120 protein-coding genes and 1 tRNA gene (1 of these 121 only partly in view) are annotated in these 111,600 nt (G+C 66.2%); 94 read left to right on the top strand and 27 right to left on the bottom strand.

What is annotated here, in order from left to right:
* From EXQ71_05405 to tsaD, 45 genes are all read left to right on the top strand, one after another.
* The coding region (locus EXQ71_05405) for an elongation factor Tu (protein MSO86938.1) at positions 1–148 on the top strand (148 nt) is incomplete at its 5' end.
* A 52-nt stretch (positions 149–200) separates the two neighbouring features.
* Positions 201–521 (top strand): 30S ribosomal protein S10, encoded by a 321-nt coding sequence (locus tag EXQ71_05410; GenBank protein MSO86939.1) that lies wholly within the window; start codon positions 201–203, stop codon positions 519–521.
* Between the two features lie 71 nt (positions 522–592).
* Positions 593–1,747 (top strand): CapA family protein, encoded by a 1,155-nt coding sequence (locus tag EXQ71_05415; protein ID MSO86940.1) that lies wholly within the window; start codon positions 593–595, stop codon positions 1,745–1,747.
* Positions 1,748–1,994: 247 nt separating this feature from the next.
* Positions 1,995–2,636, top strand: coding sequence for a 50S ribosomal protein L3 (locus EXQ71_05420; protein ID MSO86941.1), 642 nt, complete (start codon positions 1,995–1,997; stop codon positions 2,634–2,636).
* A 1-nt stretch (position 2,637) separates the two neighbouring features.
* On the top strand, positions 2,638–3,285 hold the full coding sequence (locus EXQ71_05425; protein MSO86942.1) for a 50S ribosomal protein L4: 648 nt from the start codon (positions 2,638–2,640) through the stop codon (positions 3,283–3,285).
* Complete coding sequence (locus tag EXQ71_05430) at positions 3,285–3,575, top strand: 50S ribosomal protein L23 (GenBank protein ID MSO86943.1); 291 nt, start codon at positions 3,285–3,287, stop codon at positions 3,573–3,575. The genes EXQ71_05425 and EXQ71_05430 overlap by 1 nt, the downstream gene beginning before the upstream one ends.
* Positions 3,576–3,582: 7 nt before the next feature.
* On the top strand, positions 3,583–4,419 hold the full coding sequence (locus tag EXQ71_05435) for a 50S ribosomal protein L2 (GenBank protein ID MSO86944.1): 837 nt from the start codon (positions 3,583–3,585) through the stop codon (positions 4,417–4,419).
* 6 nt (positions 4,420–4,425) lie between these two features.
* Positions 4,426–4,710 (top strand): 30S ribosomal protein S19, encoded by a 285-nt coding sequence (locus EXQ71_05440; GenBank protein MSO86945.1) that lies wholly within the window; start codon positions 4,426–4,428, stop codon positions 4,708–4,710.
* Positions 4,711–4,712: 2 nt separating this feature from the next.
* Positions 4,713–5,411: a 50S ribosomal protein L22 gene (locus EXQ71_05445; GenBank protein ID MSO86946.1), complete on the top strand. Its 699-nt coding sequence runs from the start codon at positions 4,713–4,715 to the stop codon at positions 5,409–5,411.
* Positions 5,411–6,316: a 30S ribosomal protein S3 gene (locus tag EXQ71_05450; protein MSO86947.1), complete on the top strand. Its 906-nt coding sequence runs from the start codon at positions 5,411–5,413 to the stop codon at positions 6,314–6,316. The genes EXQ71_05445 and EXQ71_05450 overlap by 1 nt, the downstream gene beginning before the upstream one ends.
* Positions 6,316–6,732, top strand: coding sequence for a 50S ribosomal protein L16 (locus tag EXQ71_05455; GenBank protein ID MSO86948.1), 417 nt, complete (start codon positions 6,316–6,318; stop codon positions 6,730–6,732). The genes EXQ71_05450 and EXQ71_05455 overlap by 1 nt, the downstream gene beginning before the upstream one ends.
* Positions 6,732–6,962, top strand: coding sequence for a 50S ribosomal protein L29 (locus EXQ71_05460; protein MSO86949.1), 231 nt, complete (start codon positions 6,732–6,734; stop codon positions 6,960–6,962). Before EXQ71_05455 ends, EXQ71_05460 begins: the two co-directional genes overlap by 1 nt.
* Entirely contained in the window at positions 6,962–7,234 is a 273-nt protein-coding gene (locus EXQ71_05465; GenBank protein MSO86950.1) for a 30S ribosomal protein S17, read from the top strand. The genes EXQ71_05460 and EXQ71_05465 overlap by 1 nt, the downstream gene beginning before the upstream one ends.
* A 64-nt stretch (positions 7,235–7,298) precedes the next feature.
* Entirely contained in the window at positions 7,299–7,667 is a 369-nt protein-coding gene (locus EXQ71_05470) for a 50S ribosomal protein L14 (GenBank protein MSO86951.1), read from the top strand.
* A gap of 2 nt (positions 7,668–7,669) precedes the next feature.
* Entirely contained in the window at positions 7,670–7,990 is a 321-nt protein-coding gene (locus EXQ71_05475) for a 50S ribosomal protein L24 (GenBank protein ID MSO86952.1), read from the top strand.
* Complete coding sequence (locus EXQ71_05480; protein ID MSO86953.1) at positions 7,987–8,565, top strand: 50S ribosomal protein L5; 579 nt, start codon at positions 7,987–7,989, stop codon at positions 8,563–8,565. Before EXQ71_05475 ends, EXQ71_05480 begins: the two co-directional genes overlap by 4 nt.
* Positions 8,565–8,750: a type Z 30S ribosomal protein S14 gene (locus EXQ71_05485; GenBank protein MSO86954.1), complete on the top strand. Its 186-nt coding sequence runs from the start codon at positions 8,565–8,567 to the stop codon at positions 8,748–8,750. Before EXQ71_05480 ends, EXQ71_05485 begins: the two co-directional genes overlap by 1 nt.
* 13 nt (positions 8,751–8,763) lie before the next feature.
* On the top strand, positions 8,764–9,168 hold the full coding sequence (locus EXQ71_05490; GenBank protein MSO86955.1) for a 30S ribosomal protein S8: 405 nt from the start codon (positions 8,764–8,766) through the stop codon (positions 9,166–9,168).
* A gap of 6 nt (positions 9,169–9,174) precedes the next feature.
* A complete protein-coding gene (locus EXQ71_05495; protein MSO86956.1) occupies positions 9,175–9,714 on the top strand; it encodes a 50S ribosomal protein L6 in 540 nt (179 codons plus the stop codon).
* A 9-nt stretch (positions 9,715–9,723) separates the two neighbouring features.
* Positions 9,724–10,089 (top strand): 50S ribosomal protein L18, encoded by a 366-nt coding sequence (locus tag EXQ71_05500; GenBank protein ID MSO86957.1) that lies wholly within the window; start codon positions 9,724–9,726, stop codon positions 10,087–10,089.
* Positions 10,090–10,713: a 30S ribosomal protein S5 gene (locus EXQ71_05505; protein MSO86958.1), complete on the top strand. Its 624-nt coding sequence runs from the start codon at positions 10,090–10,092 to the stop codon at positions 10,711–10,713.
* Complete coding sequence (locus tag EXQ71_05510; GenBank protein MSO86959.1) at positions 10,713–10,910, top strand: 50S ribosomal protein L30; 198 nt, start codon at positions 10,713–10,715, stop codon at positions 10,908–10,910. Before EXQ71_05505 ends, EXQ71_05510 begins: the two co-directional genes overlap by 1 nt.
* The gene (locus EXQ71_05515) at positions 10,907–11,401 is read left to right on the top strand and encodes a 50S ribosomal protein L15 (GenBank protein ID MSO86960.1); all 495 of its coding nucleotides are present in this window, start codon (positions 10,907–10,909) and stop codon (positions 11,399–11,401) included. Before EXQ71_05510 ends, EXQ71_05515 begins: the two co-directional genes overlap by 4 nt.
* A 55-nt stretch (positions 11,402–11,456) precedes the next feature.
* On the top strand, positions 11,457–12,773 hold the full coding sequence (gene secY, locus EXQ71_05520; GenBank protein ID MSO86961.1) for a preprotein translocase subunit SecY: 1,317 nt from the start codon (positions 11,457–11,459) through the stop codon (positions 12,771–12,773).
* A 19-nt stretch (positions 12,774–12,792) separates the two neighbouring features.
* On the top strand, positions 12,793–13,452 hold the full coding sequence (locus EXQ71_05525) for an adenylate kinase (GenBank protein ID MSO86962.1): 660 nt from the start codon (positions 12,793–12,795) through the stop codon (positions 13,450–13,452).
* Positions 13,453–13,547: 95 nt separating this feature from the next.
* Positions 13,548–14,294 carry a type I methionyl aminopeptidase gene (gene map, locus EXQ71_05530; GenBank protein ID MSO86963.1) on the top strand — a complete coding sequence of 249 codons (747 nt, stop codon included), beginning with the start codon at positions 13,548–13,550 and terminating at the stop codon, positions 14,292–14,294.
* A 205-nt stretch (positions 14,295–14,499) separates the two neighbouring features.
* Complete coding sequence (locus EXQ71_05535; protein MSO86964.1) at positions 14,500–14,724, top strand: translation initiation factor IF-1; 225 nt, start codon at positions 14,500–14,502, stop codon at positions 14,722–14,724.
* A 13-nt stretch (positions 14,725–14,737) separates the two neighbouring features.
* Positions 14,738–14,851: a 50S ribosomal protein L36 gene (locus EXQ71_05540; protein ID MSO86965.1), complete on the top strand. Its 114-nt coding sequence runs from the start codon at positions 14,738–14,740 to the stop codon at positions 14,849–14,851.
* Between the two features lie 20 nt (positions 14,852–14,871).
* Complete coding sequence (locus EXQ71_05545) at positions 14,872–15,249, top strand: 30S ribosomal protein S13 (protein MSO86966.1); 378 nt, start codon at positions 14,872–14,874, stop codon at positions 15,247–15,249.
* A 65-nt stretch (positions 15,250–15,314) separates the two neighbouring features.
* A complete protein-coding gene (locus tag EXQ71_05550) occupies positions 15,315–15,713 on the top strand; it encodes a 30S ribosomal protein S11 (protein MSO86967.1) in 399 nt (132 codons plus the stop codon).
* Positions 15,714–15,723: 10 nt separating this feature from the next.
* Positions 15,724–16,338, top strand: a complete 615-nt coding sequence (locus tag EXQ71_05555; GenBank protein MSO86968.1) for a 30S ribosomal protein S4 — start codon at positions 15,724–15,726, stop codon at positions 16,336–16,338.
* 38 nt (positions 16,339–16,376) lie between these two features.
* On the top strand, positions 16,377–17,315 hold the full coding sequence (locus EXQ71_05560) for a DNA-directed RNA polymerase subunit alpha (protein ID MSO86969.1): 939 nt from the start codon (positions 16,377–16,379) through the stop codon (positions 17,313–17,315).
* An 8-nt stretch (positions 17,316–17,323) separates the two neighbouring features.
* Positions 17,324–17,677: a 50S ribosomal protein L17 gene (locus EXQ71_05565; GenBank protein MSO86970.1), complete on the top strand. Its 354-nt coding sequence runs from the start codon at positions 17,324–17,326 to the stop codon at positions 17,675–17,677.
* 12 nt (positions 17,678–17,689) lie between these two features.
* Positions 17,690–18,490, top strand: coding sequence for a tRNA pseudouridine(38-40) synthase TruA (gene truA, locus EXQ71_05570; protein MSO86971.1), 801 nt, complete (start codon positions 17,690–17,692; stop codon positions 18,488–18,490).
* A gap of 155 nt (positions 18,491–18,645) precedes the next feature.
* Complete coding sequence (locus tag EXQ71_05575) at positions 18,646–19,095, top strand: 50S ribosomal protein L13 (GenBank protein ID MSO86972.1); 450 nt, start codon at positions 18,646–18,648, stop codon at positions 19,093–19,095.
* 11 nt (positions 19,096–19,106) lie between these two features.
* Positions 19,107–19,511, top strand: coding sequence for a 30S ribosomal protein S9 (locus tag EXQ71_05580; GenBank protein MSO86973.1), 405 nt, complete (start codon positions 19,107–19,109; stop codon positions 19,509–19,511).
* A 38-nt stretch (positions 19,512–19,549) separates the two neighbouring features.
* Positions 19,550–20,944, top strand: coding sequence for a phosphoglucosamine mutase (gene glmM / locus EXQ71_05585; GenBank protein MSO86974.1), 1,395 nt, complete (start codon positions 19,550–19,552; stop codon positions 20,942–20,944).
* Positions 20,945–21,001: 57 nt separating this feature from the next.
* Complete coding sequence (locus EXQ71_05590) at positions 21,002–24,460, top strand: SIS domain-containing protein (protein ID MSO86975.1); 3,459 nt, start codon at positions 21,002–21,004, stop codon at positions 24,458–24,460.
* A gap of 35 nt (positions 24,461–24,495) precedes the next feature.
* On the top strand, positions 24,496–24,822 hold the full coding sequence (locus EXQ71_05595; protein MSO86976.1) for a holo-ACP synthase: 327 nt from the start codon (positions 24,496–24,498) through the stop codon (positions 24,820–24,822).
* Positions 24,819–26,183: an NAD(P)H-hydrate dehydratase gene (locus EXQ71_05600; protein MSO86977.1), complete on the top strand. Its 1,365-nt coding sequence runs from the start codon at positions 24,819–24,821 to the stop codon at positions 26,181–26,183. Before EXQ71_05595 ends, EXQ71_05600 begins: the two co-directional genes overlap by 4 nt.
* Positions 26,183–27,307, top strand: coding sequence for an alanine racemase (locus EXQ71_05605; protein MSO86978.1), 1,125 nt, complete (start codon positions 26,183–26,185; stop codon positions 27,305–27,307). The genes EXQ71_05600 and EXQ71_05605 overlap by 1 nt, the downstream gene beginning before the upstream one ends.
* Before the next feature lie 9 nt (positions 27,308–27,316).
* Complete coding sequence (gene tsaE, locus EXQ71_05610; GenBank protein MSO86979.1) at positions 27,317–27,805, top strand: tRNA (adenosine(37)-N6)-threonylcarbamoyltransferase complex ATPase subunit type 1 TsaE; 489 nt, start codon at positions 27,317–27,319, stop codon at positions 27,803–27,805.
* Complete coding sequence (gene tsaB / locus EXQ71_05615) at positions 27,805–28,509, top strand: tRNA (adenosine(37)-N6)-threonylcarbamoyltransferase complex dimerization subunit type 1 TsaB (protein MSO86980.1); 705 nt, start codon at positions 27,805–27,807, stop codon at positions 28,507–28,509. The genes tsaE and tsaB overlap by 1 nt, the downstream gene beginning before the upstream one ends.
* Before the next feature lie 50 nt (positions 28,510–28,559).
* The gene (rimI, locus tag EXQ71_05620) at positions 28,560–29,069 is read left to right on the top strand and encodes a ribosomal-protein-alanine N-acetyltransferase (protein ID MSO86981.1); all 510 of its coding nucleotides are present in this window, start codon (positions 28,560–28,562) and stop codon (positions 29,067–29,069) included.
* On the top strand, positions 29,066–30,100 hold the full coding sequence (gene tsaD, locus EXQ71_05625) for a tRNA (adenosine(37)-N6)-threonylcarbamoyltransferase complex transferase subunit TsaD (GenBank protein ID MSO86982.1): 1,035 nt from the start codon (positions 29,066–29,068) through the stop codon (positions 30,098–30,100). The genes rimI and tsaD overlap by 4 nt, the downstream gene beginning before the upstream one ends.
* Here tsaD and EXQ71_05630 read toward each other — a convergent pair whose 3' ends face one another.
* Positions 30,101–32,344 carry a hypothetical protein gene (locus EXQ71_05630; GenBank protein MSO86983.1) on the bottom strand — a complete coding sequence of 748 codons (2,244 nt, stop codon included), beginning with the start codon at positions 32,342–32,344 and terminating at the stop codon, positions 30,101–30,103.
* Between EXQ71_05630 and EXQ71_05635 the strand changes: the two genes are divergently transcribed.
* Together EXQ71_05635 and groL are read left to right on the top strand one after the other, a co-directional pair.
* Complete coding sequence (locus EXQ71_05635; GenBank protein ID MSO86984.1) at positions 32,338–32,628, top strand: co-chaperone GroES; 291 nt, start codon at positions 32,338–32,340, stop codon at positions 32,626–32,628. The two genes, EXQ71_05630 and EXQ71_05635, sit on opposite strands and share 7 nt — an antisense overlap.
* A 6-nt stretch (positions 32,629–32,634) precedes the next feature.
* Positions 32,635–34,290 carry a chaperonin GroEL gene (groL, locus tag EXQ71_05640; GenBank protein MSO86985.1) on the top strand — a complete coding sequence of 552 codons (1,656 nt, stop codon included), beginning with the start codon at positions 32,635–32,637 and terminating at the stop codon, positions 34,288–34,290.
* Between the two features lie 67 nt (positions 34,291–34,357).
* On the opposite strand, the gene dusB is transcribed toward groL, so the two are convergent.
* On the bottom strand, positions 34,358–35,419 hold the full coding sequence (dusB, locus tag EXQ71_05645; protein MSO86986.1) for a tRNA dihydrouridine synthase DusB: 1,062 nt from the start codon (positions 35,417–35,419) through the stop codon (positions 34,358–34,360).
* 50 nt (positions 35,420–35,469) lie between these two features.
* Positions 35,470–36,243, bottom strand: a complete 774-nt coding sequence (locus EXQ71_05650) for a septum formation inhibitor Maf (protein MSO86987.1) — start codon at positions 36,241–36,243, stop codon at positions 35,470–35,472.
* A gap of 41 nt (positions 36,244–36,284) precedes the next feature.
* Here EXQ71_05650 and EXQ71_05655 point away from each other — a divergent pair, with 41 nt between their 5' ends.
* The gene (locus tag EXQ71_05655) at positions 36,285–37,130 is read left to right on the top strand and encodes a CoA pyrophosphatase (protein MSO86988.1); all 846 of its coding nucleotides are present in this window, start codon (positions 36,285–36,287) and stop codon (positions 37,128–37,130) included.
* Between the two features lie 49 nt (positions 37,131–37,179).
* Positions 37,180–38,124 (top strand): nitronate monooxygenase, encoded by a 945-nt coding sequence (locus EXQ71_05660; protein ID MSO86989.1) that lies wholly within the window; start codon positions 37,180–37,182, stop codon positions 38,122–38,124.
* Here EXQ71_05660 and EXQ71_05665 read toward each other — a convergent pair.
* The 3 genes from EXQ71_05665 to guaB are packed head-to-tail and all read right to left on the bottom strand — an operon-like array spanning position 38,112 to position 40,869.
* Positions 38,112–38,570 (bottom strand): GNAT family N-acetyltransferase, encoded by a 459-nt coding sequence (locus EXQ71_05665; protein MSO86990.1) that lies wholly within the window; start codon positions 38,568–38,570, stop codon positions 38,112–38,114. The genes EXQ71_05660 and EXQ71_05665 overlap by 13 nt on opposite strands.
* The gene (locus EXQ71_05670) at positions 38,567–39,280 is read right to left on the bottom strand and encodes a hypothetical protein (protein MSO86991.1); all 714 of its coding nucleotides are present in this window, start codon (positions 39,278–39,280) and stop codon (positions 38,567–38,569) included. The genes EXQ71_05665 and EXQ71_05670 overlap by 4 nt, the downstream gene beginning before the upstream one ends.
* A gap of 47 nt (positions 39,281–39,327) precedes the next feature.
* Complete coding sequence (gene guaB, locus EXQ71_05675; protein ID MSO86992.1) at positions 39,328–40,869, bottom strand: IMP dehydrogenase; 1,542 nt, start codon at positions 40,867–40,869, stop codon at positions 39,328–39,330.
* Positions 40,870–40,947: 78 nt separating this feature from the next.
* Here guaB and EXQ71_05680 point away from each other — a divergent pair, with 78 nt between their 5' ends.
* The 4 genes from EXQ71_05680 to EXQ71_05695 all read left to right on the top strand — a co-directional run bounded on the left by EXQ71_05680 (position 40,948) and on the right by EXQ71_05695 (position 45,245).
* Positions 40,948–41,907 (top strand): alpha/beta hydrolase, encoded by a 960-nt coding sequence (locus EXQ71_05680; protein ID MSO86993.1) that lies wholly within the window; start codon positions 40,948–40,950, stop codon positions 41,905–41,907.
* A gap of 82 nt (positions 41,908–41,989) precedes the next feature.
* A complete protein-coding gene (locus EXQ71_05685) occupies positions 41,990–43,096 on the top strand; it encodes a GuaB3 family IMP dehydrogenase-related protein (GenBank protein ID MSO86994.1) in 1,107 nt (368 codons plus the stop codon).
* The gene (guaA, locus tag EXQ71_05690; protein MSO86995.1) at positions 43,093–44,664 is read left to right on the top strand and encodes a glutamine-hydrolyzing GMP synthase; all 1,572 of its coding nucleotides are present in this window, start codon (positions 43,093–43,095) and stop codon (positions 44,662–44,664) included. The genes EXQ71_05685 and guaA overlap by 4 nt, the downstream gene beginning before the upstream one ends.
* The gene (locus EXQ71_05695; GenBank protein ID MSO86996.1) at positions 44,655–45,245 is read left to right on the top strand and encodes a hypothetical protein; all 591 of its coding nucleotides are present in this window, start codon (positions 44,655–44,657) and stop codon (positions 45,243–45,245) included. Before guaA ends, EXQ71_05695 begins: the two co-directional genes overlap by 10 nt.
* A gap of 18 nt (positions 45,246–45,263) precedes the next feature.
* On the opposite strand, the gene EXQ71_05700 is transcribed toward EXQ71_05695, so the two are convergent.
* Genes EXQ71_05700 through EXQ71_05710 form a run of 3 tightly spaced genes read right to left on the bottom strand, consistent with a single transcriptional unit; the run spans position 45,264 to position 48,665 of the window.
* Positions 45,264–46,277: a TIGR03621 family F420-dependent LLM class oxidoreductase gene (locus EXQ71_05700; protein MSO86997.1), complete on the bottom strand. Its 1,014-nt coding sequence runs from the start codon at positions 46,275–46,277 to the stop codon at positions 45,264–45,266.
* Complete coding sequence (locus tag EXQ71_05705; protein ID MSO86998.1) at positions 46,196–47,059, bottom strand: hypothetical protein; 864 nt, start codon at positions 47,057–47,059, stop codon at positions 46,196–46,198. The genes EXQ71_05700 and EXQ71_05705 overlap by 82 nt, the downstream gene beginning before the upstream one ends.
* 10 nt (positions 47,060–47,069) lie before the next feature.
* Positions 47,070–48,665 carry a sulfatase gene (locus EXQ71_05710; GenBank protein ID MSO86999.1) on the bottom strand — a complete coding sequence of 532 codons (1,596 nt, stop codon included), beginning with the start codon at positions 48,663–48,665 and terminating at the stop codon, positions 47,070–47,072.
* Here EXQ71_05710 and pcrA point away from each other — a divergent pair.
* On the top strand, positions 48,664–50,907 hold the full coding sequence (gene pcrA / locus EXQ71_05715; protein MSO87000.1) for a DNA helicase PcrA: 2,244 nt from the start codon (positions 48,664–48,666) through the stop codon (positions 50,905–50,907). The two genes, EXQ71_05710 and pcrA, sit on opposite strands and share 2 nt — an antisense overlap.
* Before the next feature lie 96 nt (positions 50,908–51,003).
* Entirely contained in the window at positions 51,004–52,521 is a 1,518-nt protein-coding gene (locus tag EXQ71_05720; GenBank protein ID MSO87001.1) for a hypothetical protein, read from the top strand.
* Here EXQ71_05720 and EXQ71_05725 read toward each other — a convergent pair.
* On the bottom strand, positions 52,518–53,012 hold the full coding sequence (locus EXQ71_05725; GenBank protein MSO87002.1) for a hypothetical protein: 495 nt from the start codon (positions 53,010–53,012) through the stop codon (positions 52,518–52,520). The genes EXQ71_05720 and EXQ71_05725 overlap by 4 nt on opposite strands.
* Before the next feature lie 100 nt (positions 53,013–53,112).
* Between EXQ71_05725 and EXQ71_05730 the strand changes: the two genes are divergently transcribed.
* Entirely contained in the window at positions 53,113–54,261 is a 1,149-nt protein-coding gene (locus EXQ71_05730; protein ID MSO87003.1) for an ADP-forming succinate--CoA ligase subunit beta, read from the top strand.
* Positions 54,262–54,271: 10 nt separating this feature from the next.
* Positions 54,272–55,168, top strand: a complete 897-nt coding sequence (gene sucD, locus EXQ71_05735; GenBank protein MSO87004.1) for a succinate--CoA ligase subunit alpha — start codon at positions 54,272–54,274, stop codon at positions 55,166–55,168.
* Between the two features lie 98 nt (positions 55,169–55,266).
* Here the strand turns inward: sucD and EXQ71_05740 are convergent, their stop codons facing one another.
* On the bottom strand, positions 55,267–55,737 hold the full coding sequence (locus EXQ71_05740; GenBank protein ID MSO87005.1) for a hypothetical protein: 471 nt from the start codon (positions 55,735–55,737) through the stop codon (positions 55,267–55,269).
* 139 nt (positions 55,738–55,876) lie between these two features.
* On the opposite strand from EXQ71_05740, the gene EXQ71_05745 reads away from it, so the two are divergent.
* From EXQ71_05745 to EXQ71_05765, 5 genes are all read left to right on the top strand, one after another.
* Complete coding sequence (locus tag EXQ71_05745; GenBank protein ID MSO87006.1) at positions 55,877–56,440, top strand: phosphoribosylglycinamide formyltransferase; 564 nt, start codon at positions 55,877–55,879, stop codon at positions 56,438–56,440.
* A gap of 7 nt (positions 56,441–56,447) precedes the next feature.
* The gene (gene purH, locus EXQ71_05750; GenBank protein ID MSO87007.1) at positions 56,448–57,986 is read left to right on the top strand and encodes a bifunctional phosphoribosylaminoimidazolecarboxamide formyltransferase/IMP cyclohydrolase; all 1,539 of its coding nucleotides are present in this window, start codon (positions 56,448–56,450) and stop codon (positions 57,984–57,986) included.
* Positions 57,987–58,031: 45 nt separating this feature from the next.
* Positions 58,032–58,895, top strand: coding sequence for a bifunctional 5,10-methylenetetrahydrofolate dehydrogenase/5,10-methenyltetrahydrofolate cyclohydrolase (locus EXQ71_05755; protein MSO87008.1), 864 nt, complete (start codon positions 58,032–58,034; stop codon positions 58,893–58,895).
* Positions 58,896–58,942: 47 nt separating this feature from the next.
* Positions 58,943–59,635: a class I SAM-dependent methyltransferase gene (locus EXQ71_05760; GenBank protein MSO87009.1), complete on the top strand. Its 693-nt coding sequence runs from the start codon at positions 58,943–58,945 to the stop codon at positions 59,633–59,635.
* Between the two features lie 64 nt (positions 59,636–59,699).
* Positions 59,700–60,557 (top strand): 5,10-methylenetetrahydrofolate reductase, encoded by an 858-nt coding sequence (locus tag EXQ71_05765; GenBank protein MSO87010.1) that lies wholly within the window; start codon positions 59,700–59,702, stop codon positions 60,555–60,557.
* A 27-nt stretch (positions 60,558–60,584) separates the two neighbouring features.
* Here the strand turns inward: EXQ71_05765 and EXQ71_05770 are convergent, their stop codons facing one another.
* The gene (locus EXQ71_05770; GenBank protein MSO87011.1) at positions 60,585–62,810 is read right to left on the bottom strand and encodes an NADP-dependent isocitrate dehydrogenase; all 2,226 of its coding nucleotides are present in this window, start codon (positions 62,808–62,810) and stop codon (positions 60,585–60,587) included.
* On the opposite strand from EXQ71_05770, the gene EXQ71_05775 reads away from it, so the two are divergent.
* Positions 62,791–64,332, top strand: a complete 1,542-nt coding sequence (locus tag EXQ71_05775) for a site-specific DNA-methyltransferase (protein MSO87012.1) — start codon at positions 62,791–62,793, stop codon at positions 64,330–64,332. The genes EXQ71_05770 and EXQ71_05775 overlap by 20 nt on opposite strands.
* 11 nt (positions 64,333–64,343) lie before the next feature.
* Entirely contained in the window at positions 64,344–65,345 is a 1,002-nt protein-coding gene (locus EXQ71_05780) for a hypothetical protein (GenBank protein MSO87013.1), read from the top strand.
* A 9-nt stretch (positions 65,346–65,354) separates the two neighbouring features.
* Here the strand turns inward: EXQ71_05780 and EXQ71_05785 are convergent, their stop codons facing one another.
* On the bottom strand, positions 65,355–65,837 hold the full coding sequence (locus tag EXQ71_05785) for an SRPBCC family protein (protein ID MSO87014.1): 483 nt from the start codon (positions 65,835–65,837) through the stop codon (positions 65,355–65,357).
* 76 nt (positions 65,838–65,913) lie between these two features.
* Between EXQ71_05785 and EXQ71_05790 the strand changes: the two genes are divergently transcribed.
* Together EXQ71_05790 and EXQ71_05795 are read left to right on the top strand one after the other, a co-directional pair.
* A complete protein-coding gene (locus EXQ71_05790) occupies positions 65,914–67,341 on the top strand; it encodes an aldehyde dehydrogenase family protein (protein ID MSO87015.1) in 1,428 nt (475 codons plus the stop codon).
* Positions 67,342–67,493: 152 nt separating this feature from the next.
* On the top strand, positions 67,494–68,483 hold the full coding sequence (locus EXQ71_05795) for a malate dehydrogenase (protein ID MSO87016.1): 990 nt from the start codon (positions 67,494–67,496) through the stop codon (positions 68,481–68,483).
* 20 nt (positions 68,484–68,503) lie between these two features.
* Here EXQ71_05795 and EXQ71_05800 read toward each other — a convergent pair whose 3' ends face one another.
* Positions 68,504–68,965: a hypothetical protein gene (locus tag EXQ71_05800; GenBank protein MSO87017.1), complete on the bottom strand. Its 462-nt coding sequence runs from the start codon at positions 68,963–68,965 to the stop codon at positions 68,504–68,506.
* Between EXQ71_05800 and EXQ71_05805 the strand changes: the two genes are divergently transcribed.
* Genes EXQ71_05805 through EXQ71_05815 form a run of 3 tightly spaced genes read left to right on the top strand, consistent with a single transcriptional unit; the run spans position 68,935 to position 71,355 of the window.
* Positions 68,935–69,279, top strand: coding sequence for a hypothetical protein (locus EXQ71_05805; GenBank protein MSO87018.1), 345 nt, complete (start codon positions 68,935–68,937; stop codon positions 69,277–69,279). The genes EXQ71_05800 and EXQ71_05805 overlap by 31 nt on opposite strands.
* Positions 69,272–70,408, top strand: a complete 1,137-nt coding sequence (locus tag EXQ71_05810) for a hypothetical protein (protein MSO87019.1) — start codon at positions 69,272–69,274, stop codon at positions 70,406–70,408. Before EXQ71_05805 ends, EXQ71_05810 begins: the two co-directional genes overlap by 8 nt.
* Positions 70,405–71,355: a hypothetical protein gene (locus tag EXQ71_05815; protein MSO87020.1), complete on the top strand. Its 951-nt coding sequence runs from the start codon at positions 70,405–70,407 to the stop codon at positions 71,353–71,355. Before EXQ71_05810 ends, EXQ71_05815 begins: the two co-directional genes overlap by 4 nt.
* Before the next feature lie 6 nt (positions 71,356–71,361).
* On the opposite strand, the gene EXQ71_05820 is transcribed toward EXQ71_05815, so the two are convergent.
* Positions 71,362–72,078: a 4'-phosphopantetheinyl transferase superfamily protein gene (locus EXQ71_05820; GenBank protein ID MSO87021.1), complete on the bottom strand. Its 717-nt coding sequence runs from the start codon at positions 72,076–72,078 to the stop codon at positions 71,362–71,364.
* 35 nt (positions 72,079–72,113) lie between these two features.
* On the opposite strand from EXQ71_05820, the gene EXQ71_05825 reads away from it, so the two are divergent.
* Positions 72,114–72,761, top strand: coding sequence for a DedA family protein (locus tag EXQ71_05825; GenBank protein MSO87022.1), 648 nt, complete (start codon positions 72,114–72,116; stop codon positions 72,759–72,761).
* Here EXQ71_05825 and EXQ71_05830 read toward each other — a convergent pair.
* The 4 genes from EXQ71_05830 to EXQ71_05845 are packed head-to-tail and all read right to left on the bottom strand — an operon-like array spanning position 72,758 to position 78,693.
* The gene (locus EXQ71_05830; GenBank protein MSO87023.1) at positions 72,758–73,519 is read right to left on the bottom strand and encodes a succinate dehydrogenase/fumarate reductase iron-sulfur subunit; all 762 of its coding nucleotides are present in this window, start codon (positions 73,517–73,519) and stop codon (positions 72,758–72,760) included. The two genes, EXQ71_05825 and EXQ71_05830, sit on opposite strands and share 4 nt — an antisense overlap.
* A 16-nt stretch (positions 73,520–73,535) precedes the next feature.
* The gene (locus tag EXQ71_05835) at positions 73,536–75,455 is read right to left on the bottom strand and encodes a fumarate reductase/succinate dehydrogenase flavoprotein subunit (protein ID MSO87024.1); all 1,920 of its coding nucleotides are present in this window, start codon (positions 75,453–75,455) and stop codon (positions 73,536–73,538) included.
* The gene (locus EXQ71_05840) at positions 75,452–76,528 is read right to left on the bottom strand and encodes a succinate dehydrogenase cytochrome b subunit (protein ID MSO87025.1); all 1,077 of its coding nucleotides are present in this window, start codon (positions 76,526–76,528) and stop codon (positions 75,452–75,454) included. Before EXQ71_05840 ends, EXQ71_05835 begins: the two co-directional genes overlap by 4 nt.
* A complete protein-coding gene (locus tag EXQ71_05845) occupies positions 76,366–78,693 on the bottom strand; it encodes a hypothetical protein (GenBank protein MSO87026.1) in 2,328 nt (775 codons plus the stop codon). The genes EXQ71_05840 and EXQ71_05845 overlap by 163 nt, the downstream gene beginning before the upstream one ends.
* Here EXQ71_05845 and EXQ71_05850 point away from each other — a divergent pair.
* Positions 78,590–80,011 carry a magnesium chelatase gene (locus EXQ71_05850; GenBank protein MSO87027.1) on the top strand — a complete coding sequence of 474 codons (1,422 nt, stop codon included), beginning with the start codon at positions 78,590–78,592 and terminating at the stop codon, positions 80,009–80,011. The two genes, EXQ71_05845 and EXQ71_05850, sit on opposite strands and share 104 nt — an antisense overlap.
* A gap of 6 nt (positions 80,012–80,017) precedes the next feature.
* Here EXQ71_05850 and EXQ71_05855 read toward each other — a convergent pair whose 3' ends face one another.
* Both EXQ71_05855 and EXQ71_05860 read right to left on the bottom strand, forming a co-directional pair.
* The gene (locus EXQ71_05855; GenBank protein MSO87028.1) at positions 80,018–81,172 is read right to left on the bottom strand and encodes a glycoside hydrolase family 1 protein; all 1,155 of its coding nucleotides are present in this window, start codon (positions 81,170–81,172) and stop codon (positions 80,018–80,020) included.
* A 42-nt stretch (positions 81,173–81,214) separates the two neighbouring features.
* Positions 81,215–81,865, bottom strand: coding sequence for a DsbA family oxidoreductase (locus tag EXQ71_05860; protein MSO87029.1), 651 nt, complete (start codon positions 81,863–81,865; stop codon positions 81,215–81,217).
* A gap of 51 nt (positions 81,866–81,916) precedes the next feature.
* Here EXQ71_05860 and EXQ71_05865 point away from each other — a divergent pair, with 51 nt between their 5' ends.
* Both EXQ71_05865 and EXQ71_05870 read left to right on the top strand, forming a co-directional pair.
* Complete coding sequence (locus EXQ71_05865) at positions 81,917–83,947, top strand: hypothetical protein (protein MSO87030.1); 2,031 nt, start codon at positions 81,917–81,919, stop codon at positions 83,945–83,947.
* Positions 83,948–84,037: 90 nt separating this feature from the next.
* The gene (locus EXQ71_05870; protein MSO87031.1) at positions 84,038–84,421 is read left to right on the top strand and encodes a WhiB family transcriptional regulator; all 384 of its coding nucleotides are present in this window, start codon (positions 84,038–84,040) and stop codon (positions 84,419–84,421) included.
* Between the two features lie 10 nt (positions 84,422–84,431).
* On the opposite strand, the gene EXQ71_05875 is transcribed toward EXQ71_05870, so the two are convergent.
* Positions 84,432–85,232, bottom strand: coding sequence for a glutamate formiminotransferase (locus EXQ71_05875; GenBank protein MSO87032.1), 801 nt, complete (start codon positions 85,230–85,232; stop codon positions 84,432–84,434).
* A gap of 44 nt (positions 85,233–85,276) precedes the next feature.
* Here EXQ71_05875 and tatA point away from each other — a divergent pair, with 44 nt between their 5' ends.
* Entirely contained in the window at positions 85,277–85,459 is a 183-nt protein-coding gene (gene tatA, locus EXQ71_05880; GenBank protein ID MSO87033.1) for a twin-arginine translocase TatA/TatE family subunit, read from the top strand.
* Positions 85,460–85,481: 22 nt separating this feature from the next.
* Here tatA and EXQ71_05885 read toward each other — a convergent pair whose 3' ends face one another.
* On the bottom strand, positions 85,482–85,709 hold the full coding sequence (locus tag EXQ71_05885) for a WhiB family transcriptional regulator (protein ID MSO87034.1): 228 nt from the start codon (positions 85,707–85,709) through the stop codon (positions 85,482–85,484).
* 25 nt (positions 85,710–85,734) lie between these two features.
* Between EXQ71_05885 and EXQ71_05890 the strand changes: the two genes are divergently transcribed.
* The 10 genes from EXQ71_05890 to EXQ71_05935 all read left to right on the top strand — a co-directional run bounded on the left by EXQ71_05890 (position 85,735) and on the right by EXQ71_05935 (position 97,068).
* On the top strand, positions 85,735–87,183 hold the full coding sequence (locus EXQ71_05890; GenBank protein ID MSO87035.1) for a PDZ domain-containing protein: 1,449 nt from the start codon (positions 85,735–85,737) through the stop codon (positions 87,181–87,183).
* Positions 87,184–87,222: 39 nt separating this feature from the next.
* A complete protein-coding gene (locus EXQ71_05895) occupies positions 87,223–87,492 on the top strand; it encodes a hypothetical protein (protein MSO87036.1) in 270 nt (89 codons plus the stop codon).
* Between the two features lie 31 nt (positions 87,493–87,523).
* A complete protein-coding gene (locus tag EXQ71_05900; GenBank protein ID MSO87037.1) occupies positions 87,524–89,605 on the top strand; it encodes an RNA degradosome polyphosphate kinase in 2,082 nt (693 codons plus the stop codon).
* A gap of 151 nt (positions 89,606–89,756) precedes the next feature.
* The gene (locus EXQ71_05905) at positions 89,757–90,821 is read left to right on the top strand and encodes a hypothetical protein (GenBank protein MSO87038.1); all 1,065 of its coding nucleotides are present in this window, start codon (positions 89,757–89,759) and stop codon (positions 90,819–90,821) included.
* Between the two features lie 105 nt (positions 90,822–90,926).
* Complete coding sequence (gene pstC / locus EXQ71_05910) at positions 90,927–91,871, top strand: phosphate ABC transporter permease subunit PstC (GenBank protein ID MSO87039.1); 945 nt, start codon at positions 90,927–90,929, stop codon at positions 91,869–91,871.
* Between the two features lie 7 nt (positions 91,872–91,878).
* Positions 91,879–92,826 carry a phosphate ABC transporter permease PstA gene (gene pstA / locus EXQ71_05915; GenBank protein ID MSO87040.1) on the top strand — a complete coding sequence of 316 codons (948 nt, stop codon included), beginning with the start codon at positions 91,879–91,881 and terminating at the stop codon, positions 92,824–92,826.
* Between the two features lie 9 nt (positions 92,827–92,835).
* Positions 92,836–93,699, top strand: a complete 864-nt coding sequence (gene pstB / locus EXQ71_05920; protein MSO87041.1) for a phosphate ABC transporter ATP-binding protein — start codon at positions 92,836–92,838, stop codon at positions 93,697–93,699.
* An 8-nt stretch (positions 93,700–93,707) separates the two neighbouring features.
* A complete protein-coding gene (locus tag EXQ71_05925) occupies positions 93,708–94,928 on the top strand; it encodes a PAS domain-containing protein (GenBank protein MSO87042.1) in 1,221 nt (406 codons plus the stop codon).
* Between the two features lie 17 nt (positions 94,929–94,945).
* Positions 94,946–95,641: a response regulator transcription factor gene (locus EXQ71_05930; protein MSO87043.1), complete on the top strand. Its 696-nt coding sequence runs from the start codon at positions 94,946–94,948 to the stop codon at positions 95,639–95,641.
* Positions 95,642–95,685: 44 nt separating this feature from the next.
* Complete coding sequence (locus tag EXQ71_05935) at positions 95,686–97,068, top strand: hypothetical protein (protein ID MSO87044.1); 1,383 nt, start codon at positions 95,686–95,688, stop codon at positions 97,066–97,068.
* Here EXQ71_05935 and EXQ71_05940 read toward each other — a convergent pair.
* On the bottom strand, positions 97,065–98,255 hold the full coding sequence (locus EXQ71_05940; protein ID MSO87045.1) for a hypothetical protein: 1,191 nt from the start codon (positions 98,253–98,255) through the stop codon (positions 97,065–97,067). The two genes, EXQ71_05935 and EXQ71_05940, sit on opposite strands and share 4 nt — an antisense overlap.
* A gap of 18 nt (positions 98,256–98,273) precedes the next feature.
* Here EXQ71_05940 and EXQ71_05945 point away from each other — a divergent pair, with 18 nt between their 5' ends.
* Positions 98,274–99,341 carry an NAD-dependent epimerase/dehydratase family protein gene (locus tag EXQ71_05945; GenBank protein ID MSO87046.1) on the top strand — a complete coding sequence of 356 codons (1,068 nt, stop codon included), beginning with the start codon at positions 98,274–98,276 and terminating at the stop codon, positions 99,339–99,341.
* On the opposite strand, the gene EXQ71_05950 is transcribed toward EXQ71_05945, so the two are convergent.
* Positions 99,338–100,549: a PDZ domain-containing protein gene (locus EXQ71_05950; GenBank protein MSO87047.1), complete on the bottom strand. Its 1,212-nt coding sequence runs from the start codon at positions 100,547–100,549 to the stop codon at positions 99,338–99,340. The two genes, EXQ71_05945 and EXQ71_05950, sit on opposite strands and share 4 nt — an antisense overlap.
* A gap of 61 nt (positions 100,550–100,610) precedes the next feature.
* On the opposite strand from EXQ71_05950, the gene EXQ71_05955 reads away from it, so the two are divergent.
* From EXQ71_05955 to bioB, 4 genes are all read left to right on the top strand, one after another.
* On the top strand, positions 100,611–101,090 hold the full coding sequence (locus tag EXQ71_05955; protein ID MSO87048.1) for a molybdenum cofactor biosynthesis protein MoaE: 480 nt from the start codon (positions 100,611–100,613) through the stop codon (positions 101,088–101,090).
* Complete coding sequence (locus EXQ71_05960) at positions 101,087–101,293, top strand: hypothetical protein (GenBank protein MSO87049.1); 207 nt, start codon at positions 101,087–101,089, stop codon at positions 101,291–101,293. Before EXQ71_05955 ends, EXQ71_05960 begins: the two co-directional genes overlap by 4 nt.
* Before the next feature lie 3 nt (positions 101,294–101,296).
* Positions 101,297–102,301 carry a rod shape-determining protein gene (locus EXQ71_05965; protein ID MSO87050.1) on the top strand — a complete coding sequence of 335 codons (1,005 nt, stop codon included), beginning with the start codon at positions 101,297–101,299 and terminating at the stop codon, positions 102,299–102,301.
* An 81-nt stretch (positions 102,302–102,382) separates the two neighbouring features.
* Positions 102,383–103,369, top strand: coding sequence for a biotin synthase BioB (gene bioB / locus EXQ71_05970; GenBank protein ID MSO87051.1), 987 nt, complete (start codon positions 102,383–102,385; stop codon positions 103,367–103,369).
* A gap of 178 nt (positions 103,370–103,547) precedes the next feature.
* Here bioB and EXQ71_05975 read toward each other — a convergent pair whose 3' ends face one another.
* A complete protein-coding gene (locus EXQ71_05975) occupies positions 103,548–104,150 on the bottom strand; it encodes a hypothetical protein (protein ID MSO87052.1) in 603 nt (200 codons plus the stop codon).
* A gap of 8 nt (positions 104,151–104,158) precedes the next feature.
* Between EXQ71_05975 and EXQ71_05980 the strand changes: the two genes are divergently transcribed.
* The 4 genes from EXQ71_05980 (at position 104,159) to EXQ71_05995 (ending at position 110,678) form a co-directional block, all read left to right on the top strand.
* Positions 104,159–105,490, top strand: coding sequence for a PDZ domain-containing protein (locus tag EXQ71_05980; GenBank protein ID MSO87053.1), 1,332 nt, complete (start codon positions 104,159–104,161; stop codon positions 105,488–105,490).
* Positions 105,491–105,539: 49 nt separating this feature from the next.
* Positions 105,540–107,555, top strand: coding sequence for a hypothetical protein (locus EXQ71_05985; protein ID MSO87054.1), 2,016 nt, complete (start codon positions 105,540–105,542; stop codon positions 107,553–107,555).
* 24 nt (positions 107,556–107,579) lie between these two features.
* Positions 107,580–110,525: a UPF0182 family protein gene (locus EXQ71_05990; GenBank protein ID MSO87055.1), complete on the top strand. Its 2,946-nt coding sequence runs from the start codon at positions 107,580–107,582 to the stop codon at positions 110,523–110,525.
* A gap of 76 nt (positions 110,526–110,601) precedes the next feature.
* Positions 110,602–110,678: transfer RNA gene (locus EXQ71_05995), tRNA-Met, on the top strand.
* Between the two features lie 328 nt (positions 110,679–111,006).
* Here the strand turns inward: EXQ71_05995 and EXQ71_06000 are convergent.
* Positions 111,007–111,165, bottom strand: a complete 159-nt coding sequence (locus EXQ71_06000) for a LuxR family transcriptional regulator (protein MSO87056.1) — start codon at positions 111,163–111,165, stop codon at positions 111,007–111,009.
* 312 nt (positions 111,166–111,477) lie between these two features.
* Between EXQ71_06000 and EXQ71_06005 the strand changes: the two genes are divergently transcribed.
* Positions 111,478–111,600, top strand: partial view of an arginine--tRNA ligase gene (locus EXQ71_06005; GenBank protein MSO87057.1) — the 5' portion only. Its footprint extends 1,617 nt past the window's final position; the window shows 123 of its 1,740 coding nt (coding positions 1–123); it begins with the start codon at positions 111,478–111,480; its stop codon lies off the right edge, out of view.

Here is a 111,600-nt window from a genome sequence, read left to right on the forward strand (position 1 = left end):
GGGTACGGAGATGTGCATGCCGGGTGATAACACGGTGATGCATGTGGAGTTGATTCATCCGATTGCGATGGACGAGGGCCTGCGGTTTGCTATCCGTGAGGGTGGCCGTACCGTGGGCGCCGGTCGCGTCACCAAGATCATCAAGTAGCCTTTCCAGGCTCCGTCCGGAGCCGATCCTTGAAAAGTGAGCAGAGCAAGACATGGCTGAGAAGCAGAAGATCCGCATTCGCCTGAAGGCGTACGACCACGAGATCATCGACCAGTCGACGAAGAAGATCGTCGAAACCGTTCTGCGCACGCAGGCCACGGTCCGGGGTCCGATCCCGCTGCCCACGGAAAACCACCGGTTCACCGTGATCCGGGGCCCTCACAAGGACAAGGACAGCCGAGAGCACTTTGAGATGAGGATCCACAAGCGCCTGCTCGACATCCTCGAGCCGTCGCCCAAGACGGTGGACTCGCTGCAGCGCATCGAACTTCCCGCTGGCGTGGACATCGAGATCAAGATCCAACAGGTCTAAGACCCCTTCAGAGTTCAGAGAGGACCAGCCGGTGGCTGGTTCTCTTCGCGCCCTCTGGCAGAATGAGCGGAATGGGTTCCCCTCGCCATCGAGCGTCTCCTGTTTCGGCTCGACGGCGCCGGATCACTCTGGGGCTGGTCGCCATGATCAGCGCGGCCGTCCTGGCGGTGAGCTACGGCGCGAGTCGGCTGGACAGTGCGGATACCGCCACGCTCGGAACGGATTCCCCCAGTTCCCCTCCTTCCACCCCAGTTGCTGAGACCACTACCACCACGGAGCCGCGGGGGGACCTCGGCAGTGGCGAGCCAGTCACGATCGCCTTCGCGGGCGATATCAACTTTGAGGGAACGAACCGCCTTCGCCTCGATAACGACCCCTCCGGGGCCCTTGGTCCGTTTGCACCGGTCATCAGCGCCGCTGACCTCGCCATCGGGAACCTCGAAGCGGCGATTGCCGTCGGCGGTGCTCCGGCCCCCAAGCAGTTCACCTTTCAGGCACCCCCAATGGCGGTGGATGCGCTGCGCTCCGCCGGCTTCGATGTGGTGAGCATGGCCAACAACCACGGGGTGGACTACGGCCCCGATGGTCTGGCGGAATCGCTGGCGGTGGCGCGCGCCCAACGAGATCACTTCATGGTGGGGATCGGCGCCAACGAGGACGAGGCCTTCGCTCCCTTCACCACCACGATCCGCGGCCAGCGCATTGCGGTCATTGGTGCCACCCAGGTAATGGGCGACAGCCTGATCGAGGCTTGGACCGCCACGGCAGACCATGCGGGTTTGGCGTCGGCCAAGCGCGTGGACCGCTTGGTGGCCGAGGTAGAGGCCGCCCGGGCCACTAACGACACGGTGATCGTCTTCCTCCACTGGGGGGTGGAGAAGGAGACATGTCCAAGTGGGGACCAACAGCGGTTGGCTCGTACTCTCGTCGATGCCGGAGCCGACCTGGTGGTGGGAGGTCATGCTCACCGCCTTCAGGGGGCCGGGCGCCTCGGGAATGCCGTGGTCAACTACGGCCTCGGTAACTTTTTCTTCAAGGAAAACAGTGCCGCCGGGGCGCAAACCGGCGTCTTTACCGTGACGGCCACGGGTCGGCGCATCGATCGTTACCAGTGGACCCCCGGCCGTATCACCAACAGCGTTCCCTCGCCGCTGATGGGAGCCGAGGCGGAGCGCGCCCGGGCCGACTGGGAGGGCCTGCGGGGCTGCACGGGCCTGGCTCCCTAGCCCCTCGCCCGCCGCCGTGGCGGCCCCTTTGGACGGTGGAGCCCAGTACGGCTATCTTGTTACCTTCGTGCTACCGGACCGGTTGGGTCCGGCGGCCGAAGATCGAAACCGATGTCCGGGCAGGCCCGAACCAACCTCGGGAACCGCACGGCACAACCTAATCACGCTCCGCCGGGTCCCCCGTGCGGAGCGTTCGCGTGAACAGGGTTCGCTCTGTTCCTCCGCAGATGAGAGAGACGTAGCCGTCATGGCCACCAAAGCAATCGTGGGTGAGAAAATAGGAATGACGCAGGTCTGGGACGACGAGAACCGCGTGGTGCCCGTTACCGTCCTTCGGGTCAAGCCGTGTCGTGTCGTGAAGGTCAAGACCGACGAGCGGGATGGTTACACCGCCCTCCAGGTCACCTTCGGCACGAAGAAGGCTTCCAAGATCACCAAGCCCAAGCTCGGGCAGTTTGAGAAGGCGGGCGTCGAACCCGGTCCGCGGCTCGTGGAACTGCGGCTTGACGACGTCTCAGAGTATTCGGTGGGCCAAGAACTGAAGGCCGACCTCCTCTCCAACGGCGACAAGGTTGATGTCACGGCCGTCAGCAAGGGCAAGGGCTTTGCCGGGGCGATGAAGCGCCACGGCTTCGGCGGCATGCCCGCCTCCCACGGCACCCACCGCACGCACCGAGCCCCGGGCTCAGTGGGCGCTTGCGCTACGCCCTCGCGGGTATTCAAGGGCCAGCGGATGGCCGGTCGCATGGGTGGCGAGAAGGTCACCACCTTGAACCTCCTGGTGGTGACGGCCGATGCCGATCGCGACATCGTCCTCGTCCGCGGCTCGGTACCCGGGCCCAAGGGTGGGCTTGTGCTGATCCGTAACGCTGTGAAGGCGGATGTCTGAGATGCCCACGTTGGAGAAGAAGGACGCCGCCGGGAAAGCCGCCGGGTCGGTGGAACTCGATGAGGCCATGTTCGGGATTGAGCCGAACCTCCCGGTTCTGCACCAGGTGGTGACGGCACAATTGGCCGCCAAACGCTCGGGTTCGCAGTCCACCAAGACCCGCGCCGAAGTGCGCGGTGGCGGAGCGAAGCCGTGGAATCAGAAGGGCACCGGCCGGGCCCGGGCCGGGTCGAGTCGTTCCCCCATCTGGACTGGCGGTGGCGTGATTCACGCCCCCAAGCCTCGGAGTTACGCCCAGCGCACCCCCAAGAAGATGATTCGTCTGGCCCTGAAGTCCGCCCTTTCCGACCGTGCCGCTTCGGAGCGGATTCTGGTACTCGATTGGGGCATCGATGCTCCGAGCACCAAGAGCGCCATGGCTGCCTTGGCGGCCAATGGCGTGGATGGTCGGGTGCTGGTGGTGCTCCGCCCCGAGGACCAGGCCATCTGGAAGAGCCTCCGCAACCTGGACAACATCCACGTGTGCGGCATTGGCGAGTTGAACGCCTACGACATCCTTGTGTCGGACTGGCTGGTCTTCACCCCCGACACGCTGCCGGTCGATCGCCCCGTTACCCGGGGCCACCACGCCGCTGAGGAGGCCTCGTGATCAAGGACCCCCGCGACATCATCCTCGCTCCCATTGTGAGCGAGAAGTCCTTCGCCCTCTCCGAGGGCGGGGCCTATACCTTCAAGGTGCACCCCAGCGCTTCTAAGCCCGAGATACACGACGCCGTCGAGGCGATCTTTGGGGTGAAGGTCCTGAAGGTGAACACCCTCAACCGGAAGGGCAAGCGGAAGCGCAACCGCAAGACCTCCGGGTTTGGCAGCCGACCCGACACCAAGCGAGCGATCGTGACCCTCATCGAGGGTCAGACGATCGACCTCTTCCAGGGATAGAGCAGACATGGCCCTTCGCAAACGCAAGCCCACCAGCCCCGGTCGTCGATTCCAGACGGTCTCCGACTTCGCCGAGCTCACCAAGACGACGCCCGAGAAGTCACTGCTGGCGCCCAAGCACAACACTGGTGGCCGCAACAACTACGGCCGCAAAACGGCCCGTCACAAAGGTGGCGGCCACAAGCAGCGCTACCGCATGATCGACTTCAAGCGCACCAAGGACGGCGTGCCGGCCAAGGTGGCTGCGGTGGAGTACGACCCCAACCGCAACTGTCGCATACTGCTCCTCCATTACCTCGATGGTGAGAAGCGTTACATCCTCGCCCCGAAAGACGTAGGCGTGGGCGCCATGCTGCAGTCGGGCCAGGGTTCGGAGATCCGTCCGGGCAACGCCCTTCCGCTGCGCTACATCCCCGTGGGCACCACCGTGCACGCCATTGAGTTGTACCCCGGCGGTGGCGCCAAGATGGGTCGTTCCGCCGGCACGGCCGTGCAGTTGGTGGCCAAGGAAGGCGACTACGCCACGCTGCGTCTGCCCAGCACCGAGATGCGCCGGGTTCCGATCAACTGCCGGGCGACCGTTGGTGAAGTTGGCAACTCCGAAGCCGAACTCATCAAGATCGGCAAGGCAGGCCGCAACCGCTGGAAGGGCGTCAAACCCCAAACCCGCGGTGTGGCGATGAACCCCGTCGACCACCCCCTCGGTGGCGGCGAGGGCAAAACCTCCGGTGGTCGGCACCCAGTGTCGCCATGGGGCAAGCCCGAAGGCCGCACCCGAGACAAGACCAAGCCGTCCCAAAAACTCATCGTCCGCCGGCGCCGTACGCGCGGCAGTCGGAGGTAGGAACCCATGCCCCGCAGCCTCAAAAAGGGTCCCTTCGTGGACGATCATCTTCTCAAGAAGGTGGACGTCCTCAACGAGAAGGGCGAAAAAAAGGTCATCAAGACTTGGAGCCGTCGCTCGACCATCATCCCGGAGATGGTTGGTCACACCATTGCCGTTCACGATGGTCGTAAGCATGTCCCGGTGTATGTCACCGAGGCCATGGTTGGGCACAAACTCGGCGAATTCTCCCCCACGCGAACCTTCAGGTTCCACGCGGGTATGGAGAAGCAGGCTCGAGGGCGGCGATAGCAATGGCCTTCGGAACCAAGACCAACGAACGTCCCGGTACCCGTGCCGAGGTGAAGTACCTTCGAGTTTCCGCCTACAAGGCACGCGAGGTCCTCGACCTCATCCGGAACCTGCACGTCGACGATGCCGACGGGGTGCTCGAGTTCACCGATCGGGCAGTGGCGGGCGAGATTCGCAAGGTCCTGGCGGCGGCCGTGGCCAACGCGGAGCACAACGACTCGATGGACCCCAATGAACTGTGCGTATCGGCTTGTTTCGCCGATGAGGGCCCCACCCTCAAGCGGTGGCGTCCCCGGGCCCGTGGCCGAGCGACCCGCATCCGCAAGCGCACCTGCCACATCACCGTGATCGTCAGCCGCATGGACCCCAAGAAATTGGCTCAACGCCAGGCTCGTACCACCGCGGCGGTGGGTCGGGGGGGTGTCCGGCGCGATGCGGCGGAGGCCCGGCGGGCCCGCGTGGCCAAGAGCCAGGCGGCTCGGGCGGCGCGTCAGCCCGACCACGACCACGATGCCGACGAGGTGAGCACCGACGAGGTGAGCACCGACGAGGTGAGCACCGACGAGGTGATTGAGGCGGAAGCCCCGGCGGAGACGGTGGTCACCGATGCACCCGAGGACAACCTCGAGGCGGGCGAACCCCCCCTCGAGGTACCCACCGATGAGTCCGAGGCATCAGCCTCGGATGAGGAGAAGAGCTGATGGGTCAGAAGGTCAACCCCTACGGCTTCCGCCTCGGTGTTACCACCGAGTGGAAGTCCCGTTGGTTCGCCGACCGCAAGGAGTACGGCGCCTTCATTATCGAGGACTGGAAAATCCGTGACTTCATCATGGTTCAGCTTCCCCATGCCGCCATCTCGCGGGTGGAGATCGAGCGCACCCGGGACAAGCTTCGGGTAGATGTGCACACCGCCCGACCTGGCATTGTGATCGGCCGACGCGGTGCCGAGGCTGATCGCATGCGGGCAGGGCTCACCGTCATTACTGGCAACAACAAGGTGCAGCTCAACATCCAAGAGATCAAACAACCCGAGCTGGATGCCGCCCTTATTGCCCAGGGCGTCGCCGATCAACTCGCTGGCCGCGTGGCCTTCCGTCGAGCCATGAAGCGTGCCGTCCAGAATGCGCAGAAGGCCGGTGCCCTTGGTATCCGGGTTCAGTGCTCGGGCCGCCTCGGCGGGTCGGAGATGTCTCGCACCGAGTGGTACCGCGAGGGCCGGGTACCGCTGCATACGCTCCGGGCCGACATCGACTACGGCTTCCGTGAAGCCCGCACCCCCGTTGGGCGGATCGGCGTAAAGGTGTGGCTCTACAAGGGCGACATTCTTCCGTACAAATCTTCCAACGACGATAAGATCAACCGTGAGGCCGCTATGGCCGTGGGTGAGACCTCCGGCGCTGCCGGTGCTCCCCGCCGAGTGGTGTCGAGTTCCGCGGCTTCTCGTCGGCCCGTGACCGCCGATGGCGACTTGGCGGCCGAAGCTGAACCCCTGGTCAAGGAGGCTGATCCCGAGTTGGAGCGCCTTTTGGCCGAGGAAGAGGAGATCGAGCGCCTTACCGTTGAGCACCACGAGACGCCCAAGTTCCACCCGGGAGATGCCGACTGATGTTGATGCCTAAGAAGGTCAAACACCGCAAGCAGCATCGTGGGCGCATGCGCGGTCAGAGCAAGGGTGGTAGCGAGGTCACCTTCGGCGACTACGGCATCCAGGCCCTAGAGCCGGGGTGGATCACCGCCCGTCAGATCGAAGCGGCTCGTATCGCCATGACCCGTAAGACCCGCCGGGGTGGCAAGGTCTGGATCACCGTCTTCCCGGACAAACCCGTCACCGAAAAGCCCGCCGAGACTCGGATGGGATCGGGCAAGGGCAACCCGGAACGTTGGGTCGCCGTGGTGAAGCCGGGCCGCATCCTCTTCGAACTTTCCTATCCCGATCCGGTCTTGGCCCGCGAAGCTATCGAGCGCGCCATTCAGAAGCTGCCAATCAAGGCCCGCTTCGTCGCTCGTGAGGAGGCCCTCTAATGGCCAAGGACATTGTCTACCGGGAGCTCGACGATGCCGCGCTGCTGCGGGAACTGGCCGAGACCAAGGACGCCTTGTTCAAGAAGCGTTTCGAGAACGCCACCGGCCAACTCGACAACGTGAGCGTCCTGAAGAAGCTTCGCAAGGACATCGCACGATTCAACACCGAGCTTCGGTCCCGCGAGATTGAGGCGGCCGAAGCGCTTGAGAACCAGAGGGAGAACGCCTGATGGCCGACGAGACCACTACTCGGCCCAACGCCCGCAAGTTGCGCGAGGGAGTTGTTACTTCCGCCGGCATGGACAAGACCGCCGTCGTTACGGTAACTACCCGCAAGCCGCACCCGCTCTACAACAAGACCATGGTGCGCACCAAGAAGCTCTACGTGCACGATGAGACCAACGACGCCAAGCTGGGCGACAAAGTTCGGGTCCAAGAGACCCGGCCCCTGTCCAAGCTGAAGCGCTGGCGGCTTGTGGAAGTGCTGGAGCGAGCACGATGAGAGAGAGACGCGACGCGCCATTCATGCTCCCTGACTTTGGCGTGAAGTTTGATCGGAGTTACGCATGATTCAACAGGAGAGCCGTCTTCGGGTGGCGGATAACAGCGGGGCCAAGGAGGTCCTGTGCATCCGTGTGCTCGGTGGAACGAAACGGCGCTACGCCAGCATCGGTGACGTGTTCGTCGCCACCGTCAAGGACGCTATCCCCGGCGCAGCGGTCAAGAAGGGCGAGGTCGTCAAGTGCGTCGTCGTGCGGGTGAAGAAGGAGAAGCGCCGTCCCGACGGTAGCTACATCCGCTTCGACGAGAACGCCGCCGTGCTCATCAACGACCAGATGAACCCTCGGGGCACCCGAATCTTCGGCCCGGTGGGCCGAGAGTTGCGGGACAAGAAGTTCATGAAAATCGTGTCCCTGGCTCCGGAGGTGCTGTAACCATGGCCGGCCTCAAGATCAAAAAGGGCGACAAGGTGCAGGTGCTGACCGGCAAGGATCGTGGCGAAACCGGCCAGGTCGCGCGGGTGTTCCCCTCCGCGGGGAAGATCATCGTCGACGGCGTCAATGTGGCCAAGAAGCACCAAAAGGCCACCAAGGCCACGATGCAGGGCGGCATCATCGACAAGGACATGCCCTTGCCCATCGCCAACGTGGCGCTGGTGTGCCCGGCGTGCGGCCAGCCCACTCGGGTGGGTTACCGGCACGACCCCGACGGCACCAAGGTACGCATGTGCAAGAAGTGTGGAAAGGACATCGAGTGACCACCGCCACCGCTACCAACCCGGTACCGCGGCTCAAGACCAGGTATGAGACCGAAATCCGTGATGCCCTCAAGGAGCAACTCGGGTTCGGAAACATCATGCAGGTTCCCCGCCTCGAAAAGATCGTGATCAACATGGGCGTCGGCGCCGCTGTTGGGCAGCCTTCACTGCTCGAGGGAGCCGTGAAGGACCTCACCCGGATCTCTGGTCAGAAGCCGATCATCACCCGGGCCCGTAAGTCCATCGCCAACTTCAAACTCCGTGAGGAGAACCCCATCGGCACGAAGGTCACCCTGCGGGGTGCGCGCATGTGGGAGTTCCTCGACCGGCTCATCAGCCTCGCCATCCCGCGGGTCCGTGACTTCCGGGGGCTCAACCCCCGTTCGTTCGACGGCCACGGCAACTACACGTTCGGTGTGAGCGACCAGCTGATTTTCCCGGAGGTCGACTACGACTCGATCGATGCCCCGCGAGGCATGGACATCACCATCGTGACGACCGCCAAGACCAACGCCGAAGGCAAGGCCCTCCTCGACGCCTTTGGCTTCCCGTTCAAGCGCGAGGGACAGGAATAATGGCCAAGAAAGCACTGATCGAAAAACAACAGCGGACCCCGAAGTTCAAGGTTCGTGCCTACACCCGCTGTAAGCGCTGTGGGCGTCCGCATTCCGTCTACCGCAAGTTCGGCCTGTGCCGGATCTGTTTGCGGGAGATGGTCCACGCCGGGGAAATCCCCGGTGTGACGAAGGCCAGTTGGTGAGGGGAGTCGACCAATGACCATGACCGACCCGATCTCCGACATGCTCACTCGCATTCGCAACGCCAACGTTGCGATGCACGACGACGTGCGCATGCCCAGTTCCAAGGTGAAAGAGGCCCTCGCCACCATCCTCCACAAGGAGGGCTACATCGATGGCTTTGATGTGGCCGACAACACCGAACGCCCTGGACGCGTGCTGTCCATCAAGATGAAGTACTCGCCCGAGCGAGCCCGTGTGATCTCCGGCCTGCGCCGGGTGTCCAAGCCGGGCCTGCGTGTCTACAGTCAGTCCACCAAGGTCCCCCGGGTCCTCGGTGGTCTCGGGGTGGCCGTCCTCTCAACCAGCCAGGGGCTCATGACCGACCGCGAAGCGCGCAAGCGCAACGTGGGCGGCGAGATCCTCTGCTTCGTGTGGTGACCTGACATGAGCCGAATCGGAAAATCCCCCATCCCGGTCCCCCGCGGCGTCGATGTGACCATCGCCGGGAGCCATGTCACCGTGAAGGGTCCCAAGGGCACTCTGGAGCGCGTGCTGCCGGGCGCTATCACCGTGCGTCAGGATGGCGATGAGTTGCTGGTGGAACGTCCCGACGATGAGCGCGAGAACCGGGCCATGCATGGCCTGGTTCGCTCGCTGGTGAACAACATGGTCGTGGGTGTGAACGAGGAGTTCGTGAAGGAGCTGGAGATCATCGGCGTGGGTTACCGCGCCGCCGCTCAGGGCACCAGCAAGCTTGATCTGGCTCTCGGGTTCAGTCACCCGGTGTCGGTTGACGCTCCCGCTGGCATCACCTTCGAGACCCCCACCCCGAACCGCATCATCGTGAAGGGTATCGACAAGGAAATCGTCGGCCAAGTGGCCGCCAACATCCGCAAGATCCGTAAACCCGAGCCTTACAAGGGCAAGGGCGTCCGGTACCTTGGCGAATTCGTCGCCAAGAAGGCCGGAAAGACGGGTAAGTAAGGACACCTTATGACCGTGACCGCACAGCACAAGCGAGAAGCCCGCATCCGTCGCCACCGTCGCGTGCGCAAAAAGGTGGAAGGTTCGGCCGAGCGCCCGCGCCTGGCTGTCTTCCGCTCGAACAAGCACATCTCCGCTCAGGTGATCGACGACCGCTCCGGTTGCACGATCGCATCGGCGTCCACCCAAGAGACCGACCTGCGAGAGGGTGGAACCAGCAACAAGGGTGCTGCCATCAAGGTTGGTCAGCTCGTCGCCGAGCGGGCTAAGGCCGCTGGCGTCACCAAGGTCGTCTTCGATCGAGGCGGCAACCTCTACCACGGTCGGGTGGCGGCAGTCGCTGACGCCGCCCGTGACGCTGGACTGGAGCTCTAGATGGCTAACGGATCAGGTCCCCCCCGCCGAGAGCGCGAGAAAGCAGAGCGCGAGAACCCTCGGCAGTCCACCGACACCACCCTGCGTGAGTCGCGCGTGATCAACATCAACCGCGTGTCCAAGGTCGTGAAGGGCGGTCGGCGCTTCAGCTTCACCGCTCTCGTGGTGATCGGTGATGGTCATGGGCGCGTCGGCTTGGGTTATGGCAAGGCGAAAGAGGTGCCCCTGGCGATTCAGAAGGGCACCGAAGAAGCTCGCAGGAATCTCTTCCAGGTGCCGCTGGCGGGCACGACGGTGACGCATACGATCGTGGGCCGCATGGGAGCAGGCCGAGTGTTGTTGAAGCCGGCGGCTCCCGGTACCGGTGTGATCGCCGGTGGGGCTGCCCGCGCCATCCTCGAAGAGGCGGGCGTGCGCGACGTGCTGTGCAAGTCCCTCGGTTCCTCCAACCACATCAACGTGGCCCGCGCCACCATCAACGGTCTCAAGTCGCTTAAGCGGCCTGATGAGATTGCTCGTCTCCGTGGTCTCGATCCTGAGGACTTTGTGCCCAAGGGAATGCTCGCCGCCTATAACCTGAGCGAGCGCGGTCCGCAGGCCTCCGTGCCCGAAGAGGTTGCGTGATGACTGAAGCAGGCACGATCACCGTCACCCAGATCCGTAGCGCCATCGGAACCAAGCCCAAGCAGCGGGGAACGCTACGGGCGCTTGGTCTCGGTCGCATCGGCAAGTCGAACACCCTTCCTGATCGCCCCGAGATTCGTGGGATGGTGGCCCGAGTGCCCCACCTCGTCTCGGTTGAGGAGCAGACCAACTCATGACCATCAAGATCCATGACCTCCAGCCCCCCAAGGGCTCAAACCGTGGCAAGAAGCGCGTCGGTCGGGGTATCGCCGGCAAGGGCGGTAAAACCGCTGGCCGAGGCACCAAGGGCCAAAAGGCACGCGGCAGCGTCCCGGCCCGGTTCGAGGGCGGCCAGATGCCCCTCAACATCCGAATCCCCAAGCTCAAGGGCTTCAACAACCCGTTCCGGGTTGAGTATCAGGGCATCAATCTCGACTCCATCGAGGAAAGCGGCATGGACGAGATCAGTCCTGCCGCCCTCCAAGCCAAGGGTCTGGCGCACAAGGGTGCCCTCATCAAGGTCCTGGGCCGGGGTGACCTCACGCGTAAGGTCACCGTGAAGGCCCATGCCTTCTCAAAGTCTGCCGAGGCAGCCATCGCGGCGGCGGGCGGTACGGTGGAGATCCTGCCCAAGCCGTGGGGCGATCGTCGTCCTCCGGTGCAAGGAAACCAGTTCGCTAACCGCTAGTCCTATCGATCCAATCGCTGCCGCTGGCAGCGCCCGCTGATCAGGAGCCCAGTCCGTGCTGTCCAGCGTTCGTAACGTGTTCAGAATCCCTGACCTCCGGGGAAAGATTCTCTTCACGCTGCTGATGATCGCGCTCTACCGCATCGGTGCCTACATTCCCGCGCCGGGTATCGATCTCGATGCGGTGGCCGAACTCAAGCGACAAGCCGACCAAGGCGCTGGCGTGTTGGGCTTCCTGCAGCTGTTCTCGGGGGGCGCCCTCACCCAGTTTGCCATCTTTGCGTTGGGGATCATGCCCTACATCACCGCCTCGATCATCATGCAAGTCCTCACGGTGGTGATCCCGAAGCTGGAGGAATGGCAGCAGATGGGGGCCGTGGGGCAGCGCAAGATTACCCAGTGGACCCGCTACTTCGCCGTGTCTATCGCCTTGTTGCAATCCACCGGCTTGGCCTTCCTCTTCCACAATGGAGGTGGCGGTTTGCTCGGCGGCGGCAACAGCCTCGGGATCGACGTCCTCCCCAACTTCACTCCGTTCCGGGTGATCCTGGTGGTGTTCACCCTCACGGCGGGCACGGCCCTGCTGATGTGGTTGTCCGAACTCATCAGCCAGCGCGGCATTGGTAACGGCATGTCGTTGATGATCTTCGCCTCGGTGGTGAGTATCTTCCCGGCTGCGGGTGCCCAACTGAATGCGGAGAAGGGTTCCGCGCTCCTGATCTTCCTGCTGCTGCTCGCCGTGGTCCTGCTGGTGGCCATCGTGTTTGTCGAACAAGGTCAGCGCCGCATCCCCGTGCAGTTCGCCAAGCGGGTGGTGGGTCGTCGGATGTATGGGGGCCAGAGCACTTACATCCCCCTCAAGGTGAACCAATCAGGCGTGATCCCGATCATTTTCGCCAGTTCGGTCCTCTACCTCCCGATTCTGTTCACCAACGTTTTGCCAGCCGAGGGTTACGGAAGGTCGATCCAGGGCTGGGTGAACGACCACCTGGTCCAACCCGACTCGATCGTGTACGTCCTTGTGTACGGCCTGCTCATCATCGGCTTTGCCTACTTCTACACCGCCATTGCCTTCGATCCTGCGCAGCAGGCCGAGAACATCCGAAAGCAGGGTGGGTTTATCCCCGGTATTCGCCCCGGGCCCCAGACCGAGCGCTACCTTGCCAAGATCTTGTCTCGGATCACTCTGCCCGGTGCGTTGTTCATCGCTTTCATCGCGCTCCTGCCCTCGATTCTGCTGGCTACCGCTGACGTAGAGAACTTCCCCTTCGCCGGCACCTCGCTGCTCATCGCAGTGGGCGTGGCCCTCGAGACGATGAAGCAGATTGACAGCCAGTTGATGATGCGCAACTACGAGGGCTTCTTGAAGTGATGGCGGCTGGGGTCCTGGCGTGATCCCCGGCGCTCGTCTGGTCCTGCTGGGTCGGCAGGGTGCGGGCAAGGGAACCCAATGTGTGCGCCTCTCGCACCATTACGTGATCCCTCACATCTCCACGGGTGACATGCTCCGCTCGGCGGTCCGTGAGGGCACCGAGTTCGGCCTCCAGGCCAAAGCGGTGATGGACCGTGGCGAACTCGTGTCGGACGGGGTCATCGGGGGAGTGGTGGCCGAGCGGCTAGCCGCCGACGACACCCGAGAGCGCGGCTACATTCTCGACGGTTTCCCGCGCACCGTGGGCCAGGCGGAAAGGCTGAGCGAGATCACGGTGGGGGCGGCGTTGGACCTAGTGATCGACCTTGTCGTGCCCACCCAGGTGGTGTTGGAGCGATTGGCTGGCCGGCGCGTATGCGTGGATTGCGCCACGAACTTCTCGGTGGACTCCCCGCCGCGTTATGGCTGGGTGTGCGACAACTGTGGCGGTGAGGTGGTGCAGCGGGCCGACGACACCTCCGCCGCCATCCAGATTCGCCTCGATCTCTACGAGCGCGAAACGGCACCGCTGATCGCCTGGTATCTCGAACGCGAGCTTCTCACCGCCGTGGATGGTCTCGGCACCGCCGCCGAGGTCACCGCCCGCCTGGTCGCCGCCGTGGACGCCCGCCGCTCCTAACCCCCCCATTGGCGGCGGCGGTGAGCCTGATCCCGGCGATGGGCGAAACGGGTCGCATTGAGGTCTGGAGCCAGGGTGGGTTCTAGCCTGGGGGGGTGCGTCGATCGAGTGAGGATCTGGGAAAGATGCGTAAGGCGGGACGGGTCGTGGCTGAGATGCATGCAGCGATCCGTGCCGCCATTCGCCCGGGGGTAACCACGGCCGCTCTGGATCGCATCGGGCGCGACGTCATCGAGCGTCGCGGCGCGCAGTCCAACTTCCTGGGCTATGGGTACCCACCGTTCCCCGGGGTGATCTGTGCATCACCCAACGACGTGATTGTGCATGGAGTACCAGGGCCCTATTGCCTCGCGGAGGGCGACATCATCTCCATCGACTGCGGGGCGATCATCGAGGGGTGGCATGGTGATGCCGCCTTCACCGTGGGCGTGGGCCGGATCCACCCCGAAGCGGAACGGCTGATCGCGGTGACCGAGGCGTCGCTGGCGGCGGGGATCCGGGCGATGGTTCCCGGCGGTCGACTGTCTGATATCGGCTCGGCGGTGCAGGGCGTGGTCGAGGCGGCTGGATTCTCGGTGGTGCGCGATTACACCGGCCACGGGATCGGGACTGCCATGCACGAGGCGCCCGATGTCCCTAACTGGGGACGACCAGGCAAGGGTCGACGATTGGGGTCCGGCCAGACCTATGCGGTGGAGCCGATGGTCTGCGCGGGCGGCCCCGAGGCCAAGGTCTTGGAGGACCAGTGGACCGTGGCCACCCTCGATGGGCGCCTCGCCGCCCACACGGAGCACACCATTGCCATCACCGACCACGGCCCGGAGATCCTCACCCTGCCCTGATTTCTCCGGTAGGGTCCCGGTTCTGGCCGGTCTGTGAACCCGCTGGACCCAAGGTCGCTAGATCGGCCCTGACGCGGTCGAATTGGAGCGCTGTCGTCCCTGCGATAGCATCCACCCTCGGCCCTGGGACGAAGTTGTCCGCTGCACGTGCCTGATTATGGCGCGCTGACTTGGCCTGTTGATCCCGCAATTCAGGAGCACCATTCTGGCCAAGCCCAAAGAAGACGCGATCGTGCTGGAAGGCACGGTAACTGAGCCCCTCCCGAACGCCATGTTCCGGGTGGAACTCGAAAACGGCCACAAGGTATTGGCCCATATTTCCGGAAAGATGCGGATGCACTACATCCGCATCCTCCCCGGGGATCGCGTCCAGGTGGAGCTCACCCCCTATGACCTCAGCCGAGGTCGCATTACCTATCGCTACAAGTGAACGAGATCGACTGATGAAGGTCCGACCCAGCGTCAAGAAGATGTGTGACAAGTGCAAGGTGATCCGCCGTCATGGGCGAGTTCAGGTCATCTGCACCAACCCCCGGCACAAGCAGCGCCAGGGCTAAGAGGAGACAGCAACCCGCTTATGGCTCGTATCGCCGGCGTTGACATCCCCCGTGAAAAGCGGTTGGAGATCTCGCTCACCTACATCTTCGGCATTGGCCGGAGCACGTCGCAGAAAATCTGTGACGCAATCGGGCTCAATCGCAGCACTCGCGTGCGCGATCTCACCGATGAAGAGGTGAACCAAATCCGCGCCTACGTCGACCAGAACCTCGAGGTCGAAGGCGATCTCCGCCGCGAGGTACAGCAGGACATCCGCCGCAAGATGGAGATCGGTTGTTGGCAGGGATTGCGGCACCGCAAGGGCCTGCCGGTTCGCGGCCAGCGCACCCAGACCAACGCCCGCACCCGCAAGGGACCCAAGAAGACCGTCGCCGGTAAGAAGAAGGTACGCAAGTGAGCAAGCGAGTCAGTGCCGAAGGTTGCCGGTTGCCGGTTGTCGCAGCGGGTGGGGGTCGAATCTAAATGGCCAAACCCAAGCCCGGTGGTCGGCGGCCGCGCAAGCGCGAGCGCCGCAATGTCTCTCATGGCGTTGCCCACATCAAGAGTTCCTTCAACAACACGATCATCACGATCAGCGACCAACAGGGCAACGTTCTGTCCTGGGCCTCGGCGGGCAACGTTGGCTTCAAGGGCAGCAAGAAGAGCACGCCCTACGCCGCCCAGATGGCTGCCGAGAAGGCCGCTCGTGGGGCGATGGAGCACGGCATCCGTAAAGTTGACGTGCAGGTGAAGGGTCCCGGCTCCGGCCGCGAGACCGCCATTCGCTCGCTGCAAAGCGTAGGTATCGAAGTTACCGGCATCAAAGACGTCACCCCTGTCCCCCATAACGGCTGCCGCCCTCCCAAGCGGCGCCGAGTCTGAGGCTCCCCGCATGGCTCGCTACACCGGACCCAAGGTAAAGATTTCGCGCCGCTTGGGTGTGAACATCTTCGAGAACGAGAAGGGTAGCAAGGCGCTGGAGAAGCGCCCTTACCCGCCGGGCGAGCACGGGCGCTCGCGTCGCCGTCAGCCTTCCGAGTACTCCTTCCAGTTGCAGGAGAAGCAGAAGGCGAAGCACATTTATGGTCTGCTCGAGCGCCAGTTCGAGAACCTCTACAAGGAGGCCACCCGCTCCAAGGGGGTGACCGGCGAAAATCTGCTCCGTTTCCTAGAGCAGCGCCTGGACAACATCGTGTTCCGGGCGGGTTGGGCCAGCACCCGGCCGCAGGCTCGCCAGTTCGTGAACCACGGACTGATCGATGTCAACGGTCGTCGGGTCGACATCCCCAGTTACCGGGTCAGGAAGGGCGACGTGGTGTCGCTTCGGACCAAGAGCCAAGCCATGATCGTGATCCAACACAACATCGACACCCTTGACGCTCGCCTCCCGGCTTGGTTCGACGCCGGTGAGGATGCCAAGTCGATCACTGTGCGAGAACTCCCGCTGCGTGAGCAGATCGATGTTCCCGTGCGTGAGCAGCTCATCGTTGAGTTGTACTCCAAGTAGCCCTGTTCCCATTGCCCCCCCAGTTCACGAGGTAGATCATGCTGGTAATCCAACGCCCCACGGTTGAGGCGATCGGCGATGCCGAGGGCAACCGTCAGACCTTTTCTGTAGGTCCACTCGAGCCCGGCTTCGGCCACACGTTGGGTAACTCCCTGCGTCGCACCCTCCTGTCCTCGATCCCGGGGGCAGCCATCACGCAGCTCCGCTTCGACGACGCTCTCCACGAGTTCGACACCATTGCGGGGGTCACCCAGGACGTCACCGATGTGATCCTGAACCTCAAGGACCTCGTGCTCGTCTGTCACAGCGATGAGCCCGTGACCCTGCGCCTTGATGCCAAGGGTCCGGCCGAGGTCACCGCCGGTGCCATCACGCCGAACGCTGATGTGGAGATTCTCAACCCGGACATGGGTATCGCCACGCTGAGCAAGTCGGCCCGGTTGGCCATCGACATCACCGTGTCGAAGGGTCGGGGCTACGTCTCGGCTGATCGCAACAAGGGAAGCGCCACCATCGGCGTGATCCCGGTCGACTCGATCTTCTCGCCGGTGCGCCGGGTGGCGTTCCTCATCGAGCCCGCCCGGGTGGAGCAGTCCACCGAGTACGACCGCCTCGTGCTCGATATCGAGACCGACGGCTCCATCTCTCCCCGCGAGGCCCTGGCCTCGGCGGGCGACACCTTGCGCTCCCTCGTGGGCCTGGTGGCGGAAATGAGCGACGATCCGCAGGGTCTTGAGCTCGGCGAGCTCGCCACGATCGCGGCGGGGTCGCCCGATCTCGACCTCCCCATCGAGGATCTCGACTTGTCTGAGCGGCCCCAGAACTGCCTCAAGCGGGCTCAGGTAAACACCGTGGGCGAACTACTGCTGAAGACCGAAGACGATCTGTTGGCCGTCACCAACTTCGGCCAGAAGTCGCTTGATGAGGTCATCCAGAAGCTTGACGAGCGTGGCCTGCGGCTGCGGACCAAGGATTAGGACACGCCATGCCTGCTACCCCAAAGAAGGGGCGTCGCTTCGGCGGCAGTTCCCAGCACCAGCGCCTGATGATGGCGAACCTCGTGGCATCCCTCGTGGCCGCCGAAGGCATCGTGACCACCGAGGCCAAGGCCAAGGCGTTGCGCCCCATTGCCGAGAAGGTCATCACCAAGGCCAAGAAGGGCGGCCTGCACAACCATCGCCAGGTGGTCTCCTACCTCGGCGATAAGGAGATGGCCCACAAGCTCTTCACTGATGTGGGTCCCCGGTACGCCAACCGCAACGGTGGCTACACCCGGATCCTGAAGCTCGGCAACCGGCAGGGCGACAACGCCCCGATGGCGCGCATCGAACTCGTCTGAGCCGGCCGCAGCATGACGCTGTTCGATACCCCCTACGTTCCGTCGGCCCCCGCCGGGCCGGTAGTGCGCGTACGGATGCTGGTGGCCTATGACGGCTCGGAGTTTCATGGATTCGCGGCGCAGGATGGGCCGGTCACGGTGGCCGGCACGCTGCGCAGCGCCATTGAGCGGGTGGTGCGCCACTCGGTGGAGATCACCTGCGCCGGCCGCACCGATCGCGGGGTGCACGCCTGGGGGCAGGTGCTCTCGCTGGATCTAGCGGGCAGCGTCGACCTCGGCGCACTGCACCGATCGCTCGTCAAGCAATGCGGTCCCACCATCGCCGTGCGTGAGCTGTCCCTTGCCCCCGCCGGTTTCGATGCCCGCTTCTCGGCCACTGCTCGTACCTACCGCTACACGGTGCTCAATCGCCCGGTGCCCGATCCGTTCCTGGCCCGGACCACCTGGCACGTGCCGACCCCCTTAGATATGGAGTTGTTGGCGCTGGCCTGCGATCCATTCGTGGGGGAGCACGATTTTAGCGCCTTCTGCCGGCGGCCCAAGGTGAACGACGGGGAAGAGTCGGTGTCGTTGGTGCGGCGAGTGAAACGGGCGGGGTGGACCGACCTCGGCGACGGTCTGCTGCGCTTTGAGATCACCGCCACGGCGTTCTGCCATCAGATGGTGCGCGCCATCGTGGGGACCGAAGTAGCCGCCGGACGGGGACAGATCCGCCCCGGCGAGATCCGGGGAATCCTGCACAGTGGCGACCGCGCTCGGGCGGCCGCCATCGCCCCTCCCGAGGGCCTCTGCCTGTGGCACGTGGATTACTAGGCCCCCCACTGGAGCCCTCGCCCCCGTCGGCCCGCCGCGATGGTCCCCCGCGGGAGCAGAGTTGCGGTACGACCCGCTCTGGCCGTAGTTTTGTCCTTCGCTTAGGGCGCTCCTGTGCCCGCAGCAATCCCTCGATTTACTCAAGGACGCTCCGCGTGCGCACGTACAGCCCCAAGGCCAGCGAGATCACCCGCAAGTGGTGGGTCATCGATGCCGAAGATCTGGTTCTCGGCCGGCTCTCCACCGAGGCCGCCCGCATTCTGCGTGGCAAGCACAAGCCCACCTTCGCTCCCCACATGGACATGGGCGATCACGTCATCGTGATCAATGCCGAGAAGGTCGTCCTCACCTCCAACAAGGCCGAACAGAAGATGGTGTATCGGCACTCCGGTTATCCGGGCGGTCTCAAGGCTGAGACGTTCGCTCGCTCCCAGGCTAAGAATCCCGAGGACGCTGTGCGTCGTGCCATTCGAGGGATGATCCCCAAGAACCGTCTCGGTGCCCAGATGCTTACCAAGTTGAAGGTGTACGCCGGCCCCAACCACCCCCACTCGGCACAACTGCCCGAGCCCCTCGAACTGCCCGCCGCCCGGCGCACCGCGTAGGAGAACCAAGCGTGTCCCAGCCTCTCATTCAGTCCACCGGTCGCCGCAAGCAGGCCGTCGCTCGTGTCCGGGTGCGCCTCAACGAGACCGAAGGCGACGGCACCATCACGGTGAACAAGCGTGCCTTGGCCGACTACTTCCCGTCGCAGACGCACCAGATGATTCTCACCGAGCCGCTGCGGGCCACTGAGCTCACCGGGGCCTACAACATCGACGCCACCCTCGGCGGCGGCGGCCCCACCGGCCAGGCGGGCGCCCTGCGTCTGGGCATCTCGCGGGCGCTCATTGAACTCGACCCGGAGTTACGACCGCTCCTTAAGCGTCTCGGTTTCCTCACGCGAGATCCGCGCAAGAAGGAGTCCAAGAAGTACGGCCTCAAGAAGGCTCGCAAGGCTCCGCAGTACTCCAAGCGGTAGTCCCCAGCCAAGGTGACCACCCCGGTGCGAATGCGCCGATGGGGCCGCGCCCGGCGGTTCGTAGTGCGGCGGCGGGCTGCGTGACAAGATCGGACGTGCTCAAGTTCGGGACTGATGGGGTTCGGGGGGTGGCCAACCTCGACCTAACCAACGAGGTGGTGACCGCCTTGGGTCGAGCTGCAGCGCGGGTGCTCGGCGGGGACCGCTTTGTGGTGGGTCGAGACACCCGCCGTTCCGGTGGCCGGCTGGAGGCATCCCTGGTGGAGGGCCTGGTGGCCGAAGGAATGGCCGTACGGGTGCTGGCCGTGGCCCCGACGCCAGCGGTGGCCTGGGTGGCGGCGGCCGAAGGGATCCCCGGCGCGGTGGTCTCGGCCTCGCACAACTCCTTCGAAGACAACGGCGTGAAGTTGTTTGCGGCGGGGGGACTGAAGTTGGGCCGCGAGGTGGAGGTTGCCGTGGAAGCCGAGTTTCACCGCCTCCTGCGCGGTGACCCCGCGACGGTGGTCGAGGCCGCCGCCGCTCCGGGATCGGTGGTGCAAGGCATGGGGGATGTGGCCCGGTGGGCCGCCAGTGTGGCGGCGTCTATCGACGGTCGGAGTCTTGAGGGTCTGCGCGTCGTCGTGGATTGTGCCAACGGTTCTGCGAGCGGGATCGGCCCCGAGGTGCTGCGCTCGCTCGGGGCGCAGGTGGAGGTGCTGCATGCGGACCCCGACGGCACCAACATCAACGCCGGTTGCGGTTCTACCTACCCGAGGGAACTGCAGCGTGTGGTGGTGCAACGAGGGGCCGATGCCGGTATTGCGTTCGATGGTGATGCCGATCGCGTACTGGCGGTGGATGCTGCCGGTCGCGTGATCGATGGCGATCAGATCATTGCGGTGTGTGCCGTAGACCGCCGCGTCCGCGCCTGCCTGCCCCAGGACACCGTCGTGGTAACGGTCATGACGAATTTGGGGTTTCGGCTGGGGATGGCCGATCACGGCGTAACCGTGTTTCAGGTTCCGGTAGGAGACCGCCATGTGCTCGAAGCGATGGCGGAGGGCGGATATGCCCTGGGGGGCGAACAGAGCGGCCATGTGATCTTTAGTGATCTCGCCACCACGGGAGATGGTCTGCTCACTGCGGTACAACTTCTCGATGTGGTGGCACGTGCGGGTCGTCCGCTGGCCGAGTTGGCCGATGCCGCGATGACGCGGCTCCCGCAGGTGCTGCGCAATGTCTCGGTCTCGGTTGCGAGCCCGGATGCCATTGCCGCGCTGGAGGCTGAGATTGCCGCGGTGGAGGCCGAACTTGGCGAGCACGGGCGGGTACTCATCCGCGCCAGTGGAACCGAGCCAGTGGTGCGGGTGATGGTGGAGGCAGCTACTGCGGCGCAGGCGGAGCGGGCCGCCGAACACCTCGCCGGCTTGGTGGCCGATCTACCCCCCAGGTAGCCGTGGCGGAGGGGATTATGCCCCTTCGTCAAGGCGGCGGTCGTCGTAGCCCGTACGATGGGGATCTCTCCCACCCGGAAGGCCCTTCTGAGCGTGTGCGGCATTATCGCCATCCTTCGCAGTCCCGGCGTTCGTCGCCCCTTGCCTGCCTCCGAGGTGTTCGCTCGTCTCGATGCCATCGTGGGTTCGCGGCTGGGCTCCGATGGGCTGGATGCGGCCGGGGTGGCGGCGCTCCGCCTCGAGGAACTCGACGCTGTTCTGCAGGGCATGGACGGCATCGCCTTGTTGGTGCACAACCGCGAGGTGGCGATCCGTATCGCGGCAGCCATGGTGGTGGTGGGGGATTGGGTCACGGCGCTGGAAACCGCCTTGGACAGCGACGACGCGTTGGTTCACCAGCCCCTCGAAGAGATCAACGCCACCCTCCTGCGGCTCAAGGATGCCCGCTGGGCCATCGAGCGCGATCGTTTGCCTACCGCGGAACGGGTGCGCGAACTGGTGGGGGCGGCCCCGGGGTGGTCGGCCATTGAGATCGCCACCTCGATTCAGCAGGCGCTCTCCGCCTTGGATCGCCTCGAGGTACGAGGGCGCGATTCCGCCGGGCTGACCGTGTTAGTGCGAGACCACGGCCTGGATCTTACCGACCCCGCTATCTCGGCTCTCCTGGCTTCCCGCCAGAGCGACGGACTGTTCCGGTCGAAGGCGGTGCGGACGGCCGAGGGTCATCTCAGCTTCGTCTACAAGGCCGCCGCCGAGATTGGCGAACTCGGCGACAACACCTCGGCGATGCGAGCGGAGATCTTGGCCGATGACCTGTTGCGCCTGGCGCTGGGTGGTGAAGAGGGGGCCGCCGTGGTGCTCGGTCACACCCGATGGGCGAGCGTCGGCATCATCTCGCAGCCCAATGCCCACCCGGTGGACAGTCTCGAAGTGGACCGATCCGATGGCCCGTACGTCACCGCCGCCCTGAACGGCGACGTCGATAACTTCGCCGATCTCAAGGCGGCCGATGGGCTACGCGTGGCCGCCGAGATCACCACCGACGCCAAAGTGATCCCCACGATGGTGTCGCACCGCCTGGCGGAGGGGGCCAACCTCACCGATGCCTTTCGCAACACCGTGGCGGGTTTCGAGGGGTCGGTGGCTATAGCGGCGAGCGCCGCTTCCTACCCCGACCAACTCCTGTTGGCCCTGCGGGGCAGCGGGCAGGCCCTCTACATAGGGCTGGCCGAGGGCTGTTTCGTGGTGGCTTCTGAGCTCTACGGATTGGTTGAACTCACCCGCACCTACGTGCGGATGGATGGCGATACGCCCGCCAATGTCGAACACCCCACGGCCAGCCGCGGCCAGATCATCGTGCTTGATGGCCGCCAGGCGGGAACCCTTGAGGGCATCTACCGGCAGGCCTATGACGGCAGCGAAGTGGTGCTCACCCCCGGCGACGTGGAGTCGGCCCCGGTTACCACCCGTGATATCGATCGGGGAGAGTTCCCGCATTTTCTTCTGAAGGAGATCACCGAATCGCCTACCAGTTTCCGCAAGACGCTGCGCGGGAAGCTCGTGGAGCGCGACGGGCACCTGCGGGTCATGCTCGACGACAGCGCGCTCTCAGCAGCGGTGAGGGACGGACTTCGCTCCGGGCGTATCACTCGGATCCAGGTCATCGGCCAGGGCACCGCCCACGTGGCCGGCCAGAGCCTGGCGGCCGCCTTGGTGGCGGCGCTGCCCGCCGACCACCACCTACGCGTGGAGGCGCTGCCGGCCACCGAGCTTTCCGGTTTCGGACTCCGCCAAAGAATGTCCGACACCCTGGTGGTGGCCATTAGCCAATCGGGGACCACCACCGACACCAATCGCACGGTTGATCTCGCCCGCGATCGCGGTGCCACGGTGCTGGCCATCGTGAACCGGCGCGGCACCGCCCTCACCAACAAGAGCGACGGGGTGCTCTACACCTCCGACGGCCGTGATGTGGAGATGAGCGTGGCCTCTACCAAGGCCTTCTATGCGCAGATCGCGGCGGGCTTCATGTTGGCGTGGGCCATCGCCGAGGAGGTGGGGGGCCGCGTGGACCCAACCCTGGTGGCGGCTCTGCGTGATCTACCCGCTGCCATGGAGACCACGATTTCCCGTCGCTCCGTCATCGCCGCCATCGCCCAGCAGTTAGCGCCGTCGAAGCGGTACTGGGCCATGGTTGGCAATGGGACCAACCGCATCGCCGCCGAGGAACTGCGGATCAAGCTCAGCGAGCTCTGCTATCGCTCCATCGCCTGCGATGCCACCGAGGACAAGAAACACATTGATCTGTCCTGTGAACCGTTGGTCCTTGTTTGTGCCGCCGCGCTGGAGGGCTCCACCGCCGATGATGTGGCCAAGGAGGTGGCGATCTATCGAGCCCACAAGGCCTCGCCCATCGTGATCGCCACCGATGGCGAGACGCGTTTCGCGGCAGCCATGCAGGTCATCTTCGTACCGAGGACCCATCCCCAGTTGGCGTTCGTACTCACCGCGATGGCTGGCCATCTGTTTGGGTATGAAGCGGCCTTGGCCATCGATGCGCAGGCGCATCCCCTCCGCGAGGCCCGCGCGGCCATTGAGGAGGCGGTGGGGGAACACGCCCCCGAAGACGGCGACGAGCTGTTGCGGTTGCTCCAGCCCGCCATCGCTACCGCGGCCGGGCGGTTCTTCGACGGGCTCCGTGGGTTGGCCTACGACGGCAACCTCGATGCCAGTACTGCGGTGCGGTTGGCGTCCTCATTCCGCTACGCCCTCGGCATCGTCCCGCTCGACTCGTACCAGACCGAACTCGGTCGTATCGGCACGCCGGCGGTGGTCGTGGAAGATCTCACGGCGGCTCTGACGGCGGGCATCGAGGAACTCACGCGGCCGGTAGATGCCATCAAGCACCAGGCCAAGACGGTCACCGTGGGCATCTCGCGCAGCGACGAGACGCTGCTGCAGCCCCCGTTGGTGCAGGCGGTCCTCGCCGCCGGAGCCGCCCGCGATCGCCTCAGTTACAAGACGTTGCGCACCTTGGCCGACATCGACCCCGCCGTGGCCGAGGTCACCGGTTGGATTCGTTACGAACTCGACCGCGAGAGCGAGGATGGCGAGGTGCGGGTGGCCATTGTGGATCGCGGCGGGATCGCGCTGGATATCCCATCACGGGCGGAGCGCCACGGTGTTCTGCGCGGCACGAAGCACACCGTGGCACGTGAACGTCAGGTGTTCGTAACCCGGGGGCGGGAAGATAGCCGCACCGTAGTGATCGTGCCGGAAACGAAAGATGACCGCGCCGTGGGGATCACCTTGTTGCATGTTCGGTTCCACGACTACCTCTCACTGGCCGCTGCCCGGGGTGCCCTCCAGGGGTACCGGAACCGGTGGTCGGTTCTACGGGACGCCGTGTTGGAGACCGAACCGACCTTCCGGGAAGACCGTCTGGCGGCCGTGCCGACGGCCGATCTGTTGGTGGAGCCGATTCGTGAATTGGCCGACCGCTGGCGCTCGGGGTGAAAGGGATCGGGGTGGATGTGTGTGAGGTGGATCGGATGCGCGCCGCCCTGGTGCGTACCCCCACCCTCCGGGGCCGTGTATTCACCGACGCGGAGCAGGCCTACTGCGACCGTCGAAAGGACCCGGCGGAACGGTATGCGGTGCGGTGGGCCGCCAAAGAAGCCGTGTTGAAGGCGCTGGGCGAGGGGGTAGGGGCGTGTCGCTGGACCGAGATTGAGGTGGTGCGGGCCGTCACCGGCGCTCCCTCGGTGGTCCTGCACGGTGGGGCCCGGACCCTGGCGTTGGAGCAAGGAGTCAGCCGCTGGCTTCTCACGATGACCCATACCCGCCGGGTGGCCGAAGCCATCGCGGTGGCCCTGTGATCGCGGTCCTCACACCGGCCGAGATGGCGGCGGTAGACGCGGCCGCTCCGGAGGCGGTGGAGGTGCTGATCGAACGCGCCGGTGCCGCCGTGGCTGCCACGGCGCTGGCCATGCTGGGCGGAGGCTACGGCCGACGGGTGGTGGTGCTGGCGGGAAAGGGCAACAACGGCGCTGATGGTCGTTCGGCGGCGGTGCGCCTGCGTCGTCGCGGGGTGCGGGTACAAGTAGTTGATGCGGCGGCGGCGCCCGAGCGCTTGCCACCCGCCGACTTGGTGGTGGACGCCGCCTACGGCACCGGATTCCGGGGGTCCTATGAGGCACCGGCCAGCGCCGGCGCGCCGGTGTTGGCCGTGGACATCCCCAGCGGCGTGGATGGCCTCACCGGGAGGGCGGGTGGGCGCGTCCTGGCCGCCACTCGAACGCTCACCTTGGCGGCGCTGAAGCCCGGGCTTCTCCTGCCGCCGGGTCGCGCCCTGGCCGGCGAGGTGGTGGTGGCCGACATTGGCCTCACGACGACCTCGCCCACCGGTGTGGTGGAAGCATCCGATGTACGGGATTGGCTGCCCCGGCGAGCGAGCGAGACCCACAAATGGATGGCGGCGGTGCTGGTGGTGGCCGGTTCGCCGGGTATGGGTGGGGCGGCGTATTTGGCGGCGGCCGCCGCCCAACGGGCCGGTGCTGGCATGGTGCGGGTGGCTTCCCCCGGGGGGGCCCACGAAGCCGCTGCGCCAGTGGAGGCGGTCGGCCTCGCGCTGCCCGCCGAGGACTGGGCCGCTGGGGTGCTCGACGGGCTGGAGCGATGCCACGCCTTGGTGATCGGACCGGGCCTGGGTACGGCGGAGGCTACCCAGGAGGCGATCAGAGCGGTGCTGGCCGCCGCCACCGTACCCGTGGTGCTGGATGGCGATGGGCTCAGGGCGGTTGGCCGCGCCGTCGGGGGCGCTCTCCGGGCCCGCACCGCCGGCACCGTGCTCACGCCCCACGACGGGGAATACGAGCGACTGACGGGCGAGCGGCCCGGAGCCGATCGTCTCGCCGCGGCCCGGTCGTTGGCGTCGGCCACGGGCGCGGTGGTGTTGCTCAAGGGGAGCACAACGGTGGTGGCTGATCCCGGTGGTCTCGTACGTATCATCACCAACGGTGACGCGCGTTTGGCTACCGCCGGTACCGGCGATGTCCTCAGTGGCATCATCGGTGCCCTTTTGGCGCGCGGCCTCGCCCCTTTGGAGGCCACCGCCGTGGGGGCCTGGCTTCACGGTTCTGCCGCCACACTCGCTACCGCCCCCGGGTTCGTGGCCCGCGACCTGATCGCTACGTTGCCGGGCGCTCTTGGTCTGCTCTCCGCAGCCGGGGAGGTCTAATGGCGCGGGCCTGGGCCGACATTTCACTCGACGCCGTGGGGGCCAATGTGCGCGCCCTGTGCGAACGAGTGGCCCCCGCCTCGGTGTGCGCGGTGGTGAAGGCCGACGGCTACGGACATGGTGCGGTCCCCGTGGCTCGCGCCGCGTTGGGGGCGGGCGCCACCTGGTTGGCGGTGGCCCAGGTGCCCGAAGCGACGGCTCTACGGGCCGGAGGCATCGTGGCGCCGGTACTGCTGCTGTCGGAACCGCGACCCGATGAGGTTGATGAGGCGCTGGCGGCTCGGGTCGACGTCACGCTGCACACGGCTTCTCTCATCGCCGCCGTGGGCCGCGCGGCCGCCGATCGCCCGGACGGGTCGTCGCCGGTGAAGGTGCACCTCAAGGTCGACACCGGGATGCACCGGGTGGGTGCCGCCCCCGCCGACATGGTGGCCCTCGCCCGCCAAGTGCAGGCGCACCCGGAACTTGATCTGCAGGCCGTGTGGACTCACTGCGCGGTGGCCGATGAGCCGACCCGGCCCGAGACGGCGATGCAGTTGGAGCGCTACGAGGCGTGCCTGACCGACCTCGCCGCCGCCGGGATCACCGTGCCCCTCCGCCACGCGGCCAACTCGGCCGCGGCCCTGTTTCACCCCGCCAGTCGGTACGACCTGGTCCGGTGTGGCATTGCGATCTATGGGATCGCGCCGGCGCCGTCGCTGGCGGTGGGTCTCCCCCTTACTCCCGTGGTGCGGCTGGCCACCGAGGTGTCCTTCGTGAAGCCGGTGGCCCAGGGCGAGGGAATCTCCTACGGCCACCGGTTCCATACCGAGCGCGACACCGTTATCGCCACGTTGCCTATCGGCTACGCCGACGGTGTGTTTCGGCGGCTGGGTGAACTTGGCCAAGAGGTGCTCATCGGTGGTCGCCGCTATCCAATGGTGGGCGCGGTGACAATGGATCAGATCATGGTGGATGTGGGTCCCCACGCCGAGGTGCGGGCCGGTGACGAAGCCGTGCTTCTCGGAACCCAGGGCGACGAGCAGATCAGCCCGGAGGATTGGGCGGTACGGCTCGGCACCATCTCCTATGAGGTGGTGTGTGCGATCGGTGCTCGAGTCGAGCGCCGTCACTTGTCCTCCTAGGATCAGGGCGTGCCTATCGTCGCTACCACCGCCTCGGTCGAGGAGACGCGACTCCTCGGCGAGGCAGTGGCCACGCTGGCCAGTCCGGGCGATGTGGTGGTTCTGGCGGGCGACCTAGGGGCGGGGAAGACTGCGTTCGTGCAGGGCTTTGGTCGGGGCCTGGGGGTGCAAGAGAGAATCACCAGCCCCACCTTCACCCTGGTGCATGTCTACGACGGGCGTCTGGCGGTGCACCATCTCGATGTGTATCGGTTGGAGCACTTGAGCGAGGCGTCCGACCTCGGCCTGGCCGAGATGCTCGACGATGGTGGGGTGGTGCTGATTGAGTGGGGGGATGCGATTGCTCGTCTGCTCCCGCACGACCATCTCGACGTGCGGCTCACCTTTGGAGCCGACGACGATGACCGGGTGATCGAGTTGGTTCCGGTGGGTCCGCACTGGGCTCGTCGCACCGATGCGTTGTTGGCCGCGCTGCAGCCGTGGGCGGGTGGTGGATGATGCTGATTTTGGGGATCACGACCTCCACCTCCCAGGTGGGCTGTGCCATCGGTGGCCATGAGGGGGTGTTGGGCTCAGTGCACTCGGCGCGCGGACGTCGACATGCCGAGACGCTTACCCCGGCCATCGAGTTCCTGTGCCGTCAGACCCGGGTGGAGCTGAGTGAGATCAGCGCTATCGCCGTGGATCTCGGGCCCGGAATGTTCACGGGGCTACGGGTGGGTGTGGCGGCGGGTAAGGCCTTGGCCTACGCCCGGCGCCTCCCGATGATCGGGGTCACCAGTCTCGACTTGGTGGCTTTCCCGCTGCGTCACTCACCGCGACGGATTGTGTGCGCTCTCGATGCGGGACGCGGGGAGCTCTACCACGCCGCCTACCGACGGTCGCCCGGCGGGGTGGAACGGCTCACCGAGCCGGTGGTGGCCTCACCCGAGGAGTTGGCGGCGGACCTCTCCGCTCGCGCCGACGAGATGCTCCTCGTCGGCGATGGCGCGCTGCGTTACCAGTCGTTGTTCGACTCGTTGCGGAGGGTAGAGATGGCCGACGTAGGGGAGGCCTACCCGTTGGCGGGGTCATTGGTGCAGCTCGCCCATGCTCGGGCCCTGCGCGAGGACTGGATCAGTCCCGCCGAACTCACACCGCTGTATCTGCGCAAACCCGACGCCGAGATCAACTGGACAACGCGCGATGGAGTGTCGAGTTGATGGAGCAGTCGTTACCCCGGGTTGATTCGACCGACATCACCATCACTGCGATGCGCCGACGGCACCTGCGCAGCGTGTTGAAAATCGAAGCGCAGGTCTATCCGCGTCCGTGGTCGATGGGCCTATTTAACAGCGAGATCGGCTACCGCGAGAGCCGCCGGTACATCGTGGCCCGGGTGGGTACGCGGGTGGTGGGCTACGGCGGGTTGCTGCTGGTGCTTGACGACGGACACATCACCACGCTGGCGGTTCATCCAGCGTGGCACCGGCAGCAGATCGGTACGCGCCTTCTCCACTGCTTGACCTCCGCCGCTATTGATCAAGGGGCCAAGAACCTCACGCTGGAGGTGCGGGCGAGCAACCAGGCCGCCCAGGGGCTCTACCGGGCCTTTGGGTTCGCTCCGGCAGGAATCCGCAAGGGGTATTACGCAGAAAACAAAGAGGATGCCATCGTGATGTGGGCGAGCGATGTGGATACCGCCGACTACGCCGCTCGGCTGGCGCGGCTCACCGCTGGCATCACCGGAGCGACGGTGGTGGAGGAGTTGGATCACCGATGACCATGTCCAACCCCGGCCGGGGGCGCATCCTCGGCATCGAGACTTCCTGTGACGAGACGGCCGCCGCGGTGGTGCAGCGCGGGACGTCGGTGCTCTCGTCGGTGGTGAGTAGCCAGGTGGATCTGCACGCCCGCTACGGCGGGGTAGTACCGGAGATCGCCAGTCGGGCGCATGTGGATGTGCTGGTGCCCGTGGTGGCCCAGGCGTTCGTGGAGGCTGGTCTCTCGGAGGTGTCGGCGGGTGGTGAGTCCGCTATTGATGCGGTAGCGGCTACCTACGGGCCCGGCCTGGTGGGGGCGCTTCTGGTGGGGGTATCGGCCGCTAAGACATTGGCCTTGGCGTGGGACGTTCCCTTTATCGCCGTAAACCATCTCGAGGCGCATCTGTACGCCGCCTTGTTAGAGGACCCCGATCTCGAGTTCCCTCTCGTGGTGTTGCTGGTCTCGGGGGGTCACACGATGATCGTTCTGATGGAGGGCCACGGGCAGTACCAGGTGCTCGGCTCCACCATCGACGATGCCGCCGGTGAGGCCTTCGACAAGGTGGCGCGCTACCTCGGGCTCGGCTACCCCGGTGGGCCGGCCATCGATGCACTATCGGTGCACGGCGACCTCGAGGCGATTCGGTTTCCTCGGCCCATGGCGGGCGACGGCACCTACGACTTTTCGTTCAGCGGCCTGAAGACGGCGGTGGTGAACCATGTGCGCAAGCACCCGGAGGTGACCGCTGCTGATGTGGCGGCCGGTTTCCAGGAGGCCGTGGTAGATGTGTTGGTCACCAAGACGCAGGCTGCTGCGCGCTCGGTTGGGGCGCGCGGGCTTTGTCTCGGTGGGGGCGTGGCAGCCAACTCGCGTCTGCGCGAGCGTTTCTTGGACGTGTGCCTGGCCGACGGAATCCGCGGCTTTCTACCGAGCCGGGCGATGTGCACCGACAATGCCGCCATGGTGGCGAGCACCGCCTGGTACCGGTGGCAGTCCGACGGCCCATCGCCTCTCGACACGGGAGCCCACCCCAATCTCGGGCTGAGCTGATCAGCCGAGCACGGCCTCGACCTCGCCGGTCGAGCCCACCCGGGTGAGTTCGGTTCCGACCACGAGGAAGTCGCCGCCGTCGAGCCGCAGCACGCGCTGGGCTTCCCCAGCACCGGTGGCGACGGCCGTTATGCGGAGGCTGGTGCCGGTCGGGTCGAGCATCACCAGGCGAGCCTGCGGGAAGGTCGAGGGGTAGACGCACTCCAAGAGCGCCGTCACCCGGGCTTCAATCTGCGGCAGGACGGGTGGCACCTCGCTGTCGCCTCGCACCTCCATCTGGCGGTACTGCTCTTCGACCTGGCGCTGCGCCTCCTCGAGCTCGGCCTGGGCGTTGGCCAGTGGACCGCACCGGGCCGGGCGCTCGGCCACCCGGTCGTTGGCGGCTAGGAGCAGCTGCTCCCCTTCGGCGCGCAGGGCGTGGTGGTCCCACACCACCGGGCTGTCGGCGCCGACCCGCACCGTGTGGAGGAGCCGGGGCGCCGTGGGTTCGCCCACGTCGAACAGGCGCGCCAACACGTCGCCATCGTCGCCGGGACCGAACCCGATCACCTGGGTGGGGCTGATCGGGTGCAGGTAGGCGGAGAAGCCCGGGATCTCGATCTCGCCGAGCACCCTTGGTGCGGCAGGGTCGGCCAGGTCGATCACGTAGAGCGGATCGGTCTGCAGGAAGGTCACGGCATACGCGGTGTCACCCGCGAAGCGGATGCCGTGCAGCGTCTCCCCCTCGTGCCCAAAGCGCGGGCTGCGGCCCACCACGTCGAGCGCGCCGTCGAGGTCGAGGGTCACGATCTCGCTGAGGCCCACTCCGGCCGAGGCCACCGTGGTGGTGGTGGTCGGCGCTTCGGTGGTGGTGGTGGTGGTCGGCGCTTCGGTGGTGGTGGTGGTCGGCGCTTCGGTGGTGGTGGTGGTCGGCGGCTCCGGCGGGGTCGTGGTCGTCGTGGGCTCGTCTGGTGCCGGCTCGCGGGCGGCTGAGCTAGCGGTGTCCTCCACCACCACGCCCACGTCGGGCTCGATGGCCATGGGCCCCTCCGGCGGAGCGAACCCGCCGAGGGTGACCGCGGCGCGGAGGTGTCCATCGTGCTCGTCGAGCGCGAACTGGTTGATGAGCTGACCGGTCACGGAGCCGGATCCCGTGAGCTGGAGATCGTCGAGGTCGAAGCGGTGGATGCCCGTCACCGGTCGCGGGGCGTCGATCGCCGGGGTACTCACGTAGAGCGCCGTTGCGGTGACGAGCACGTTGTCGCCGGCGCCCACGATCTCGGCGGCCGCGGTGGGTCGAAGCGCCCCGGTGGTCGAGAAGGAGGTCACCAGGGTGGTGGCCGGGCCGCCGGGCAGCGGGGAGTGGAGCACCTCGTCGCAGGGCACCGGCGACGTGCCGCGGAAGGGCAGTACCTCGTTGGGGGCCACCTCCCCGTCGCGCTCGATGGCGATCCCTGACTCCATTGGCAGCACGTCGTCGTCCACGACCACCAGGTGCACCGCGGCTCCGTCGCGGCGCAGGTCCACGAGCCGCCCGGCGACGCTCCACGAGGTGGCATCCGTGAAGCCGTCCCCGGTGAGGACGGCTCGGGTGAGGGTGGTCGACTGCCCCTCGTAGCTGACGGCCCAGAGCGTTGTCCCCTGCTCATCGACGGTGATCTGCGGAGCCGGTGGCACCGGCAGTGTGGCGAGGACCACCTCCCCGCCGGCGTCCACGAGGACCACACGGTCGTCGCGGGCGACGAGTAGGCGGCCATCAGCCAGCACCTCCACCACGTCGAGCTCGTCGACCCCGGCTACCTGGGTGTTCGTGCCGCCGCCGCCGCCGGAGGCCGACTCGGCCGTGGGCACGGCGACCGACCGGCTGTCGGCCTCGTCGAGGGTGAGGGGCCCGGCGTCGGTCGCCGCCTGGACGAGGTGGGCCCGGAGCTCGCCGCACCCCGAGAAAGTCTCGAGGCCGACGGCGGAGGCGTTGTCCACGCTGAGCACGATCGAGGCCCCCACCACGGCGAGGCTGGCGACGAGGCTGGCGACGAGACGGAGCCACCGCGACGGGTGGGGAGTGGTGGGATGGGGCACGGTGGCGACCTCCGGTATGGCTAGTTGCGTAGCGGGACCCCTGTTGGACGTTGTCGGGGGGCTCGTTGGTTCCGCGCTGGCACTCGACGGTTGCGAGTGCTCATCTTCCCGGCCTACAGTTAGCACTCGCACTATCCGAGTGCTAACCCGTATTGCCAGCGTCACGGAGGCGCCCAGACATGTCACTACAGCCCCTTGAAGATCGAATCATTGTCCTGCCTGGCCAGGCCGAGGAGACCACCGTTAGCGGTTTGGTCATCCCCGACACGGCTCAGGAGAAGCCCCAACAGGGGAAGGTGCTCGCCGTCGGCCCCGGCCGTCGGTCCGAGCAAACCGGAGAGGTCATCCCGCTTGACGTCAAGGTGGGCGACATCGTCGTCTACAGCAAGTACGGCGGCACCGAGATCTCTGACGGTGGCGATGACGTCCTTATCCTGAACGGTCGCGACGTGCTCGCGATCGTCAAGTAGGCCCCCATGGCGAAACTCATCAAGTTCGACGACGAAGCGCGTCGGGCCCTCGAAGCCGGTGTGAATGCCCTCGCCGATGCCGTGAAAGTCACCCTCGGCCCCAAGGGTCGCAACGTGGTGCTCGAGAAGAAGTTCGGCGCTCCCACCATCACCAACGACGGCGTGTCCATCGCCCGTGAGGTGGAGCTCGAGGATCCGTTCGAGAACATGGGTGCGCAGCTCGTGAAGGAGGTGGCCACCAAGACCAACGACATCGCGGGTGATGGCACCACCACCGCCACCGTGCTGGCCCAGGCTCTGGTGAAGGAGGGCCTCCGCAACGTGGCCGCCGGCGCCAGCCCCCTCGGTCTGAAGCGCGGCATCGAGGCCGCCGTGGCCGCCGCCGTGAAGGACATCGAGACCCAGGCCAAGGAGATCGACGACAAGTCGGAGATCGCCCAGGTCGCCTCGATCTCCGCCGCCGATCCCTCCATTGGCAAGGTGCTCGCCGACGCCATCGACAAGGTGGGCAAGGACGGCGTGGTCACCATCGAGGAGTCGAATACCTTCGGCATGGAACTCGAGTTCACCGAGGGAATGCAGTTCGATAAGGGCTACCTGAGCCCCTACTTCGTCTCCGACCCGGAGAGGCAGGAAGCGATCCTCGAGGATCCGTACATCCTGTTCGTGAACGGCAAGATCTCCTCGGTCCAGGACCTGCTCCCGGTGCTCGAGAAGGTCATGCAGTCGGGCAAGGCCATGCTGATCGTGGCCGAGGATGTTGACGGCGAAGCGCTGGCCACTCTCGTGGTCAACAAGATCCGTGGCACCTTCAACTCGGTGGCCGTCAAGGCTCCCGGATTTGGCGATCGTCGCAAGGCGATGCTCCAGGACATGGCCATCCTCACCGGTGCCCAGGTCATTGCCGAAGAGGTCGGCCTGAAGCTCGACAACACCACGCTCGATCTCTTGGGCAAGGCCCGCAAGGTGGTCATCACCAAGGACAACACCACCATTGTTGATGGTGGCGGCAACGCCGACGACGTGAAGGGCCGTATCGCCCAGATCAAGCGGGAGATCGACGACACCGACTCGGACTGGGATCGTGAGAAGCTCCAAGAGCGTCTGGCGAAGCTGGCGGGCGGCGTGGCCGTGGTGAAGGTCGGCGCCGCCACCGAGGTGGAGCTCAAGGAGAAGAAGCACCGTATCGAGGACGCTCTCAGCGCCACTCGGGCGGCCATTGAGGAAGGCATTGTCGCCGGGGGCGGCACTGCTCTCCTGCGGGCCCGGGCGGCGGTGGCCAAGGTGGTCAAGAAGCTCGACGGTGACGAAGCCACTGGCGCCAAGTCGGTGTGGCAGGCCCTCGAGGCCCCCGCCCGCCTGATCGCCAGCAACGCTGGACACGAGGGTGCGGTAGTGGTGGAGCAGGTAGAGCGCGAGAGCGGTCCTACTGGCTTCAACGCCGCCACGGGCGTGTTCGAGGACCTGGTGAAGGCCGGCGTCATCGATCCCGCCAAGGTCACTCGTGCGGCGCTGCAGAACGCAGCGTCCATCGCGGCGATGATCCTCACCACCGAGGTGCTCATCACCGATGCTCCCGAGCCGGCGGGCGCCGGCGGCGGCGGCGGTGGCGGTATGCCCGGCGGTATGGGCGGTATGGGTGGTATGGGCGGGATGATGTAATTCAGGCCCAACGCCTGCCATGGTGTGGGAACGGCCGCCCTTCGGGGCGGTCGTTTCGCGTGCTGGATCAGCCGCCCGAGACGAGGAGTTCGGCGCCGGCCGGGGGCGTGGGGTCTTCGACCAGATCCAGCCAACCCTCGGGGAGATGCACCGGCCGCGGGCCGTTGGTGTGGCCGCGGGCGGCCCGGAGGGCGTTGTCCTTGATTCTGGCCTCGGGGTCGAATTCGGCGATGAGGGCGTCGAGGTCGGCGAGGGTGGCCACGAGGGCGGCCCGGGCCCGGCGCTGACTCCCGGCGGGATACCCGGTGAGGTACCAACTGGCGTGCTTGCGGAAGGACTTCATGCCCCCGACTTCGCCGTTCCAATCCACCAGCCGTTCGGCGTGGTCGCGCATCACGGTGCACACCTCGCCGAGGAGCGGGGGAGGCTGTACCGGGCGGCCGGCAAAGGCATCGACGAGGTCGCGAAAAAGCCACGGGCGTCCGAGACACCCCCGCCCCACCACCACCCCGTCGCAGCCGGTTTGCTCCACCATGGCGAGAGCGTCGTGGGCCTCCCAGATGTCGCCGTTGCCGAGCACCGGGATGGCGGTCACGTGGGCTTTGAGGGCGGCGATGGCCTCCCAGCGAGCCGTCCCACTGTAGAGCTGCTCGGCGGTGCGGGCGTGCAGGGCCACCGCGGCGGCACCCTCCTCTTGCGCAATGCGACCAGTGGGCAGATAGGTGAGCAGGCCGTCATCGATGCCCATCCGGAATTTGATCGTCACCGGCACGGCCCCGGCCGCCGCCACGGCCGCCCGCACGATGTCGCGCAGGAGTCGTTGCCGCACCGGTAGGGCCGATCCTCCGCCCTTGCGGGTGACCTTGGGAACCGGGCAGCCAAAGTTCATGTCGACGTGGTCCACGCCCACTTCGTTGACCAGGAATCTCACCGCCTCGCCCAAGGTGAGCGGGTCGGTGCCGTAGAGCTGCACGGAGCGAGTGGCCTCGGACCCATCGAAGCGCAGCATCGACAGGGTGCGCTCGTTGCGCTCCACCAGGGCACGGGCGGTGATCATTTCCGAGACATAGAGCCCCGCACCGAAGCGGGAGCACACGCCCCGGAAGGGTGCGTCGGTTACCCCCGCCATGGGGGCCAGCACGATAGGGGGGTCCACCACGAGGGGGCCGATCCGGAGGGTCACGGCATTCGCCACAGGCTGGTGATCTCAATGTGGATTTCGGCGAGCAGCCGACGCAGCAGCGGAAGCGACAAGCCGAGCACGTTCCCGTGGTCGCCCTCGATGCGCTCCATGAAGGGAGCGGCGTAACCGTCGATGGTGAATCCACCGGCCACTGCCAGCGCTTCGCCGGTGGCCAAATAGGCATCCATCTCCTGCTCAGAGGGAGTGCCGTAGTGCACGATCGTGGTGGCGACACCACTGGCCTGGCGACCGTTGGCCGTGTCGATGACGCAGAGTCCTGAGTGCAGGATGGCGCTGCGCCCCGCCACCGAGGCCCACCACGAACGCGCCTGGTCCACGGAAACGGGCTTGCCGCGAGTGGCGCCGTCCACATCCAGGACGGTATCGGCCCCCACCACCACGGCGGGGTGGGGGAGCCTCTCGGCCACCTTCTGCGCCTTACGCTCGGCCAATCGCTGGGCCACCTCGGCGGTGGGGCCGGTTACGTCGTCTTCGGCCACGCCACTCACGACGACCTCGGGATCGAAGCCCGCGTCGAGCAACAGCCGGAGGCGGGCCGGCGAAGCCGAGGCGAGCACGAGGCGGATAGTCACCCCCCCAGCGTGGCCGGTGGTGACCACGGCGGTCGAACCGGGGGATGGGGCCGATAGTCTCTGATGTATGGATAAGCCTCTCCCCGACCCCAGCAAACTCCTCGTGGATTGGATGGAGTGGGAGACGGGTACCACCCCGCCCGGCAAGGTGATCAGCAACCTCAAGACGCACGGCATGCGGGATCTGCTCGAGTCGCTGGCGGCGGCCCAGGGCGGCAGTGCCGCCCACTGATCGGTCGTCCGGCGACTGGCCGAATCGTTCGGCTCGCCAAGCGGCGGCCGCCGGTATGGCCGGATGGCCGGGCCCCGGGGAGGCTTCCCCGCCGCCGACCATCCCCGTACCCTCCGGCCGCGGGGGCGCGCAGATCATTCCGAGGCCGCTGAAGGCCCGACCGGGCAGGCCGGCTCCGTGGGCCGATCTGCCTGTCGAGCAGCGGCGCCCCACCCTGGCCGATGTACGGGTCGTGCTGGCGGCGACGGGCCCACCGGCGGCGGAGCGGGTGGCGGCGGCGGAAAACGTTCTGGCGGCCGCCGTGTTGGCGCCGTTGTACGAGGAGGACGGTGAGCTCTTTGTGCTCCTCACCCGGCGCAGTTGGGAGATGCGAAGCCATTCCGGCGAGGTGAGTTTTCCCGGCGGGCGACGCGACCCGAACGACATTGACCTGTGGGCGACGGCCTGTCGGGAGGCCCACGAGGAGATCAATTTGATGCCGTCGTCGGTGGAGCAGATCGGGGAGCTCAACCATCTGGACATGGTGACCGGGCAGTCCTTGATCGTCCCCTACGTCGGGGCTCTGGCGGGTCCACCCACCATTGCGGCCAACCCCCAGGAGGTGGAGGCCATCCTGTCCGTCGCGGTGGCCGAGTTGCTCGACCCGGCCATCTTTCGTGAGGAGCGCTGGACGTTCCCCTGGGCGGCGGATCATCCGATCTACTTCTTTGAGTTGGTGGGTGACACCGTCTGGGGGGCCACTGGCGACATGCTGCATCAGTTCTTAGGTCTGATCACCGGAACCGGTGCCGGCGGCCCACCAGCCCCCCGCTCGAGCCACGGCCGGGCGTAGTTGAGGCGGTGGTTCTCGCCCCTTGGCGGTGGGCGGCCAAGATAAGGGCATGACCGCCACCTTCTCCAACCGTGTCACTGAACTCCTCGGTGTCGACATCCCCATCGTCCAAGCGCCGATGGGCTGGATCGCTCGGTCCCCGCTGGCCAGCGCCGTCTCCAACGCCGGCGCCATGGGGATCATCGAGACGTCGTCGGGCGAGCTCGACATCATCCGTGACGAGATCCGCAAGATGCGCGACCTCACCGACAAGCCGTTCGGGGTGAACATCGCCCAGGCCTTCGTGCGCGACCCGTCCATCGTGGAGTTCGTCGCCGATCAGGGCGTGAAGTTCGTGACCACCTCGGCCGGCAGCCCCATGAAGTACACGGGCGCCCTCAAGGCCGCCGGGCTCACGGTGTTCCACGTGGTGCCCGACCTGAAGGGCGCGCTGAAGGCGGTGGATGCCGGGGTCGACGGCCTCATCGTCGAAGGCGGGGAGGGCGGCGGCTTCAAGAGCCCCCGACCCGTGTCCACGATGGTGCTGCTACCGCTGGTGGTATCGAAGGTCGACATTCCCGTGATCGCCGCCGGTGGCTTCGTGGACGGACCGACCATGGCCGCCGCCCTGGCGTTGGGCGCCGAAGGTGTGCAACTCGGCACTCGCATGGTCTCCGCCCTCGAGTCACCCATCCACGAGAACTGGAAGCAGGCGGTGATCGATGCCCGCGAGACCGACACGGTGTTCCTGAACCAGCACACCTCGCCCGCCTTGCGGGCCCTGCGCACCGATCGCACCAATGCGCTGGAGTTCGATACGGAGACCAACGCCATGGTCCTCTTCGGCAACGCCATGGACCTCTACTTCGGCGGCGACATGGAGGCGGCCGTGGCGCTCTCAGGCCAGGTCGCCGGCCGCATCGACGACATCAAGCCAGTCGCCCAGATCATCGAGGAGTGCGCCCGGGACTGCCTCCAGGTCCTCGCCGATCTCGCTCAGCGCTATCCGGGCTGATCGAGCCTGCGGGAGAAGTGGGTGTCGGTGTCGTCGTGGCCGGTCTCCACGAACCCGCACGCTCGATAGAGCGCACGAGCGCTCACCCACGGGGTGTCGGTGAGGACGATCACCTCCGCCAGGCCCCGCTCCCGCGCTCGGCGTAGGAGGTGTTCGACCACCCCGCGAGCCAGGCCCTCGCGGCGATGGCGGGCATCGACCGACATGCGCACGATCTGCCCCGTTCCGTGGTCTAGCGGCACGAGCGTGCCCGTCGCGATGATCCGCCCGCCGGCCTCGATCACGACGACATCGGCCCCTCGGTCGACGTAGGTTGAGCGGATGTCGTCGAGGTCTGGATTGGCGGACGGCTCGTAGGCGTCGCCCCACCGCTCACGCATGCCCGCCAGGATCAGGTCCCGCACCGAGGCGTGATCGTCCGCCACGAACGGGCGCGCGTCACTCATGGACACCGCAGGAGCGGTGTGGCGCGCTCTGCCTCCGCGCGTCCGGCCGCCTCGGACTGGAGGGCCGCGGCAACGATGCGGAAGACGGCCGCTCGCGCGAGGTCTCCGGGGTCGATGAGGTCCGACCTTTCGGCCGGGGCTCCGTGCCAGCAGATCTGATCGAGCACCGCGACGGCAGTGGCGAAGCCGACGGGACGGCGGTAGGGCGACAGGTCGATCACGACACCGGGGCCCCGCGCGGGGAACAGCACGTTGCCGGCGAGGTCACAGTGCACGACCTGCACCGGTCGGTCGTCGTGAGCCGGGACGAGCTCCAACGCCCGTGCCATGCTCGCCTGCACCTCCGCGGAGAGCTCGGCGGGCACAGGCTGTTCGTGCCAAGCGACGCGATCGGCGATCGCCCAGGGCGTGGTGCGCGCGGCGAGGGCGTCGGGCCAATCGGGCCGCAGACCCTTGAGGGCGGCGTGGAGTCCTTCGCCGATGGCGAGCACCTCGTCCCACCGCTCGGGTTCGGGCTTCGCGTCGATCCACTCGGTCGCTCCCCAACCACCCGCGAGCCAATCACCGGCATCCGTTTGCACCGGCCGGGCGACCATCGGCAGTGCCGCGCTCACGACGGCGATGTAGTCCGCCTCCACGGGATCGCCGATCTGCTTGAGGACGAGCCACCCAACGCGCCACGCTCCGAGGCTCGCGTCACTCAAGAGCACGGGCTCGCCCTGGGTGCCGAAGGCCCGACACACGGCGGGCGGCGGCGCTACCAGTAGTTCGGGGCTTCCTTGGTGATCGTGATGTCGTGGGGGTGGCTCTCGCGTAGACCGGCGCCGGTGATGCGGATGAAGCGACCGCGCTCTTTGAGCTCCTCGGTGCTGCCGGTGCCGCAATAGCCCATGGCCTGACGGAGGCCGCCGACGAGCTGGTGGAGCACGTTGGCCAGCGGGCCCTTGTAGGCCACGCGACCCTCGATGCCCTCGGGCACGAGCTTGTCGGTGTCCACTACGTCGCCTTGGAAGTAGCGGTCCTTGGAGAACGAGCGGGCCTTCATGGCGCCCATCGACCCCATGCCCCGGTACTCCTTGAAGCGCTCGCCCTGGTGCAGCACCACCTCGCCCGGCGACTCGTCCACCCCGGCGAGCAGCGAGCCGAGCATGACGACATCGGCTCCGGCGGCCAGCGCTTTGGGGATGTCGCCCGAGAGCTGGATGCCCCCGTCGGCGATGAGCGTGATCCCGTGACGCTTGGCCGCTACTGAACAGTCATAGATGGCCGTCACCTGCGGAACCCCCACCCCGGCTACCACGCGAGTGGTGCAGATCGATCCCGGGCCAACCCCCACCTTCACACCGTCGGCTCCGGTGGCGGCCATGGCGTCGACCGCTTCGGCGGTGACGACGTTGCCGCCGATGACTTCGATGTCGAAGCTGCCCTTGATCGTCTTCACTACATCGAGCACGCCCTGGGAATGACCGTGGGCGGTGTCGACGACGAGGAGGTCGACGCCGGCCGCCACGAGGGCTTCGGCCCGTTCGATGGCGTCGGGTCCCACCCCGACGGCGGCGGCTACGCGGAGCCGACCGCGCTCATCCTGGGTGGCGAGGGGGTACTCCGTCTGCTTCTTGATGTCCTTGACGGTGATGAGGCCGCGCAGCGTGCCGTCGGCGTCGACGATGGGCAACTTCTCGATGCGGTACTGCCAGAGGATGTCCTTGGCCGCATCGAGCGTCGTGCCCACCGGAGCGGTGACTAACGGTGCCGCCTTCATGACGCGGTCAACGGCCTGGTCGTGGTCCTCTACAAAACGCAGGTCACGGTTCGTGAGGATGCCCACCAGCAACCCAGCACCGTTCACGATCGGGACGCCCGAGATCTTGTAGCGGGCCATGAGGTCCAGGGCCGCCCGCACCGGCGCATCCGGCGGCAGGGTGACCGGATCGGTGATCATGCCGCTCTGCGAGCGCTTGACCTTGTCCACTTCCAGTACCTGATCGTCCAAGGAGAGGTTCCGGTGCACGACACCGATCCCGCCGTGGCGAGCCATGGCGATCGCCAGGCCGGCTTCGGTCACCGTGTCCATGGCGGCGGAGATGATCGGGATGTTGAGACGAATGGTGGGCGTGAGCAGGGCGCTTGTGCTCACCTCCGACGGGAGAACATTCGACTCCGCCGGGAGGAGGAGAACGTCGTCGAAGGTGAGCCCCTCCTTGGCAAACTTGGGCGGGTATCCCGAGCCGCTGAAACCGAGGCCGTTTGCCGCCGCGCCGTCGCTGTCTCGAGGGAAGGGGCGGGGAGTGCTCTCCATAGACCAAGTGTAGTCAGGCCGGTCTCCAGCGCCACCGTGGCCTCGCGAGGGGGGGCGAAGCTGGGTAGCGTTCCGGTCATGGTGGAGCCCGATATCGATCCGCGACGCTTCGTCATCGAGTCCTTCTCTGGTCGGGGGTTCTCGCAGGCCTACATCCGCCAAAACCCCGGCGGGGTGCCTCTCCTGCTTGTCCACGGCTGGCCCGAGAGCAAGCGGATCTTCTGGCGGGTGATCGAGCCGTTAGCGGCGGCAGGGTATGAGGTGATCGTGCCTGACCTTCGCGGGTTTGGCGACAGCGACGTGGGCCCTGATGGCTTCCACGACGTGGCCTCCCACAGTCGCGATCTCCACGCGCTGGTTACCGAGGGCCTCGGCCACGAGCGCGTGATGCTGTGCGCCGGCGATCTTGGGGGTCCGGTGATCCAAGACATGGCCTTGCGCTTCCCGACGCTCACCGACCGCCTGGTCCTGTTCAACTCACCGCTGCCTTATGACCGGGAACGCATGGGATCGATGCAGACCCGTCCCGCCGCCGAGGCGAGCGATTACTTCCTGCGCCAGGGGATGGATGGCGATGCGTTAGCGAACGAACTGGCCACGCCGGAACAGCGTCGTCGCTACATCGCCACGTTCTACACCTCACGATTTTGGGCCCATCCGGGTGCCTTTATGGGCGATGCCCCGGGGGTGTTCGGACCCTTCGGTGGTACCGATCAGGTGGATTTCCATACCGAACCGTTCGGGGAGGAGACCCGGTTGCGGGCCTCCTTCGGCGGCTACGCCAGCGTGTTCGACCTGGCCCAGCGCTCCGAGCCCAGCCAACTCGCTCGCAACGAACATGTGCGCGCCCTCCTGCTGTTCGGGGCCTCGGACCATGTGATCTACCCGGATTTCGACCGGATGGCTGCCGTGGTCTTTCCCGACCATGACGGCCCGCACCGCCTAGCCCGGTGCGGGCACTTTGTGCCCTGGGAGGCGGCCGGTGATCTGGTGGCTCACCTCACCCGGTTTGGCCTGGATCGGCTCCGCCACCGCTAGTGGGAAGGCCAGTTGTGCGGGAATTGGTCGCCCACGGGCTACGGTACTCCCTTCCTCAAACGGGACGGAGCGCCCCGCCGCCATGACTGACGTCGAGATCGGCATCGGTAAGACCGGACGTCGTGCCTACGGCTTCGACGACATCGCCATTGTGCCCAGCCGACGGACGCGCGATCCAAAAGACGTTGACATCTCCTGGGATGTCGACGCCTTTCACTTCGACCTGCCGGTGATGGCGGCGCCCGCCGACAGCGTCGTCTCGCCCGCCACCGCCATCGCCTTGGCTGGCTTGGGCGGCCTGGGGGTGCTGCACGTCGAAGGCCTCTGGACTCGTTACACCGACCCGGAACCATTCCTTGATGAGATTGCCGCCCTCCCTGCCGAGGCCACCCTGCGGCGGATGCAGGAGATCTATTCCGCTCCGGTGCAACCCGATCTTGTGGCGCAGCGCATCGGCGATCTGAAGGCGTCTGGGATCACCGTGGCGGTGGCCTGTACCCCCTCGGGTATTCCCGCCCTAGCGGCCACCATCCTGCAGGCCGAACCCGATCTGTTGGTCATCCAGGGCACGGTGGTATCGGCCGAGCACGTCTCGCGCGATAACGACCCGCTGAACCTGAAGGAGTTCGTCCGCCATTACGAGATTCCCGTGATCGTGGGCGGTTGTTCGTCGTACCAAGGGGCCCTGCACCTCATGCGCACCGGTGCCGCGGGGGTGCTGGTGGGGGCTGGATCGGCGGCCTCGGGCACCACCCGGCGGGTGATCGGCGTGGGGATCCCGATGGCCACGGCCCTTGCCGATGCTCGCGCCGCCCGGATGCGTCATCTCGACGAAACCGGTGTGTACGTGCACGTGGTGGCCGATGGCGGGATGACCACCGGTGGCGACATCGCCAAGGCCATTGTGTGCGGGGCTGATGCGGTGATGATCGGCGCCCCCCTGGCGGCGGCCGCCGAAGCCCCCGGCCGCGGGTATCACTGGGGCACCACCACGGCTCATGCCACCTTGCCCCGCGGTCAGCGCGTCGTCGTTGAGAGCCATGGCACCCTCGAGGAAATCTTGGTGGGGCCGGCGCGTGAGGCCAACGGCCGGTCGAACCTCCTTGGCGGTCTGCGACGGTCGATGGCGCTGTGTGGTTACCAGACGCTGAAGGATTTCCAGAAGGCTGAGGTGGTGGCGCTGTCATGACTGCCGGGCTCGAAACCGTGCTCGTGGTGGACTTTGGCGCGCAGTATGCCCAGTTGATTGCGCGGCGGGTGCGGGAGGCGCACGTGTACAGCGAGATCGTGCCCCACACGATGTCGGTCCCCGAACTACTCGCCCGCAACCCGGCGGCCATCGTGCTCTCGGGGGGTCCGGCGTCGGTCTACGCCGAGGGTGCCCCGAGCGTGGACCCGGCGTTGTTCGAGGCGGGCGTGCCGATCTTGGGGATCTGTTACGGCTTCCAGGCCATGGCCCAGGCGTTGCAGGGCACGGTGCAGCGCACCGGGGTGGCGGAGTTTGGTCGCACGCGCCTCACCGTGACCGCCGCCAACTCCGTGTTGTTGGCGGGGCTACCGGTTGATCAGTCGGTGTGGATGAGCCACGGCGATGCCGTGTCGGAGGCCCCGGCGGGGTTTGTGGTGACCGCCCACACCCCCGACGCCGCCGTCGCCGCCTTCGAAGACCCCCGCCGCCGCCTCGCCGGTGTGCAGTTCCATCCCGAGGTCGTGCACAGCGAACACGGTCAGGCGGTGCTGGAGCACTTTCTCTACGACATCGCCGGGCTGGCCCCGTCGTGGACGATGACCAACGTGATCGAGGAACAGGTTGCGTCCATCCAAGCCACCGTGGGCGACAAACGGGTGCTCTGTGGCTTGTCGGGCGGGGTGGACTCTGCGGTGGCGGCGGCCCTCGTGCAGGCAGCGGTGGGCGACCGCCTCACCTGTGTGTTCGTGGACCACGGCCTTCTGCGGGCAGGGGAAGCCGAACAGGTGGAACGAGATTTCGTGGCCGCCACCGGGGTATCGCTCAAGGTGGTGGATGCCCAGGAACGCTTTCTCACCGCTCTCGTGGGCGTCACCGATCCGGAGGAGAAGCGCAAGATCATCGGGCGCGAGTTCATCCGCGTGTTCGAGGCCGCCGCTCGCGAGGTGGTGGCCGCCCCGGGGGCGCAGGGGGAAGCAGTGGACTTTCTCGTGCAGGGCACCCTCTATCCCGACGTGGTGGAGTCCGGGGGTGGGGCCGGGACCGCCAACATCAAGAGCCACCACAACGTGGGCGGACTCCCCGATGATCTGCAGTTCTCCCTCGTGGAACCCCTCCGCACGCTCTTCAAGGACGAAGTGCGCCAGGTTGGCTTGGAGTTGGGCCTTTCCGAGGCCATCGTGTGGCGTCAACCCTTTCCCGGCCCGGGCCTGGCCATCCGCATCGTGGGGGAAGTGACCCAGGAGCGGATCGACATCCTCCGCCACGCCGACCAGATCGCGCGTGATGAGTTGTCGGCGGCGGGGCTCGACCGCGACATCTGGCAGTGCCCGGTGGTACTCCTCGCCGCCGTGCGTTCCGTGGGGGTGCAGGGCGATGGCCGCACCTACGGCCACCCGGTGGTGCTGCGCCCCGTGTCGAGTGAAGATGCCATGACCGCCGACTGGACACGAGTTCCCCACGACGTGCTCGCCCGCATCTCCACTCGCATCACCAACGAGGTGCGTGAAGTGAATCGGGTGGTCCTCGACATCACTTCGAAGCCGCCGGGAACCATTGAATGGGAGTAGCGAGTCGCCTCGGGGTGGCTGCGTTGGTGGTGCTGGCGGCGTGCGCGGGAGGGGGGACCGATGATGATGACGGCGCGTCGCTGGGCGACACCGTGCCGCCCGTGCCCGTTACCGCTCCTGTCCCACCGGCGGTTTCACCGGAGGGCACAGGGGTGGTGGTGGTAGGTGGCACCAGCAGTTCCTTCGTCGTCACCGCCTGCCGACTGGAGGCTGCCTCGCCCGCCGCGTCCGACCCCGCCCGGTTGCCGCCGGTGGTGCTGGTCACCGGGGAGGGTTCCACCGCCTTGGGCGTGCCCTTCACCGTGGAGGTCAACCGGTTTGTGACCGGTGTCGATGTGCAGACCTTCACCGACACGATCTCCTACGCCGACACCGCTCGGATTCTGCAGGCACAGCGCATCGAGGTGACCGGCCAGGTACGGGATCTCCGCGACCCCGATGCCGCCACGTCGCTGATTCGCACCCGCGCCGATGGCCTGTCGGCCGTGGGCATCGCTGGTCCCCCCGGAGCCGACGCTGATGCCGACGGCACCGTGGGGTTTGCCCTCGACGCCACCTGCCTGGCCGAACCCAAGGCCTAATCCGTCCTCCTGGTGAGATCAGGTGCCGGTGAGTTGGGCTACCACCGGGGCGAGGGCATCGAGTTGGTCGCCGGAGACCCCGAGGTAGGAGATGCCCCACCGCTCCCGTTGGGCCAGGAGTTGCTCGGCGATTTGGGGCACGGTGCCCACCATGGCGTGGGGGGTGGCCGCCGCCTCGGCGGGGGTGAGGTGGAAGGCCGGGGCCAATTCCTCGATCACCCCGGCCCGGTCCTCGGTGATCATGGCGAGGTGCACGCGTACCTGGAGTTCAATGCCCCCCAGGCGCTCCCCAGCGGCCTCGCGGACCCAGCGGATCTTGCGGTCGGTGGCCTCGGGCGTGCCGTCGGGGAAGACACGGGCGTCCATCACCCCGGCCCCGAGATTCACGTTGAGGGCCACGACATCGGCGTGGTGCGCGGCCAGGCGCAAGACCCGTTTTCCGCCGCCCCCGATCACGATCTTGGGGCCACCGGGGGTGAGGGGTTGCGGGTACCCCACCAGGTCGGTAATCCGGTAATGACTGCCGTCGTGGTGTACCGGGTGGGTATCGAAGATCTCGCGGATGATGTGCAGCGACTCCTCGAGCCGGTCCACCCGGCGTCCGGCCGATTCCAGTGCCATCCCCGCCGCCGCGTAGTCGGTGGCCATCCATCCGGCGCCGAGCCCCAGTTCGAAACGCCCGCCGCTCAAGACGTCGAGAGTGGCGGCTTCCTTGGCTAGCACCACGGGGTGGCGGTAATCGTTAGCCAGCACCATGGTGCCGACCCGCAGTGAGGTGGTGGCATCGGCGGCGGCCATGAGGGCCGGAATGGGTGCGAAGCCGTCGTCGAAGTGGTCGGCGATGGTCAGCGTGGAGTAGCCGAGATCCTCCACCTTGCGCGCCAGGGCCCGCCAGCCCACCCCGTGGGCGGGTCCGCGGCACTGGATCCCGAACCGAAAGGGGTGAGGGGTCACGCCAGCGGGCGGCCGAAGGGGAGCGCTGGGCGCCAGTTGGCGAGGTGGGTCTCGGCCTGGAGGGTGGCGGCCATCCACAGGTTCGTGCCTTCTTGCGCCAGCGCCGCCACCGCATCGTGGACCCGAGTGGTGGGATCGCCGCCGTCGGGGTCCATGGCGGCCAAGAGGGGAGCGGCGGTGGAGAGGTAGTCCGGCACCACGACTACCCCGGCGCGACCGAGCACGGCGAGGGCACGCGCGGTTACCGGCACCGGTGTGAGCGGCACCACGACGGCGGCGTTCACGGTGTCGGCCAGATCGTGTTCGAGCACACCGGCCTTGCCCGCCACCAGCAGCGCGTCGCAGGGGCTGTCGAAACCGGCCTGGGTGTGGGCGATGGCTCCATTGGCCCTCGCCGACGCGGCGGCCGCTTCGGCGAGGGGACCGCTTCCCACGATGGCCAGCCGCTTGCCCTCCAGCGAGCCCAAGGCGCCGAGGGTGGCGGCCACGACGCCCTCGCCGGCGGTGGTCCCCTCAAAGGCGGCGCGGCGCTGTTCCACCCGCCCCAGGCCCGTGAGGTCGGTTGCTCCAATGCCCACGCCCGGTCCGGGGAGCCAGCGGCCTTCCTCCACGAGCGGAGCCACTTCCTCCACAAAGGCGGCTACGGCGGCCTCCCGGTCGTCGGGTTTGGCGTTGATACCGGCCGAGCCGCCACCCACCGCCAAGCCGAAACTGGCGGCCGCATAGGTGGTGGAACGCGCCAGCAACTCGGCGCCATCCCGCAGCACTTTGGGGGCCTGGCGAACCACTCCCATGGCGGGGGTGTCGTCTAGGTCGAAGACGATGAAGGCATCGGTGGAGGTGAGCTTGTGAAACTGCACGGTGTTGGTTCTAGCCCAGGCCGAGACGGATGCGTTGCTCAGTGGGGGCTTCGATGGTATTGAGCGCCTCCAGCAGGAGCTCAGTCATCTCCGTCTCGGCCACTCCGCCGGTGTCGTTGCGGACCTCGCCGGTGGCGTCGGCCTCGTCGCGGTCGTAGAGCAGATCGTCGCTGAAGGTGCCGCCGGCCCAGAAGGGCAGCGCGTCGCTGGCGTCGAAGGGCTGGCGAATCACGGGTGTGTCGCTGCCGGGCAGATGATCCAGCCAGGCGCGGTGATCGGGGCGCGGCATTCGGTAGCCCAGTACACGGATCGGCATGGTGGTCCAGCGATTGGAGAACATCGACAGCGGGCGATTTCCCTCCACCGGTGCCCGCGCGAAGGTGCGGGTGGCGTCGGCTACGTGCACCTCGCGTCCCCACACGCCGCACAGGGCCCATTCCCGCACACTGCTGGTGCGGCCTTCCAGTAACGGCACGAGCGAATGGCCGTGCGTGCGGTGCTCGGGGTTTACCCCGAAGGCATCGCACAGGGTGGCGTGGAGATCCACGGTGGTGGTGAGGGCGTGGGTGGTGGTGGGGGCGACGCCGGGCCAGGAGATCAGGAGCGGGATGTGGCCCATCTCGGGGTGCACGGGAACCTGCGGTTTGCCCCAGAAGCCGCGTTCGCCGAGGTAGTGGCCATGATCGGTACACAGCACGAAGGCGGTGGTGTCCCAGGCATGGTGACGATCCACGACGTCGAGGATCCGCCCGAGCCAGTGGTCGATCATGGAAAGTTTGGCGCCGTACTGGCTCCGCAGGTGCACGCTCTCGCGGTCACTGAGGCCCGATTCGGCCTGGTTGCGGGCGTAGGGCGGCCAGATCATGCGCTCGCCTTCCCAGTCCGGGTCGTAGCGGGTGGCCCAGGGCTCGGGAACGTCGAAGGGTTCGTGGGGGTCGAACTCGTCGACCACCAGCAGGGCCCGCTCATGGGGTTGGCGTTCGGCGCTGAGTTCGGCGTCCAGCCACCGGGCCCCGGCGGTCATCGTTTGTGGCCCGGGGAAGTCGGCCTCGGACCGGAACCAACTGCGAGAGATGTCGTAGGCGTGCTCCCACTGGCCGCGCCGCGTCGGCGCGCCGATGAAGGAGGGATCCACGCGGGTGCGCCAGGGGTCGTCCTCGTGGCCCCGGCGGTAGTCCCAGGCACCGAAGTCGGCGTGGTAGTTCTCGCCGCCGCTCTCAAATAGGTGCGGGTGGTCCGAGACGAGCATCGTGGAGATCCCTGCGTCTCGGCGCAGCAGGTGGGTGATGGCTTCCTCCCACACCTCAATGGACCCCCACGGACGCCAGGGGAAGTCGAGGGCCCCCACGAGGAGGTCGTGGCGGGCTGGCATGCAGGGGAGCGAGCCGGTCTGGTGGTTGGTGAAGCGCACCGACCGTGCGGCCAGCCGATCAAGGTTCGGCGTGTCGAACTCACTGCCGCCGTAACTTCCGAGCAAATGCCGGTTGAGGCTGTCGAGTAAGACCACGACAACATCCCGGGGGGCAGTCACGGAACGCGAGGGTACTCCTGGCGGATGTGGGTCGGTGAGCGATGTCCCGGTGGGCTTGTAGCGTGGGGCGCCCATGAGTCCTCCCGATGATTCCCTCCTCGCCGGGCTGAACCGCATGCAACTCGAGGCCGTCACGCACACCGGGGGGCCGTTGCTGGTCGTGGCCGGCGCTGGCTCGGGAAAAACTCGCGTGCTTACCCACCGGATCGCGTATCTCATCGAACATCACGGGGTGAGCCCGTTCGAGATTCTGGCCATCACCTTCACGAACAAGGCAGCCGAGGAAATGAAGCACCGCGTCGGTGCCCTAGTGGGTCCGGTGGCCGAGAAGATGTGGGTGTCCACCTTCCATTCCGCCTGCGTGCGGATCCTGCGCCGAGATGCCGATCGCATCGGCTACCCCAAGCAGTTCACGATCTACGACCAGGCCGATGCCAACCGCCTCACCGGCTATGTGATCCGCGATCTTGGGTTGGACGCCAAGCGGTTTCCCGCCCGGGCGGTGCACGCCACCATCAGCGCGGCCAAGAACGACCACGTGAGCGTGGCCGCCTACACCGATCGGGCGCAGGTGATCTACGAGCGCAAGATCGCCGACATTTACGCCGAGTACCAGGCCCGCCTCGAGCGCGCCGGAGCGATGGACTTCGACGACCTCCTCAGCCTTGCCGTCACCCTTTTCCAGCGTTACCCCGATGTGTTGGAGAGTTATCGCCATCGCTTCAAACACGTGATGGTCGATGAGTATCAAGACACCAACGCGGTGCAGAACGAGCTGGTGCTCCTGCTGACAAAGGAGCATCGGAATGTGTGCGTGGTGGGCGACGGCGACCAGTCCATCTACAAGTTCCGGGGCGCCGACATGCGGAACATCCTCGAGTTCGAGAAGGCGTTCCCCGATGTCACCATCGTGCCCCTCGAGCAGAACTACCGGTCGACGCAGACGATCCTTGATGCCGCCAATGCCGTGATCGCCAACAACGTGAGTCGGCAGCCCAAGGTGCTGTGGACCGACCGGGGTGAGGGTCGCCAGATCGTGCGCTACCACGGCAACGATGAGGTGGAAGAAGCCCAGTGGGTCACTCGCGAGATCGCTACCCTCCACGATGGTGGCGACCTGCGCTGGGATGACGTGGCGGTGTTTTACCGCACCAACGCCCAGAGTCGGGTGGTGGAGGAACACCTCACCCGCTTCGGTGTGCCGTACAAGGTCATCGGGGGTACCCGGTTCTACGACCGGCGAGAGGTGAAAGACGCGCTGGCTTACCTGAAGGCGGTGGTCAACCCCACCGACGAGGTCTCGGTGAAACGGGTGATCAACAGTCCTAAGCGGGGAGTGGGCGACGGCAGCATCGCCAAACTGGACCTCTACGCCGCCACCCACGGGGTTCCCTTTATGGAGGCTCTCACTCAGGCGGCGGCGGCGGGGGTAACGGGCACGGCGGTGAAGGGGATCGCCGAGTTCCTCGGATTGCTCGAGGGCGTGGCCGACTTGGCCCAGGCCGATCGGCCGGCGCCCCTGCTGCAGGCCCTCCTCGACCGGTCGGGCTACCTGATCGAACTGCAGGAAGAGCGCGGGATCCAGACCGAGGGGCGCCTGGAAAATCTGGCGGAGTTGGTGGGGTCGGCTGAGGACGCCGAGACCATCGCCGAGTTCCTGGAGCAGGTGAGTTTGGTTGCCGACACCGACGAGATCGGTGGCGACACCAGCCAGGTCATGCTCATGACGGTGCACGCCGCCAAGGGTCTCGAGTTCCCGGCCGTGTTCATCGTGGGCTTCGAGGAGGGCGTGTTTCCCCATCTGCGATCCATCGGGGAACCCACCGAGATGGAGGAGGAACGTCGTCTCGCCTATGTCGCCATTACCCGGGCGCGTGAGCGCCTCTATGTGAGTCACGCCTGGTGCCGCACCCTCTACGGCAGCACGCAGTACAACCCGCCCAGTCGTTTCCTGGTGGAGATCCCCGAGCATCTGGTGGAGCCCATCGAACAACGGCGGGCGAGTCGGGGAGGCCACACCAACGGCGGGGGCGGCTACACGCCCGGTGGCGGGTCGAGTTACCGCTCCGGTGCCGCGACGGTGGGGGCCAATCGCGATCGCATCGTGGAGCGGGCACTCTCGGCTGGCCCGGGCCGTCCGACCGGGGCCGAGCAACTGGGCTTGAGCACCGGCGATGACGTTGAGCATCCCAAGTGGGGCGAGGGTGTGATCCTGCAGATTCGCGGGGAAGGCGACCGGGCCGAGGTGGTCGTGCATTTCCGAACGGCCGGGGAGAAGGTGCTGCTCCTGTCGTGGGCCCCGCTCACCAAGATCTGAGCCAAGCCGCGCCGCTGCCGACCCTTCGGCACCTCACTTCCCCGGCCGGGCAAACCCGGCGCGGGGTGGCGGGCGCCCGCCGTCCCCGGTAGACCAATGCCTATGACCACCAGGTCGCTGGCGCGGGCGGCGCTCCTTTTGAAGCGAGATCTTACGCTGGGCACCCTGGCGGACCGGCTGTCTGAGGTGCATGGCCATCGCGTGCTGGTAACCGAAGCCGATGGGGCCGAGGCCCGCACCTATATCCAGGCTGCCGAGGCGGTGCGACGCTGGGCCGGGGGTATCGCCGAGCGCACCTCGCCGGGTGATGTGGTGGTGGTGGCCACCCCCAATGGGTACGAGCAAGTGTTGCTCTGTTGCGCCATTTCTCGGGCCGGGGCCATCCCATCGCCCATCAACGACCAGATGACCCCGGATGAGGTCGCCCACATCGTGCAGGATTCCGGCGCGGTGCTCGTAGTGCAGGCGGCCGCCGAGTTGGACGCGGCGGCGCCGATGGAGCGCCCTTACCCCTCGCGCTCCGAGGAGGTCGCGGCGTTGTTCTACACCTCGGGCACCACCGGCCAACCCAAGGGCGCCGCTCTCACCCATCGGGGGTTGGTGGGTCAGTGGAGCACTGCGGCGGTGTGGCCCACGCGCCTGCATCGCGACGAAGCGGTGATTGCCTTGCCCGTGGCTCACATCATGGGGTTTGCGGTGCTGATCGGGTTGGCCGTGGCCGGCATCCCTACCTACTTCCTGCCCACCTTCAACCCGTTGGTGGTGTTGCAGGCCATCGAGACCCGCCGGGCCACGATCTTCGTGGGCGTACCGGCGATGTACCGGATGCTGGAGGAGGCCGGGGCGGTGGAGCGCGATCTGACCAGCGTGCGCGTGTGGGCATCGGGTGCCGATGCGATGCCGCGCGAGTTGGCCGAGCGCTTCCAGAAGATGGGGGCCACGGTCACCCTTCCGTTGCTGGGGGCCATCGGTCAGGCCACGTTCGCGGAGGGCTACGGGATGGTGGAGGTAGGAGGCGGCGTGGCCGCCAAGGTGATGCCGCCGTATCTCCAACGGCTCTCGGGTTCGCTCGGCCATGCCCTTGGTTTCGCTCTGCCGGGGTACGAGCTGCGCATCGTCGATGAGGCCGGGGTGGCACAGCGCAGTGGTGCGGTGGGCGAACTGCAGGTGCGGGGGCCGGGTGTTCTTAAGGCCTACTGGGGCGACGAGGAGGCCACCGATGCGGTGATCACCGTCGACGGTTGGCTGCGTACCGGGGACCTGGCCCGTAAGGGCATCTTGGGACTCTTGGTGTTCGAGGGTCGGAGCAAGCACGTGATCAAGCGCGGCGGCTACAGCGTGTACGCCCTGGAGGTGGAGCAATCCTTGGAGCAGCACCCGGCGGTGCTCGAAGCGAGCGTGGTGGGCTTGCCCGATGAGCGACTCGGTGAGGTTCCGGTGGCGGCGGTTCGCCTGCGGGCCGGCAGCACGTTGCGCAAGGCCCGCCTCGAGGCCTATGCCGCCGAGCACCTCGCCGAGTACAAACGGCCCACCCGTTATCTCGTGGTTGACGAACTTCCCCGTACCGGCACCCGCAAGGTGCAGAAGTCGGCCTTGTTGGCGCTGTTCGCTTAGCCCCTCTGCGGTGGGGCGGTGGTGGTGGTCAAGCCGTTCAGATTCACCAGCACCCGTCCATCTTCAACGGTGGTGGGGTATTGCCGCAGGCCCTTGCCCCCGAGGGGGTAGGTGATGGCCCGATCGCAGGCGTTCTCCAGGATCTTGGCGTCCCGGTCGATCTCGACGAGGCAACTGGGATCGTCGGGGTCGAAGGCCCCGAAGGCCACCCAGCCGGTGGCGGGATCGTCGCCGAGGTGGGTGACGAACAGGGGTCGGCCGCCGGTCACCAGATCGGCGTAGAGGAAGGGCAGGTTGTCGCTGTTGCTGATTTCTTCCGCCAGTCGCTCGCTCTGCCCGGCGTCGAAGCGTTCGTCGCCCAGTTGGATGCTCACATCGCCGCGACTGGCGGCCTGAGCCACGAGGAATGCCAGCGCGAGGGCCACGATCACGGCTACCCCGGCCACGAGCAGGGCCTTGCCCGCGTGGCCTTGACTTTGGGAGACGGGCATCAGCCGATGCAACTCGACTGGCAGGAGGTGATCGGCATCCCTCTAGTATCGACCGACTTGACGCCACGTCGGAAACCGAACGATCTGCCGGGAGCAGCGCATGGACCTCTACGAGTACCAGGGAAAGCAGTTTTTCGCGAGCTACGGGATTCCCGTTAGTCCCGGCGAGGCGGTGACCACGGTCGACGACGCGGTGGCGGCGGCCGAGAAGATCGGCTACCCGGTGGTGGTCAAAGCCCAGGTGCAGGTGGGGGGCCGGGGGAAAGCGGGGGGCATCAAACTCGCCCACGACGCGTCGGAGGTGCGTACCCACGCCGGGAACATCATTGGGATGGACATCAAGGGCCACACGGTGGAGATCGTGTGGGTCGAACTCGCCTCGGACATCGCCGAGGAGTACTACGCCAGTTTCACCCTCGACCGATCGGCCAAGCAGCACCTCGGCATGTTGTCGGCCCAGGGGGGAGTGGAGATCGAGGCCGTGGCGGAAACCGACCCCGATGCCATCGCCAAGATCTGGATCGACCCCGTGGATGGGCTCACCGTCGCCGCCGCCCGGGCGTGGGTGGAAGCCGCCCATCTCAACCCGGCCGCCACGGAGGGCACCGTGGACATCCTCCGCAAGCTCTACGTGGCCTACACCGAAGGCGATGCCGACCTCGCGGAGATCAACCCGCTGATCCTCACGCCCACCGGCGAGGTACACGCCCTCGACGCCAAGGTCACCCTCGACGACAACTCGGTGTTCCGCCACCCGGAGTACGCGCCCTACACCGCGACCCAGGTGCGGGACGACCGAGAGCAAGCCGCCCACGACAAGGGATTGCAGTACGTCGGCCTCGACGGGTTCGTGGGCGTGATCGCCAACGGGGCCGGCCTGGCCATGTCTACCGTCGACATCGTGAATCAGGTGGGCGGTAAGCCGGCCAACTTCCTGGACATCGGCGGTGGCGCCAATGCCGACGTGATGGCCGGTGCCCTCGAGGTCATCACCAACGACCCCAACGTGCGGTCGATCTTCATCAACATCTTCGGCGGAATCACCAAGGGCGATGAGGTGGCCAACGGCATTATCACCGCCATGGGGCGCGTGAAGATCACCGTGCCCATCGTGATCCGGCTCGACGGCACCAACGCCGACGAGGGCCGTGCCCTGCTCGAACCCCATCTGTCCGACATGCTGCAACTCAAGCCCACCATGGTGGAAGCCGCCGAAGCCGTCGTCGCCGCCGCCGGCGCCGGAAAGTAGGAGATGATTCATGGCTATTTTCGTAGATGACAAGACCAAGGTCGTGTACCAGGGCCTCACGGGGGCCCAGGGCAAGTTCTATGGCCTGCTGAACCGCCACTACGGCACCCAGGTGGTTGCGGGCACGAACCCGAAGAAGGCGGGCTCAGACGTTGAGGGCATCCCCGTGTACGCGTCGGTGGCCGAGGCGGTGGCGGCGACGGGGGCTACGGCGTCGTGCATCTTCATCCCGGCCCCGGGGGTCAAGGATGCCGTGATCGAGGCGGCCGAAGGGGGGGTGACGCTCATCGTGGCGATCACCGAGGGCGTACCGGCCCAGGATGAGGCCTGGTTCTTCAACAAACTGGCTCGGGACTTCCCCGCGGTGCGGCTGCTCGGGCCCAACTGCCCCGGCATTATTAGTCCCGGTAAGGCCAACATCGGCATTACCGCTGGTCATATCGCCAAGGCCCCGGTGGAAGGGCGCCCCAACGTGGGCATCGTGAGCCGCTCGGGCACGCTCACCTACCAGGCCCTGTACGAGTTGAAACTGAACGACATCGGCGTCACCACCTGCGTGGGGATCGGGGGCGATCCCGTGCCGGGCACCAGTTTCATTGATTGCCTCGCGGCCTTCGAGGCCGATCCGGACACGAAAGCGGTGATGATGATCGGCGAGATCGGTGGTTCCGCGGAAGAAGAGGCCGCCGTCTTCATCGCCGACAAGATGACCAAGCCGGTGGTGTCCTACATCGCGGGGGTCACGGCTCCGCCGGGTAAGAAGATGGGCCATGCCGGGGCCATCGTGTCGGGGGGCAAGGGCACGGCGGCGGCCAAACAGGAAGCGCTCCTGGCGGCGGGCGTGCGCATCGGTCAGAACCCCACCGAGGCCGGTACGTTGATGGTCGAGGTCGTCCAGGATCTGTAGGCGAGTTGGTTGGCCTCGTTCCGGATGGGGGACGGGCGGACGCGGTGAGGCCCCGGCCGGAGCCGGGGCCTCACCATGAGAACGGGGTCAGCGCTGGATCAGAATGGGGCGTTGCCGGGCGGCGGCGGCGCCGCCGGGAGGGCGTCGTCACCCTCCTTGAGCTTCAGGAAGCCACCGGCCGCCAAGCCGAGCGCGGCCAGGGTGGCGAGGAAGAGTCCGAAGGCCCGCTTCACAAGCTCCGACGGATCCTCCCCGATGATTAGTTTGAGGACGACGAGCAGGGCCGCCAGGGTGCCCAGGCCAAGGAAGAACTGGCTCATGGGCACCGGGAGGGTGGGCATTTTCACGTCGAAGAGTTTCGTGGCGATGACCAAACCGGCCAGGACGAGGCCGATCAGCATCGGCAGGGTGGCCCAGAGGAAACCCACGTCGCTTCCGCTGGCGGTGACGGAACCGGCTCCAGAAAATGGGAAGTCAACTTTGAACCAGGGCAGGAAGTAGGCGATGAATAAGACGATCCCCGACCCGGCGATCACCTTGTCACTGACGGTAAGTTTGTTCAGGTCCATTGGGTTCGCTTCCGTTAGGCAATGGGCTTCATCGGCAAGGGTAACCTTGTGTTTGGGGCGCTTTGTGGATGATCGGGCGCTCCGATTGTCTGGTGGGCCGACGGTGGGAGGCGAGTAGGTTCGCGATGTGCGCATCGCCGTGTTGGCTTCCGGCAGTGGAACCCTCCTCCAATCGATCTTGTCGCAGGACATCCCGGTCGATCTCGTGGTGGTCGATCGCCCCTGCCCGGCCACGGAGGTAGCGGTGGCGGCCGGGGTGAGAGCCGAACTGCTGGAGCGGGCCAGTTACGGGACCCACTTCGACCGAGACGGCTACACCGCCGCGATGGTGGCGGTCCTGCGGGCCTACGAGGTGGAACTGGTGGTGATGGCGGGCTTCGGTACCGTCTTCGGTGAAGCCATCCACACGGCCTTTCCGTCCCGCATCCTCAACACCCATCCGGCCCTCCTGCCAAGTTTCAAGGGGTGGCATGGGGTGCGCGATGCTCTGGCCTACGGCGTGAAGGTCTCCGGCTGCACCATCCACGTGGCTACCCTGGCGGTAGATGCCGGTCCGATCCTCGCTCAAGAGGCCGTACCGGTGCTCCCCGGCGACAACGAAGCCGCCCTCCACGAGCGGATCAAGGCCGTGGAACGTCGCCTCTATCCCCAGACCATCCGGGCGGTCCTCTCCGACCCCTCCCTCCTCCAGAAAGCGATGTGAACGCGCCATGCGCGCCCTGCTCTCCGTGTACGACAAATCCGGCATCGTCGAACTCGCCCGCGACCTTCGCGGCATGGGCTGGGACCTGATCTCCAGCGGCGGAACCGCCCAGGCCCTGCGCGACGCCGACCTCGCCGTCACCGACGTGGCCGATCTCACCGGCTTCCCCGCGATCCTGGGGCACCGGGTGGTAACGCTGCACCCGAAAGTGCACGGCGGGATCCTGGCGGACCGGCGCAACCCCGATCACCAAAGCGACATGTCCACCTACGGCATCGATCCAATCGACCTCGTGGTGTCCAATCTCTACCCCTTCGGAGCCGACACGTCGTCGTTCGAGCACGGTGCCACCCGGGCCGAAGAGCTCATCGACATCGGTGGCCCCGCCATGATCCGCGCCGCCGCTAAGAACTTCAAGGACGTGGGCATCCTGACGCAGCCGTCGGACTATCAGCGGGTGGTGGACGAACTGCGGGCCGGTGGGGTGCTCACCGACGACACGAAGCGGGCGCTGGCCCGCAAGGCTTTTGCCCATACTGCTGCCTATGACGCCTCGATCGTGGAGTGGTTCGACGAGGTATCCGGCGTTCCCCTCCCGCCCACCTTGCATCTCGCCCTGGAGCGGGTGCAGGACCTGCGCTATGGCGAGAACCCTCATCAGACCGGCGCCCGCTATCGCGAGATGGGCTCCACGTCGTGGTGGGATGACGTGAAGCAGCACGGTGGCTTGGCGCTGAGCTACCTCAACTTGTTCGATGCCGATGCCGCCTGGGGACTCGCCAATGACCTCGCCGCCACCTTCGGCCAGCCCGCAGTGGCCATCATCAAGCACGCCAACCCGTGTGGGGCCGCCATTGCTCCGAGTTTGGCTGCGGCCTACCAGAGGGCCTTCGAGTGCGACGAGCGCTCGGCCTTCGGGGGGATCGTGGCCTTGTCGCATCCGGTGGACGACGCCACCGTGGCGCGCATGGTGGCCGCCGCCCAGGCCGACGTGGTGATTGCGCCGGGCTACGGCCCGGGAGTGATCGAGGCGCTCACCGCCAAGCGCAAGAACACGCGCTTGCTCACCGCCGCTCCGCCCCGGCCCGATACCCATCAGATTCGCCAGCTCACCGGCTCCTGGCTGGTGCAGGACGCCCATCACTTTGCCGCCCCCCGAGCCAACTGGTCGGTGGTCACCCAGCGCCAACCCACCGACGCGCAGTGGGCCGATGCCGAGTTGGCCTGGCGCCTGGTGGGATGGGTGAAGAGCAATTCGATCGTGCTGGTGAAAGACGGCGTGGCCTGGGGCATCGGCGCGGGGCAGCAGAACCGCGTCGAGGCCGGGGAGATCGCCGCCACCAAAGCCGCCCACCGGGCGGCCGGGGGTGCGTGTGCGAGCGACGCCTTCTACCCCTTCCCCGATGGCATCGAGGCCGCCGCGGCGGCGGGCGTGGCCGTGGTGATCCAACCGGGTGGTTCAGTAAAAGACGATGCCACCATCGCCAAAGCCGACGAACTCGGCCTGGCGATGGTCTTTACCGGCGAGCGCCACTTCCTGCACTAGGAGGCGGTCGGGGTAGGGGTCCCCGCCGCGCCTAGCGTGGGCCGCATGAGCGCTGTGATGATGCCGGGAGCACCGGTGGCTGAGGCGGTATTCACCAACCTGGCCCCCCGCATCGCCGCGTTGGTCGCGGCGGGCCACCCAGTGGGGCTGGGCACGATCCTCATTGGCTCCGACGGTGCCTCGGCGGGCTACATCCGCATGAAGCAGGAGCGGGCCACCTCTCTCGGTATGACCGCACCGCATGTGCATCTCGGCGACGATGCCACCCAGGCGGAGGTACTCGACGCCATTGGGGAGATGAACAACGACGATGCCGTGATGGGTCTGCTGCTGCAATACCCCACCCCGGCGCAGATAGATTTTGACGCCGCCTTGCTGGCCATCGACCCCGCCAAGGATGTCGATGGGCTCCATCCCCTCAACGTGGGACGACTGGCGTTGGGAATGCCTGGTCCGGTGTCGTGCACCCCGGCCGGTATCGAGGCGCTGCTGGCCCACTACAACATCCCGGTATCGGGTCGGGGCGTATGCATCCTTGGTCGGGGCACCACCCTCGGTCGTCCGCTGGCGCTGCTGTTGTCACAAAAGCGGGCCACCGCCAACGCCGCCGTCACCGTGGTGCACACCGGTGTGCCCGACTGGCCGGAGTACACCAAGCGAGCCGACATCGTGATCGCCGCCGCCGGCGTGCCGGGCATCCTGCGCCCGGAACACCTCACTCCCGGCGTGGTGGTGGTGGGCGGCGGCGTGCGCTACGAGGGGCGCACCCTTCTGCCCGATGTCGACGAGGCCTGTGAGGACGTGGCCGGGTGGATCACCCCCCGCCTGGGTGGAGTGGGACCCACCACCATCGCCATGCTCTTCCGCAACCTCGTCGAGGCCGCTGAGCGCCGAGCGGCGCGTGACTGAGACGGCGGGTTGGCTCGCCGACACGCGCTCCGCTCTTGGTAGCAGTCGTGCCGGCCGATGACGGGAGCGCGCTAGTGGCGGGCTCCCTCACCGAGCTCCCGCCCATCGACATCGCCGGTCACGAGCCGACGACCCGTGGCAACGTCGAGCACCCGATGCGGATCATGACGCGGCGGGCGGCTGGCCTGCACCCGGGTGGGTGGGACGACGCCGCCCGCGCCGAGGTGGCGGCGTTCTTCGACGGGCTGGCCCCCGAGTGGCACTTCCGTACCTCGCCCCAACGCCATGCGGTCGTCACCGACGCGCTGACCCGGGGGTTGCCGAGGGATCTCGGCGGGGCGGACGTGTGCGTGGAACTGGGCAGCGGCATCGGGGCCTACACACCGCGGCTGGCGGAGCATTGGCCGCGGGTGCTGGCGGTGGAGGTCGCCCTCGAGATGCTGCGGCTCGCCCCTGCCGGGCCCGGCCATCGCCTGCTGGCCGACGGCGCGCACCTCCCGCTGGCCGACGGCGTCGCCAGCGCCGTCGTGCTGGTCAACTGCTTCTTGTTCCCCCACGAGGTCGACCGGGTGCTGGCCCCCGACGGCATCCTCGTGTGGGTCAACAGCAGTGGCGACGAGACCCCCATCCACCTGCCGCCGGAGGACGTCGTGGCGGCCATGCCTGGTGGATGGACCGGTGTGCAGAGCAGCGCCGGCGCAGGGATCTGGTCGGTCGTCCGTCGCCACCGCAACCCGTGAAAGGCACCAACGGGCCGATCGGACCTGGCCCGACGTCGGGCCCTGGGCGTAGCGTGGTCAACCCATGACGCGCATCGCCGACCTCCTCGCCGCCGGGCCGACGCTGTCTTTCGAGTTGTTCCCACCCAAGACCGATGAAGCCGAGCGGTTGTTAGCGCAGGCAGTGGTGGAGTTGGCCGAGCTCCGCCCGTCGTTCGTGTCGGTCACCTACGGCGCCCTCGGCAGCACCCGGGAGCGCACGCGCGATCTCGTGACGGCGATCAACGACGATCAGGTGTTCCCGGCGATGCCCCACCTCACCTGCGTGGGGCACAGCCGAGCCGACATCGCGGAGTTGCTGGACCACTACGCCCATCATGGGGTCGAGAACATCCTGGCGCTCGGCGGGGATCCGCCCGCCGATGGTTCGGAGGCCGGCGGCGACTACGCCCACGCGTCGGAACTGGTGGATCAGGTGCGGGAACACCCGGCGGGCTTCTGCGTGGCGGTGGCGGCCCATCCTGAGGTGCACCCTCGCTCGCCGGATCGGCCCAGCGATCGTCGGTACCTCGCCGCCAAGCTGCAGCAGGCCGACTTCGCCATGACCCAATTTTTCTTCTCGGTCGACGATTACCTGCGGTTGGTCGACGACGTGGCCGAGTTGGGTTGCGATCGGCCGATCCTGCCGGGGGTCATGCCGGTGGCCAACGTGAAGGGTCTGATCCGCATGGCCGGTATGAACGCCACTGACATTCCGGCTCCACTGCTCGAACGTCTTCTGGCGGTGGAGGATCAGCCGGAGGAGGTCCGCAAGATTGGGGTCGAGGTGGCCAGTGAGTTGGGGGCGGTGCTGCTGGCCGCCGGGGCCCCCGGGCTGCATCTGTACGCGCTGAACCGCAGCGAGTCCGTGCGCGAGATCCACGCCAACCTGGCCCGGGGCTAACCCTCGGCCCCGTCACGGGTGGCGGAATTATTGGATGAGCGCCAGCGCGTCGGTGAAGGTCGCGCTCGGGCGCATGGTGGCGGCGGCGGTGGTGGGATCGGGGCGGTAGTAGCCGCCCAAATCTACGGGGGCACCCTGCACCTCCAGTAGTTCGGCGCTGATGGTGGCCTCGGCGGCGGCGAGGCGCTCGGCGAGGGGGGCGAAGGCGGCGGCGAGATCGCTCTCGGCGGTCTGGGTAGCTAGTTCCTGAGCCCAGTAGAGAGCCAGGTAGTAGTGGCTGCCGCGATTGTCGATTTCGTGGACCTCGCGGCTCGGCGACCTGTCCTCGTTGAGGAATCGGCCGGTGGCGCGGTCGAGGGTGTCGGCTAGTACCTGGGCGCTCGGGTTGCCGGTGGTGGTGGCGAAGTGCTCGAAGGACACGGCGAGGGCCAGGAACTCCCCGAGGGAGTCCCAGCGGAGGTGGTTTTCCTTCACGAGTTGCTGCACATGTTTGGGAGCAGACCCACCGGCTCCGGTTTCGAAGAGACCGCCGCCGTTCATGAGCGGCACGACGGAAAGCATTTTGGCGCTGGTGCCGAGTTCGAGGATGGGGAACAAGTCGGTGAGGTAGTCGCGCAGCACGTTCCCGGTGACCGAGATCGTGTCCTCTCCCCTCCGGATGCGGCGAAGGGACAAGGCCATGGCATCCACCGGCGCCATGATCTCGATCTGAAGGCCGGCGGTGTCGTGGTCGGGCAGGTACCGGCGCACCTTGGTGATGAGTTGGGCATCGTGAGCGCGAGCTTCATCGAGCCAGAACACGGTGGGGGAACCGGTGGCCCGGGCCCGGCCCACCGCCAACTTCACCCAGTCTTGGATGGGGAGGTCCTTGGTCTGGCCCATGCGCCAGATGTCGCCGGGTTCCACGGCCTGTTCGAGCAGCCTGATCCCGTCTTGGCTCACTACCCGCACGGTGCCCCGGGCGGGGATCTCGAAGGTCTTGTCGTGAGAGCCGTACTCCTCCGCCGCCTGGGCCATGAGCCCAACGTTGGGCACCGACCCCATGGTGGCTGGGTCGTAAGCGCCGTGGGCACGGCAGTCGTCGATGACCACCTGATAGATCCCCGCGTAACTGCTGTCGGGGATGACGGCTTTGGTGTCTTGGGGGTCGCCGGCGGCGTTCCACATCTGGCCCGAGGTGCGGATCATGGCGGGCATCGACGCGTCCACGATCACATCGCTGGGAACGTGCAGATTCGTGATGCCCCGCGCCGAGTCCACCATGGCCAACCCCGGGCCGTTCGCCAGGCCGTCCTGCACGGCCGTTTCGATGGCCCGTCGCTGATCGGGGGGCAGTTGCTCCACCGCCTCGAGCAGGTTCGTCAACCCATCGCGGGCGTGGATGCCGGCGGCGGCGAGGGTGGCGCCGTGGGTGGCGTACAAGTCGGCGAAGTAGGCCTCGAGGGCATGGCCGAAGATGATCGGGTCCGACACTTTCATCATCGTGGCTTTGAGGTGCACGGAGAACAGCACCCCGGCTGCCTTGGCGTCGGCCACCTGCCCGGTGAGGAACACCACCAGGGCCGCCTTGCTCATGGAGGTGGCGTCGATGATCTCGCCGTCGAGGAGCGCCATACCGTCCTTGAGCACCGTGATGGTGCCATCTTCTCCGGCGAACTCGATGCGCACCGAGGCGGCGTGCGTCATGGTCATGGAGTGTTCGTTGGAGAAGAAGTCGCCGGTGGTCATGTGGCTCACATGGGAGGTGCAGGTGGGTGACCACACCCCCATGGGGTGAGGGTGGGTGCGGGCGTATTGCTTCACCGAGGCGGGGGCCCGGCGGTCGGAGTTGCCCTCTCGCAGCACAGGATTTACGGCGCTGCCTTTGATCTTGTCGTAGCGCGTCCGGGTGGCGGCTTCGACATCGTCGGAGGGGTTCTCGGGGTAGTCCGGCACGGCGTAGCCGCGGGCTTGGAGTTCCTCCACGGCGGCTTTGAGTTGCGGGATCGACGCGCTGATGTTGGGCAACTTGATGATGTTGGCATCGGGCTGCTGGGCGAGGGACCCGAGTTCGGCGAGGTCATCGCTGATGCGCTGGTCTGGGTTGAGATGCTCGGGGAACCCGGCGATGATGCGTCCGGCCAGGGAGATGTTGCGGGTCTCCACGGGTACGCCGGCGGCCGCCGCGTAGGCCTGGATCACCGGCAGCAGTGAATACGTGGCGAGAGCGGGGGCTTCGTCGGTGAAGGTGTAAATGATCTTGGGGTCGGTCATTAGCGGCGAGGATACCCACCTGGGGCGGCGGTGCTCGCGGCCGCGCGGTCCGCTCGGTAGCCTGACCTCGCTGTCACACCCCCTTCCTAGGGTCCTTGGTGTGACGACAGCGACGAGAGGGTTGGCCGTGGTGGACTCAGGCGCGCAGCGCAAGCGAGCGACGTCCACGTCATCGTTCGGGGTGTCGCGGCGCGAAAACCACGACGCCAGCGGCTTCTACGCCCGGTTCAGCGCCCCCACCCTGAGCGACGATGCCTTGGTGGAGCCGGCGGGGGTGGTCGATCAGATCTACCTCGGCGACGCCCGTTCAATGGATCGGGTACGGCCATCCTCGGTGGCCCTGGTGGTTACCTCGCCGCCCTACTTCGCCGGTAAGGCCTATGAAGAAGCACTGGGCGAGGGCCACATCCCCGCCACCTACCTCGACTACCTCACCATGCTCGAAGACGTGTTCGCCGAGTGCGTCAGCAAACTGGAGTCGGGTGGTCGCATTGCCGTGAACGTGGCGAACCTCGGTCGTAAGCCGTACCGGTCCCTCTCGGCCGACGTGATCGGCATCCTGCAGGACCGGTTGGGGCTTCTGCTCCGGGGCGAGGTCATTTGGCGCAAGGCACGCGGCGCCGGTGGCAACTGTGCCTGGGGGTCGTTCAAGAAACCGGCCAATCCGGTGCTGCGGGATGTCACCGAGCGCGTCATCATCGCCAGCAAAGGCCGCTTCGATCGGGCGATCAACCCCACGCAGCGGGCACTGGCGGGCCTTCCCTCTCGCTCCACCACCACGGCCGATGAGTTCATGGAAGCCACGCTCGACGTGTGGGAGTTGGCTCCCGAGAGCGCCACCCGGGTGGGCCATCCCGCCCCGTTCCCCATCGAGTTACCCGAGCGGCTCATCGAGCTCTACACCTACGCCGGGGATGTGGTGCTCGATCCGTTCATGGGCTCGGGAACCACCGCCATCGCGGCGCTGAGAACGGGTCGCCATTACCTCGGCTACGACACCGACGACGGGTACGCCAAGGCGGCCCGGGAGCGCATCGCGGCCGCCGCCACCACCCTGGCGGCTACTCCGGCACCCCCTCGACCGAATAAGGCAACCGCCGATGCCGCCGCCTTGCTGCTGGCGGCCGGGTTCACGCTGGCCGATGCCCAGGCCACCAAGCGGCGGAAGTTTGCCGGCGGGCTCTCGGCCGACTGTCTGGCCACCGACGCGCAAGGGGGCGAGTGGCTGGTGCTGGTCGCTGGCGCCAGCACCGTGGCCCGCAGTGGTCTGCGCCGATCTGATGTGCTGTTTCGCACTCTCGGCGAAGCCGGGGTGCTCACCGCCGCCGGCCATCGGGTGCTGGTACTCACCACCGATTTTCCGGTGAGGGCCTCGTCGGCCCTGGCGGCCGTGCGGGCCGCCCGGGGTGGGGCCCTGGTGGATGCGTTGGAGTTTTCTGCCGATGGGGTTCCTGAACGCCTGGCGGCCTATGCCCGCGGCGGTGTCCACGCGCCGATCGGCGATCTGCTCACCGGGCCCTAACCTCTGCCGCTGTGCCTTCCGCCAAGACCGAGATCACCGAGATTGTGACGGGCCTGGCCATCAGCGGAGCGCCCGATCTCACTGCCGCGCTGGCGGCCCAGGCGGTGGCCAATGTGCCACTGGAGGTCTGGGGCCGTTTGGCTGAGTTGGCCCGGGGGGGTCAGTACCGCGCCGAGTTCGCCGCCGCCTGGGCCAATGGTCAGGCCTTCTTGGCCTCTCCTGATGGCTTGCGGGGCCGACCGCCGCAGATAGTGGAGTGGAAGGGTCCGAGCCGCGCCCCGGGCGACGAAGTGGTTCCGGCCGATCTTCGGGTCGACCACGTCTGGCTCGTGAGTTGCAAGTATCTCTCCAAGGTGCTGGCCAACGCCGCCCCAAGCCGGCTGTTTGATCGGGGCCTGGCGGGAGGCCCGTCGCGCCCGTCGGGCGATTGGTACGAGGAGGTGGCGCCCGATGCGTATCAGGCCTTGTTCGCTTTGGTGCGCCGCGAACTCGGCACCCGCGCCAGCCTTCCGCCGCACGCCGCCGATCTCACGCCGACGCATCGCCGCGAGTTGCGGGCCTACCTCGACGGGGGCTGGTCCCCGGCGGCTCAGGTGGCCTACCGCGCCCTGGCCGAGGTGGTGAGTCAGGTGTCGGCCCAGCGCTGGAAAGCGGCCACGGCCAAGCGAGCCGAGGCCGAGGCGCTGCTGTGGCGGCTCCTGCGTATCGGCAGCGCCCCGTATTTCGTGCTGGGCGCGCAGCGGGATCGCTCCACTCGCCTGCGGGTGATGACCCCCTGGGACTGGCGGCAGGTCTACGAGCTCAAGCGGTTCGATGTGTGGGCCGACGATGCCGGCCAGCCCCAGGTGCGCTGGCAGGCACGCGTGCGCGAGCAGGGCCGCCACGAGGACCACGCTATCGACGGCCACGTGGAGGTGCGCTGGAGCCACGGCCGATTCGGAAAGCCCCCCGAAGCCAAGGCCTATCTCGACACGCCGCACCATCGCGTGCCGGGGTACGTCACCCTGGGGTAGGGAACCGGATCACTCGGCTTCGGCGAGGGCCTTGAGGCGATCGAGGGTGGCCGCCATGCCCGTCCGCATCTCGTCTTCGTGGCCGGTGCCGCCGCCGAGGAACAGGTGGGTGAAGATGCGGGCGACGAGTGGGCGTGGTTTGAAGGCGGTGCGGCTTTCGGTCACCACGGTGGTGGGGCCATCCGCCTCCAGCCGGTAGGTCCAGCGGGTGCCGCTCGGCTGGGTTTCGAAGGCAAATTCCAGGCCCGGCGTGGCTATCACCACCTTGTTTTTGGTGGACCAGCGCATGATGCCTCGCCTATTCCGGCCGGTAAAGGAGGCCCCCACCGCCGCCTTGGTGGCGCCACCCCGCCAATGGCCACCCGTGCACTCCGGGCTCAAGCGACCCATGTGGGCGATGTCGGTGATGATTTCATAAAGGCGGTCAGCCGGCGCCGCGATGAGGCGCGATACCTCGTCGGGGGGCGGGCCATCGTCATTGCTGTGGAGCATGTGCAGACCTTACAGAAGCCGGGATAGCCTGTTGTTCTCGCCGCGTCAGCGGCTCTCAGCCGCAGGGGGATCTGCAATGCTCAACCACGACAAGATGTATATCGACGGGTCCTGGGTGTCGCCGCAGGGAACTGGGTCGATCGATGTCTTCGACTCCACCAATGGTGAAGTTGTTGGCCGCATTCCGAACGGAAACGCGGCCGATGTGGAGGCCGCCGCCCGAGCCGCCTCCGCTGCGTTCCCGGGGTGGTCGGCCAAGAGTGTGGAGGAGCGGGCCAAGTTCTGCCAACAAATCTCTGAGGGCCTCGCCGGTCGCGCCGATGAGATCGCCACCATCATTACCCGCGAGGCGGGCATGCCGAAGTGGCTTAGCCTGATCGTGCAGGCCGGTTTGCCGATCAACGCCTTCGCCACCGCCGGTCATCTGGCGGAGACCTACGAGTACGAGACGACCATCGGGAGCAGCTTGGTGGTCAAAGAGCCGGTCGGGGTAGTGGGGGCCATCACGCCGTGGAACTACCCGCTGAACCAGATCGCCGCCAAGGTGGCCTACGCCATGGCGGCGGGCTGCACGGTGGTACTCAAGCCCAGCGAGGTGGCCCCGCTCGACGCTTTTCTTCTCGCCGAGGTCATCCACGACGTCGGCGTACCGGCGGGGGTGTTCAACCTCGTCAGCGGCACGGGGATCGAGGTAGGCGAAGCCATCTCGCGCCATCCCTTGGTGGACATGATCTCCTTCACCGGCTCCACTCGCGCCGGCAAAGCGGTGGTAGTGGCCGCCAGCGAAACCCTCAAGCGCGTCAGCCTCGAACTCGGTGGGAAGTCGGCCAATATCCTGCTCGACGATCTCGATGACGAGACCTTTGAACGGGCCGTGCGAGATGGGGTGGGCAAGGCCTTCTTGAATTCAGGACAGACCTGCAACGCCCTTACCCGCATGTTGGTTCCGGCCAGCCGCCTAGAGGCCGCCGAGGGGTTCGCGGCCGACGAGGCCGAGACGAAGTTCCGGCCGCAGGATCCCTTCGCCGATTTTGCCATGCTGGGCCCTCTGGCCAGCCAGGCGCAGGTGGACCGAGTGAATAACTACATCCAAAAGGGCATCGACGAGGGCGCCAAGCTCGTCACCGGGGGAACGGGCGTGCCGGAGGGCCTCGAGGTGGGCTACTACGTCAAGCCGACTGTGTTCTCCGAGGTGCGCAACGACATGACCATCGCCCAAGAGGAGATCTTCGGGCCGGTGCTGTCGATTCTTCCCTATGAGACCGAGAGGGAAGCCATCGCCATCGCCAACGACTCTCCCTATGGCCTCGGCGGCGGTGTGTGGGGTGAGAGCGACCGGGCCAAGGCGGTAGCGCACCAGATCCGCACCGGCCAGGTCGAGATAAACGGCGCACCGTTCAATCCCGCGGCTCCCTTTGGCGGCTACAAGCAGTCCGGATATGGCCGGGAACATGGCATACACGGGTTTGAGGAATTCCTCGAGACCAAGTCGATTCAGTTGTAGGGCCAGGGGTGGCCCGGCCCGGTTGGGGTGCGGTGGTGCCGGCCGGCTCTCGCTGACTGGCGCAGCCGGGGTTGGGCACCGCTCAGGGGTAAATCGGCCTTGGCTCACTGCGGTAGCCTCCCTAGGCCCCCCGTCGTAGGAGTAGTCACGTTATGAAGGACCCTGTTCGCGTCGCGGTGACCGGTGCTGCCGGCCAGATCGGCTACTCGTTGCTCTTCCGCATCGCGTCGGGATCAATGTTGGGCCCCGACCAGCCCGTGATTCTGCAGATGCTGGAGATCACGCCTGCCTTGCCATCCTTGGCCGGCGTGGCGATGGAACTCGAGGACTGTGCCTTTCCGTTGCTCGCCGGGATGGTCCAGACCGACGATGCCGATCTGGCCTTCGGCGACGCGGCGGTGGCTCTGCTGGTGGGGGCGATGCCGCGTAAGGACGGTATGGAGCGGGCCGATCTCCTGAGCGCCAACGGCGGCATTTTCAAGCCCCAGGGACAAGCGCTGTCGCGCAGCGCTCACCGGGAGGTGAAGGTGCTCGTGGTGGGTAACCCCGCCAACACCAATGCCCTCATTGCGCAACACAACGCCACCGACCTCGACCCCAGTCGCTTCACCGCCATGGTTCGCCTCGACCACAACCGGGCCGTCGCGCAGTTGGCGGCCAAGGCCGGGGTACACCCCAACGACGTGAAGAAGATGACGATCTGGGGCAACCACTCCGCCACTCAGTACCCCGACATCTTTCACTCTGAGATCGGCGGCCAGTCCGGCTTTTCGGCCGCGGGCTCCGATCAGGTTTGGCTGGAGAGCGAGTTCATCCCCACGGTGCAGCAACGCGGGGCGACGGTGATCAAGGCTCGCGGATTGTCCTCGGCGGCCTCGGCGGCCAACGCGGCCATCGACCATGTGCGTTCGTGGGCGCTAGGCACGCCCGAAGGGGATTGGGTGTCGATGGGCATCGTGAGCGACGGTTCCTACGGCACGCCCGAGGGCATCATTTCCGGTTTCCCTTGCACCTGCAGTAACGGCGACTACTCGATCGTCCAGGGCCTCGACATCAACGACTTCAGCCGTGCCCGCATGGACAAGAGCACGGGCGAACTGGTGGAGGAGCGCGAGGCCGTCCGCCAACTTGGCCTCATCTGAGCTACCGTCGGCCGCCACCTTCACCAGGTGGTGGCGGCGCGCACCGTCGCGAAGGCATCGCCGATCATGGCGAGGTCGCTGACGTGGTTGAGCACGCTGCGGAGGTCGCCACCGAGCTGCACTCGACCATCCATAAACGCCGCCTGCGCTGACAGTGTGCCCTGGGCGATGGCGGCGGCGGTGGGGCGGTCCTGGGTGAAGGAGACATCGGGGTGCTCCACCCGGCCGAGCCGCACCCGACCGTGCCCATCGGCAATCTCAATCACGTAGGCCACCTCCACCTCGTCGTCGCGCACGACCTGTTGCACCACGAGGCGCAGGTCGGTGGGCAGCGCCAGGGTGCGGGCGGCGGCGTCGAGGTCGTTGATCCAGGCGGGGGTGAGGAAGGCAGCCAAGATCGGCGACGTTATCGCCGCCACCCCCCGTCTGCGCCGGGCACTAGGTTCGCCCGGTGGACGAGATCGGACGAGGAGCCAAGGTATTCGACCATGCGCCGGTGCGGGGTCGGTTCATGCCGATGAACTCGCCGGATGACGTGTTGGCGCTGATGGATAGCGGAGCCGAGGGGGTGGTGGCGGTCGTGCGAGATGCCGGGGCCACCTTCCTGGCGCCGATCTACCATGAATTGACGGCCATCATCTGCACCAGTGGCACGGTGCGAAGCCACATCGGCATCGTGAGCCGGGAGTTCCAGGTGCCCTGCGTCATGGGTTGTGCCTTTACCGCCCCCGAACCGGATTATGGCGGTGAGGTGGAACTCGATTGTTCCGGGGCCGAGGCGGTTGTTCGTGGCTGACCTCGCCGATGCCGTAGGTGAGGCCAATCGTCTCATCGGGTACCACGCGCCGATCTCACGGGTCCTCACCACCGAGCGCACCTCGCTCGAGAGCGCCCTGATCCCGGTGACCGCTTACATCGTGGTGGCGTGCGCCGAAGCGTTCCTTCGCTACCCGGAGATGATGCGCACCATCGACGCCGCCATGCCCGCCGAGGAGATCGGCCGCCGGGCCCGCCGTCCTGGCTGCCAGGTCGACCCCTGCTACCTCTGGTCGATCGCCAACTTTTTCCTGTTGGGTCGCAAGATTCTGGCCATGATCGACCCGGCGGCGGATCGGCCGGAGGATACCGCCTACGTGCTCGATTTCTGGGAGCGGGCCGCGTTGGCCTACCGGGGTGATGGCACCCGTCAGGCATGGGACTCGGGCTCTTCGCTCATCTACCCCGGCGCCACCGTGGCGACGCTGATCCAAGGAGCGACACCGCTGTCGGACGACGATCAGCGCGCCGGGGTGAAGCGATTCAATGCCACCCTCGTCAACTACCTGTTCCTGATGTACTTCGACACGCGGGCAGGCTACGGCGACACCGGGCCGTACCCGGTGGCGGGTGCTCCTGGCCACAGCTTGGTCGTGCGCGATTTCTACCGCCTCGGCCACGGTGACTTTCCGTGGTCGGAGGTGGCCCAAGACCTGCCGTATCACCACCTCACGGCGGCGTTGGTGCTCAACGACGTTGAGAGCACCTTCACCGACTTCGGGACCTCCAATCACACGCCGGAGGACTACCTCGACGCGCTGGTGGCCTTCGGGCTTTACACCACTGATGGCCTGGCTCCGGGTGAACTACGAGCGGTCCCGGTCGAGGAGCATGAGGGCATTGTGGCCGCCGTGCGCCGAGCGCAGAGACAGCACTACCGCAACATCGCCGCCATGACCAGGGATGAGAAGATCCGGGCTGGCGCCTATGTGTATTTCACGTTCCTGCGGCCCTTCGCCGAGGAAGCCGGCGTGGCTGATCAACTCGACTGGAGCGTGCCCCGAGACCTGCCGGGGCCGATCTATGAGGTGATGTCGGCGATGGAAGGCGACAATGCCGGCGTGCCCGAGGACGAGGCCTACTATGAGCTCTATCCGGAGAATCCATGACCGCCATGTCTAGCCCCATCGTGCTGACGACGGCCGACGAAAAGGCCCACGCGCCGGGGCTGCCACGCCTGTGGGGTGAGTCCTGGTACTTCGATTTCACCAACCGGGAAGGGACGCTGGGGGGCTATGTGCGCCTCGGGGTGTATCCCAACCTGGGGGTGGCATGGTACTGGGCGTGTCTGGTGGGGGAGGGACGTCCTCTCGTCACCGTGATCGACCATGAGGTGCCAATACCCAAGGCGGGGTCACTGGAGATCCGAACCGATGGTCTGTGGGCCGACCACACCGTGGAGACGCCCTTTGATCACATGAGCCTCGGCTGCGAGGCGTTCGCAGTGGCCGTGGATGATCCCGCTGATGTGTACGGCGATCTGCGCGGCGATCGGGTGCCCTTCGGATTCGATCTTGAGTGGGAGACCGACGGCGGTGTGTACCCGTGGATCGGCACCACCCGCTACGAGGTGCCCTGCAACGTGCACGGCGAAATCTTGGTGGGCGACGAGGTGATCGACTTCGATGGCATCGGGCAGCGGGATCACTCCTGGGGGGTGCGCGATTGGTGGAGCGCCGGTTGGATGTGGACGGCGGGGGGTTTGGACGACGGCACTCGTTTCCACACCACTCGGTTGCGAATCCCGGGCCTGGAGAGTTTTGCCCCCGGCTATGTGCAGGCTCCTGGTGGCCGGCCGGTGCAGATCCAATCCTGCACGGCGGAGGAGGAACTGGGGCCCCACGGGTTCCCCACCGCCGCCCATCTCACCTGTGGCGAACTCGATCTGGCGGTGGAGCCCGTGGCGTTCAGTCCGGTTCATCTGATCGATGACGACGGCACCGGGCCGCGCCATGCCCGCTTTCCCAGGGCCCTGTGTCGCTTCGAGGCGAGTGATGGACGCACCGGGGTGGGCTGGACCGAGTGGAACCAACCCCCGCCTCTCGACGCCCCCTGAGGTCGCTCAGCTGATCTGGCTCAGGTCGGTCATGGTCACCGGGAGGGTGGGGGGCCCAGGGGCCCCGATGGCCAGTGCGGCGCCGTAGCCGGGTATTCCCTGGAGGTCGATGATGGTGAAGTCGGCCAGCCCGGTAGGGCCGTGGAGAAGTTGGGCGGGTTCCCACGGGGCGCTCACCACCACTTGGTGCGGGTCGATCCGCAGGCCCACCCCGGCGGCCTTTAGAACGGCCTCTTTGCGTACCCACCAGCGGACGAGGGCGTCGGGGCGTTCGGCGGCGGGTCGGGCGGCCAGCAGGGCCTGCTCGCCGGCGGACAGTGCGAGACGCTCCACACCCGCCCGCACCCCGCCCCAGGGTTCGAGATCCACTCCTAGCGGTACGTCGCTGACGGCCGCCAGCACGGCGTCAGCAGCGTGCGACAGGCTCACCTCGGGGCCCGGATCGCCCTCCACGAGCACGCGAGGGCGGCCGTGGGCCTCGCCGCACTGCTCGCAGTGCTGCACCAGAGTCACCGATGATGGAGCGACCCCGGTAGCTTCCGCCACCGTCACCCGTACCAGCACGTGCGCAGCGCGGAAGCGCGCTCGGTCCTGTGGACGAGCAAAAGCGGCCAGGCGCGATCGCTCGGAATCGCCTAGGAGCGCCTCGCTCGCATCGGGCGCGTCCGCCCGGGACCATCGAAGCAGCGCCTGAACCACGGTCTGACCGTAGCCACTGATGATCTGACGGCGGTGGGCGCGATCACTAGGTTCTCGTTATGCCAGATTCGCCTTTAGTGCTTGCCTTGCTCCCCGACTTCCTCGACGGCGCCAAATTGATCGAGTCGGTGGGCCTCATCGGGATCTTCCTGATTGTCTTCGCCGAGAGTGGTTTGCTCGTGGGGTTCTTCCTGCCTGGCGATGCCCTGCTGTTCACGGCCGGATTCTTCGCCTCGGGCCCGGCCACTGTGGACCAGAGCCTGCACCTCCCACTCATCCCGCTGCTGGCGGGCATCTGGATCGCCGCCGTGGTGGGTGATCAGGTGGGCTTTATGTTCGGGCGGCGGGTGGGCCCGGCGGTGTTCAATCGCCCGGACTCGCGTTTGTTCAAACAGGCCAACGTGGACAAGGCCCAGGTGTTCTTCGACAAGCACGGGCCGCGCTCGATCGTGTTGGCCCGCTTCGTCCCGGTAGTGCGAACCTTCACGCCGATCACCGCGGGGGTGAGCGGCATGGACTACCGCACCTTCGTCCGCTGGAACCTCATCGGGGGCACGGTCTGGGCCTTCGGCGTCACGATGCTGGGCTACTACCTCGGTCAGGTGGCGGTGATCGAGAAAAACCTGGAACTGGCCATCCTGGCGGTGGTGGCGCTGTCCTGCCTGCCCATCGTGGTCGAGGTCATCAAGGCCCGCCGGGACCGCTAGTCCTGGCTGAGGAGTTTGCGGTTCTTTAGTTGGGCCTTCACGTAGTCGCGGTTCATGTAGGCGATGAAGTCGATCGAAATCTCCTTCGGACAGGCCTCTTGGCACTCGCCGTGGTTGGTGCAGGAGCCGAAGAACTCCTCCATGGTGTCCACCATGTTCTGCACCCGGGTATAGCGCTCGGCCTGGCCCTGCGGGAGAAGGTTCAGGTGGTTGATCTTGGCGGCGGTGAAGAGTTGTCCGGCACTGTTCGGGCAGGCCGCCACACAGGCCCCACAGCCGATGCAGGCGGCTGCGTCCATGGCCGCATCGGCCACCTCTTTGGGAATGAGGGTGAGGTTGGCATCAGGAGCGGCCCCGGTGGGGGCGGTGATGTAGCCGCCGGACTCCACGATCTTGTCGAAGGCGGAGCGGTTCACGATGAGGTCTTTCAGCACCGGGAACGCGGCAGCCCGCCAGGGCTCGATAAAAATCTCGGCTCCGTCTTCGAACTTTCGCATGTGGAGTTGGCAGGTGGCGGTGCCGCGCTGGGGGCCGTGGGCCTGCCCGTTGATCATCATCCCGCAACTCCCGCAGATGCCTTCGCGGCAGTCGTGCTCGAACGCGATGGGTTCCCGGCCCTGCGCGTTGAGGCGCTCATTCACGACATCGAGCATTTCCAGGAAGGACATCTCCTCGGAGATGTCGGGGGCATCGTAGGTCTCCATGGTGCCCGAGGTAGTGGGGCCGGCCTGGCGCCAAACGTGGAGTGTCACATGCATGAGGTGGTCGCTGTCTTTACTTGTAGGAGCGCTGGCTCAGGTGGACGGAATCGAAGGTGAGCGGTTCTTTTTGGAGTATGGGAGCGGCACCCTCTCCGCCCCATTCCCAGGCCGCCACGTAGGAGTAGTCGTCGTCACGACGGAGTGCCTCACCCTCCGGGGTCTGGCTCTCCTCCCGGAAATGCCCCCCGCAGGACTCCTCCCGATTGAGGGCATCTTGCACCATCAACTCCCCGAGTTCGAGCAAGTCGGCCACTCGGCCGGCTCGCTCAAGGCTCTGGTTCATGGGGCCATCGCCGAGCACCCGCAGGTTCAGCCAGAAGTCTTCCCGCAGGGCGGGAAGCTCCCTCAGGGCCGTTTCCAGACCCGCTTTGTCGCGGGCCATACCGCAGTAGGTCCACATGATCTTGCCGAGTTCCCGGTGGTAGTGGTCCACCGACTTGGTGCCGCCGATGGAAAGCAATCGTTTCACCCGATCGTCGACGGATTGCTGTGCCTCGTTGAACACGGGGTCATTTAGCGGGACCGGTTGGCTGCCGAGATGGTCGGCGAGGTAGTTGGCGAGCGTGTAGCTGATCACGAAGTAGCCGTCGGCTAGGCCTTGCATCAGGGCGGAGGCACCGAGCCGGTTGGCGCCATGGTCGGAGAAGTTGGCTTCCCCGAGTACAAACAGGCCCGGCACGTTGGACATGAGGTGGTAGTCCACCCACAGGCCCCCCATCGTGTAGTGCACGGCGGGGTAGATGCGCATCGGCACCTGCATCGGGTCTTCGTCGGTGATGCGTTGGTACATGTCGAACAGGTTGCTGTAACGCTCGTAGACCGTGGCGGCCCCGATCCGATCACGGGCCTCGGCGAAGTCGAGGTAGACCCCGTTTTTCAGCGGTCCCACGCCCTTGCCTTCGTCCACCATGGTCTTGGCGTTGCGCGAGGCAACGTCGCGGGGCACGAGGTTGCCGAAACTCGGGTACTTGCGCTCCAGGAAATAGTCGCGCTCGTCCTCGGGGATCAACTCCGGGGAGCGGGTTTCGTTGGGATCGGTCGGCACCCAGATGCGTCCGTCGTTGCGGAGCGACTCCGACATCAAGGTGAGCTTGGACTGAAACTCGTCGGAGGCCGGGATGCAGGTGGGGTGGATCTGGGTGAAGCACGGGTTGGCGAACAAGGCCCCGCGCCGGTGGGCCCGCCAGGTGGCGGAAGCATTGGAGTACTTGGCGTTGGTGGAGAGGAAGAACACGTTGCCGTAGCCGCCGGTGCATAGCAGCACGGCATGGGCACTGTGCCGGGTGACATCGCCCGTTACGAGGTCTCGCACGATGACCCCGCAGGCCACGCCGTCTTTCACCACCAGGTCGAGCATCTCGGAGCGGGTGTGGAGTTGGATCGAACCGGCGTGCACCTGGTTCATCATCTGCTGGTACGCCCCGAGCAGCAGTTGTTGGCCGGTTTGCCCGCGGGCGTAGAACGTCCGCGACACCTGGGCACCGCCGAAGGAACGATTCTCCAGTAGTCCGCCGTACTCCCGAGCGAAGGGCACCCCTTGGGCCACCGACTGATCAATGATGTCGACGGACACCTCGGCGAGTCGGTGCACGTTGGCCTCACGGGAGCGGAAGTCGCCGCCCTTCACCGTGTCGTAGAACAGGCGGTGCACGGAGTCGCCGTCGCTCTTGTAGTTCTTGGCGGCGTTGATGCCACCCTGGGCGGCAATGGAGTGCGCCCGGCGCGGGGTGTCGTGGTACGTGAAGACCTTGACGTTGTAACCCTGCTCGCCGAGGGTGGCGGCGGCGCTGGCCCCGGCGAGTCCGGAGCCGATCACGATCACATCGAAGCGGCGGCGGTTGCCGGGGGCCACCAGCTTCATGTCGAACTTGTGCTGGGTCCACTTGTCGCCCATGGAGCCCGGGGGCACGTTGGAGTTGAGGGATCCAATCATGGGGTGGCCTCCTGGTTCTCGTACTGGGTACAGTCCACGATCACGCTGCCCTCGGTGACGCAATCCGGGTTGTTGTTGGCGCTCACCACGCCGGTGAGCACGGCGATCGGGAAACTGACGTTGATCACCATCACCAATCCAGCGAAGCCGATGGCGAATCCTCTGCGCCACGAGTTCCAGCGGGGATTGTTGAGCCCCAGGCTTTGGAACATGGACCACGAGCCGTGGAAGAGATGGATGCCGAGGCCGATGTTGGCGACGATGTAGATCACTGCCACCGGCGGGCGGCTGAGGGATGCCACCAGGTTCCGGTACACATCTCCGGTCACGAAACCAGGGTTCACCACACCGAAGGTGAGGTCGGCGAGGTGGAACAGGATGAACAGCGCCACCACGATGCCGGTCCAGCGCATGGAGCGACTGGCGGCGTTGGCGGCCTGGTAGTGGCGGCGTTGCTCGTAGCCCGAACCGTTGGCCCGATGGTTCATCCGGGTGAGGCCGTAGGCGGAGTGGATGTGGAACCCGATGGCCACCAGCAGGCCACCGCGCATGATCCACAGCGCGATCGTGGGCGGCAGAATGGGTACCAGGAGTTGCTGGAGAAACTCGGCGTAGTGGTTGAGAGCCTCGGCCCCCAAGTACACCTTGAGGTTTCCGATGGCGTGGAAGAACACGAACCCCATGACCATGATCCCGGTGACGGCCATCACCCACTTCTTGCCCACCGCGGAGCGATAGAACGTTACGGGCCAGGGGGCTGTGCCGCCCCGCTTGGGGTTGATCGGCGGGATTTCGGGCCGTTCCATGGTCGTCGCCATTGCTCGATCTGCCTCCGATGGCGTCATCGATGTCTTCCTAGATCCGAACCTATCGCCTCGGCTCGGGTTCAATTCAACCGGAGCGGGTCGAATCAGGTTGGGACGATGATGGCCTCGTAGTAGTTGTCGGCCCGCTCGCCGCCGCCGACCATGGCGATTTCCAGGGTCACAGCGCCGGGGGCATCGGGGACCGTGGCGCGCACCGTGCCCACTCGTTGGCAGCGATCGGCGGGGATGTCTCCGACCCAGCGCCATGGGCGGGAATCCCCCTCGGGCCAGGAGAGGGTGGCGGTGACCTCGACGTCGGTCACGATATGTCGGCGGTCACTCACGACATGGACGTCGAGGTTCAGCACATCGCCGGGCCGGAGGACCTCGGGGAGTCGGTCGGCCACCACGATGATCGGCTGACAGGCCAGCCGCAGGGCTTCGTAGGCCAACTTGGGTTGTCGGTCTTCGCCGAGCACGGACCAGCTAACGGCGGGGTGGCCATCGGCGAAGCAGAACTGGGCGAAACCGCCGGTGGGTTGATATTTGATCCGGCGCAGCGCTTCGATTTGCCGCCGAACCACCACGGCTTGGTAGGTCTGCGTCGCCATTTTCCATTCCTCGAAGGTGGCGTAGTTCCCGGGCGGCACGAACCGATCGAAGAGGGCTTTCTGCAAGGCATGGGTGTGGCCGAGCCGTTCCCAGGGCAGATCGGGCCAGCGCTCGGGTTCGCAGAACGCCGCGTTGGTGGGTACGGCTTGGGCCCCGAACTCGGTGACGAACCGGCCGAGGCGGGGCATGACCCGCAGGAAGGCGGGGAGGTCGCGTTCGTGGCCGTGATACCACCCGAAATAGAGGTGGCTGTCGGTGCCGTCGAATTGGGGTGGATGGGGGAGAACCCCGGAGTGGGCGATGACCGGGCGAGTGGAGTCGGCCCGTTCGAAGGCCTGTTTCACGGAGTGGTCGAGCACAGTCTTGTTCCAACTCGGGAGGGTCTGGGCCGCCAAGGCTCGGATCGCCATCTTTGTCAGCGCCTTGGGTTGGCCCCACATTGACGATTCGTTTTCAATGGCCATCGGCTCGTTGTGTCCACACCACAGCGCGATCGACGGGTGGTGGCCGAGGAGGTCTACCGCCTGGGCCACTTGCCGCACGGCCTGCTTTCGGATACCCCGCCCGTAGCCCCACTGGAGGGGGAAGTCCTGCCAGAGGAGCAGGCCGGCCTCGTCGGCGGCGACGTAAAACTCGGGTCGGGTGATGTGGGCGTGGACGCGCAGGAAGTCGAGACCGGCGCCGGTGGCGAGGGCCACGTCGTTGGCCAACTCGGCGGGGGTGGCTTCGCCGAGGGCCATACGGGTGGGCCCGTGATTAGAGCCTTTGAGGAAGAGGCGCTCGCCGTTGACCGACGCGATCCAGTCTTTGAGGCGCACCTGGCGCAGGCCGGTGCGAAGGCGGCGTTCGTCGGAAACGCCACCACCTTCGCGGCGGTCGAGGTCTATCTGCACATGCAGGTCGTGCAGCGTTGGGTCGCCAAGGGCGTGGGGCCACCAGAGCGCGGGGTGCTCCACGGTGAGGGTCCACTCCACCTCGTTGGCTCCCGCCGCTAAGGGTTGTGTCACGGCGTGGTCGAGCTGGCCGAGGGTGCTGCGCAGCGTCACGGTGCGCGCGTCGTCGCTATCGAGGGTGGCGCGCAGTGATACGACGGCGCGATCGGGGTTGGCTTCTTGGCACACAACACTCAGGCGCGTGATGCGAACTGGGCCGGTTTCGGTGATGCGGACGGGGCGCCAGAGTCCACCCGGATTCCAGTCGGGGTCGAGGCAATCCCAATGCTGGAACACCCCGGTGATGTTCTGTTTGGCGGTGCGATTGGTGGGCCGGGCGCAGGTGACCTCCACCGCCAGTTGATGCTCGCCCCGGGCTCGGAGAGCATCGGTTACCTCGAAACTGTGGGGGGCGAAGTACCCCTCGGTGTCTCCGAGGTAGGCGCCGTCGAGCCAGACGTCGCCTTGGTAAAAGAGGCCTTCGAAGGTCAACCAGGCCCGCCGGCTCGCCGCCGGGCCCATCACGGAGAAACCGTGGCGGTACAAGAGCGGGCCATCGGTGTTGGCGAAGGCCGCCACCGAGCGCCAGTGGCCGGGGACCTCCACCGCTTCCCATCCGTGGTCGTCGAAGGAATCCTCCTGCCAACGGCGGCGGAGCTCTTCATTGGCAACAGCGGCGCGCCAGGTCCCGGTGAGCTCCATGGGAGCGTCACCGTAGTGGTCCCACCCGTGCAGTGCCGCTGTCGCGGAACGGGTCGGGGACGGCGACGATAGGTTGGCCCTTATGACGTCGCCTTCCGACCATCCATCCCCCGCCACCTTGGGCCAACTCCGCGCGTCGGGTTGGAGCTCAGTCCCGGTAAAAGATGAGCTTCGCCGCAACGCCATCGCCAAGATTCAGGCGGGTGAGGCCCTGTTCCCCGTGGTGCTCGGCTATGAGGATACGGTCCTCCCGCAACTCGAGAACGCGTTGCTGGCCGGCCATGACGTGATTTTTCTCGGCGAACGGGGTCAAGCCAAGACACGAATGATTCGTGCCCTCACCGGGCTTCTGGACGAGTGGATGCCGATCGTGGCGGGCTCGGAGATCAACGATGATCCGTACGCGCCGGTGTCTCGTCATGCTCGTGAACTGGTGGGGGACCACGGTGATGATGCGCCGATCGAATGGGTCCACCGTTCCAAGCGCTACGGCGAGAAACTAGCCACGCCGGATACCTCGATCGCCGATCTCATTGGCGAGGTCGATCCCATCAAGGTGGCCGAGGGTCGCTACTTGTCCGATGAACTCACCCTGCATTACGGCATGGTGCCGCGCACCAATCGCGGCATTTTCGCCATCAACGAACTTCCCGATCTCGCCGAGCGCATCCAGGTGGGTCTACTCAACGTGTTGGAGGAGCGGGACATCCAGGTGCGGGGGTACAAGATCAGCCTTCCGCTCGATCTGGTGTTGTTCGCGTCGGCCAACCCGGAGGACTACACCAATCGCGGGCGGATCATCACGCCCCTGAAGGACCGCTTCGGCTCGCAGATCCGCACCCACTACCCGCTGGAGGTTTCCACCGAGGTGGAGATCGCGTTGCAGGAAGCGCCACCGTTTGAGGTAGACGGGGTGCGGGTGGTCGTGCCGGCCTACATGACCGAAATCGTGGCCACGCTGTCGCACCTGGCTCGCTCGAGCCCCCACATCAATCAGCGCTCGGGGGTATCGGTTCGTTTTACGATCACCAACCACGAGGTGATGGTGGCCAACGCCACTCGTAGGGCCCTGCGCCACGGTGAGGCCGATGTGGCCCCGAGGGTGAGCGATCTCGAAGCCCTGCCCGCGTCGATGATGGGAAAGATCGAGATCGAGTCGCTGGAAGAGGGACGCGACGGTCTCATTGCCGAGAATCTCGTGAAGGCGGCCGTACTCACGGTATTCAAGGATCGGTTCTCCCCGGAGCGATTCCGACCCATCGTCGCCGCTTTCGAAGAGGGCGCCATCATCCACGCCGGCGAGGATGTGACCAGCGCCGAGTACGCGGCCCTGCTCGAGGCGCAACCGGCGATGCGGGAGGCGGTGGCCGAACTCACCGAGGGGGATTCCTCGGGGGCCAGCGTGGCCAGCGCGGTGGAGTTGCTGCTTGAGGGTCTGCATCTCAGCAAGCGCTTGAACAAAGAAAGCATCGGCGCCCGCTCCACCTATCGGGCCCGGGCCTAGCCTCCTTCAGCCGAGGGCGGCCCGCCGGGCAAGATCGGCGGCGGGGGAGGGGTTGCGGTCGCGGTCGAAGAGGCCGAAGCGCAGGTCGTAGCCCTGGTGCCACTCGTAGTTGTCCACGCCGGTCCACCAGAACAGACCCTGCACGTCGATCCCTCCGGTGATGGCGTTGTGCACGATGCCCAACACGTCCTCGACGTAGTCGTGGCGTTCCCGGTCATCGGCGGTTCCGATCCCCGCCTCGGCCACCAGCAGGGGCCGGCCCGCGTGGTCGCTTCCGAGCCGTTCGAGCACATGGGCGAAGCCCTCCGCCCAGGGGACATACCCCTGCGGGCCCGGCCGCCCATTCACCGGCCAGGGCCCTACGGAGCCGTCGCCTTTCACCCCGATGGCGGAGTAGAAGGAGAAGCCGAGGTAGTCGTAGGCATCGAGTTGGGTTTCATCAGCCCAGGAGCCCCACCAGAGATCGTCAAGGCGGGCTACGGCGGCGGCGGCATCGGCGGTGTCTTCGGCGGTGAAGATTGGGATGAGGCTTTGCACGCTGGCCACCGGGGTGGTCGGGGTGCGCAGGAGGCGGGCGGCGTCGGCCCCGGCCTGGTGGATGGTGGCGAGGACGCCAGCGGCCTCCCGGGTGTCGCTATGACCGGGGGGAAGCACGCCCATCAGGTGGGAACCAAGGGCATAGAAGGTGGGTTCGTTGATGGGTTTCCACCCGCTCACGAGATCGCCGAAGGTCTCGGCCACCCAGTCCACGTGGCGGCTCCACACGAGGCGGCCCTGCTTGTCGTCGCGGAAGCCGTTGAGGTCGTCGGCGAACCACCCGGGCAGCACGAAGTGATGGAGGCAGGCCCAGATCGAGATGCCGCTGTCGCGCCCGGCTTGCAGCATCGTTCGGTAGCGCTCCACCTCGGCCTCGTCGTGGTGGCCCTGGGTGGGTTCGAGCCGGGCCCATTCGAGGGAGAGGCGGTGGTGAGTGAGGCCGTGCTCGGCGTAGAGGGCGAAGTCCTCGCCATGGCGGGTGGCGAAGCCGTTGCCGTCGCCGGATCGAGGGACCCGGCCCTGCTCCTCCCAGGCGTACCAGTCGCTGCCCGCCACCGCGCCCTCGGCCTGGGTGGCCGATGCGGCGGTCCCCCAGATGAACCCCTCCGGCCAGTTCATCGTCATGGTCGGCAGCCTCCCATGTTCGGGCCAGAGCCCGCGGCGACGCTAAGGGCGGTTGGCTAGTTTCGCGGCGAGGTGGGTGAGGGCCTTGACCCATGCCGTGGTGTCGTGGGCGCCCTGGAGGGTCCATTCGCCCTCCACCACGAAGGTGGGTACGGCGTTGATGCCATTGGCGCGGGCGTGGGCGCGCTCGGCGCGTACGAAGTTGGCTTCCTCACTCGAGGCGAGGAGGGTGCTGGCACCGCCCCGGTCGAGACCCGCCGCCGCCGCCACCTCGGACAGGGCGCTGGGGTCGGCCACGTCCACTCCGTCGGTAAAATAGGCCCGCAGCAAGGCACCCTTGAGGGCGCGTTGGGCATCGGCTCCTTCGCCGTGCAACGCCCAGGCCAAGAGTCGATGGGCATCGAACGTGTTGGCTCGACGCATTCCTCGCCAGGCAAAGTCGATGCCGAGCTCGAGTCCGGCTTCGCTCAGTCGGGCGTGGGCCGCTTCCACCCGTGAGCTATCCCCGTACTTTTCGGCCAAATATTCCTCCAGTAGCGGGCTATCGCCGCCGGTGGGCACGGTGGGGTCGAGCTCAAAGGAGCGGTAGAGCACCTCCACGGCCACGCCGGTCTCGCTCACCGCCCGGTCGAACCGCCGGGCCCCCACATAGCACCAGGGGCACACCACATCGCTCCAGATCTCCACCCGCATGATCTCTGCAACCGGAGTCCCTCGGAGATTCTTCCCCGGTACGGTGTCGGCATGTCTGGTGCGCCGAGATTCCGGTACTCGAAGTGGGATGGCTCGCAAGTGGGCTTCGATCTCGATGCCGATGCGGTGCTCGAGGAGATCACCGATGACCTGCTCTACCACGGCGATTTGCACGCCGCCCTGCGCCGGATGATGCAGCAGGGCTTCCGCGACCGGAACGACGAGCAGGTCCTCGGCATGCGCGATCTCATGGAGCGCCTCCGCCGCAAGCGACGCGATCAGCTCGAGCAGTACGACCTCGGGGGTGTGTACGAGGAGATCGCCGAGTCGCTGCGGGAGGTGCTGGATATGGAGCGCGAGGGCCTCGATGAGTTGGCGCGCGAGGCCCGCGACAGCGGCGATGAGCGCCGGCAGGAGATCACCGATCAGGTGGTGGAGGAGCGGAACCTCCAACTCGACCTGTTGCCCCCCGACCTCTCCGGCATGGTGGCGCAGCTTCAGGAATACGAGTTCACCTCCAGTGAGGCGCGGGAGAAGTTCGATGAGTTGATGGATCAGCTGCGTCAGGAGATGGCTCAGAGTTACTTCAACCAAATGTCCGGGGCCATGCAGGAGATGACCCCTGAGGCCCTCCAGCGCATGAAGGACATGCTGAACGATCTGAACGACCTGCTGGCCTTGCGGGAGTCGGGGGCCGATACGCAGCCGTCCTTCGAGCAGTTCATGCAGCGCTACGCCGACTTCTTCCCCGAACATCCCGAAACGCTCGACGAGTTGCTGGAACTGATGGCCCAGCGCATGGCCGCCATGCAGTCGATGATGAACTCGATGTCGCCCGAGCAGCGAGCGCAGCTCCAGGGCCTGTCGGATTCCCTCATGGAAGACATGGACCTCCGCTGGCAGATGGATCAGCTCGGCGGGCATCTCCGTTCCTTGTTCCCCGAGATGGGTTGGGAACGTAAATACGATTTCTCCGGTCAGGATCCCCTGGGGTTCGCCGAGGCGGCCCAGGTCCTCAACGAACTAGGGGATTTGGACCAACTGGAGCAGATGATGCGGGGGGCCTCCTCGCCTGGCGCTCTTGCCGAGGTCGACATCGACCGGGCCCGCGATCTTCTGGGCGATGATGCCGCTCGCAGCCTGGAGCAGTTGGCCCGTCTGGCGGAGCAACTCGAGCAGGCGGGTTTGATCAATAACAAAGAGGGCAAACTGGAACTCACGCCGAAGGGTCTCCGCAAGATTGGGCGCAACGCCCTGTCGGACCTGTTTTCGAAGATGGCGCGCGACAAACTCGGGCGTCACGAAGTGGAACACCGTGGGATCGGTCATGAGCGCACCTACGACACGAAGCCCTACGAGTTTGGTGATCCCTTCAATCTGCACATCGAGCGCACGGTGCGCAACGCGGTGCGGCGCAGCGGTGGCGGCACGCCGGTTCGTCTCACGCCGGCGGACTTCGAGATTGAGCAGACGGAGCAGACCGTGCGCAGTTCCACGGTGCTGATGCTGGATCTGTCGCTGTCGATGCCCATGCGGGATAATTTTCTGGCCGCCAAGAAGGTGGCGATGGCGTTGCACTCGTTGATCTCGATGCAGTTCCCCCGCGACTATCTCGGGATCGTTGGCTTCAGCGAGGTGGCCCGCATCATCGCTCCCGAGCAGTTACCCGAGGTGTCTTGGGATTTTGTCTACGGCACGAACATGCAGCACGGGTTCCAGTTGAGCCGCCAGCTGTTGTCCCGTCAGATCGGCACCAAGCAGATCATCATGGTGACTGATGGTGAGCCCACCGCCCACTTCGAGACGGGCATGGCTCAGCCCTTCTTTAGTTACCCGCCGGTGCAGGAGACGATCGATGCCACCTTGCGCGAGGTGGCGCGCTGCACCAAAGACAACATCCGCATTAACACCTTCATGTTGGACGCCACGCCGTACCTGCAGACCTTCATCGAGAAACTCACGAAAATGAACCGTGGCCGGGCGTTCTTCACTACGCCCGAGACGCTCGGCGATTACGTCCTGGTCGATTTCATCGAGCAGAAACGGGCCATGCGCACGGGCCGGGACCGCCGACCCGCCTAATCCTCGTGGCGTTGTTTCCCGGTCCGAACGGGGCGGGCGCGGTGGCGTGTTGATGGCGGTTCAGCGGGGGCGGATCAACCCCGATCCCATATTTTCCGGACTTTCCCTTGCGCATTTCCACCGGATCGACCAAGATCACACTGTTGTAACTACAGATGTGGTATCCGCCGACCGGATGATGCCCGTCTCCAAGGAGGAACCGTGCTTCTGCCCAATTCAGTCGAGCCCGAGGATCGGTCCTGGCAGGACTACGCCAACTGCCTTGGCGTCGACCCTGATCTCTTCTTTCCCGAGCGCGGCGCATCCACCCGAGAGGCGAAAGAGGTCTGCCGCGGCTGTGTTGTGCGCGAGGACTGTCTTGAGTGTGCGCTCGTGAACGGTGAGAAGTTTGGTATCTGGGGGGGGATGAGCGAGCGGGAGCGCCGTCGTCTGCGCCGTGACCGGGCCCGCGCCAGGGACGCCTCCACCGCCTGATTTCGGCAGGTCAGCCGGGGCGGCTTCTCCAGCGTGCCTCGATTGTTTGCTCTTCGCTGAGATCGAGTTCGGCCCATCGAGCAATGGGCACAGCGCGCAGGACCGACCCCGGGAGGAGGCCGACGAGTTCGGCTCCCACCACATTGGCGCCGGCCTGGGCCGCCCGTTCGACCACGAGGTCGTAGGCCTCGGCGGGTCCGAGCACCGTGGGGTCGATCAGATTCATCGATACCTGCACGCCGGCTCCGACGGCCAGGCCCAAGGCGCGAATCCTGGGACCCCGGATCGTCTTGGCCACGGCAGCGGCGGTGGCCACGTCTCGGTCGATCCACACGTTGTAGGCCACCAGCACCCCCCGAACTCCCACTGCGGTGGCCCCCGCTCGGAGGTGCGGGTGAGGCGGACCGAAGTCGGGTGCGAGGGTCTCGAAGGCGCCCCGTCGCACCTCGGGCAGGGAGCGGTTCGGTCCGTAGAGGAAGCAGGGGATCTGCTCGGTGCTGGCGAACCAGTTGGCGAAGTCGTGGCGCGCCCGTGTGGCCGCGGGGGCGTCGCTCGGCTCAAGGGCTACGAACGGAACCACATCAACCACGCCCAGCCGCGGGTGCACCCCGTGGTGGTGACGTAAGTCGATGAGGGTTACGGCGGTCGCCGCCACCGCCCGGGTGGCCTCTTCATCAGCGATGGTGAGTACCGAGCGGTGGTGGTGGGGGTCGGTGTGGATGTCGAGCAGGGCGGCCCCGGCGGCGTCGCGCAGGGCGGCGATGACCGTGAGATCTCGGCCCTCGCTCACGTTCATCACACACAGAACCATCGAGCCAGCCTCGCGCGGTGGGCTCCAACCATTGCGTACATTACCTGATCTGGTACGCTGAAAGGGTGCCTCAGGGACCGGAACTCATCATCCTCTTGGTCGTTATTTTGGTGCTCTTCGGGGGCTCAAAGCTCCCCGGTCTCGCTCGTTCGCTGGGTCAAGCCCAGAGTGAGTTCAAAAAGGGCCTGAAATCCACCGACGACGAAACAGATCCTCCTGCTGCCTGATCAGCCTGCGGGCTGAGGGTTACTAAACGGAGGCAGGTACTGCGGTGCCCCGGCGCTTGAGGATGCGGCGTCGTTCCCGCTCCGAGCAACCGCCCCATACCCCGTGGTCGATGCGGTTGGTGAGGGCGTATTCCAGGCATTGGGTCTGCACGGGGCAGCCGAAGCAGATCTTGCGGGCTACCTCCACGCCGGAACCGTCACTGGGGAAGAAGGTGGATGGGGGGAGGTTCCTGCAGAGGCCGGCAGTCATCCAGACATCCTCAATCGAGCGTTCCATGGGTCACCTTTCGGGGGGGTTCTCGGGTGTTATACGGAACCGGGGTGGTGTTGGTTCCCAAACACTGCACATATCTAGGACAAATCTACCTATTTGGAAAAAATCTACTGCCCGCGGTTACATCTGGCGTCCGTCGGGGAAAGATGGGCCCATGGGAACCAACGACACCAACCCGTCCGACGCCACCCCTGAGCCCCCCGCGCCGCCGCCCACCTGGTCGGAGCCGGAACCGGCTGAGACAGCGGAGGTTGTCGTGTCCGACGCCACCCCTGAGCCCCCCGCGCCGCCGGTCCCGCCGGCGTGGAGCCAACCAGCGGAACAACCCGCCCCGGTGGTGCCCGCCGCGCGCTCTCGTCGGCCCCTCAGTGCTGGGAAGGCGGCCGTGATCGGCGCGCTCGTCGGCGGGCTGGTGGCATCGGTGGTGGCCTTGGGCCTCGCCGGCATCGTGAACACCAGCGACTCGACCACTACCTCCAGCGGCCCAACGGCGACCCCGGTGGTCTCCTCGTCAGGGGATCTTGACATCCAGGCGATCCTGGCCAAGGTGCAACCTTCGGTGGTGATGATTGAGACGAGCCGCACCACTTCTCAAGGTGTCTTTGATGGTGCCGGGTCGGGGGTCATTCTCAGCTCCAAGGGCTTGGTGCTCACCAACGCTCACGTGATTGGCGGCATCAGCGAGATCACCGTGGTGCTACCCGATGGGACCAGCCATAAGGCTTCGCTGGTGGGTGCCTCGCCCGCCGACGACCTGGCTTTGGTGCAGGTCGAGGGAGTGGATGGCCTGGTGCCCGCTGAACTCGGTTCCTCCGATGACCTACGCGTGGGCGACGAGGTTATCGCTATCGGTAACGCCCTGAACCTGGGCGGCGAGCCCACCGTGACCCGAGGCATCGTGTCGGCCAAGGACCGCGACCTCATGGCGCAGGGAGAGCAACTCGAGCAGTTGATCCAAACCGACGCCGCCATCAACCCGGGCAATTCCGGGGGCCCCTTGGTGAATGCCGCTGGCCAGGTGGTGGGCATCAACACGGCCATCGTCGCGGACGCCCAGAACCTCGGATTTTCGATTGCTATCGACCATGCCCGACCCGTCATCGAGAACCTGAAAGCCGGGAAGGGTTCGGTAAATCCCGATCAGGCCTTCCTTGGTGTTTCTTCCATCGAACTGGCCGAGGTGCCCGATGATGTTCGAGCCACCTTTGAGGTCACCGCCAAGAAAGGGGCGTTCGTCTCCGAGGTGGTGCCGGGCTCGGCGGCCGACGATGGCGGCCTGCAGGCGGGCGACGTGATCGTGGCTGTGGACGGCCGCGATATCGACGAGGCCACTCAGGTCCGTGACGAGATCCTGAACAATAAGCCCGGTGACGGGGTGCGGATTACGGTGGTCCGAAAGGGTGAGGAGCGGACCCTGAAGATCACCCTGGGTCGTCGCGGCGACACCTGACCTAGGACACTTGGCCCCCCAACCGCTAGGTTGCACCCCGTGTCTGATGTCGTCGCCCCGCCTCCTCCGCCCGTTGCCAACGCGCGGGTGGTGTACCTGGGTCCCACCACGCCCCACTGGCGGATCGATTCAGACTTCGGCGATCGCTCCGTCATCGACGAGTTTTCGCGTCGGGTGATGGCCCGTCTGGTGATGCTGCCGCCCCACGATCCGCAGTTTCGGCGGAATCGTGAGCGAGTGATTCGCGATGCCGAACGGGAGAACATCCTTCTCGATTGGGATCTAGGGCTCCCCGAAGATTCCGACTGACCGGCCCGCGATCGTCGGTACGATCTAGACCATGTCGGTGCCCGACACTCCAGACGACGAGATCCGCTATCTCAACCGGGAACTGTCCTGGCTTGATTTCAACGAGCGGGTGCTCGCCCTCGCTGAAGATGAGCGCGTGCCGTTGTTGGAGCGGGCCAAGTTCCTCGCCATCTTCAGTCAGAACCTCGATGAGTTCTTCCAAGTGCGAGTGGCGGGGCTCAAGGAGCAGGTGACCGCCGGTATCGGCACCCCGTCGCCTGACGGCCGCAGCCCCGGTCAGCAACTGGTCGAGGTGCGTCATCGGGTGGCGAGCCTGGTGGTCCGGCAGGCGCAACTCTTCCTGCATGAGGTGGTGCCCGCGTTGGCGGCGGTGGGGATTGGGCTATCGAGTTGGGACGAACTTGACGACGACGACGAGAAGTTTCTGGTGGAGACCTTCGAGCAGCGCATCTTCCCGGTGCTCACGCCGTTGGCGGTGGATCCCGGGCATCCCTTTCCCTACATCTCGAACCTGTCCCTGAACTTGGCCATCGAACTCCGGGACCCGATCACCGATGAGCGGCGCTTCGCCCGCGTGAAGGTGCCGGATCTGCTGCCCCGCTTCGTGGTCATGCCCGACGGGGAGCGTTTCGTGCCACTCGAGCAGGTCATCGCCGCCCATCTGGACCAACTCTTTCCCGGCATGGAGGTGGAGTCGCGGGCCACTTTCCGAGTGGCCCGCAACGCCGACCTCACGCTGGAGGAGGAGGAGGCTGAGGATCTCCTGGCCGCAGTGGAGATCGAGTTGAGGCGTCGGCAGTTCGGCCGGGCTGTCCGGCTCGAGATCAGTTCAGAGATGCGCGACGAGGTGCGGAACCTGCTGCAAAGCGAACTCAATCTGCACGACGAAGACACCTATCAGGTTGTGGGACCCCTCGACCTCGGGGGGCTGTGGTCGGTGCACGGTCTTGATCGGCCCGAGTTGAAAGACCCGGTGTACCAGCGGGTGAGCCCCGCTCGCCTCGACACCGGCGAGGATGAGCGTCCGGATTTCTTCGCCGTGCTGCGCGAGGGCGACGTGCTCCTGCACCATCCGTACGACTCGTTTCGCACGACGGTGGAGGAGTTCATTCGCCAAGCCAGCACGGACCCCTCGGTGCTGGCGATCAAGATGACGCTGTATCGCACCTCAGGTGACAGCCCCATCGTGCGATCTCTGATCAGGGCCGCCGAGCGGGGCAAGCAGGTGGCCGTCCTGGTGGAACTCAAGGCCCGGTTCGACGAGGGAGCCAACATCGAGTGGGCCAAAGCACTCGAAACCGCCGGGGTGCACGTTGTCTATGGGCTGGTTGGCCTCAAGGTGCACACGAAGACAGCTCTGGTGGTGCGCGACGAGCCCGATGGTGTCCGCTGCTACTGCCACGTGGGCTCGGGCAACTACAACTCCAAGACGGCCCGCATCTACGAAGACGTGGGGCTCCTCACCGCCTCGCCGGCCATCGGGGCCGACCTCACGCAACTGTTCAACTATCTCACCGGCTACGGACGCGATGTGCGTTACACCAGTCTGTTGGTGTCGCCCCACGGGACGCGCCCTGGCCTCGATGGCCTCATTCGCAACGAAATCTCGGTGACGCAGGCGGGGGGCCATGGTGCCATCACGTTGAAGATGAACAGCCTCGTGGACACCAAGGTCATTGATGCCCTTTATGCGGCTTCCCAGGCGGGGGTGGCGATCGAGCTCATCGTGCGCGGCATCTGCTGTCTGATCCCGGGCCTGGATGGGTTGTCGGAGAACATCCGGGTGCGGTCGATCGTGGGACGGTATCTGGAGCACTCCCGGATCTATCGCTTTGCCAACGGGGCCGGTGATGGTGAAGCGATGTATCTGATCGGGTCCGCCGACCTCATGCCTCGCAACCTGGATCGGAGGGTCGAGGCATTGGCGCCGGTCACAGATGCATCCCTGCAGGCTCGTCTTGATGAGATCCTGGCGGTGAACCTGGCCGACGACACCCTGGCGTGGGCCCTCGATGCCCACGGCGACTGGCATCATGTGCCCCTTCTCGACACGGTGGACACCCATGAGCGGTTGCAGGAGATCGCCCAAACGCGGCTCCGTCGACTCGCCTGAGGTTCGGGTGTGCCACCACGGCACCGGAAGTGTTTGTTCTTCGTTCATCTCCTGTTCACTTCACTCACCCCGAACGCACCCTCGAGCGGCTTAGGTTTCCGCGTCAGGGGCGCTCAAAGGTGGGCGCCGTCGGTCTGGGAGGCTTGAAAAGATGAAGATGAAGAAGCTCGCCCTGGGTTCCACGCTGGTGGTTGCCCTGTTCGCCTTCGCCGCCTGCTCAAGCGGCCAGAACAACGACGCCGCCGTCGGCGCCGATGCCACCGACTGCCCGGTGGGTGATGGTGCGGTAAGTGTCTCGGGTTCCTCCACCGTAGAACCGATCTCGGCCGCGGTGGGAGAGAAGTTGTTGGACTGTGGCTCCGGGGTAGCCGCCACGGTCGACGGTCCGGGCACGGGCGACGGGTTCGTGCTCTTCTGTAAGGGCGAGATCGACATCGCCGACGCCTCCCGGCCGATGAAGCCCGCCGAGGCGGAGGCCTGCGCCGCCAGTGGCGTTGAGTTCATCGAGCTAGCGATCGGCATCGACGGACTCACCGTGGTCACCAACCGGGCCAATGATGCCGTCGAATGCCTGAGCCGGGCCGACCTCTACGCGTTGATAGGGGCCGAGTCGCAGGGCTTTAGCAAGTGGTCTGACGCGTCTGGCATCGCCTCGGCGCTGGGTTCGACTACCAAGTTCCCCTCGGCAGACCTCGACATCACCGGCCCCGGGGCCGAGTCGGGCACGTACGACTCCTTCGGCGAATTGGCGTTGAAGTCTTCGGGGGAGGCTCGGGCGGCGTCGGGCAATATCGCGGAGGATGAAGCGGAAGCCATCCGTCCCGATTACTCGTCGCAGGCCGATGACACGGCCATCATTGCTGGCGTCCAGGGTTCGGATACCAGTCTTGGTTGGGTCGGTGTGGCGTATGCCAACGAGGCGGGTGAGAGCGTACGGGTGCTTCCCGTAGCGTCGGAGCCGAACGGCGAGTGCATCGCTCCCACGCCGGAGGCGATCTCCTCCGGCGACTATCCGCTCTCGCGTGAGCTCTTCATTTACGTGAACGCCAAGAGCGCCACCGACAGCGAAGCCGTGGCGGCCTACGTGGATTACTACCTCTCCGAGGCGGGTATCGCCTCGGTGGAGGAGGTGGGCTACGTGGGCTTGGACCCCGTTGTGCTGGAGGAGAGTCGGTCGGTCTGGCAGGCCAAAGAGTTGGGTACGCGTCAGGGATGAATCTCTGCAGCAAGCATCCATCGGTCCGATCGGCTCGGTGGCGAGGTATCGATCCCTGTTACCGAGGCGTTGTCGCCGGTGAGTGCGCCGCCCCGAGGCACCTCGATGACTGAAGCGATGGGAGCGCCAGGGGCACTCACGCTGGCGCAACTAGGTGGGGATGCCCGCCGCATGCGCAAGGAAGCCGTGGTGCGGGCGATGTTGAGCGCGGCGGCGTCGGTATCGATCCTGGTCAGTGTCGGGATCGTGTACGCCTTGTCGCGCCAGGCGATCATCTTCGTCACGAACGTCGAATGGTCCGCCGTCTTGTTTTCCGACGGCTGGTACCCACGCCAGGGGGTCTACGACCTTCGTACGTTGATCGTGGGTAGCGTGCTGGTCACGGCGGTCGCGATGATGGTGGCTGTCCCAGTGGGCTTCGGTTCGGCCATCTACCTTTCGGAATACGCCCGGCCGGGTGTGCGCCGCTTCCTGAAGCCCAGCCTCGAGGTGTTGGCGGGCCTGCCCAGTGTGGTGTTGGGGTTTTTCGCCATTTCGGTGATTTCTCCCTCCATCGTGCAGCGGTTGTTCGACAGCGCCAAGTTGTTCAACCTCACTGCGGCCGGCATCGCGGTGGGGATCCTGTCGATTCCCCTGATCGCCTCGGTGTCCGAGGATGCCTTGCGGGCGGTACCCGATTCCCTTCGTGAAGCCAGTTACGGGATGGGGGCTCGTCGCTCCACTACGGTGCTCCGGGTGGTTGTCCCCGCCGCCGTCTCCGGCCTCGTGGCGGCCGCCATCTTGGCGGTATCGAGGGCCATCGGCGAGACGATGATCGTGTTCATCGCCGCCGGGGCGGCCGGGAGCCAGAGCTTTTCGCTCGATCCACTCAAGCCGGGGCTAACCATGACGGCGGCGATGGCCACCCAGGCCCAGGGCACTGACCAAGTGGTGGGCGAAGGACTTACATTCCAGAGCCTGTATTTCGTGGCCGCTGTGTTGTTCGCGGTCACGCTGGCCCTCAACATTGTCGCCGGCCGCTTCGTACGCCGCGTGCGTCAGAGTTACTAGGCCTCTGATGCCCCTCACCACGATCGGGGTTGGCGGCCGCGAGGCCACCGACCGCATCGAACGCCAGATCAAGAGCGGCCGAAGCGATCCCGGCGGGCGGATGTTCGCGGTCCTGTTGTTCTCTGCCATCTCAGTGGCTCTGCTCGTGCTGGGGGTCCTCTTCGCCGATGTGTTCAGCACCGGCACAGGGGTCTTCACCACTCGAGCCGAGAGCTTCCTGTCGGGTGGTCTTCGCACTAAAGCAGACTCGGCGGGGGTGTTCCAGGCCATCCGAGGCACCTTTTGGATCGCCGTCTTCACGGTGGTCCTCGCCTTTCCGATCGGGGTGGCGTCGGCGCTCTATCTGGAGGAGTACGCCGGGAAGGGTCGCCTGACTCGCTTCATTGATCTCAACATTCGCAACCTCGCCGCCGTGCCATCGATTGTGTACGGCATCCTCGGACTCACGATTTTTGTGAAACAGCTGGAGTCATTTACCGGGGGCGCTACGCTGATTTCGGCGGGGGTTACCTTGGCCATCCTGGTGCTGCCGATTGTGATCATCACCTCGGCTGAAGCCCTGCGGGCGGTGCCGGGGACGCTGCGGGAGGCCGGCTATGGCGTGGGGGCCACCCGGTGGGAGGTCAGCCGCACGCTGGTGTTGCCCTACGCGCTGCCCGGGATTATCACCGGAACGGTCTTGGCCCTCGCTCGGGCGATCGGTGAGGCGGCTCCGCTTTTGCTCATCGGGGCCGTGACGGGGCTGCTGCCCGGGCAGGAGGGTCTGGTGGACCCGTCACAACTCACCGAGCGCTTCACTGCCCTCCCGGTGGTGATCGCCGATTGGGCCCGTACCCCCCGGGCGGGTTTTCGCGAGTTGGCCGCCGCCGCCATCATCGTCATGTTGCTGCTCGTGATGACCATGAACACCTTTGCCATCATCCTGCGCACTCACTTCGAGAAGAAGAGGAACTAATCAATGGTGATGACTGTCAAGCCCGTAGAGTCTGGCCCTGTGGAGGAAATGAGCAGCACCGCTTCGATGAACGTCACCCCGCCGGCGCCTCTACCCGAGGTGGTCTTTGGGTTACGAGATGTGTCGGTCTACTACCGAGACTTCCTGGCGGTGCGGGATGTCAACGTCGACGTCTACGAGCACCAGATCACTGCGTTTATTGGGCCATCGGGGTGTGGCAAGACGACGGTCCTGCGCTGTTTGAACCGCATGAACGACTTGATCGACACCGCCCGGGTGGAGGGCTCAGTGACCTACCGCGGCGTAGACCTCTACCACCGAGACGTGAACCCTGTGGAGGTGCGGCGGCGCATCGGCATGGTGTTCCAAAAGCCCAATCCCTTCCCGAAGTCGATCTACGAGAACGTGGCCTACGGCCCGAAGGTGGCGGGGACCAAAGGCAACATGGACGACATCGTGGAGAAAGCGTTGCGTTCCGCGGGACTTTGGGACGAAGTAAAGTCGCGCTTGAAGGCTTCGGGCCTGGGACTCTCCGGCGGACAGCAGCAGCGGCTGTGCATCGCCCGAGCCATCGCTACCGAACCGGAGGTGCTGCTGATGGACGAGCCGTGCTCGGCCCTCGATCCCATGGCCACGGCTCGGATCGAAGACCTGATGCAGCAGATCAAGAATGAGTTCACGATTGTGATCGTTACTCACAACATGCAGCAGGCGGCGCGGGTAAGTACTCGCACCGCCTTTTTCACCACGGAAGTGAACCCTGATAGTGACACCCGCACGGGTCTGCTCGTAGAGGTCGATGACACCGATAAAATATTCTCAAAACCTAACGACGGGCGCACCGAGAACTACGTCACGGGCCGATTCGGGTGATCTGGACGGTGTTGCTGGGGCTCAGCGCAGTGGTTCTGGCTGGCGGCCTCGGCCAGGTGCTGGCGAACCAACGTCGCCTTGTCCAACGCCTGCGACGGGCCGGCGAGTCGCTCTCCGAAGAGGGACTGGCCACGGGCAGCGGCTTAGCGGGGGCGACCGCGCTGATCGAGGGAGGGGTGGAGCGTTCGCGGCGGCGGCTTCAGGAGGCCGCCATGATCGAAGCTCGGTTGTCGCGTGTCCTGGCCCTCATCCCGCAGGGAGTGGCGGTCTTCGATGCGGCGGGGACGGTGGTGTTCAGGAATGAGGCGGCGGAGCACTTCACCGGCTATCCCGGCGACGCGCTGGTGGAAGAAGCCCTCACCACGCTGGCCCAGGTCGCCGCGGGGCCCGAACCCGAGGCCCCGTTACGGCGCACGCTCGACCTGTTCGGGCCTCCACAACGCAGCGTGTCGCTCCAAGCCTGGCCTCTCCTGCAGGATGAGCATCTGACCGGCGTGCTGGTGGTCATCGATGATTTCACCGAGCGCCGCCGCCTGGAGGCGGTTCGACGTGATTTCGTGGCGAATATCAGTCACGAACTGAAAACCCCGGTTGGCGCTCTCGCCCTTCTCACGGAGACCTTGCTCTCCGAGGAGGACCCGGTGGTTGCCCAACGTTTGGCGGAGCGGTTACTGAAAGAGGCCTTTCGCGTGAGCCACACCATCGATGATCTGCTGGAACTTTCCCGGATCGAGGCCGAAGATGAGCCCAAGCGCGATGTGGTGGCTGTGCGGGTGTTCATTGCCGAGGCGGTTGAGCGCGTGGGGCCTGCCGCGGAGCAGCGGGGGGTGATGATCGAAGCGGCGGAGATCGACCCCTCGTTGTGCGTTTCGGGCGACCGCCGTCAACTGGTGTCGGCTGTGTACAACCTGTTGGAGAATGCGGTGAAATATTCCGAGCAGGGGTGCGCGGTGCAGGTGGAGGCTCGGGTGGATGAGGGTTGGATGCGCATCAGCGTGGAGGATCACGGGATAGGAATTCCGCGTCGTGACCTCGAGCATGTATTCGAGCGGTTCTACCGGGTCGATAGTGGCCGCAGTCGGGACACGGGGGGCACTGGCCTAGGCCTCGCCATCGTGCGTCATGTGGCCGACAATCACCGAGGAAGAGTGGTGGCGGAGTCATTGGAAGGGGAGGGCACCGTGGTCACGTTGCGTCTTCCGGTGTTGGCCGGCTCGGACGTATCGTGAGCCGGTCAGGCGCCACCATTCTCGTGGTGGAGGATGAGGAATCCTATGTGGATGCCCTCACGGTGGGCCTGAAACGCGAAGGATTTCAGGTTCAGGTGGCCCGGGATGGCCTCGAGGCCATCACCGTGTTCGATGTGGTCAAACCGGACCTAGTTCTGCTCGATGTGATGCTCCCGAAACTGTCGGGCCTCGATGTGTGTCGTGAACTGCGGCGGCGGTCTCTCGTGCCGATCATCATGGTGACAGCGAAGTCCACTGAGATCGATACGGTCGTGGGGCTTGAGGTGGGCGCCGATGACTACATCGCCAAGCCGTATCGGCTGCGCGAGTTGGTGGCGCGGGTGCGGGCAGTGCTGCGGCGCCACGATGGCGACGCCGCCGAGGTCCTGCTTCGCGGAGACGTACTGCAGGTGGGTGATGTGACCCTCGATTCGGATCGCCACGAAGTTGTGATCCGCTCGACGGTGGTGAGCCTGCCGCTCAAGGAGTTCGAGTTGCTGGAACTCTTGCTGGCTAATGCTGGCCGGGTTCTCACGCGGGAAGTGCTGATCGATCGGATTTGGGGTTTCGACTACGTGGGCGACACCAAGACATTGGACGTGCACATCAAGCGGTTGCGGGCCAAGGTGGAAACCAGTTCCGCCCCGCCGACGCGCATTGTCACGATTCGCGGGCTTGGCTACAAGTATGCGCTGCCCGTGCCAAAGGTCTGAGCGCCGGCAGCGGTGCTGGTGAGGGTGCTCCTACGATGGGGCGGATGTCTGATCCGGCCGGTTGGCAACCCATCTCGGGGTCTTCTTCGACCCCCCTGGCGTTCCAGACATCCCCCTTTGCCCGGTTGGCTAGGGCGCATGCGCTCTCCTCGGCTGGCGATGTCCTCGTAGCGATCGCCCTCGCCAACTCATTATTTTTCGATCTCGACCCCAACGATGCCCGTTGGAAGGTCTTTCTCTATCTGGCTCTGACGGTGGCTCCGCTGGCGCTGGTGAGTCCGCTCATCGGTCCGGCGCTGGATCGATCGGTGGGTGCTCGACGCTGGGTGATCGTGGGGGTGAATGCCGTTCGGGCCTTTGCCTGTTTGATGATGATCGGCGATCTCTCCGGGCTGCTGCTGTTCCCCGAGGCCTTTCTGGTCTTGGCGATGGGGAAGGTCTATGGCGTCACGCGGGCGGCGTTGGTACCCACGGTTGTGCACGGCAACGCCGGCCTGGTGGAGGCCAACGCAAAACTGCAATTGCTGTCGGGGTTGGCGGTACCGGTGATGGCGATCCCGGCGGCGATCGCCTTTGCTCTTGGAGGTTCCGAGGGCATTTTGTTGATTGCGGCGCTCGCCTACGCGGGTGGCACCTACGCGGCGATTCGGATCCCACCCACCCGGGTGGCCGATGCCCCCGCCACCGCCGCAGAGGTAGCCGAGTTGCGCGGCATCGGGGTGATCCTGGCCGCCCAGGCGATGTCGGTGATCCGCGGCCTGGTGGGGTTCCTGGCGTTCCTATTGCTCTTCAGCTTTCGTGATGGCCCGTACTGGCACCTGTGGCTGGTGCTGGGCCTCAGCGGGTTGGGCACCCTGGCCGGTGCCGGGTTGGCCCCGGTTCTTCGCCGGACCTTCACCGAGGAGCGCATGTTGACGGCCTCGCTGGCGGTGGCTGCGGGCGTGGGGGCAGTGGCCGCCTGGCGAGGAACGATCGTTTGGTCGGCCCTGCTGGCGGGCTCGATGGCGGCGGTGGCTAGTACTGGTCGGCTGGCCTTCGACTCGTTGGTGCAGCGCGACGCCCCCGATGCCAACCGAGGGCGGTCGTTCGCTCGTTTCGAACTGCGCTTTCAGGCGGTGTGGGTGGTAGGGGCGTCGATCCCCGTGTTGGTGCCGATTCCGCTTCGTGTCGGGTACGCGGCGATTGGCTTAGTGGCCGCGTTGAGCCTGTGTGTCTATCTCAGCCGAGTGCGAGTGAGCCGACGGGCCGGGGTTGATCGTCGCCCCGCCGGTCCGGGGATTCCGCCGGACCAGCACCAACCCGCCGAGGCCGTTGTCGGCACGATGGACGGCACCGCCTTGCGATGGAACCAGCGATTTATGGGCCGCCACTCATCGGGCGGTGGCGATGGCGCGGTGCCCTCGACAGGTCCCGGGGAGCGAGGCTAGAGGTCGATCCGGGCTAGCCACAGCCCGGGTGCGTCAACTTCGGGGGGGGTGGGCAGATGGCTGACGTCGGTCCACAGGCGGCGGAGACCGGCCTCGCCACTCCGCTCGATTACGCCGGTCACGAACGCGGCGCCGCGGTCGTAGGTGGGCTGGGTCAGTTCGAGGCCGAAGAGGCGCTCCACGAAGCGGTCGGGTTCGGCTGCTTCCACTCGGCGTCTCCGGACGGCTTCACTGATCATCCCGTAGTTGGTGACCAGTCGCGTACCCACTTCATCCACCACGTGATCGACCACTCCTACGACGATCGCAACGTGGGCTTCCAGCGCGGGCCGCATGGCTTGCTGGGTCGGCGAGGTGATGGCACCGAGGATCATCTCGGGCGAGCCGAAGACTTCCTGGAGGTGGTTCATGGATTCCGGGTTGTTGAGGTCGATGGTCCCGAGCCGGTCCTCGATGGCCCCGGCGTCGTTACGAAAGGAAGATACGTAACTGGTGAGAAGGTCGTTCATCCGATCGCGGATGTGGGGTACGCCGAACAAGCTGTGGTGTGCGATCTCGTGGACACAGGTGAGGAGTCGGATCTCCTCAGGGTTGATGCTCCATTCGGTGGCAAAGGCATCGAGGTTGGGCACCAACAGGTGCAACTCGTCGGCGGCTGTCCCGGTGATCGGCCGCGGGATGGGCAGGTCGTACTGGCCGAAGGAGCGCTGAGCGAGATGGCCCACCATGGAACCCGCGGTCATCGCCAGCATCATGGGCTGGAGCATCTGAAGGATGCCGGCGAGAGGGTCGGCGGGCCCGTCGTCAGACGGGGTGTCGACGTCGGCGGTGGGGGATGGGCTGAGGGCCTCGGCGAGGCGCTCGGCCAGCGGGCGATAGGCATCGAGGGTGGTCTGTGCCCAGGTGGAGCGGTTCACGGGGAGGACGGACACCGCCCGGCCGTTGACCGAGGTAGGTAGTTCCAAGACCTGCGCCACGTTGAGCTCGGCCACGCGGGCCAGTTGTTCGATATCGATGCGTTCGATCGGGTCCACGTTGGCTTCGCTGTGGCCGCCGGTGGCTACGTTGATGGCCAGGTTGCGGGCGTTGTCCCAGGGGCTGGCGCCCTGTTGCCCGAGCATCCGGGCAATGTCGCCGAAGAGGGGAATGCCTTCGAAGGGATTCCCGAATGGACCCTGATCGCTCACGGGGGCATCGTAGAGCAGATGACCTCTGATGCACCCCGCGGCGGATCCACCGTTCTCATCACCGGCGCCGGTGGTGCGCTGGGCCGACACGTCGTAGCCCTCGTGGCGGCCGATCCCTCGGTGGAGCGGGTGCTGGCCCTGGATCAACGTCCCCTCGACGATCTTCCGGCCCGGGTGGAGCCCCATGTGGTGGCCCTGGAGCAGGCCGATCTCAAGCATCTGGCCCACGGCGTCACCGTGATCGTTCATCTTGCCCAGACCACCGGCGTCGTTACTTCCTCCCCCGGGGAGGCCGGTGACGCAGCGTTGGCGCGGCTCGTGTTGGAGGCCGCCACCGCGGTAGGAGCCCACCACGTGGTCCTGCTCTCGAGTGCCATCGCCTACGGCGCCTGGGCTAATAATCCGGTGCCGCTCACCGAGGAGGCGCCACTGCGTCCGAACCCGGGAGTGTCGTGCGCGTTCGAGAAGGCTGAAGTGGAGCGGGCGGCGGGTGAGTGGCGTGACGACCATCCTGGGGTCACCGTCACTCTCTTGCGACCCACTGTGACCGTCTGCGCGCAGGGTAACGGCTGGCTGGCTCGGGCCCTGGCGCGATCCTCGGCCTTGCCGGTAGTGGAAGACGAGCCGCCCGGTCAGTTCCTTGATGTGGCCGATCTGGCCTCCGCGGTGGATCTAGCGCGTCGGGCTCGCCTCGACGGGCCGCGCAATGTGGCCCCTGATGGATGGATCGATGGCGACACGGTGAGGGCATTGGCCGGTGGTGGACTCCGACTGCGGGTGCCGGAGCGGCTGGCGGTGCGCTGGGCGGGGCTGCGTTGGCGCTGGGGCCTCGGGGCCACCCCGCCCGAACTCCTGCCGTTCACAGCCCACCCCTGGGTGGTGGCTAACGATCGCCTCAAGGCGGAGGGGTGGGCCCCCACCGCTTCCAACGAGGAGGCCTATGTGGCTGCCCATGAGGCCAGCCGCTGGGCCGCCCTGAGCCCCACGCGCCGCCAAGAGGTGGCTCTGGCGGCCGGCGGCGTGGTGCTGCTGGCCCAGGCGATGGGTATCGCCGCCATGGTCCGACGGCATCGACGCCGTCGCTAGCGGCGCGTCCCGGGTTGTTCGCCCACGATGAGTTTGGCGTCGATGTGTTGGCCGTCGCGCCAGTAGCCCAGGGCGATCTCGTCGCCCGGGCGGTGGTCGCGAACAGCCACCACGATCGAAGAGGCTGATTCCATCGGTTCGCCGTCGATTTCGGTGATGGTGTCCTTGGCCCTCAGACCGGCGAGGGCGGCCGGACTTTCGGTGCGCACGCCGAGAATCTCGGCGCCTCCGTCGATGTCCAGAGCCAGCGTGGTGGCGGCGCTGCTGTCGGTGCAGTTGATGCCGAGCCACCCGTGGATGGCGTGGCCGTAGGTCATGAGCTGTGCAGCCACTCGCCCCACGAGGTTGATGGGGGTGGCGAACGCGAACCCGGTGGTCTCGGCGGTGCCGATCGGGGCGAGGATGCCGATGACTGATCCATTGGCATCAACGAGGGCTCCGCCACCCCCCGTTGCGCCGATAGGGGTATCGGCTTGGATCATCCCGTGGAGCGACTCCTCCCCGACCGGGATCCTGCGCTCCAGGGCGCTGATCACCCCCGATGATACCCATGGGGCACTCCCGCTCTCGAGGGCGGAGCCGATGGCGACGCTGGGGGCGCCGACCACGAGATCGGTGGATGATCCGAGGATGGCTACGGGCAGGTCGGTGGCGGCGATCTGAACGACGGCCACGTCGGTGAAGGAGTCGAGACCCCTCACCTGGCCCTCGAAGCGGCGTCCGTCGGCGAGGACCACTTCGATGGCTTCGGCATCGCCGATCAGGCGGGCGCTGGTGACGAGCATCCCGTCGCTGCGAATAATCACGGCGGTACCGGTGGTAGGGCCTTCCGGTTGGGTGAGCACCAGACGGGCCAAGGCGGGACCGAGGCGTTCCGCCACCACAGTGACGCCACGGTCATCGCGCAGCAGCGGCGAGGAAACCACCGGACTCACCGCCACTTTCTCCACGACATGCTCCGCGACGGCACCGGAGAAGGTGCCGGTGATGGCGAGGACCCCCAGGGTGAGCGCAGCCCCGGCCACGCCCGCTCCGATCGCCGTGGACCAGATCACTCGACGCGCGGCGGGGGTGTGCCCTTGAACGGGGCTACCCGGCCCCGGCGCACCGGCCCCGGCCATCTCCGAGGGATGTCGCCACAGGCGGTCCTCGGGGGGCAGGGGAGGATCGAAGCCGCCGCCGTCGTCGGAGTCGTCGTGGGGCGGCATAACCGGAACGGTAGTGGTGCCCTGTGCCGAGGGGGCCGCGGGCCATCTACAGTGGACAGCGATGGATCGCTTCCGCGCCCCTGCGCCCGCAGCGGGCGACGATTGGATTGCCCTCGCGGGCGAGGACCTGCCGGTGGCCGAGGTGGCCGCGTGGGTTTTGCGCCCTCACTGTGGGGCGGTGGTCACCTTTACCGGCACCGCCCGGGATCACTCACCGGGCCGAGAGGGTGTGCACCGCCTGGACTACGAGGCGTATGAGGAACATGCCGTGCTCCGCATGGAGGCCGTGCTCAACGAGTTGCGGGTTCGGTGGCCAGCCGTAGGGCGGGTGGCGTTACTGCATCGCACCGGGGTCCTCGCGGTGAGCGACGCCGCCGTGGTGGTGGCCGTGTCTGCTCCCCATCGGGTCGAGGCCTTTGCCGCGGCTCGTTTCGGCATCGATGAAGTCAAACGCAGTGTTCCCATCTGGAAGCGGGAGGCGTGGGCCGACGGTGAGAGTTGGGGCCTCGACCCGCAGGCCTGCACGGAGGTGCGGCCGTGAGCCCGCTGGTGTTCCTCCTGGTCGCTCTGGTGTTTTCGGGGGTGGGCTTCTTGGTGCTGTGGCTGCAGCATCGTTCCCCAACAACGCTGAACTCGGGTATCGAAGCGTTCCAACGGGAAATGGATGCCCTCGCCCCTCCGGGCGATGCGCCGCCTCCCCTGCGGCGTACGGCGCGGCCAGAGCGTCTTGACGAGGAGGCCTAGGTCATGGCCCGCGATCTTGCCATCGATCTTGGGACGGCCAACACCCTGGTCTACGAGCGGGGCCGCGGGATCGTACTGAATGAACCCACCGTGATTGCCCTGAACGAACACACCCAAGAGGTGCTGGCCATGGGGCAGGAGGCCTGGCAGATGATCGGCCGCACGCCGGGCCATATCGTGGCCGTGCGTCCGCTGCGTCAGGGAGCCATCACCGATTTCGAGATCACTCAGCGAATGATCCGGCTCTTGTTGCACCGCGTGGGGGTGAGTCGTTTCAATCGCCCGCGGGTGGTGATTTGTGTGCCCTCGGCTATTACGGAGGTGGAACGCCGAGCGGTGACCGAGGCGGCCCGCCGGGCGGGGGCGGCGGAGGCCCACCTCATCGAGCAGCCCATGGCGGCGGCGATCGGTGCGGGCATGCCGATTCACGAGCCGGTGGCCAACATGGTGGTGGATGTGGGGGGCGGAACCTCCGAGACGGCGCTCATCTCCCTCGGGGGGGTCGTGGCTCTCAAGGCCGTGCGGGTGGGCAGTTTCGACATTGACGTCGCGATCACCCAGTTCATTCGCCGCGAGTATGGGATCGCCGTGGGGGAGCGCACGGCCGAGGAGATCAAGGTGGCCATCGGGTCGGCGTGGCCGGTGCGCGACGAAGTGAACGCGGAGGTTCGCGGTCGGGATCTCACCAGCGGTTTACCCAAGACGATCATCCTGTCCCCCGAGGAGGTGCGCTGGGCTATCGAGGAGCCGGTATCGGCCATCGTGGAATCGGTGGTGTCCTGCCTCGGCATGAGCCCCCCTGATCTCGCCCAAGACCTGATTCTCGACGGGTTGAAGTTGGTGGGAGGGGGCGGGATGTTGGCGGGATTGGATCAGCGACTGGCCAACGAGACCGACATACCGGTGCACCTCGTGGATGCGCCGCTGGAGTGCGTGGTGCTGGGTGCGGGTAGTTGTATCGAGTCCTACGACCTCCTCAAAAACATGTTCATGGGGAGCAATCGATAGAGCCCGGGGAGGTTTGGCTTCGACCGCTTCCTCCTGTGCCCTCTACCGTGGTGTCTCGTGGATCCTTCTTCGCCCCGCTCGGTGATCGCTCGTGCCTCGACTGCGCTGCTCGATGAGCGACGGCAGCTCACTTCCGCCGAACTGGCCGAGCTGGCCGGGGTGCCCGATGAGAGCGTGCCGGCGCTGGCGGCGCTGGCCCATGAGGTGCGTTTGTCCTGGTGCGGGCCAGAGGTGGAGGTGGAAGGCATCCTGTCGGCCAAGACCGGCGGCTGCCCGGAGGATTGTCACTTCTGTTCGCAGTCGGCTCAGTTCGACACGGTGGTGCAGGCCACACCGTTCCTGGATCGGGATGAGGTGATGGCGGCGGCCAAGGAGACGGCGGCCATCGGCGCGTCGGAGTTCTGCCTGGTGTTGGCGGTGCGCGGGCCCGACGAAAAGACGATGCAGCGGCTGGAGGAACTGGTACCCGCCGTGCGGGAGGAGACCGGGCTGAACGTGGCTGTCTCCGCCGGCATCCTCACGGAGGCCCAGGCGGTGCGCCTGGCCAAGGTCGGTACGCATCGGTACAACCACAATCTGGAGACGGCGCGTTCGTTTTTTCCGAACGTGGTCACCACCCATGCCTGGGAGGAGCGCTTCGACACCTGTCGTCTCGTGCGCGAGCAAGGGATGGAACTGTGTTGCGGCGCGCTGTTGGGTATGGGCGAGTCGGTGGCGCAGCGTCTCGAACTACTGGATCAGTTGCGGGAGGTGGAGCCGGCCGAGGTGCCGCTGAACTTCCTCAATCCGCGACCAGGAACGCCACTGATGATTCGGAAACTGGTGGAGCCGCTCGAAGCTATTCGTTGGATCGCGCTGTTCCGCCTGGCGCTTCCTTCGGTGATCTTGCGTTACGCCGGCGGCCGTGAGGTCACCCTGCGAGAATTGCAAGCGCTTGGCTTGACTGCCGGGATCAACGCGCTGATCGTGGGAAACTACCTCACCACGTTGGGTCGCTCTCCCGAGGAAGATCTGCAGATGTTGTCTGACCTGCGCATGCCGATCGGCGTGCTGTCCAAGGCCATCTGAGCGGTGCCCGCCGCAGGTGCCGCTCATTGCTGCGGCTGCGGTCGCCTATCAGCGAAGTGCTCGGGGTGCGGGCCCGCCCTCGACCCGCCTCGATTTTGTGAGGGGTGTGGGAAGCGGCTCACCGTGCAGGTAACTCCGGCGGGTTTCTCGGCTCGTTGCAACCGCTGCGGCGCATCGCTTAGTCGCTGAGGTCCTCGGCGGCTTGCCGAACCTGCCAGTCGCGGTCGTGGCGTGCGTGTTCGAGGGCGGCGTCCACGGCCTCGCCGTCGAAGGGCGCCAATGCCAGCACGGCCCGCCGGCGCACCGCGGCTTTGTCGCCCGTGGCCGTCAGGATGGCCGCCAGCCCGGCGTCATCGCCGATGGCCCCGAGGGCGGCGACAGCGGCCTCCCGTACCAGCGAATCATCGTGAGTGGTGGTGAGATGGGCCAGCACGGCCACGATCCCCGCCTCGGGGGGTTGGCGCTCCCCGCTGGCCCAAGCCGCCACCTCGACCACGGTGGCATCGGATCCACTGAGGGTGTGGAGGAGCGACGGTGCCTGATCCCCGGGAAGCAGGGCTACTGCCTCGCACGCCCGGCGCGCCACGGATGCCGCAGTATCCCCCAGGGCGGCCTCGAGATCGTCGATGTGCAGGGCGCCCATGCGCTCGAGGGCGCCGATAGCGCTGGAGCGCACGCCGGGGTTGGGGTGGATCAGGCCCGGGCGGGCGGTGGTTTCGTCGCCGTCGTGTCCGGCGAGGACGACGGCGCGGCGAACTTCGCCGTCGTCGGGATCAGTCATCGCGGCTCGTGGCTGAGCGATGGGATGGGATGGGGTCCACCACGGCGAGGCCACCCATGCCGGCGAGTTCGGTGCTGACCGCCATCGGGCCCACCCGGGCGCGGGCGCGTCGCCACCCGAGAGGTTGGCGGGGATCCCCGCCGAGCGGCGCGCCGGTGTCTTCCAGGTGTCTTCCTCCTGCCCGCGACTTGAGATTCGACCCGATACTGGCCACGCTGGGGCCGATGCTACCGCCGGAAAACCTTGTGCCTCATCCGAGTGCGGAAGAGGATGAGCCGCGACGTCTTGGTCGCCGGTGGCGGATTGTGGGCGTGGTGGGGGCCGTGTTGGTAGCCGTGGTGGTCGCTGCCGCTTTGATTCCGGTGCCCTATGTGGCGCTGAGGCCAGGGTCGGTCTGGCCGGTCAACAATCAGATCACGGTGGTGGATGCCGACAGTTTCCCGTCCGACCAACCGGTTGCCTTCACCACGGTGAGTTCGAGGTCCGCGTCGGTGCTGGAAGCGGCGGTGGGCTGGTTGGATAAGGATATTGACGTATTACCGAAGGAAGCCGTGCGGGGCAAGCTTTCGGCTGGCGCGAACCGTCGCTACAACGCCGAACTCATGGAGACCTCAATCTCCACTGCTATCGCGGTGGCGGAGGGGTATCTCGGCGAGGACGTGAGGATCACCACCTCGGGAGTCATCGTGCGTGAGATAAGTCCGGATTCGTCAGCCGCCGCAGTGTTGGAACGTAATGACGTGATCGTGACGGTGGATGACGAACCGGTGGATGAAATCGGTGAGCTCGGCACCTTGTTGCAGGTGGGGGGACCGGGAGCCTCCCATACGTTGGGAGTGGAGCGACCGGCGGGCAGCACTACCCGGATCAAGGTGCAGGTCACCACGGCGGCGGCGGAAGATAGGCCGGAGCGCGCCGTGATCGGGATTATTCCCCAGGATCGAATCGTGGACTTCGATTTTCCCATTGATGTCACAATCGACTCCGGCACGGTGGGCGGACCCTCCGCCGGCCTGGCGTTCACGCTGGCCGTGATCGATACCCTGACCCCGGGCCAACTCACCGGGGGGACTCGGGTGGCGGTGACCGGCACCATCGCGTTGGACGGCACAGTGGGGCCGGTGGGTGGTGGTGTGCAGAAGGCGGTGGCGGTGCGACAGGCGGGCTACGACGTGTTCCTCGTGCCGACCAGTGAGTTCGAACTCGTGCGGGCCGCGGTGGGTGATGACGTGCAGGTGATCGCGGTCGACACCCTGGAGGAGGCTCTGGCAGCCCTCATCGAACTGGGGGGAACTCCGGCGGAGTTGGTGCCGCAGGCGGCTGGCGGTGGCGGCGGCTGATTTACCCGTCCCCGCCCCACTCCGGGCGTAGTCGTAGCATTCGAGGGTGATGGCCGAATCGATCGATAGCACCGGTATTGCCCGCAAGGATTTTGGCGTAGGACGCCGCGGCTACGAACAGCAGGAGGTTCGTGCCTTTTTGCATGAGGTGTCGTCGTTGGTCGAGCGCCTCCAGCGGGAGGCCGTGGCGCTAGAAGAGCGTGCCCATCGGGCCGAGGCCCGGCTGGGGATGTCGGAACACCCGGATGATTCGATGCTTCTCGAGATGTTGGGCGAGGAGACCACTCGGGTGCTGTCCTCGGCTCGCGAGGCGGCGGCGGAGATCCGCACGAAGGCCGAGGCAGCGGCCGAGCGGATCATCGATGCCGCCACCAGCGAGGCGGCCTCCACACGGTCCGAGGCGGTACGAGAGGCTGATCGACGCCTGGCGGAGGCCCTCACCGAGAGTGAGTCGATGCGTACATCGGCCCGCCAGGAACTCGATCGTCTGAGCACCGAAGCCGCCGACGCCGCCCGTCATCGCCGTGAGGAGTTGGCGGCGCAGGCCCAGGCCGCTCGCGAGCAGCTCGACGCAGATCACGAACGGGCGCTGCAGGAGGCTGCCGCGTTGGCCGAGGCCGGCCGGCTCGAGGGCCGCCAGATGGTGGCGGAAGCGCAGGTGGTGCGAGAGCGAGTGCTTCGCGATTTGGCCTCGCGGCGCAAAAAAGCCCGCCAGCAGGTTGAGAAACTCAATGCTGGCCGGGAGCGATTGCTGGAGGCATACGACCTGGTGCGGCGTACCACCGATGAGGCCACCAACGAACTTGTGGTGTCGCTTTCCGATGCTCGGATGGCGGGGGAGAGTGCCACTCGGCAACTCGACGACGAGCCTGAATCCACCATCGAGCAACTCGAGGATGAGGTACGCAGCGCCGTATCGCTCGATCCGCACTTAGCCGAGGGAAAGTTGCTGGAGTTAGTCGAGGACATGGGAGACGATGCCCAGGACCCCGGGCCACTATCCGGCGAGGTGCCGGTAGTGGTGGTGGCGGAAGTGATCTCTGAGGGAGAGCGTCCCCTCGCGGTGGCGGTGCAGCCTGATGCGACCGATGCCCCCGGGGCGTCCGACCTCGCGGCGCGGCGCGGCCGCAAGGGCCGGCGCCGTAAGGGAGGCGCTTTCGACGGGTTGCCGTCGGGCGCGTTGATCCGGGTAGAGCCACCCGCTGACGGCGAGGGGATTCGGATTCTCGGGGAGGCAGAGGCCGACCCGGCGGCGGAATCGGCGACGGCACCGCTTGAGGAGCCGGGGGTTGTTGAGGCTGTTGCGGATCTTCCGGCCGCCACGGATGTGTTCGCCCGCCTACGGGCCGATCAAACCGCCGAGTCTGAGTCTGGGCCCGAGGCGGAGGCGGAGGTTTCCGAGGATGCGGACCCAGAGGCGATTGAGGATCCCGCCGGTGTGCCCTTCCGGGCGCGCGATGCAGCGATTGCTTCGATCGATAAGGAACTCGCTCGTCGGCTCAAGCGCACGCTGGCCGACGAGCAGAACGAGGTGCTCGACCGTTTGCGGCGGGTCAAGCCCAAGGGGGTGGATGATCTTCTCCCTTCGTCGAACGATCACGCGGCACGGTGGGCCGAGACGGCTTCGACGGCACTGTCAGACGCCGCTCGGGCCGGGGCGGATGGAGCGCCGCCGCCGTCGGTTGATGATCTGGTTGACGATCTGGCCAAGGAACTCACGGCTCCACTGCGAGATCGGATCGAGCGCAGTTTCTCGGCCTCAGATGGGAACCTCGACGATGTGGCCGACCGCGTGCGGGCGGTGTACCGGGAGTGGAAGGGCCAGCGTCTGAGTGAGGTATCGCGTCATTTCCTCACCGCCGCTTACGGCCGCGGCTCGTTCGAGCAGTTGCTTCCGGGCGGGCCGGTGTGCTGGGTGCTCGACCCGGCCGCGCCCCCGTGCCCAGACTGCGACGACAACGTTCTGGCCGGGGCGATTGTGAAAGGGGAGGAGTTCCCGACGGGGCATCGTTGTGCTCCGGCTCATCCCGGTTGCCGGTGTCTGGTGGCCGCGGCCAACCACTGACCCGCCCCCGGTAGGCTCGCCGCCATGCGTGCCCCCAGTGATATGCCCCCCCGGGCGCCGCGATCGGTTGGTTCGGGTCGTGGCCGCACCTGGCTCGTCGTTGGCGGGGTCGCCGTTTTTGTCCTGGCGATGTCGCTGCGGGGCGTAGCGGGTTTCTATACCGACTTCCTCTGGTTTGATTCTCTGGGTAAGGCCGAGGTGTGGCGGGGGGTGGTGGGATCAAAGGTGGTCCTGTCGCTGCTCTTCACCGCCGGGTTTTTCATGGTCATGTGGGTGAACTTGGTGATCGCCGACCGGGTGGCCCCTCGGTTCCGACCGCCGGGGCCCGAAGATGAGTTCATCGAGCGGTACCAGGAAATCATCGGTGGTCATAACGGTTGGATTCGCTTAGGTATCGCCGGGTTTCTGGCGCTCATCGCCGGCACCGGAGTGGGGAGCGAGTGGGACTCCTGGCTGCTGTTCATCAACGGCGGGAAGTTTGGGATAGCCGACGCGCAGTTTGGTACGGACGTCGGCTTCTATGTGTTCAAGTTGCCGTTCCTCAGTTTCCTGGCGGGGTGGCTGTTCGCCACATTTCTGATCGTGTTGGTCGTGACGGTGGTGGCGCACTACCTCAATGGCGGCATTCGCATGAGTGCTGTGCACAATCGGGTTACGCCGCAGGTGAAAGCCCATCTGTCGGTTCTGCTGGCGCTACTGGCGCTGGTGAAAGCGGCGGGCTACTGGCTCCAGCGTTATGACCTCACCGTGTCGTCGAGAGGTTTCGTGGGCGGGGCCGGTTACACCGATGTGAACGCACAACTACCGGCGATCAATCTGCTCTTACTCATCTCGCTGGTGAGCGTGTTGCTGTTCTTGGTCAATATCTTCCGCCGTGGGTGGACGTTGCCGGTCGTGGGCATCGGACTCTGGGCACTGGTGGCAGTAGTGGCTGGGGCGGTTTACCCCCAGTTCATCCAGCGGATCACCGTGACTCCGAACGAACCGGAGCGTGAGCGCCCCTTCATCGAGCGAAACATCGAGGCCACTCGCGAGGCGCTCGGTCTCGACGCCGACGTGGTTCAGGTGAATACGTACGAGCTCGAGACCGACAAGAACGAGATCGACCTCACTGCCAGTGACGCTTCTATTCGAAACATTCGGATTTGGGATCCGTCGGAAATCGTGCTGGGCCGCACCTTCCCTCAGCTGCAGCGCGTTCGGGATTACTACCGAGTGAACGACGTGGATGTGGACCGGTACGAACTCGACGGTGTGCCCACGCAGGTGGTCTTGTCAGCCCGTGATCTCAATAGCGCCGGGGTGCCCCAGTCGTCGTGGGCGGCTCGACACCTCACCTACACCCACGGGTATGGCGCCATTGTGGCTCCGGCCAACGCGGTTGGTTCCGGTGGCGAGCCCAACTTCGTGGGCAAGGACATCCCGTACGTTTCCTCCTATGGCGAACTCGCCCTTGATCGCCCCGAGTTGTATTTCGGTGAGAACCTTGATTCCTACGTAGTGGTGGGTTCCCGACAACGGGAACTCAGCTACGAGGACGACACCAAGACCCAGTTCACTACCTATGAAGGTGATGACGGGGTTCAACTCGACAACTTCGCCAAGCGGGCCGCTTTTGCCGTTCGCTTCGGAGATGTGAACCCGCTGATCTCCGATCAGATCACCGAAAAGTCGAAGATTTTGTACATCCGTGATGTCAAAGAGCGGGCGGCGACTCTGGCGCCGTTCCTCAAATTTGATGCCGACCCCTACCCGGTGATCGATGACGGCCGAGTGAAGTGGATCCTGGACGCCTACACGACGACTGATCGTTATCCCTATGCCGAGCAGGCCGATACGGCGCAACTCAGCGCCGGCAGCGGGCTTGACACGAACTTTAACTACGTCCGCAATTCGGTGAAGGCGGTGGTGGATGCCTACGAAGGCACGGTGGACTTCTACGTGATGCCGACGGATGACCCCATCATTGACGCCTACCGTCGGGCCTTCCCGGATCTATTCACCGACTTCTCAGAGATGCCGGAGGGGTTGCGGGCCCATCTGCGCTACCCCGAGGACCTGTTTCGGGTGCAGACCACCATGTGGGCGAGTTACCACGTGTCTGACCCTGACGGCTTCTACCAGGGCAACGACTATTGGGATGTGGCTCGTGATCCCGGCACTACCGGGAGCGTTGGCGGCACCCAAACCACCGACAGTTCCGGCCGGGTGATCGCCGCCCGGGATGCCCGGATCGAGCCGTACTACCTCTTCACACAACTCCCGGGGGAGGAGCAGCCGTCGTTCGTTCTCGTGCGGCCCTTCGTGCCTATTTCCCGAGGCGACGACAACCAGTTGCTCACTGCGTTGATGGTGGGTCTGAGCGACGGCGACAGTTACGGCAAGTTGCAGGTTTATGTGATGCCGCGCGGCAATCTTCCCAAGGGGCCATCCCTCGTGCAGGGGGAGATACAAAGCGACAGCGATGTGTCGCAGACCCAGACGCTGCTCGATGGGGGTGGCTCCAGTGTGCAGTTCGGTTCCCTCACGGCCATTCCGATCGACGGCGGTTTGCTCTATGTCCGACCGTTCTATGTGACCTCGGACCAGACCGAGGTGCCCACTCTGCGGAAGGTGATCGTGTATTTCGGGGGGGAAGTGGTGATTCGCGACAGCCTTGATGAGGCGTTGGCGGTGATCTTTGGTGAGGCCGGGTCCAAGCCTCTCGACCCCGATGTTGTGCCGGATGCGCCCCCGGGGGTGGGGACGCTGACCGAGCGGGTAGCGGAGCTGTTGGTGGAGGCCGACGCACTCTTCACCAAGGCCGACGAGGCCTTGCGCAACGATGGTGATCTGGGTGGCTATGCGGATCTCAACGACGAAGCGCGCCAGAAGATCGCCCAGGCCGAGAAACTCCTGAAAGAAAATGTCGGCGAGTCCACTGATCCCGGGGCCACGACCACCACCACCGAGCCGTCGGCCTCGACCTAGCGGGCCGGGCCCGGTCGTCGGGCAGGTTGCCGCCAGGGTGTCGCGCCGGTAGGATCTCCGCTCCACACCAAGTCGTCGCGGGGTGGAGCAGTCAGGTAGCTCGTTGGGCTCATAACCCAAAGGTCGCAGGTTCAAATCCTGCCCCCGCCACCACCAAACAGCAGGTCAGGGCCCCGCCGAGTGCGGGGTCCTTCTGTGTTCCGGGGCCCCTTTACAACACCCATACAACACGAGCTTTTGGCGGTCTTCGCGGGCGACGTTTGACCCGATCGCCGGAAGCGGGGGAACCCGCTGGTCACTGGGTCGACCTTGTGGTTGGTCAGCCCGAAGATTGGACCGGCGGCACGAGAGCCCGAAGGTCGTCATGACGCAACGAACCGCGAGCACTCACGGACCCGACCGCGAGGAGCCCGACGTCGCGCTTTAGGCGGCTCGGGCGATAGGCCGGTCGCGAGAGCGCTCAGGTAAAGCGACGGTCAATTCACGACTGAGCGTCGTGCACGAGAATCGCGATGTGCACCCGGTTTGTGACTTCGAGTTTGGTGAGAAGACGCGAGACGTGCGCCTTGACGGTGGCCTCGCTCATGAACAGGGATGCCGCAACCTCGGCGTTGGATTTGCCATGGGCACTTGAACTCACATCCGCTACTTGTCGCGGATCCTGAGGTCTTGCAACTAATCGGCGACTTTATCGAAGATTTTTCACAGCCCGATGGTTCGGTTCACATCCCTAGCGGCGCATACCTAGTCCACTTCCGGCGAGGGACGTGACGGCCGCTCCGAGGCAAGACTGGGCGTTGCGCAGGCGGCCATCTCCAGAGCGTTCCCTGAGACTCGGCGCCGGCCTCAGCCCACCGTTCCATGGGGCTAGGCACCGGATACAGCGCGCAACGAGGCAGTTCGCCGCCAAGCCCTTTGTGATCCTCCCGGATGTTGACCATGATCGTGCCCGATGGCACTCCCGATCGACCTACTGACACAGCGGCTGCTCGTGGCCATGCACGCGGTGCTACCGGAGTCCGTGCAGGAGAGCGATCCTCAGGTGAGGCGTTCACAGGATCGACGGTTCGGGGAC

This window comes from Acidimicrobiia bacterium, from assembly GCA_009694375.1.
Lineage (GTDB): Bacteria > Actinomycetota > Acidimicrobiia > Acidimicrobiales > VFJN01 > VFJN01.

What these genes read in the sequence shown, in the direction of transcription:
- EXQ71_05410 (MSO86939.1), top strand. Translation starts at nt 201, where the DNA reads ATGGCTGAGAAGCAGAAGATCCGCATTCGCCTGAAGGCGTACGACCAC.
- EXQ71_05415 (MSO86940.1), top strand. Translation starts at nt 593, where the DNA reads ATGGGTTCCCCTCGCCATCGAGCGTCTCCTGTTTCGGCTCGACGGCGC.
- EXQ71_05420 (MSO86941.1), top strand. Translation starts at nt 1,995, where the DNA reads ATGGCCACCAAAGCAATCGTGGGTGAGAAAATAGGAATGACGCAGGTC.
- EXQ71_05425 (MSO86942.1), top strand. Translation starts at nt 2,638, where the DNA reads ATGCCCACGTTGGAGAAGAAGGACGCCGCCGGGAAAGCCGCCGGGTCG.
- EXQ71_05435 (MSO86944.1), top strand. Translation starts at nt 3,583, where the DNA reads ATGGCCCTTCGCAAACGCAAGCCCACCAGCCCCGGTCGTCGATTCCAG.
- EXQ71_05440 (MSO86945.1), top strand. Translation starts at nt 4,426, where the DNA reads ATGCCCCGCAGCCTCAAAAAGGGTCCCTTCGTGGACGATCATCTTCTC.
- EXQ71_05445 (MSO86946.1), top strand. Translation starts at nt 4,713, where the DNA reads ATGGCCTTCGGAACCAAGACCAACGAACGTCCCGGTACCCGTGCCGAG.
- EXQ71_05450 (MSO86947.1), top strand. Translation starts at nt 5,411, where the DNA reads ATGGGTCAGAAGGTCAACCCCTACGGCTTCCGCCTCGGTGTTACCACC.
- EXQ71_05455 (MSO86948.1), top strand. Translation starts at nt 6,316, where the DNA reads ATGTTGATGCCTAAGAAGGTCAAACACCGCAAGCAGCATCGTGGGCGC.
- EXQ71_05460 (MSO86949.1), top strand. Translation starts at nt 6,732, where the DNA reads ATGGCCAAGGACATTGTCTACCGGGAGCTCGACGATGCCGCGCTGCTG.
- EXQ71_05465 (MSO86950.1), top strand. Translation starts at nt 6,962, where the DNA reads ATGGCCGACGAGACCACTACTCGGCCCAACGCCCGCAAGTTGCGCGAG.
- EXQ71_05470 (MSO86951.1), top strand. Translation starts at nt 7,299, where the DNA reads ATGATTCAACAGGAGAGCCGTCTTCGGGTGGCGGATAACAGCGGGGCC.
- EXQ71_05475 (MSO86952.1), top strand. Translation starts at nt 7,670, where the DNA reads ATGGCCGGCCTCAAGATCAAAAAGGGCGACAAGGTGCAGGTGCTGACC.
- EXQ71_05485 (MSO86954.1), top strand. Translation starts at nt 8,565, where the DNA reads ATGGCCAAGAAAGCACTGATCGAAAAACAACAGCGGACCCCGAAGTTC.
- EXQ71_05490 (MSO86955.1), top strand. Translation starts at nt 8,764, where the DNA reads ATGACCATGACCGACCCGATCTCCGACATGCTCACTCGCATTCGCAAC.
- EXQ71_05495 (MSO86956.1), top strand. Translation starts at nt 9,175, where the DNA reads ATGAGCCGAATCGGAAAATCCCCCATCCCGGTCCCCCGCGGCGTCGAT.
- EXQ71_05500 (MSO86957.1), top strand. Translation starts at nt 9,724, where the DNA reads ATGACCGTGACCGCACAGCACAAGCGAGAAGCCCGCATCCGTCGCCAC.
- EXQ71_05505 (MSO86958.1), top strand. Translation starts at nt 10,090, where the DNA reads ATGGCTAACGGATCAGGTCCCCCCCGCCGAGAGCGCGAGAAAGCAGAG.
- EXQ71_05510 (MSO86959.1), top strand. Translation starts at nt 10,713, where the DNA reads ATGACTGAAGCAGGCACGATCACCGTCACCCAGATCCGTAGCGCCATC.
- EXQ71_05515 (MSO86960.1), top strand. Translation starts at nt 10,907, where the DNA reads ATGACCATCAAGATCCATGACCTCCAGCCCCCCAAGGGCTCAAACCGT.
- EXQ71_05540 (MSO86965.1), top strand. Translation starts at nt 14,738, where the DNA reads ATGAAGGTCCGACCCAGCGTCAAGAAGATGTGTGACAAGTGCAAGGTG.
- EXQ71_05545 (MSO86966.1), top strand. Translation starts at nt 14,872, where the DNA reads ATGGCTCGTATCGCCGGCGTTGACATCCCCCGTGAAAAGCGGTTGGAG.
- EXQ71_05550 (MSO86967.1), top strand. Translation starts at nt 15,315, where the DNA reads ATGGCCAAACCCAAGCCCGGTGGTCGGCGGCCGCGCAAGCGCGAGCGC.
- EXQ71_05555 (MSO86968.1), top strand. Translation starts at nt 15,724, where the DNA reads ATGGCTCGCTACACCGGACCCAAGGTAAAGATTTCGCGCCGCTTGGGT.
- EXQ71_05560 (MSO86969.1), top strand. Translation starts at nt 16,377, where the DNA reads ATGCTGGTAATCCAACGCCCCACGGTTGAGGCGATCGGCGATGCCGAG.
- EXQ71_05565 (MSO86970.1), top strand. Translation starts at nt 17,324, where the DNA reads ATGCCTGCTACCCCAAAGAAGGGGCGTCGCTTCGGCGGCAGTTCCCAG.
- truA (MSO86971.1), top strand. Translation starts at nt 17,690, where the DNA reads ATGACGCTGTTCGATACCCCCTACGTTCCGTCGGCCCCCGCCGGGCCG.
- glmM (MSO86974.1), top strand. Translation starts at nt 19,550, where the DNA reads ATGGGGCCGCGCCCGGCGGTTCGTAGTGCGGCGGCGGGCTGCGTGACA.
- EXQ71_05590 (MSO86975.1), top strand. Translation starts at nt 21,002, where the DNA reads ATGGGGATCTCTCCCACCCGGAAGGCCCTTCTGAGCGTGTGCGGCATT.
- EXQ71_05595 (MSO86976.1), top strand. Translation starts at nt 24,496, where the DNA reads ATGCGCGCCGCCCTGGTGCGTACCCCCACCCTCCGGGGCCGTGTATTC.
- EXQ71_05605 (MSO86978.1), top strand. Translation starts at nt 26,183, where the DNA reads ATGGCGCGGGCCTGGGCCGACATTTCACTCGACGCCGTGGGGGCCAAT.
- tsaB (MSO86980.1), top strand. Translation starts at nt 27,805, where the DNA reads ATGCTGATTTTGGGGATCACGACCTCCACCTCCCAGGTGGGCTGTGCC.
- rimI (MSO86981.1), top strand. Translation starts at nt 28,560, where the DNA reads ATGCGCCGACGGCACCTGCGCAGCGTGTTGAAAATCGAAGCGCAGGTC.
- tsaD (MSO86982.1), top strand. Translation starts at nt 29,066, where the DNA reads ATGACCATGTCCAACCCCGGCCGGGGGCGCATCCTCGGCATCGAGACT.
- EXQ71_05635 (MSO86984.1), top strand. Translation starts at nt 32,338, where the DNA reads ATGTCACTACAGCCCCTTGAAGATCGAATCATTGTCCTGCCTGGCCAG.
- groL (MSO86985.1), top strand. Translation starts at nt 32,635, where the DNA reads ATGGCGAAACTCATCAAGTTCGACGACGAAGCGCGTCGGGCCCTCGAA.
- dusB (MSO86986.1), bottom strand. Translation starts at nt 35,419, where the DNA reads ATGGCGGGGGTAACCGACGCACCCTTCCGGGGCGTGTGCTCCCGCTTC.
- EXQ71_05650 (MSO86987.1), bottom strand. Translation starts at nt 36,243, where the DNA reads ATGCCGTGCGTCTTGAGGTTGCTGATCACCTTGCCGGGCGGGGTGGTA.
- EXQ71_05660 (MSO86989.1), top strand. Translation starts at nt 37,180, where the DNA reads ATGACCGCCACCTTCTCCAACCGTGTCACTGAACTCCTCGGTGTCGAC.
- EXQ71_05665 (MSO86990.1), bottom strand. Translation starts at nt 38,570, where the DNA reads ATGAGTGACGCGCGCCCGTTCGTGGCGGACGATCACGCCTCGGTGCGG.
- guaB (MSO86992.1), bottom strand. Translation starts at nt 40,869, where the DNA reads ATGGAGAGCACTCCCCGCCCCTTCCCTCGAGACAGCGACGGCGCGGCG.
- EXQ71_05680 (MSO86993.1), top strand. Translation starts at nt 40,948, where the DNA reads ATGGTGGAGCCCGATATCGATCCGCGACGCTTCGTCATCGAGTCCTTC.
- EXQ71_05685 (MSO86994.1), top strand. Translation starts at nt 41,990, where the DNA reads ATGACTGACGTCGAGATCGGCATCGGTAAGACCGGACGTCGTGCCTAC.
- guaA (MSO86995.1), top strand. Translation starts at nt 43,093, where the DNA reads ATGACTGCCGGGCTCGAAACCGTGCTCGTGGTGGACTTTGGCGCGCAG.
- EXQ71_05695 (MSO86996.1), top strand. Translation starts at nt 44,655, where the DNA reads ATGGGAGTAGCGAGTCGCCTCGGGGTGGCTGCGTTGGTGGTGCTGGCG.
- pcrA (MSO87000.1), top strand. Translation starts at nt 48,664, where the DNA reads ATGAGTCCTCCCGATGATTCCCTCCTCGCCGGGCTGAACCGCATGCAA.
- EXQ71_05710 (MSO86999.1), bottom strand. Translation starts at nt 48,665, where the DNA reads ATGGGCGCCCCACGCTACAAGCCCACCGGGACATCGCTCACCGACCCA.
- EXQ71_05720 (MSO87001.1), top strand. Translation starts at nt 51,004, where the DNA reads ATGCCTATGACCACCAGGTCGCTGGCGCGGGCGGCGCTCCTTTTGAAG.
- EXQ71_05725 (MSO87002.1), bottom strand. Translation starts at nt 53,012, where the DNA reads ATGCCCGTCTCCCAAAGTCAAGGCCACGCGGGCAAGGCCCTGCTCGTG.
- EXQ71_05730 (MSO87003.1), top strand. Translation starts at nt 53,113, where the DNA reads ATGGACCTCTACGAGTACCAGGGAAAGCAGTTTTTCGCGAGCTACGGG.
- sucD (MSO87004.1), top strand. Translation starts at nt 54,272, where the DNA reads ATGGCTATTTTCGTAGATGACAAGACCAAGGTCGTGTACCAGGGCCTC.
- EXQ71_05740 (MSO87005.1), bottom strand. Translation starts at nt 55,737, where the DNA reads ATGGACCTGAACAAACTTACCGTCAGTGACAAGGTGATCGCCGGGTCG.
- purH (MSO87007.1), top strand. Translation starts at nt 56,448, where the DNA reads ATGCGCGCCCTGCTCTCCGTGTACGACAAATCCGGCATCGTCGAACTC.
- EXQ71_05755 (MSO87008.1), top strand. Translation starts at nt 58,032, where the DNA reads ATGAGCGCTGTGATGATGCCGGGAGCACCGGTGGCTGAGGCGGTATTC.
- EXQ71_05765 (MSO87010.1), top strand. Translation starts at nt 59,700, where the DNA reads ATGACGCGCATCGCCGACCTCCTCGCCGCCGGGCCGACGCTGTCTTTC.
- EXQ71_05775 (MSO87012.1), top strand. Translation starts at nt 62,791, where the DNA reads ATGATCTTGGGGTCGGTCATTAGCGGCGAGGATACCCACCTGGGGCGG.
- EXQ71_05770 (MSO87011.1), bottom strand. Translation starts at nt 62,810, where the DNA reads ATGACCGACCCCAAGATCATTTACACCTTCACCGACGAAGCCCCCGCT.
- EXQ71_05785 (MSO87014.1), bottom strand. Translation starts at nt 65,837, where the DNA reads ATGCTCCACAGCAATGACGATGGCCCGCCCCCCGACGAGGTATCGCGC.
- EXQ71_05790 (MSO87015.1), top strand. Translation starts at nt 65,914, where the DNA reads ATGCTCAACCACGACAAGATGTATATCGACGGGTCCTGGGTGTCGCCG.
- EXQ71_05795 (MSO87016.1), top strand. Translation starts at nt 67,494, where the DNA reads ATGAAGGACCCTGTTCGCGTCGCGGTGACCGGTGCTGCCGGCCAGATC.
- EXQ71_05815 (MSO87020.1), top strand. Translation starts at nt 70,405, where the DNA reads ATGACCGCCATGTCTAGCCCCATCGTGCTGACGACGGCCGACGAAAAG.
- EXQ71_05825 (MSO87022.1), top strand. Translation starts at nt 72,114, where the DNA reads ATGCCAGATTCGCCTTTAGTGCTTGCCTTGCTCCCCGACTTCCTCGAC.
- EXQ71_05830 (MSO87023.1), bottom strand. Translation starts at nt 73,519, where the DNA reads ATGCATGTGACACTCCACGTTTGGCGCCAGGCCGGCCCCACTACCTCG.
- EXQ71_05835 (MSO87024.1), bottom strand. Translation starts at nt 75,455, where the DNA reads ATGATTGGATCCCTCAACTCCAACGTGCCCCCGGGCTCCATGGGCGAC.
- EXQ71_05840 (MSO87025.1), bottom strand. Translation starts at nt 76,528, where the DNA reads ATGGCGCTGGGTCGGAGACATCCCCGCCGATCGCTGCCAACGAGTGGG.
- EXQ71_05850 (MSO87027.1), top strand. Translation starts at nt 78,590, where the DNA reads ATGACGTCGCCTTCCGACCATCCATCCCCCGCCACCTTGGGCCAACTC.
- EXQ71_05845 (MSO87026.1), bottom strand. Translation starts at nt 78,693, where the DNA reads ATGGCGTTGCGGCGAAGCTCATCTTTTACCGGGACTGAGCTCCAACCC.
- EXQ71_05855 (MSO87028.1), bottom strand. Translation starts at nt 81,172, where the DNA reads ATGACGATGAACTGGCCGGAGGGGTTCATCTGGGGGACCGCCGCATCG.
- EXQ71_05860 (MSO87029.1), bottom strand. Translation starts at nt 81,865, where the DNA reads ATGCGGGTGGAGATCTGGAGCGATGTGGTGTGCCCCTGGTGCTATGTG.
- EXQ71_05865 (MSO87030.1), top strand. Translation starts at nt 81,917, where the DNA reads ATGTCTGGTGCGCCGAGATTCCGGTACTCGAAGTGGGATGGCTCGCAA.
- EXQ71_05875 (MSO87032.1), bottom strand. Translation starts at nt 85,232, where the DNA reads ATGGTTCTGTGTGTGATGAACGTGAGCGAGGGCCGAGATCTCACGGTC.
- EXQ71_05885 (MSO87034.1), bottom strand. Translation starts at nt 85,709, where the DNA reads ATGACTGCCGGCCTCTGCAGGAACCTCCCCCCATCCACCTTCTTCCCC.
- EXQ71_05890 (MSO87035.1), top strand. Translation starts at nt 85,735, where the DNA reads ATGGGTCACCTTTCGGGGGGGTTCTCGGGTGTTATACGGAACCGGGGT.
- EXQ71_05900 (MSO87037.1), top strand. Translation starts at nt 87,524, where the DNA reads ATGTCGGTGCCCGACACTCCAGACGACGAGATCCGCTATCTCAACCGG.
- EXQ71_05905 (MSO87038.1), top strand. Translation starts at nt 89,757, where the DNA reads ATGAAGATGAAGAAGCTCGCCCTGGGTTCCACGCTGGTGGTTGCCCTG.
- pstC (MSO87039.1), top strand. Translation starts at nt 90,927, where the DNA reads ATGACTGAAGCGATGGGAGCGCCAGGGGCACTCACGCTGGCGCAACTA.
- pstA (MSO87040.1), top strand. Translation starts at nt 91,879, where the DNA reads ATGCCCCTCACCACGATCGGGGTTGGCGGCCGCGAGGCCACCGACCGC.
- pstB (MSO87041.1), top strand. Translation starts at nt 92,836, where the DNA reads ATGACTGTCAAGCCCGTAGAGTCTGGCCCTGTGGAGGAAATGAGCAGC.
- EXQ71_05935 (MSO87044.1), top strand. Translation starts at nt 95,686, where the DNA reads ATGTCTGATCCGGCCGGTTGGCAACCCATCTCGGGGTCTTCTTCGACC.
- EXQ71_05945 (MSO87046.1), top strand. Translation starts at nt 98,274, where the DNA reads ATGACCTCTGATGCACCCCGCGGCGGATCCACCGTTCTCATCACCGGC.
- EXQ71_05950 (MSO87047.1), bottom strand. Translation starts at nt 100,549, where the DNA reads ATGCCGCCCCACGACGACTCCGACGACGGCGGCGGCTTCGATCCTCCC.
- EXQ71_05955 (MSO87048.1), top strand. Translation starts at nt 100,611, where the DNA reads ATGGATCGCTTCCGCGCCCCTGCGCCCGCAGCGGGCGACGATTGGATT.
- EXQ71_05965 (MSO87050.1), top strand. Translation starts at nt 101,297, where the DNA reads ATGGCCCGCGATCTTGCCATCGATCTTGGGACGGCCAACACCCTGGTC.
- EXQ71_05975 (MSO87052.1), bottom strand. Translation starts at nt 104,150, where the DNA reads ATGACTGATCCCGACGACGGCGAAGTTCGCCGCGCCGTCGTCCTCGCC.
- EXQ71_05985 (MSO87054.1), top strand. Translation starts at nt 105,540, where the DNA reads ATGGCCGAATCGATCGATAGCACCGGTATTGCCCGCAAGGATTTTGGC.
- EXQ71_05990 (MSO87055.1), top strand. Translation starts at nt 107,580, where the DNA reads ATGCGTGCCCCCAGTGATATGCCCCCCCGGGCGCCGCGATCGGTTGGT.